This window comes from Streptomyces sp. NPDC033229, from assembly GCF_055576875.1.
Genome location: NZ_JBVIQR010000003.1, coordinates 230,687 through 346,029, shown reverse-complemented (window position 1 = coordinate 346,029; position 115,343 = coordinate 230,687). Strand labels below are relative to the sequence as shown.

54 protein-coding genes and 1 pseudogene (2 of these 55 running past the window's edge) are annotated in these 115,343 nt (G+C 73.4%); 42 read left to right on the top strand and 13 right to left on the bottom strand.

Annotation, left to right across the window (positions count from 1 at the left end):
• From ACZ53N_RS04790 to ACZ53N_RS04760, 7 genes are all read left to right on the top strand, one after another.
• On the top strand, positions 1-307 hold the end of the coding sequence (locus ACZ53N_RS04790; RefSeq protein WP_469139535.1) for a non-ribosomal peptide synthetase. Its footprint begins 2,780 nt before the window's first position; only the last 307 of its 3,087 coding nucleotides appear in the window; its start codon lies off the left edge, out of view; its stop codon occupies positions 305-307.
• Positions 308-334: 27 nt separating this feature from the next.
• Positions 335-1,336, top strand: coding sequence for a methyltransferase (locus tag ACZ53N_RS04785; protein WP_469139534.1), 1,002 nt, complete (start codon positions 335-337; stop codon positions 1,334-1,336).
• Complete coding sequence (gene fabD, locus ACZ53N_RS04780; RefSeq protein WP_469139533.1) at positions 1,333-4,608, top strand: ACP S-malonyltransferase; 3,276 nt, start codon at positions 1,333-1,335, stop codon at positions 4,606-4,608. Before ACZ53N_RS04785 ends, fabD begins: the two co-directional genes overlap by 4 nt.
• An 89-nt stretch (positions 4,609-4,697) precedes the next feature.
• Positions 4,698-5,960 carry a cytochrome P450 family protein gene (locus tag ACZ53N_RS04775; protein WP_469139532.1) on the top strand — a complete coding sequence of 421 codons (1,263 nt, stop codon included), beginning with the start codon at positions 4,698-4,700 and terminating at the stop codon, positions 5,958-5,960.
• Positions 5,961-6,003: 43 nt separating this feature from the next.
• Entirely contained in the window at positions 6,004-6,420 is a 417-nt protein-coding gene (gene panD, locus ACZ53N_RS04770) for an aspartate 1-decarboxylase (RefSeq protein ID WP_469139531.1), read from the top strand.
• A gap of 30 nt (positions 6,421-6,450) precedes the next feature.
• The gene (locus ACZ53N_RS04765; protein WP_362208581.1) at positions 6,451-7,410 is read left to right on the top strand and encodes a class I SAM-dependent methyltransferase; all 960 of its coding nucleotides are present in this window, start codon (positions 6,451-6,453) and stop codon (positions 7,408-7,410) included.
• A gap of 64 nt (positions 7,411-7,474) precedes the next feature.
• Positions 7,475-8,806 carry an acyltransferase domain-containing protein gene (locus tag ACZ53N_RS04760; RefSeq protein ID WP_469139530.1) on the top strand — a complete coding sequence of 444 codons (1,332 nt, stop codon included), beginning with the start codon at positions 7,475-7,477 and terminating at the stop codon, positions 8,804-8,806.
• 70 nt (positions 8,807-8,876) lie between these two features.
• Here the strand turns inward: ACZ53N_RS04760 and ACZ53N_RS04755 are convergent, their stop codons facing one another.
• The 5 genes from ACZ53N_RS04755 to ACZ53N_RS04735 form a co-directional block, all read right to left on the bottom strand.
• A complete protein-coding gene (locus tag ACZ53N_RS04755; protein WP_469139529.1) occupies positions 8,877-9,209 on the bottom strand; it encodes a DUF6204 family protein in 333 nt (110 codons plus the stop codon).
• Between the two features lie 84 nt (positions 9,210-9,293).
• Positions 9,294-10,970: an MFS transporter gene (locus tag ACZ53N_RS04750; RefSeq protein WP_469139528.1), complete on the bottom strand. Its 1,677-nt coding sequence runs from the start codon at positions 10,968-10,970 to the stop codon at positions 9,294-9,296.
• A complete protein-coding gene (locus ACZ53N_RS04745; RefSeq protein ID WP_469139527.1) occupies positions 10,967-11,755 on the bottom strand; it encodes a TetR/AcrR family transcriptional regulator in 789 nt (262 codons plus the stop codon). The genes ACZ53N_RS04750 and ACZ53N_RS04745 overlap by 4 nt, the downstream gene beginning before the upstream one ends.
• A 162-nt stretch (positions 11,756-11,917) precedes the next feature.
• Entirely contained in the window at positions 11,918-13,270 is a 1,353-nt protein-coding gene (ccrA, locus tag ACZ53N_RS04740; RefSeq protein ID WP_469139526.1) for a crotonyl-CoA carboxylase/reductase, read from the bottom strand.
• 474 nt (positions 13,271-13,744) lie between these two features.
• The gene (locus ACZ53N_RS04735) at positions 13,745-14,440 is read right to left on the bottom strand and encodes a 4'-phosphopantetheinyl transferase family protein (RefSeq protein ID WP_469139525.1); all 696 of its coding nucleotides are present in this window, start codon (positions 14,438-14,440) and stop codon (positions 13,745-13,747) included.
• 427 nt (positions 14,441-14,867) lie between these two features.
• Between ACZ53N_RS04735 and ACZ53N_RS04730 the strand changes: the two genes are divergently transcribed.
• The 6 genes from ACZ53N_RS04730 (at position 14,868) to ACZ53N_RS04705 (ending at position 74,390) form a co-directional block, all read left to right on the top strand.
• The gene (locus tag ACZ53N_RS04730) at positions 14,868-20,861 is read left to right on the top strand and encodes a beta-ketoacyl synthase N-terminal-like domain-containing protein (RefSeq protein WP_469139524.1); all 5,994 of its coding nucleotides are present in this window, start codon (positions 14,868-14,870) and stop codon (positions 20,859-20,861) included.
• An 82-nt stretch (positions 20,862-20,943) separates the two neighbouring features.
• On the top strand, positions 20,944-34,143 hold the full coding sequence (locus tag ACZ53N_RS04725; protein WP_469139523.1) for an SDR family NAD(P)-dependent oxidoreductase: 13,200 nt from the start codon (positions 20,944-20,946) through the stop codon (positions 34,141-34,143).
• Complete coding sequence (locus ACZ53N_RS04720; protein WP_469139522.1) at positions 34,140-38,816, top strand: amino acid adenylation domain-containing protein; 4,677 nt, start codon at positions 34,140-34,142, stop codon at positions 38,814-38,816. Before ACZ53N_RS04725 ends, ACZ53N_RS04720 begins: the two co-directional genes overlap by 4 nt.
• Complete coding sequence (locus ACZ53N_RS04715) at positions 38,816-58,159, top strand: L-histidine N(alpha)-methyltransferase (RefSeq protein WP_469139521.1); 19,344 nt, start codon at positions 38,816-38,818, stop codon at positions 58,157-58,159. The genes ACZ53N_RS04720 and ACZ53N_RS04715 overlap by 1 nt, the downstream gene beginning before the upstream one ends.
• Positions 58,156-65,121 (top strand): SDR family NAD(P)-dependent oxidoreductase, encoded by a 6,966-nt coding sequence (locus tag ACZ53N_RS04710; protein WP_469139520.1) that lies wholly within the window; start codon positions 58,156-58,158, stop codon positions 65,119-65,121. Before ACZ53N_RS04715 ends, ACZ53N_RS04710 begins: the two co-directional genes overlap by 4 nt.
• On the top strand, positions 65,118-74,390 hold the full coding sequence (locus ACZ53N_RS04705; RefSeq protein ID WP_469139519.1) for an SDR family NAD(P)-dependent oxidoreductase: 9,273 nt from the start codon (positions 65,118-65,120) through the stop codon (positions 74,388-74,390). Before ACZ53N_RS04710 ends, ACZ53N_RS04705 begins: the two co-directional genes overlap by 4 nt.
• 121 nt (positions 74,391-74,511) lie before the next feature.
• On the opposite strand, the gene ACZ53N_RS04700 is transcribed toward ACZ53N_RS04705, so the two are convergent.
• Both ACZ53N_RS04700 and ACZ53N_RS04695 read right to left on the bottom strand, forming a co-directional pair.
• Positions 74,512-74,703, bottom strand: coding sequence for a hypothetical protein (locus tag ACZ53N_RS04700; protein WP_469139518.1), 192 nt, complete (start codon positions 74,701-74,703; stop codon positions 74,512-74,514).
• Positions 74,704-74,706: 3 nt separating this feature from the next.
• Positions 74,707-75,102, bottom strand: coding sequence for a carboxymuconolactone decarboxylase family protein (locus tag ACZ53N_RS04695; protein WP_469139517.1), 396 nt, complete (start codon positions 75,100-75,102; stop codon positions 74,707-74,709).
• 365 nt (positions 75,103-75,467) lie between these two features.
• On the opposite strand from ACZ53N_RS04695, the gene ACZ53N_RS04690 reads away from it, so the two are divergent.
• Complete coding sequence (locus ACZ53N_RS04690; RefSeq protein WP_469139516.1) at positions 75,468-76,256, top strand: eCIS core domain-containing protein; 789 nt, start codon at positions 75,468-75,470, stop codon at positions 76,254-76,256.
• A 36-nt stretch (positions 76,257-76,292) separates the two neighbouring features.
• Here ACZ53N_RS04690 and ACZ53N_RS04685 read toward each other — a convergent pair whose 3' ends face one another.
• Complete coding sequence (locus tag ACZ53N_RS04685) at positions 76,293-77,657, bottom strand: COG1470 family protein (protein ID WP_469139515.1); 1,365 nt, start codon at positions 77,655-77,657, stop codon at positions 76,293-76,295.
• A gap of 268 nt (positions 77,658-77,925) precedes the next feature.
• Between ACZ53N_RS04685 and ACZ53N_RS04680 the strand changes: the two genes are divergently transcribed.
• The 4 genes from ACZ53N_RS04680 to ACZ53N_RS04665 all read left to right on the top strand — a co-directional run bounded on the left by ACZ53N_RS04680 (position 77,926) and on the right by ACZ53N_RS04665 (position 83,739).
• Positions 77,926-78,537 (top strand): helix-turn-helix transcriptional regulator, encoded by a 612-nt coding sequence (locus ACZ53N_RS04680; RefSeq protein ID WP_370424044.1) that lies wholly within the window; start codon positions 77,926-77,928, stop codon positions 78,535-78,537.
• A 191-nt stretch (positions 78,538-78,728) separates the two neighbouring features.
• The gene (locus ACZ53N_RS04675) at positions 78,729-80,972 is read left to right on the top strand and encodes an HYR domain-containing protein (protein WP_469139514.1); all 2,244 of its coding nucleotides are present in this window, start codon (positions 78,729-78,731) and stop codon (positions 80,970-80,972) included.
• A gap of 17 nt (positions 80,973-80,989) precedes the next feature.
• On the top strand, positions 80,990-81,715 hold the full coding sequence (locus ACZ53N_RS04670; protein ID WP_469139513.1) for a Pvc16 family protein: 726 nt from the start codon (positions 80,990-80,992) through the stop codon (positions 81,713-81,715).
• A complete protein-coding gene (locus ACZ53N_RS04665) occupies positions 81,712-83,739 on the top strand; it encodes an ATP-binding protein (RefSeq protein ID WP_469139512.1) in 2,028 nt (675 codons plus the stop codon). The genes ACZ53N_RS04670 and ACZ53N_RS04665 overlap by 4 nt, the downstream gene beginning before the upstream one ends.
• Positions 83,740-83,811: 72 nt before the next feature.
• Here the strand turns inward: ACZ53N_RS04665 and ACZ53N_RS04660 are convergent, their stop codons facing one another.
• Both ACZ53N_RS04660 and ACZ53N_RS04655 read right to left on the bottom strand, forming a co-directional pair.
• Entirely contained in the window at positions 83,812-84,516 is a 705-nt protein-coding gene (locus tag ACZ53N_RS04660) for an SMI1/KNR4 family protein (protein WP_469139511.1), read from the bottom strand.
• Positions 84,517-84,525: 9 nt separating this feature from the next.
• A complete protein-coding gene (locus ACZ53N_RS04655) occupies positions 84,526-87,855 on the bottom strand; it encodes a phage tail protein (RefSeq protein WP_469139510.1) in 3,330 nt (1,109 codons plus the stop codon).
• A 401-nt stretch (positions 87,856-88,256) separates the two neighbouring features.
• On the opposite strand from ACZ53N_RS04655, the gene ACZ53N_RS04650 reads away from it, so the two are divergent.
• From ACZ53N_RS04650 to ACZ53N_RS04590, 13 genes are all read left to right on the top strand, one after another.
• Positions 88,257-89,810: a phage tail sheath family protein gene (locus tag ACZ53N_RS04650; protein ID WP_469139509.1), complete on the top strand. Its 1,554-nt coding sequence runs from the start codon at positions 88,257-88,259 to the stop codon at positions 89,808-89,810.
• A gap of 44 nt (positions 89,811-89,854) precedes the next feature.
• The gene (locus ACZ53N_RS04645) at positions 89,855-90,298 is read left to right on the top strand and encodes a phage tail protein (protein ID WP_390144526.1); all 444 of its coding nucleotides are present in this window, start codon (positions 89,855-89,857) and stop codon (positions 90,296-90,298) included.
• Positions 90,298-90,735, top strand: a complete 438-nt coding sequence (locus tag ACZ53N_RS04640; RefSeq protein ID WP_469139508.1) for a hypothetical protein — start codon at positions 90,298-90,300, stop codon at positions 90,733-90,735. The genes ACZ53N_RS04645 and ACZ53N_RS04640 overlap by 1 nt, the downstream gene beginning before the upstream one ends.
• Positions 90,732-90,881 carry a DUF6760 family protein gene (locus ACZ53N_RS04635; protein ID WP_469139507.1) on the top strand — a complete coding sequence of 50 codons (150 nt, stop codon included), beginning with the start codon at positions 90,732-90,734 and terminating at the stop codon, positions 90,879-90,881. The genes ACZ53N_RS04640 and ACZ53N_RS04635 overlap by 4 nt, the downstream gene beginning before the upstream one ends.
• Positions 90,882-90,982: 101 nt before the next feature.
• Positions 90,983-92,515, top strand: a complete 1,533-nt coding sequence (locus ACZ53N_RS04630) for a hypothetical protein (protein WP_469139506.1) — start codon at positions 90,983-90,985, stop codon at positions 92,513-92,515.
• A gap of 30 nt (positions 92,516-92,545) precedes the next feature.
• Positions 92,546-92,977, top strand: coding sequence for a phage tail protein (locus ACZ53N_RS04625; RefSeq protein ID WP_469139505.1), 432 nt, complete (start codon positions 92,546-92,548; stop codon positions 92,975-92,977).
• 5 nt (positions 92,978-92,982) lie between these two features.
• Positions 92,983-93,783, top strand: coding sequence for a CIS tube protein (locus tag ACZ53N_RS04620; RefSeq protein ID WP_469139504.1), 801 nt, complete (start codon positions 92,983-92,985; stop codon positions 93,781-93,783).
• A gap of 4 nt (positions 93,784-93,787) precedes the next feature.
• A complete protein-coding gene (locus tag ACZ53N_RS04615; protein WP_469139503.1) occupies positions 93,788-95,650 on the top strand; it encodes a VgrG-related protein in 1,863 nt (620 codons plus the stop codon).
• 76 nt (positions 95,651-95,726) lie between these two features.
• Positions 95,727-95,999, top strand: coding sequence for a PAAR domain-containing protein (locus ACZ53N_RS04610; RefSeq protein WP_469139502.1), 273 nt, complete (start codon positions 95,727-95,729; stop codon positions 95,997-95,999).
• 5 nt (positions 96,000-96,004) lie between these two features.
• Entirely contained in the window at positions 96,005-96,448 is a 444-nt protein-coding gene (locus tag ACZ53N_RS04605) for a GPW/gp25 family protein (RefSeq protein WP_469139556.1), read from the top strand.
• The gene (locus tag ACZ53N_RS04600) at positions 96,445-98,412 is read left to right on the top strand and encodes a putative baseplate assembly protein (protein WP_469139501.1); all 1,968 of its coding nucleotides are present in this window, start codon (positions 96,445-96,447) and stop codon (positions 98,410-98,412) included. Before ACZ53N_RS04605 ends, ACZ53N_RS04600 begins: the two co-directional genes overlap by 4 nt.
• 5 nt (positions 98,413-98,417) lie before the next feature.
• Positions 98,418-98,981 (top strand): phage tail protein, encoded by a 564-nt coding sequence (locus ACZ53N_RS04595; RefSeq protein WP_469139500.1) that lies wholly within the window; start codon positions 98,418-98,420, stop codon positions 98,979-98,981.
• Positions 98,978-100,072: a discoidin domain-containing protein gene (locus tag ACZ53N_RS04590; RefSeq protein WP_469139499.1), complete on the top strand. Its 1,095-nt coding sequence runs from the start codon at positions 98,978-98,980 to the stop codon at positions 100,070-100,072. Before ACZ53N_RS04595 ends, ACZ53N_RS04590 begins: the two co-directional genes overlap by 4 nt.
• 121 nt (positions 100,073-100,193) lie before the next feature.
• Here the strand turns inward: ACZ53N_RS04590 and ACZ53N_RS04585 are convergent, their stop codons facing one another.
• Positions 100,194-100,985, bottom strand: a complete 792-nt coding sequence (locus ACZ53N_RS04585; RefSeq protein ID WP_469139498.1) for an alpha/beta fold hydrolase — start codon at positions 100,983-100,985, stop codon at positions 100,194-100,196.
• Positions 100,986-101,150: 165 nt separating this feature from the next.
• Here ACZ53N_RS04585 and ACZ53N_RS04580 point away from each other — a divergent pair, with 165 nt between their 5' ends.
• The 3 genes from ACZ53N_RS04580 to ACZ53N_RS04570 all read left to right on the top strand — a co-directional run bounded on the left by ACZ53N_RS04580 (position 101,151) and on the right by ACZ53N_RS04570 (position 104,499).
• Entirely contained in the window at positions 101,151-102,029 is an 879-nt protein-coding gene (locus tag ACZ53N_RS04580; protein WP_469139497.1) for a LysR family transcriptional regulator, read from the top strand.
• Positions 102,030-102,311: 282 nt separating this feature from the next.
• Positions 102,312-103,106, top strand: a complete 795-nt coding sequence (locus tag ACZ53N_RS04575; RefSeq protein WP_469139496.1) for a phosphatase PAP2 family protein — start codon at positions 102,312-102,314, stop codon at positions 103,104-103,106.
• A 193-nt stretch (positions 103,107-103,299) separates the two neighbouring features.
• A complete protein-coding gene (locus ACZ53N_RS04570) occupies positions 103,300-104,499 on the top strand; it encodes an acyl-CoA dehydrogenase family protein (RefSeq protein ID WP_469139495.1) in 1,200 nt (399 codons plus the stop codon).
• Positions 104,500-104,514: 15 nt separating this feature from the next.
• Here the strand turns inward: ACZ53N_RS04570 and ACZ53N_RS04565 are convergent, their stop codons facing one another.
• Entirely contained in the window at positions 104,515-104,823 is a 309-nt protein-coding gene (locus ACZ53N_RS04565) for a putative quinol monooxygenase (protein ID WP_469139494.1), read from the bottom strand.
• A 99-nt stretch (positions 104,824-104,922) separates the two neighbouring features.
• Here ACZ53N_RS04565 and ACZ53N_RS04560 point away from each other — a divergent pair, with 99 nt between their 5' ends.
• From ACZ53N_RS04560 to ACZ53N_RS04525, 8 genes and pseudogenes are all read left to right on the top strand, one after another.
• On the top strand, positions 104,923-105,240 hold the full coding sequence (locus ACZ53N_RS04560) for an ArsR/SmtB family transcription factor (protein ID WP_130880981.1): 318 nt from the start codon (positions 104,923-104,925) through the stop codon (positions 105,238-105,240).
• 114 nt (positions 105,241-105,354) lie between these two features.
• Complete coding sequence (locus ACZ53N_RS04555) at positions 105,355-105,750, top strand: peptidase inhibitor family I36 protein (RefSeq protein ID WP_469139493.1); 396 nt, start codon at positions 105,355-105,357, stop codon at positions 105,748-105,750.
• 335 nt (positions 105,751-106,085) lie between these two features.
• The gene (locus tag ACZ53N_RS04550) at positions 106,086-107,162 is read left to right on the top strand and encodes an SDR family NAD(P)-dependent oxidoreductase (RefSeq protein WP_469139492.1); all 1,077 of its coding nucleotides are present in this window, start codon (positions 106,086-106,088) and stop codon (positions 107,160-107,162) included.
• 211 nt (positions 107,163-107,373) lie between these two features.
• A pseudogene (locus ACZ53N_RS04545) lies at positions 107,374-107,505 on the top strand (response regulator transcription factor); the annotation flags it as partial.
• Between the two features lie 218 nt (positions 107,506-107,723).
• Positions 107,724-110,021: a serine/threonine-protein kinase gene (locus tag ACZ53N_RS04540; protein WP_469139491.1), complete on the top strand. Its 2,298-nt coding sequence runs from the start codon at positions 107,724-107,726 to the stop codon at positions 110,019-110,021.
• 97 nt (positions 110,022-110,118) lie between these two features.
• Positions 110,119-111,267: an NAD(P)H-dependent flavin oxidoreductase gene (locus tag ACZ53N_RS04535; protein ID WP_469139490.1), complete on the top strand. Its 1,149-nt coding sequence runs from the start codon at positions 110,119-110,121 to the stop codon at positions 111,265-111,267.
• Positions 111,268-111,281: 14 nt separating this feature from the next.
• Positions 111,282-112,841 carry an acyl-CoA synthetase gene (locus ACZ53N_RS04530; RefSeq protein ID WP_469139489.1) on the top strand — a complete coding sequence of 520 codons (1,560 nt, stop codon included), beginning with the start codon at positions 111,282-111,284 and terminating at the stop codon, positions 112,839-112,841.
• 137 nt (positions 112,842-112,978) lie between these two features.
• A complete protein-coding gene (locus ACZ53N_RS04525; RefSeq protein ID WP_469139488.1) occupies positions 112,979-113,578 on the top strand; it encodes a hypothetical protein in 600 nt (199 codons plus the stop codon).
• Positions 113,579-113,650: 72 nt separating this feature from the next.
• Here ACZ53N_RS04525 and ACZ53N_RS04520 read toward each other — a convergent pair whose 3' ends face one another.
• On the bottom strand, positions 113,651-115,343 hold the 3' portion of the coding sequence (locus ACZ53N_RS04520; RefSeq protein WP_469139555.1) for a penicillin acylase family protein. It continues 719 nt past the right edge of the window; the window shows 1,693 of its 2,412 coding nt (coding positions 720-2,412); the start codon falls outside the window, past its right edge — the gene reads right to left on this strand; it ends in the stop codon at positions 113,651-113,653.

Here is a 115,343-nt window from a genome sequence, read left to right as displayed (position 1 = left end):
CAAGGTCGACTACCTGGCCCTCGCCGAACAAGCGGCGCTCCACCGGGGCCCGGCCGTCGGCGGCGGCGCGGCCGGTGCGGGCGACGACGACCTCACCACGACCATCGTCGGCCTCTTCGCCGAACTGCTCGACCGCCAGGACCTGGACGCCGGTACCCACTTCTTCGCCAACGGCGGCCACTCGCTGCTGGCCGTCACGCTCGCCCAGCGGATCAAGGACATCACCGGCGTCCGGCTCGCCCTGACCGACGTGTTCGAGACCCCGACCCCTGCCGCGCTGGTCGACCGGCTGCGCCGGCTCGCCTGACGGGACCTTGTGAAAGAGAGACATCCCATGGAAATCCTCAAGCTCGCCGTCAGCGGTTGGTTCGCCCGGGCCCTGGCGGTCGCCGCCCGGCTGGAGATAGCGGACATCCTCGACGGGGGTTCGATGTCGTCCGCGGAGCTCGCCAAGCGCACCGAGACCGACCCGGACGTGCTCCACCGCCTGCTGCAGATGCTCACCGTGCCCGGTGTGCTGGAGCGGGACGGGGAGAAGTTCCGGCTGTCCGAGGCCTACGCCCCGCTGCGCGCCGACCACCCCATGACCCAGCGCCACTTCGCCATCCTCGCCGCCGAACTCTACGACGACGCCTTCGGTGGCCTGATGCACACCGTCAAGACGGGCCGGTCGGGCTTCGAGGAGGTCTTCGGGCAGTCGCTCTACGCCTACCTGGAGAACCACCCCGAGACGGCGGAGCTGTTCGACCAGGGAATGATCGACCTGGCCATGCCGGTCGCCCAGTGCCTGATCGGCGCGCACGACTTCAGCGGCGCCACGACCGTCGTCGACGTCGGCGGCGGCAGCGGTGGCCTGCTGCCCGGCATCCTGGCCGCCCACCCGGACCTGCGGGGCACCGTGGCCGACCGGGCCAGCGTCTGTGCCCGGGGCCACGAAGCGCTGGACCGGGTCACCGACGAGAGCGTCCTCGCCCGCATCAGCTTCGCGCCGAGCGACTTCTTCGCCGAGGTTCCCGCGGGCGCCGACCGTTACCTGCTGAAGAACGTGCTGCACGACTGGACGTACGACAACTGCGTCCGCATCCTGCGCACCGTCGCCACCGCGATGGCCGACAGCGCCGACGGCGCCCGGCTGCTGGTGGTGGAGCCGCTGGTGGAGAACGACATCGACGGCTGGCGGGCGATGTTCCAGGCGGTGGCCTGCGACGAGGGCACCATCGGCCTGGACGAGGCGGGCATGCGCCGCGCCCTGGAGGAGGCCGGCTTCACGGTCGAGTCCGTGACGCAGCTGCCGACGGGGCACAAGGTCCTCGAGTCCTCCCTGCGTGCCGGATGATGCTCACGCCCGTCTTCCTGTTCGCGGGGCAGGGCTCGCAGTACCACGGCATGGGCAAGTGGCTGTACGGAGCCGACCCCGTGTTCCGCGCCGCCCTCGACTCCCTCGACGCGGTCGTCCGTGACGTCCGCGGCGACTCGGTGATCGAGGCCATCCACGGTGGCGGCCACGGCCCCGAGCGCCCGATGACGAGCTTCGCGCTCACCCAGCCGGCGATCTTCATGGTCGAGTACGCCCTGGCACAGATGCTGAGGTCGCACGGGTTCGAACCCGGTGCGGTGCTCGGTGCCAGCCTGGGCGAGGTCGCGGCCGCGGCCGTGGCGGGTGTGGTCGACCCCCGGGAGTGCCTGCGCTCCCTGCTGCGCCAGGTCGAGCTGTTCGAGGCCGAGTGCCCCCGCGGGGGCATGCTCGCGGTCCTGTCCGACGTCGGTCTCGCCCGGCGCGATCCCGTCCTGGCGACGGCGCACGTGGCCGCGGTCAACTCGCCGGACAACTTCGTCCTGGCGGGAACGGCCGACGACCTGGACCGCATCGAGCGGCACCTCACCGCCACCGGCACGCTCTGCCAGCGGCTGCCCGTGCTGTTCCCCTTCCACTCGCCCCTGATCGACCCGGTGGAGGGCCCGTTCAAGGACCTCATCGGCCAACTCGCCATGAAGCCCGCCACCCTTCCGCTGATCTCCGGCACCACCGGCGGGGCCGTGCACCTGCCCGACCCGGCCCACCTGTGGCAGGTACTGCGGGAGCCGTTCGACCTGACCCGGGCCCTCGGCCCGCTGCTCGCACAGGACGACCTGCTCTTCCTCGACCTGGGGCCGTCCGGGTCCATGGCCAACCTGGTGCGCGCGGCCCTGCCGGACGGCAGCCGGTCCAAGGTCCTGCCGCTGCTGTCCCCGTACGCCCGTGACGAGGTGCTCTACCGGGCCGTCCTCGACACCCGGCCCCTCCTCGCGGCCCCCGGGGCCCGTACCGCCTCCGCACCACGAACCGAGGTGAAACCCGTGAGCGCACCCGCGGTGACGCCCGACCGGCCCGCCCCCGGCGGGCGGACACTCGACGTCTATGTCTTCCCCGGGCAGGGCGCACAGGCCAAGGGCATGGGCCGGGAGGTGTTCGACCGCTTCCCCGACCTCGTCGCCCGCGCCGACGCCGTGCTCGGCTACTCCATCCGGGAGCTCTGTCTGGAGGACCCGGGCCGCAACCTCCGCGACACGCGGTACACCCAGCCCGCGCTGTACGTCGTCAACTCCCTCACCTGGCTCGCGGCCGTCGGCGAGGGAGGGCGGCTGCCGGACTACGTCCTCGGACACAGCCTCGGCGAGTTCGCCGCCCTGTTCGCCGCCGGCGTCTTCGACTTCGAGACCGGACTGCGTCTGGTCGCCGAGCGCGGCCGGCTCATGGGACAGGTCACGGGCGGCACGATGGCCGCCGTATCGGCGGTCGACGCCGCGCTCGTCGAGCGGGTCCTGCGGGACAACGGCCTCGCCGAGCTCGACATCGCCAACTACAACGCGCCGACCCAGACGGTGATCGCGGGCCCCGCGGAGGCGGTCAACCGGGCACTGCCCCTGCTGAAGGAGGCCGGAGCCCGCTGCGCGCCGCTCAACGTCAGCGCGCCGTTCCACAGCCGGTACATGGCGGCGGCCGCCGAGGAGTTCGGGCGGCTGCTCGACGCCACCGAGTTCGCGGCCCCGAAGATCCCGGTGATCAGCAACGTCGACGCCAAGCCCTACGAGGCGGGCGAGGTGGCCGCCACCCTGCGCCGCCAGATCGCCTCACCGGTGCGCTGGACGGACAGCGTCCGGCTCCTGATGGGACAGGGCGACTTCCGGGTCCGGGAGCTCGGCCCCGGGCAGGTGCTGACCAAGCTCGTCGCCCGGGTCCGCACCGAGGCGACCGCGCTCCCGGCCGCGGACGTGTCCACGCCCGCCGCACCGCGGCAGCCGGCGCCGGTCCGCACCGAACCCACGCGCCCGCACCCCGAATCGCTGGGGTCGGACGCCTTCCGGCGCGACTACGGCGTCCGCCTCGCCTATGCCGCGGGAGGTATGCGCCGCGGCATCAGCTCGGTCGACCTGGTCGCCCGGATGGCGGGGGCCGGTCTGCTCTCCTACTTCGGTGCCTCGGGTCTCGCCGCCACGGACGTGGCCACGGCGGTGGCCCGGATCCGCGAGCGCGTGCCGGCCGGCGCGCCGTTCGGGGTCAACGTCACGCACGACCCCTTCGACCCGCGCGCCGAGGCCGACCTGGTGGACGTGCTGATCCGCCACGACGTCCGGTTCGTGGAGGCCGCCACCCACGTCGAGGTGACACCCGCGCTCGTCCGGCACCGCCTGACCGGCGCCCGGCTCCGTCCCGACGGCACGGTGCACGTGCCCCGCAAGCTCCTGGCGAAGGTGACCCGCCCGGACGCCGCCCGCCTGTTCCTGTCCCCGCCGCCCGCCGCGCTGGCGCGGCAACTGGTGGCCGAGGGGCTGCTCACCGCCGAGGAGGCGGCGGCCGGGGAGCGCGTCGCGCTGGCCGACGACGTCTGCGCGGTGGGCGACGCGGGCGACCACTCCGACCTCGCGACCCTGTGGGCTCTGCTGCCCGCGCTGCGCCGGCTGCGCACGGAGCTCGGGGGCGTCGCCGAGGGGGTGCGCATCGGGGCCGGCGGCGGCATCGGTGCACCCGAGTCGGCCGCGGCCTCGTTCGTGCTGGGCGCCGACTTCGTCCTCACCGGCTCCGTCAACCTGTGCACCGCCGAGAGCGGGATGAGCGCCGCCGCCAAGGACCTGCTCCAGGACGCCGACGTACACGACACCGCGTTCGCGCCCTACGGCGACCTGTTCGAACTGGGCGGCCGCGCACGCGTGCTGCGCAAGGGCGTGCTCTTCCACGCCCGCGCGGGCAAGCTGTACGACCTGTGGCGCAACTACGACTCCTGGGACGCGGTACCCGCGGCGGTGCGGTCCAAGGTCGAGCGCGACTACCTGGGCGCCTCCTTCGAGGACGTCTACGCCCGCCTCGGCCGCTCCGCCGAGCCGGCGCTCGACCCCAAGCGGCGCATGGCGCTGGTCTTCCGCTGGTACTGCGGGCAGGCGAGCACCTGGGCCATCGACGGGGCGCAGGGCCGCGCCGCCGACTACCAGATCCCCTGCGGGCCGGCGCTGGGCGCGTGCAACCGATGGCTGGCGCACACGCCGCTGCACGCCTGGCGGGACCGGCACGCCGACGAGCTGGCCGACCGTCTGATGACCGAGGCCGCCGCGGTCGCCCGCCCGGCACTCTGACCCGTGGCCGGCGCCGGGCGAGGCCCGGCGCCGGCCACCGAGCGACACCGAACAAGACACCACACTGAGCAAGAAGCGAGGCCGACCCCATGACCGAAACCTCCGCTCCGGAGCACACCACCGATCCGGACGAACTGGCCAGCGAGTTCGACCTGTCCGACCCGGCGTTCATCACCAACCCCGAGGCGGGCGAGCGGTGGCTGGGCGGCCCCCGCCCGGTCTGCAAGGGGAAGTTCGCCGACGGCAGCGACGTCTGGGTGGCCACGGGGTACCAGGACGTCAGGGCGGTACTGAGCGAGCCGACGTTCCGCAGCCGCCCGCCGGGCGACTCCCACCGCGCGTCCATGCTCAGCAGGGGCATCCCCGAGGACATCGTCGACATGTTCGACTCGACCCTGCTGACCATGGACGGCGACGACCACATGCGCGTGCGGCGGCTCGTCACCCGCGCCCTGTCCGCCCGGCGGATGCTGACGCTGACGCCGGCGGTCACCGCCATGGCGCACCGGCTGCTGGACGACCTCGCCGACAAGCCCGAGCCCGACCTGATCGCGGACTACGCGCACCCGCTGGCCATCAACGTCATCTGCGAAATGCTCGGCGTCGACGAGCACTACCGCGAGCAGTGGCGCGAGTGGAGCGAGACGCTCGCCCAGGCCCTGCGCCCCAACCCCGAGCAGTTCGCCCCCGCGGTGCGCGGCATGGCGCGCGTGACCAAGGAGCTGGTCGAGGCCCGCAAGGCCGAGCCCAGGGACGACCTCATATCCGAGCTCGTGCAGGTCCACGAGGAGGACAGCGACCGGCTGACCGACGACGAACTGGTGGCCCTGGCCATGGTGCTCGTCCAGGCCGGCCACGAAACCGTCCGCAACCTCATCGCGCTCGGCGTCTACACCCTGCTCCAGCACCCCGACCAGCTGAAGCTGCTGAAGGACGACCCGTCCATCGCCTCCCGGGCGGTCGCCGAACTGGTGCGCCACACCGCACCCGTGAAGCACACCTTCCGGCGCTTCGCCACCGAGCCCGTCGAGATCGGCGGGGTGACGGTGCAGCCCGGCGAGGCCGTCCAGGTCGTGCTGGCCGCCGCCAACCGGGACCCGGCCGAGTTCGGCTGCCCGGCGGACCTGGACCTCACGCGCGAGCACAACCCGCACCTGGGCTTCGGCCGCGGCGCCCACTACTGCCTGGGCGCCAGCCTCGCCCTCATCGAGGGCGAGGTCGCGCTGACCGCCCTGTTCGAGCGGTTCCCCGACGTGCGGCTGGCCGTCGACCCGGCGGAGATCGCCCCGCGCTACCTGCTCGCGATGCAGCGGCTCCCCGTGCACCTCGCGCCGGAGACGGACGAGCGATGACCGACGCCCCCGAACTGCCGGTGACCCGCTGAACGGAGAGACCATGTACCGAGAGATGTTCAAGTCCAAGATCCACCGCGCCACGGTGACGCAGGCGGACCTGCACTACGTCGGCTCCGTCACCATCGACGCCACCCTGATGGCCGCCGCCGACCTGTTGCCCGGGGAGAAGGTCGACATCGTCGACATCGACAACGGCAACCGGCTCAGCACCTACGTCATCGAGGGGGAGGCCGACAGCGGGATCATCGGCATCAACGGCGCCGCCGCCCGCCTCATCAGCCCCGGCGACCTCGTCATCATCATCTCCTACGCCTCCATGAGCGAGGAGAACGCCCGCTCGTACAAGCCCAGCGTGGTGTTCGTCGACGCGGACAACCGGCCCGTCACGACGGGCTCGGACCCCGCCGAGGTGCCCGACGGCTTCGGCCTGGTGCGCGGCGACACCATCAGCGCCTGACCGACCCCGCCTCGCCCATCGGAGACGCCCATGAGTGCCACCCCTGACGTCATGACCGCCTTCACCAGCGGTCTCGCGGACATCAACCTCGCCGAGTCCAGCGCCCCGCGGAGCGGCGCGAAGGCCGCCGGCATGAAGTCCGCCAGCGCCACCATCTACGACATGGCCGCCACGCTGTCCGGCAAGGGCGACCTGTGGAACTGGGGCATGTACGACGCCGACCTCGTCGAGGAGATCCGGGCCCGGGTGCCCGGATTCGGCGAGCCCTGGACCGACGGCTTCAGCGAGCAGCTCTACTTCCTCGCCCTGCGGGACCTCCCGATCGACCTGGACGACTACGCCGGCCGGGAGGTCCTGGAGGTCGGCTGCGGCATGGGGGAGGGCCTGAACTTCCTGTCGAGGGTCGCCCCCGGCGCGCGGATGACCGGCCTCGACCTGTCACCGAAGGCCATCGCACGCGGCACGGCCACGCTGTCCCGGGGCGACGCGCTGCGCTTCGTCCACGGCGACGCGGAGGACCTGCCGTTCGAGGACGGCTCCGTGGACGTGCTCGTCAACATCGAGAGCTCGCACACCTACCCCGACCTCGGCAAGTTCCTCAGCGAGGCCGCGCGCGTGCTGCGCCCCGGCGGCTACCTGAGCCACATCGACGTCTACACCCGGCAGCGCACCGCGACCATGAAGCAGGCGGCGGCGGAGACCGAGGGCCTGGAGTGGACCGCCGACCACGACATATCCGACCGGGTCCGCGCCGCGGTACGCCGCCGGATGGCGCCCGGCAGCCACTTCCGCACCATGCTCGGGAAGCAGCGGATGAACCCGCTGATGCGGCAGGTCGTCGCGCACAGCCAGATCCTCATGTTCGGCGGCATGTTCGCGGGCTACCAGCCGCCTTCCACGATCAAGGCGCTCAGCAAGCTGGGCATCGTGCCGTGGATGAGCGGACTGCCGATGGAGAGCTACCGCCACCAGATCGCCGTCCGCCGATGACCCGCCCTCCGGCATCGTGCCGTTCGCACGGAACGTCGTGCCGTCCGCACGGAAAGGAGGAGACGTGAGCGCACGGCTGTTCGCCGTCGCCGCCGGCACCGAGGACCTCCTGCGGGCGCTCCTGGTCGCGCACCTGGACCGGATCCGTACCCGGGGAGACCTTCCGCCGCTGGCCCGGTACTGCCACGACGCCGCCACGGGCACGGCCGGCCCGTACCGCGTCGCGTTCGCCGTCGAGTCGTACACCGAGCTGGAGAAGCAGCTCCAAGAAGTGTGCGCGGGCGAGGTGGAGCGCCTTCCGGCGGAGCTCGCCACCCGGCGTCCCCCGCTGGTGTTCGTCTTCGCCGGACAGGGCGCCCAGTGGGACGGAATGGGCCGCGAACTGCTCGCCACCGAGCCCGTGTTCCGGGACACGATGCACCGCTGCGACCGGCTCGTACGCGAGTTCGCGGGCTTCTCCGTCGTCGAACAGCTGGGACTGCCCCCCGAGTCGGCCCGGCTGGACGAACTGGACGTCCTGCAGCCGACGATGGTGTCCCTGCAGATCGCCCTGACGGCGCTGTGGCGCAGCTGGGGCGTGACCCCGGATGCCGTCGTCGGGCACAGCATGGGGGAGATCGCCGCCGCGCACACCGCCGGCGCGCTGACCCTGCGGGACGCCGTGATGATCGCCTGTCGGCGCAGCGCGCTGCTGCGCCGGATCGCCGGCAAGGGGGCACTGGCCACGACGGAACTCTCGCCCGCCGAGGCCCACGCGGTGGCCGAGGCCAGCGGCGGCAAGATCACTGTCGCCGGGGAGAACAGCCCCCGGTCGACCGTGCTGGCCGGTGACGCCCGGTCGCTCGCCGAGCTCGTCGACGAGCTGGGCCGACGGGACGTCTACTGCCGGGTGATCAAGGCAACGGTCGCCTCGCACAGCCCTTACGTCGAGGAGCTGCGCGAGGACCTCCACACCGCCCTGCGCACGCTGGAACCGACGGCCACCCGGGTGCCGATGTACTCGACCGTGACGTCCGAGCCGGTGCCCGGCACCGACCTCGGTGCCGCGTACTGGATGCGCAACCTCCGTGAACCCGTACGCCTCGCCGCCGCGGTGGAGAACCTGTTCGCCGCCGGGCACGAGGTGTTCGTGGAGGTCAGCGCCCACCCCGTGCTGCTCAGCCCCGTCCGGCAGACGCTGGAGAGCGGCGAACGGCAGGGCTGGCTGCTGCCGTCGGGCAGACGGCGGGAGGAGCGCCGGTCGGTGCTCTCCTCGCTCGGCACGCTGTACGCCTGCGGACGCGAGCCGAACTGGGCGGCGCTGTCGCCGGGCGGGCCCGCGACGGCCCTGACCCCTTACCAGGCCGCCGTGCTGGACGCCGTGCGGCTGCCCAGGCCGGTGCCGGTGGGGCAGTAGCGGGAAGAGCTGTGGGCCCCACGTCCGTACGGACGTGGGGCCCACAGGTTTCTCCAGGGTTCCCGGCGGGTCAGCGGCCCTTCCGCCGGACCTTGATGCTGGCCAGGTCGGTCGCCACCGAACGGAGGTCACCGCATTCGGCCCCGAGCTTGCGGACGGCGACGGCGGCCAGCTCCTCGGCCTTCGACAGCACGAGGGCCTCGCTGTCCTCCTCGTCGGCAGGGATCAGGACACGGAAGGCGAACCCGTGCAGGGTCCGCTGGTAGGTGACGGTGCCCTCCTCGGTGAACCGGGCGCTGAACACGTCGTGTTCGTCGGCCTGCGCCCGCAGCGACGCGCGCTGCTCGTCGTCGAGGGGGGCGAACTTGCCCTGGACGATGACCTGGTAGGTCGTGTGACTCATGACTGCGGTTCTCCTGATGTCTTTCTCGAGGTCGGTGTCGGTGTCGGCTGTCGTCCCGGCGGACGCCGGCGGGGCATGCGCGGCTTACGCCATCTCCTCCCGCCGGACGCGGTGGTGCGGCAGGAGGAACAGCAGACCGGTGACCGGCACGAGGCCGCCGGCCGCCCAGTACAGCGTCTCGCTGTAGGTGGACACGAACGTCCTGGCGCGGATCTCGCCGAGCGCGCCGCTGATCACGCCCTGGTTGCCCCGGTCGCCGTCCTCGGCGAGCTCGGCGCAGCTGCGCGGCACCTTCGACAGATCGTCCTGGCCGAGCGAGTCGGTCGCGCAGTTCTTGACCGCCGCGGCCTGCTGGGGCGCCACCGCCCGGACGGCCGGGACGACGCGGTCGGCCTCGGGCCCGGCGTTGCTCGCCAGGGCGGAGAAGAAGACACCGCTGATGACGGCCACCCCGAGGGCGGCGCCGAGCTGACCGGTCGCGTTGATGATGCCGGACGCGGCACCCGCCTCCTGCGGGGTGACCTCCCTGAGGACCAGCGCGGTCAGCGGGGGCATCAGCAGACCCATGCCGGAGCCGAGCAGCAGCATGGACGGGATGGCGTGCCAGGAGGTGATGTCCGCGCCCTCGTGACGGGCCATCCACGCGTAGGAGGCGATGCCCGCCAGCATGCTCAGCGCGCCCGCCATCAGGCAGTACCGGCCGTAGAGCGGGAAGAGTTTGCGCACGGCGAGGCCGCCGACGAGCGGGACGCACACGGAGAACGGGATCGCGGTCAGACCGGTGTGCAGCGCGGACCAGCCGAGGCCGCCCTGCAGATAGAGCGTCCAGCTGAGGAAGAAGCCCGCGGGAATGGCGCTGAAGAGCAACTGCACGCCGATGCCGGCACCGAAGGCACGGACCTTGAACAGGGACAGCGTCACCAGGGGCGAACCGTCCTTGCGGGTCTTGTGGCGTTCGTACACCACGAACAGCGCGATGACGGGTGCCGCCGCGACGAGCGCGACGATGCTCCAGAGCGGCCAGTCGAGCTCGCGCCCGAGGGTCAGGGGCAGCATCAGCAGCAGCAGTCCGACGATCGCCAGCAGCATGCCGATGATGTCCAGCCGCTTGGCGTGCGGGGAATTGGACTCCCGCATCCACTTCCACGCACCGATCAGGGCCGCCACGCCGATCGGGAGGTTGACCACGAAGATGCTCCGCCAGCCGAGGTCCAGCGGGCTCCAGTCGACCAGCGCGCCGCCGACGACGGGGCCGGAGACGATGGCCAGACCGATCATGCTCGCGTAGAGGCTGACGACGCGCCCGACCTCCTGGGGAGCGAAGGTGACGTGGATCAGCGCGAGGACCTGGGGCACCATGATCGCGGCGGCGAGCCCCTGGAGCGCCCGGGAGGCGACCAGCATCTCGGTGTTCTGCGCGGCGGCGCACAGGGCCGACGCGATGACGAACCCGGCGACGCCGGTGAGGAACATCCGCTTGCGGCCGAAGATGTCACCGAGCCGGCCGCCGGTGATCAGGAGGACCGCGAAGCTCAGCGTGTAACCGGCCGTCATCGCCTGGACGGCGACGGCCGAGGCGCCCAGGTCGCGCTGGATGCTGGGGATCGCCACGGTGATGATGTTGGCGTCGAGCAGGTCCATGAAGGTGGCGACCAGCAGGACGGTCAGCGCGAGCCATCGCTTCGGGTCGGGCTCGGGCGCGTCGGCGGTGACAGGCGGTAATGCGGCAGCCGACCGCTCTGTTTGCCCTGCCTTGCTCATGCGTTCTTCTCCAGGTTCTCGATTGATCGCGTCCGGCCGGGGGAGGCCGGGCGCGCGGTGCTGGGGCTGGTCGTCCCGTCGGCGGGGGTGGCGACGGGCGGTTCGGCCGCGGCCGCGGTGCTGTGGGCGAGGGCGGTCCAGGCCGTCATCAACAGCTCCACCACGTCCACGACCGTGTCCGTGCTGCTGTCGGCGGGCGAGAGCACGCGCTGGATCGACAGACCGTCGTCCAGGGCGTGCACGATGAGCGCCAGCAGTTCCACGGGGGCCGGCGTGGTCACACCGCGATCGGCGAAGCCCTGCTCCAGCCCCTGGGCCATCGCGGCCCGGGTGCGGCGTTCGCGGTCCGCCAGCACCGGCAGCAGCTCCGGGCGGTCGCGCAGGCCGTAGAGCCAGAGTTCGGTGCGCAGGGCGAGCCAGCCGGCGAGGTTGCGGTCACGCTCGCCGTGCCAGGAGCGCAGGTGCTCGATCATCTCGTCGAAGGAGCCCGACTGGCGGCTCATCGCCCGGACTTCCTCCAACTCGCGTTGGGTCCGCTGCTCGAGCAGGGCCAGGACGAGTTCGTGCTTGCCCTTGAAGTTGCCGTAGAACGCGCCGCGGGTGTAGCCGGCGCGCTCGACGATCTGCTCCACCGACGTCCCGTTCACCCCTTGTTCGGCGAAGAGTTCGGCCGCCGACCGCAGGAGTTGTTCGCGGGTGAGTTCCCGGCTCTGCTGCCGGGTGAGCCGCTGGGTGATGGTGATCGCCTCCCTGACGAGCCACTGAGATGCGAGACTGTATCCCAATACGGCTCTGTATCTGAAACAGGATCACGAGAGCGCACCGATGGGCCCGCGCACGGCGAAGGCCCGCGCACGACGAAAGGCTGCCACCGTCGCCCGAGGGGAGGTGGCAGCCCGTGGCCGAGCCGGGGAGGCCGGGGACTCCGGGAAGACCGGAAGGAGGGGTCAGTCGGCTGTCCGCTCCGGGGTCCGGAACCGGTTGATGGCCGGCAGATGCTTCTCGCGCAACTCGTGGTCGCGCACGCCGAGGCCCTCCCCGGGGGCCAGGGCGAGGACTCCGACCTTGCCCAGGTGCAGGTTGCGATGGACGTCGTACAGGGCCTGGCCGGTCTCCTCCAGGGCGTAGGTCCGCGACAGGGTGGGGTGGATCCTGCCCTTGGCGATCAGGCGGTTGGCCTCCCACGCCTCGCGGTAGTTGGCGAAGTGCGAGCCCACGATCTTCTTCAGCGACATCCACAGATAGCGGTTGTCGTATTCGTGGTTGTAGCCCGAGGTCGAGGCACAGGTGACGATGGTGCCGCCCTTGCGCGCGACGAAGACGGAGGCGCCGAAGGTCTCCCGGCCGGGGTGCTCGAAGACGATGTCCACGTCCTCGCCGCCGGTCAGTTCGCGGATGCGCTTGCCGAGACGCTTCCACTCCTTGGGGTCCTGGGTACGCTCGTCCTTCCAGAACCGATAGCCCTCGGCGCCGCGGTCGATGACCGCCTCGGCGCCCATGGCGCGGCAGATCTCCGCCTTCCGCTCGCTGGAGACCACGCAGACGGGGGTGGCGCCGCCGGCCAGCGCGAACTGGGTCGCGAACGCGCCCACGCCGCCGGAGGCGCCCCAGATCAGGACGTTGTCGCCCTGTTTCATCCCGGCACCGTTGCGGGACACCAACTGGCGGTACGCCGTGGCGGCGACCAGGCCGGGGGTGCCGGCCTCCTCCCAGGTGAGGTGGGCGGGCTTGGGCATCAGCTGGTTCGCCCGGACCAGGGCCAGTTCGGCGAGTCCGCCGAAGTTGGTCTCGTAGCCCCAGATGCGCTGCTGCGGGTCGAGCATCGTGTCGTTGTGCCCGTCCGGTGCCTCCAGGTCCACCGACAGGCAGTGCGCCACGACCTCGTCACCGGGCTTCCAGGCGTTGACGCCCGGCCCGGTGCGCAGCACCACGCCCGCCAGGTCGGAGCCTATGACGTGGTACGGCAGGTCGTGCCGCGCGGCCAGCGGCGACTGGGCTCCGTACCGGGAGAGGAAACCGAAGGTCGACAACGGTTCGAAGATCGACGACCAGACGGTGTTGTAGTTCACGGAGCTGGCCATCACGGCGATCAGGGCTTCGCCCGGCCCGAGTTCGGGCACCGGGACCTCGTCGAGGTGCACGGACTTGCGCGGGTCCTTGTCCTGGGTGGCGAGCCCGGCGAACAGCTCGGTCTCGCTCCTGTGCAGGGTGACGGCCCGGTAGGACTCGGGGAGGGGGAGCGCGGCGAAGTCCTCCGGTGCCGCGTCCCCGCTCACGATGGCGCTGACGATGTCCTGCATGCGACGTCCTCGGAAGTGGAATGTACGGGTGGCGCGGTCGGTGCGCGGTCGGCGCACCTCGCGGTGGGTCGGCCGGTCGGGCCCGGCCGCAGGGGCGGTGGTGAGGCCGCGGCGCAGCGGGCCGGAGCCGGGGCGCCGGCGCCGCGTGGCGCGGTGGGCCGGCCACGGCGCGGGCTCGGGATGCCGGCGACGGTGTGTCCGGCGGCCGGGGCGCCCGCACGAGTCGCACGGGGTCGCACGGCAAGACGGTCCGCACGGAAGACGCTGCGCATCCGTGAGGCCGGTGCCCCTGGTGACGTGCGGGTCACCCTACTGGGGCCGGATGGGTGTTCCAAGGGGGTGATCGGATTCCTGCTGTCCGCAGCCCTGGGCCCGCACAGGCTGTACTGACTGATTTCCTACGGGGTTTCCTCGGCGGAACGCTGTATTCCAGGATAATTTCCGGCCATTTTCCGGGGAACGGTCGGGTGTTGATCAGTTGCCGTCGGTCGGGCGGTACGGGGTGGTGGGGGCCGGCACCACGATCGCGGTGGCCACATACGCGGCGCCGTCGCGGACGAGGGTCCGCCAGTGTCCGGTGAACCGGTCGATCCGGCGCCCGCCGACCACCGGTCCGGGCACGTTCAGCGAGCAGTTGAACGTCCCGTCCTCCGGGCCGGGGGTGATGACGCAGTCGCTGAAGTCCAACCACTGTCCGGTCAGCGGGAACCACGTCTTGTACGTGCTCTCCTTGGCGCTGAACAGCAGCCGGTCCCAGGCCACGGCCGGGTGCGAGGCGCTGAGCCGGTCCAGCGCACGCCGCTCCTCGGGCAGTGCCACCAGCTTCTCGACCCCTGCCGGCAGCGGGGCGTGGGGTTCGGCGTCGATCCCGACCGAGGCGACCGCCGTGTTCCGCGCGACCGCCGCCGCGCGGTAGCCGTCGCAGTGGGTCATGCTGCCCACGATCCCCTCGGGCCATATCGGGGCCCCACGGGTGCCGCGCAGGATCGGCCCGGGCGCGATGCCCAGCCCGGCCAACGCCGTCCGCGCGCACAGGCGGACGGTGGCGAACTCCCGTCGGCGCTTGTCAACCGCGCGCGTCACGATGTCGGCCTCCTGCGGGTACAGGTGCACATCCGGGGGGTCCGCGAACAGTTCCACGACGTTGACGTCCGGGAACAGCCCCGTCAACAGGCCGTTTCCGGTCCCGGGAACCGCCGGGCCCGGCCGGTGCGCGGCCTCGGTGTCAGGAGCGGGGCTCGCGGGCGTCAGCCCTGGTGAACGGGGTGTCCGTATCGGGCCGTTTGGACAGAAACCCGGTTCCTGAATGTCTGTCATGAACGAAGGTTACCCTTGCAGAAGTGGTCATGATCGACCAAGATGTGTTCCGTCGAAGCGCGATTTCCGGCCTCATCAACGAAGGTTGGATCTTCCGCGCACGATGGTTCTTCCGAGGGCCCGCTAGCGTCGGCGCATCGCCGCGACGTCGGGGGGACTTCATGGCAATACATCGCAGGGTGGGGGATGTGATGATTCAGCGCTGCCGTTTTTCATGGCCGCGTTCTGGCCGTGGTGTGTGTGTTTCCACGCCATGTGTCCGGTTCATGTGCGTGGTCGCATGCTGACCCGGCCGGTTGTTCTGGGGCTTCCCGCACTCTCGGTCAGCGGCCTGTCCGAGAACTGGCTGTTACGTGAAGCCGGTGACCTCCACTGGTCCCTCATCGGGGAGCACTTCGGTCTTCCCGTCGCCGAACTCGCCGATACCGACGGTAATCGGCTGCTGCCCGCCTTCACTCGCGCCAGGCTCATCGCGGCCGAGTCGCTGCGGTCCTTCACCGAGCACGACGAGGGAGAGCTGAGCGGCGCGCTGACCAAGCTCGACGAGCAGACCTTCGTCAGCGACATCCGTTTCGCCACGGCCACGGCCCACGTCGACGTCAGGCTGCTCACGGCCTTCGTCCACCGCGGCGCCGGCAACTGGCTCGTCCCCGGCATACCGCAGCCGCGAGGCGGCGCCCCGGTGGCGCGCCCGGCGGCGGAACATCTGGACTTCCACCGTGAGTTCCGCGCGCGGACCGCCCCGGCCCCCGACGCCGTCGGCCTGTTCAGCGACACCTACGAACTCAACCCGTTCGCGGACATGAACGCCGCCGGCCTGCTGTACTTCGCCTCGTACCCGCACATCAACGACCGCGGCGAGCGCAATTACGTCCAGTCGCTCGTGCCGGGCGGCGAGTGGGCCGTCGAGGCCGTCACCCTCAGCCGGGACATCGTCTATCTCGGCAACTGCGGCATCGACGACGCGGTGCGCTACCGCCTGGACGACTGCCGACTGGAAGCGGACCACCGTGTGGTCCTGACGTCGTCCCTGCTGCGGGAGCGCGACGGAAGGCCGCTCGCCCGCATGGAGAGCGTCAAGCGGCTCCTCCGGCCCGACGCCTACGCGGCCCTGTGGGACGCCGCCGGAGCCCCTGTCGCGGCCTCCTCGGCGCCGCGGGCGGCCCAGGCCCCCGCCGCCGTCGAGGGCAGCGCGCCCGCGCCCGACGACCTCGAACCCCGGCTCCTGGCGCTGATGGAGAGCGTGCTCGACGAGCCCGCCGGTTCGCTGACCGCGGACGACGATCTGCGGGGACGCGGGCTGGACAGCCTGGCGCTGTCGGAAGCCGCAGCCCGGGCCCAGGACGAGAGCGGGCTGGAGATCGACCCCAGCACCATGTTCCAGGCGTTCACCGTCGCCGCCATGGCGCGCGTGCTGCGTGGTGAGCGCCCCGCCCCGGCCCCGGTCACGGCCGTGCCGCAGGCCGCGCCCCGCTCCGGCGCGGGGGCGCCGATCGCCGTGATCGGCATGGCCGGCCGGTTCCCCGGCGCGCGGAGCGTGCCCGAGCTGTGGGACCTGCTGGGCCGGGACGAGGACGCCGTCCGTATCGTCCCGACCGACCGCTGGGACACGGCCGCCCACCCCGGGCTGGTCGACAAGGCGGCCCTGCTCGACGACATCCGCCGCTTCGACCACGAGTTCTTCTCCATCAGCCCCCGCGAGGCCGCGCTGATGGACCCCCAGCAGCGGCTGCTGCTGGAGGTGGCGTGGGCGACGGCCGAGGACGCCGGGTGCGACCCGACCTCGCTGGCCGGCAGCCGCACGGGCGTCTACGCGGGCGTCTGCCACTCCGACTACGCCGCCGTGCTCGCCGAGCACGCCGGACGCGACGAGCCGCACCTGAGCGTCGCGGTCTCTCCCTCCCTGGTGGCCAACCGGGTGTCCTACGCCCTCGGGCTGCGCGGCCCGAGCGTCGCCGTCGACACCCTCTGCTCCTCGTCCCTGGTGGCCGTCGCGCAGGCCGTCGCGGCCCTGCGCGCCGGTGAGTGCGACCAGGCGTTCGCCGGCGGGGTGAACGTACTGTGCGATCCCGCCCGGCAGCACGCCTACCAGCGCACCGGTGTGCTGAGCCCGCGCGGCCGCTGCCACACCTTCGACGACGACGCCGACGGATACGTCCGGGGCGAGGGCGTCGGCGCCCTGCTGCTCAAGCCGCTGGACCGGGCCCTGGCCGACGGCGACCGCGTGCACGCGGTGATCCGCGGCGTGGCCGTCAACCACGGCGGGCAGGCGCAGTCCTTCACCGCGCCCAACCCGGACGCCCAGGCGGACCTGTTGGTGACCGCGTACAACGAGGCGGGAGTCGACCCGGCGACCGTCGGCTACATCGAGGCGCACGGCACCGGCACGCGCCTGGGCGACCCCATCGAGATCTCCGGCATGGTCGCGGCGTTCGAGCGGCTCTACGACCAGTGGGGTCATCCGCGACCGGAGCAGCCGCACTGCGGCGTCGGCTCCGTCAAGACCAGCATCGGCCACCTGGAGGCGGCCGCCGGGATCGCCGGAATGATCAAGGTGATCCTGGCCATGCGCCACCGGACGCTGCCGGCCAGCCGCAACGTGCGCCGGCCGAACCGGATGATCAAGGTCGACGGCACGCCGCTGCGGCTCCAACTCCAGCGGGCCGCCTGGGAAGCGCCCGCCGGCGGCGGTCCGCGCCGGGCCGGTGTCAGCTCCTTCGGCATGGGAGGCACCAACGCGCACGTCGTGCTGGAGGACGCGCCCGAAACGGCCGCCCCGGCCACGACCGGCCCGCTCCCGGTGCTCGTCCCCGTCTCGGCCCGTACGCCGCAGGCCCTGCGCGAGGCCGTGGCCGCGCTCCTCGACGTCGTCCGCTCCCCGGACGCCCCGCCGCTGGCATCGATCGCGCGGACCCTGCAGACCGGTCGCGCGGCCCTGCCGTGCCGCGTCGCCGTCGAGGCGGCGGACCTCGGCGAACTGGCCGAGAAGCTCGCCGCGGTGCTCGCGAACGAGCCGGCCGACGGCGTGGCCCCGGCCAAGGACCGGCAAGCGGCGGAGCCGCGGTTCACCACCCCGGACGCCCCGCCGGTGTCGCTGCCGACCTACCCCTTCAGCCGCGACCAGCACTGGGCGGCGCCCGTCGCGGGCGCCGAGTTCCTCACCACCACCTGGGAGGACGCGCCCGCACCGGACGCCGTCCCGGGCGGCCGGCTCCTGGTGGTCACCACCGACCCGGAGCTCGCCCGCACGGTGCTCGGTGACCGCGGCGTCGTGCACGTCCCGGGCGACCCGCTGCCCGAGGCGAGCGGCCTGACCGGTGTCGTCGACCTGGTCGACTGGTCCGCGCCCGGCACGCGCGTCACCGAGCGGATCGCCCTGCTGCAGCGCGTGCTCACCGCGAACCCCCGCATCGGGCTGCGCTGCGTGCACGTCAGCGGCGCCGAACGCTCCGCGCTCGCCGGCTTCTACCGTTCGCTGTCCGGCGAGTTCCCCGGTGTCCACGGGCGGACCGTCCGCGTGGACGGCGGCCCCGCCGAACTCGTGGCCGCCGTCAGGGCCGAGACGTCGGCGGCCGACCGGGAGACGGAGATCCGCTACGCGGGGGCCCGGCGCCGCCGTCCGGTGGCCGCCTTCGCCCCGGCCTCGGCCGGTGACGACCCGCTCGCCGACCTCGGTCGCGGCGCGGTGCTCATCACGGGCGGCCTGGGCGGCATCGGGCTGCGCCTCGCGGCCCATCTCGCCGACCGCGGCGCCCGGCACATCGTGCTGGTCGGCCGCTCCCGGATGCCGGTCCGCAACCAGTGGGCCGCACTCGCGGCCGAGCCGTCCACGGACCCGGTCCTGCGGGCCCGGCTCACGGCGCTGCTCGCCCTGGTCGAGCGCGGTGTGACGCTGACCGTGCGGACCGACGCGCTGGACGACGTCACCTCGCTCCGTCGGCTGATCGGCCGGGTCAGGAAGCAGGCCGGCGGGATCGAGGCGGTCTTCCACTGCGCGGGCGTCATGGACCCGCCCGCGTCCTTCCTCTCCCGGACCGCCGAGGAGATCTCCCGGGTGCTGCGGCCGAAGGCCGACGGCCTGCGGGTGCTGTGGTCGGCCTTCGGGCCGACACCACCGCGGCTCATGGTGTTGTTCTCCTCGGTGGCCGGAGCGGTGCCCCGGCTGGCCGCGGGCCACCTGGACTACGCGGCGGCCAACACCGTGCTCGACGACTTCGCCGCCGCCCACGACGGCGAGTCGGGCTGCGCGGTGCGCGCCCTGCGCTGGCCGCTGTGGCGCGGCGTCGGGATGGGCCTCGAGCGGACGAGCGCCGGCGGGGCGCTCGGCATCCCCGACCTGGACGGGAGCGAGGCCCTGGAACTGCTGGACCTCGCCCTGCGGGTACCCGGTGAACCGGTGCTCCTGCCCTGCCGGGTGGAGCGCACGTCGCTGGCCGAGGACGAGCTGTTCCTGGCGCCGTCGCGCACCGTTCCGGCGGAGCGGGCGCCCTCGCGTCCCGTACCGGCCGCACCGTCCTCGGACGGTGCCGGCACCCTGCCGGACGCGGCCGGGGAAGCCACCGCGGACAGCGCGCCGGACACGGCGGCCGACCTCGGTTGGCTGACCGCCCTGGTGGCCCGGACGACCAAGGTCGACGCGGCTCTGCTGGGACCCGACACCGCGCTCGGTGACGTCGGCGTGGACTCGCTGCTGATGGCCGAACTGGTGCGGGACCTCGAAGCGGAGCTCGGCCACGCCGTCGACCCGAGCCTGCTCCAGGAACACCCGACGCTCGCCGGGCTCGCCGGCGCGCTCGGCGCACCCACCACCGCCCGCGCCCCCGAGCCGGCCGGCCTGCCCGCACGGGCCGTTGTCACGGAACCGGCCCCCGCCCCCGGCGGACGGCCGACCCCGATCGCCGTGATCGGCATGGGCTGCCGACTGCCGGGCGCCGCCGACCCCGCGCAGCTCTGGGACGTGCTGCTCGCGGGCCGCGACCTCGTCACCGAGGTGCCGGCCGACCGCTGGGACATCGGCTCGCTCTACAGCCCGGACGGCGGACCGGGGCGCAGCCAGAGCAAGTGGGGCGGATTCCTCGACGACGCCGCCCTGTTCGACCCGGAGTTCTTCGGCTTCGACGACGAGTCGGCCCGGCAACTGGACCCGCTGGCGCGCAAGGCGCTGGAGGTGTCCGTGGAGTGCCTGCGGGACGCCGGCTACCGCGAGGACGAGGTGCGGGGCCAGTCGCTGGGGGTCTTCGTCGGCACGCGGACGGGCAACCACCGCGCGCATCTGCAGCCCCCGACGCGGCAGTACACGGCCGGGGTCAACCAGAACTTCGTGGCCGCGCACATCTCGCACTTCCTCGACCTCAGCGGGCCGAACCTGGTGGTCGACAGCGCCTGTTCGTCGTCCCTGGTGACCATTCACCTGGCCGCGCAGAGCCTGGCGTCGGGCGAGTCGTCCATGGCCCTGGCCGGGGGCGTGGACCTGCTGTTCGACGAGGAGCCCTACCTCATGCTGAGCGCCGGCAAGGCGCTGTCGCCCAGCGGCCGTTGCCGCACCTTCGACGAGTCCGCCGACGGCCTCGTCCCCGGTGAGGGCGCCGGAATGGTGCTGCTCAAGCGGCTCGCCGACGCCCAGCGCGACGGGGACCGGGTGCTCGCCGTGATCGAGTCGTCGGGCGTCAACAACGACGGCCGGACCATGGGGCACACCACCCCGAACGGACGCGCCCAGCGCGCCCTGGTCTCCGACGTGCTCGCCCGCGGCGGGATCGACGCCCGCACCATCGGGTACGTCGAGGCCCACGGCACCGGCACGATGATCGGCGACCCGATCGAGCTCCAGGCGCTGACGACCGTCCACCGGACCCACACGGACGACCGCGGCTACTGCGGCATCGGCAGCATCAAGAGCGCGATGGGCCACCTGCTCAGCGCGGCGGGCGTCGCCGGCTTCATCAAGGCCGTACAGATCCTGCGGCACGGCCGGCTCGTGCCGACCCTGCACTGTCACCGGCCGAACCCGCGCTTCGCGTTCGCCGAGTCGCCGTTCTTCCCGGTGACGCGGGCCATGGAACTGCCGCCCGGCAGCCGGGTCGGTGTCAGCGCTTTCGGCTTCGGCGGCACCAACGCCCATGTCGTCCTGGGGCCGGGCACACCCGGCGAACCGGGCAGGCCCCCGCTGCCGCTGCCCGTCTACCGGCGCCGCCGCTTCTGGCGCCTCCCCGCCGCGCCCGGGCCGGCCACGGCGCCGGTCCGCTCGGCCCGGCTCGACCTGACCCTCACCTAGCCCGGCCTGACCCTCACGCAACCCGGCGCGCCCGGGCCGTAGATCACGCTCCGCCGCATCGCCGATCACCAGGAGAGAACACGTGGACCGACGGTCCGTTCGCTGCGTCTTGCACCTGAACCGGGACAACCCGATCGTCGACGACCATCGGGTGCACGGGGTGCGCACCCTGCCGGGTGTCACCTTCCTCGACATCGTCTGCAGACTGCTCGCCGCGCGCGACATCCCGCTGGACGAAACCGAGCTGAGCGATGTCCTGTTCGTCGAGCCGGTGGTGACCACCGAGTCCTTCGACCGTGAACTCGTCATCGCACTCGAACCCGACGGCGACCCCGACAGCGACGTCTTCCATGTGACGGCCACCAGCCGCCGCACCCAGGACGGCACGCCCGTCGACGACGCCGTGACCACCCACCTGCGCGCGACCCTGCGCACCGGTCTGCCCCCGCTCACCGGCGCCCTCGAACCGGCGGCCCCCGGCACCCCGCGCGACGTGGACGAGGTGTACGCGACCGGGCGGTCGGCCGGCATCGAGCACCGGGCGTTCATGCGGTGCGCGGGCACCCTGCGGGCGACGGCGGACCGCGTGCGGTCCGAGCTCACGCTCGGCGCCGAGGCCCGCGCCACGGTCGAGGACTTCCTGCTCCACCCCGCCCTGCTCGACGGTTCGACCATGCAGTCGTACGCGCTCGTCTTCGACGGCGCGGACGCGGACGGACGCCCGCTCATCCCCCTGCACATCGCCGCCTTCCGCGCGGCCCGCACCCTCGGCGACGCCTGCACGGTCGACCTGCGCCTCCGCCCGGCCGGCGTCGGTGACGACGTGGTGAAGGCCGACATCGACCTGTACGACCGCTCGGGCGCGCTCGCCGCCCGGTTCACGGGCCTGACCTTCAAGCGGATCCGCTCCACGGCGGCAATCACCCGGCTCACCACCGACACCTCGACCGCCGCGCCGGCCCTCGCCGTCAGCCCCGCCGCTCCCGCCGCCTCTCCGGCCCCTTCGACTCCTTCGGCCTCTTCGACGCCCGCGAGCACGGACAGCGAACCCGCCGACATCCAAGCGGAGATCATCGAACTCGTCCGCCGTGCCGTCGGTGACCCCGCTCTGGTGGTGGACGGCGATCGTGGCTTCTACGACCTCGGGCTCGAGTCGACGCACCTGCTCACGCTGGTCCGTGCCCTCGAGGAACGCTGGGACATCGCGCTCTACCCGACCCTGCTGTTCGAGTACCCGACGGTCGACGCCGTCGCGGACCACCTCGCGGGGCTGCTGCCCGACGACTGGCGCACCCGCACGGCCGCCGCCGCCCCGGCGGAGGACGCGCAGGACACGGAGGACACCTCCGCACGGACCGGCTGCCTGACCGGCCTGTGGCAGACGGCCCCCCGGCCTTCCGCGCCCGCCACCGGATCGCTGCTGGTCATCGGTGATCTGCGGGTGCGGCCCGGGCAGATCACCGCGCGCCGCGGCCCGGCCTTCCGCCGCGTCGCGCACCACGACTACGAGATCCGCCCCGGCGAGGCAGCGGACCTGCGGCTGCTCGTCGCCGACCTCGGTGCCCCGCCCGAGGCGGTCCTGCACGTGGCGGAGCCCGCCGCCGACCTCCCCGAGGCCGTGAGCGCCGCCTGCCGCGAGGTGCTCGCGCTGGCCCAGGCTTTCGCCGACGGCCCGGTGCCGATCGTGCACGTCGGACCGGCGCCGGTCGCCGCCGCCGTGGCCGGACTGGCCCGCACCGTACGCCTGGAGCAGCCGCGCCTCGCGATCACCGCCGTCGAGTGCGACGGCCCCGCCGATCCCACGGCGCTGCTCGCGGAGTTCGCCGACCCGGACGAGACCTGGGTGCGGCACACCCCGGGGCGCCGTCACGTCCGCCGTTACCGCGAGGCGGACCTCGGCGGCGCGACCCCCGTCCGCCCCGGCGGCGTCTACCTGATCACCGGCGGAGCGGGCGGCATAGGCAGGGAACTCGCCGCCCGGCTGACCGAGCGCGGGGCCACGGCCGTCCTGACCGGGCGCACGCCGCAGCCGCAGCCGGCCGCCGGCCGTTACCTCCGCGCCGACGTGACGGTGCCCTCCGAGGTGACCGCCCTCGTCACGGACGTCCTCGACCGGTACGGCCGACTGGACGGCGTCGTCCACGCGGCCGGTGTGCTGCGGGACGGCCTCTTCACCGCCAAGTCCGCCGCCGACGTCGAGGCGGTCCTCGCCCCCAAGGTGCGCGGCACGGTGCTGCTCCACGAGGCGACCCGCCACCTGGACCTCGACTTCTTCGCCGTGTTCTCGTCGATCACCGGCGTCGCGGGCAACGTGGGTCAGAGCGACTACGCCGCCGCGAACGCCTTCATGGACGCCTACGCCCGCGAGCACGGGCTGACCTCCTTCGCGTGGCCCCTGTGGGCCGAGGGCGGCATGCGCACCGACCCGGCGGCCGAGGCCCTCTTCCGCCGTCAGGGACAGGTCCCGCTGCCGACGACGGACGGCCTGGACGTGTTCGAGCAGGCGCTCACGCTCGCCGGCACCGAGGTCGTCGTGCTCCATGGAGACCCGCAGCGAGCCGCCCAGTCGCTGGGCCTGCCCCCTGCCGAGGCCACCGAGACCCCCACGGCACACCACGGCACGCCGAACGCCGAACGCCGCGCCCTGCCCCGGGAGACGCACCGGGCGCCGGAAGCCGACGGGGACATCGCCGTGATCGGCGTTGCCGGCCGGTACCCCATGGCCGAGGACCTCGACCAGTTCTGGGCCAACCTGCTGGCGGGCCGCGACTGCGTCACCGAGATCCCGGCGGAGCGCTGGGCGTCGGCCGGCTTCTACGAGCCGAAGCGTGCCCCCGGGCGTTCGTACAGCAAGTGGGGCGGGTTCCTCGACGGCATCGACGAGTTCGACCCGGCCTTCTTCCGGATCACACCGCGCGAGGCCGAGGGGATGGACCCGCAGGAGCGGCTGTTCCTGCAGACCTCCTGGCACGCCCTGGAGGACGCCGGTCTGACCCGCGCCGACGTGGCCGGGCGCCCCGTGGGCGTCTTCGCGGGCGTGATGTTCACCCAGTACCAGATGCTGGGCCTGGGCGCCGAGGACCGGCTGCCGGTGCTGCCGACGTCCTTCTCCTCGGCGGTCGCCAACCGCCTCTCCTACTTCCTCGACCTGCGCGGCCCCAGCCTGGCGCTGGACACGATGTGCTCGTCGTCCCTCACCGCACTGCACCTGGCCTGCGAGAGCCTCAGGTCCGGCGACAGTGAACTCGCGCTCGCCGGCGGCGTGAACCTCATCGTCCACCCGTACAAGTACCTGCACCTGAGCCAGGTCGGCTTCGTCTCCACGGACGGCCGCTGCCGCGCCTTCGGCGACGGCGGCGACGGCTACGTGCCCGGCGAGGGCGTCGGCGTCGTGGTGCTCAAGCCACTGGCCCGCGCGCTGGAGGACGGCGACCGCGTCCTCGGTGTCATCAAGGGCAGCGCCGTCAACCACGGCGGACGCGCCGGGGGCTTCTTCGTACCGAACCCCACCGCACAGGCCGATGTGGTGCGGCGGGCGCTGCACAAGGCGGACGTCGACCCCGCGTCGATCGGCTACATCGAAACGCACGGCACGGGCACGGCGCTCGGTGACCCCATCGAGATCGCGGCCCTGGCCCAGGTCTACGGCGACACCCCGTGCCGGCTGGGATCGGTGAAGTCCGGCGTCGGCCACCTCGAACCCGCCGCGGGCATCGCCTCCCTGACCAAGGTCCTGCTCCAACTGCGCCACCGCACCCTGGTGCCGTCCCTGCACGCCGACCCGGCCAACACGGTCATCGACTGGGACGCCGTGGGCCTGAGCGTGCAGCGCGAGGCCGCGCTGTGGCCCGCCGGGCCCGGCACCCCGCGCCGCGCCGGCATCAGCGCGTTCGGCGCGGGCGGGGCCAACGCCCACGTCGTCGTCGAGGAGTTCCCGCAGTCGTGGGCCTCGGACGCCGACGCCGCGGTCGGACCACAGGTCGTGCTGCTCTCCGCCCGCACCCCGCAGGCCCTGCGCGAGCTGGCGGAGCGGTACCTGCGGCTGCCGGCCGCCGACCGGCTCGCGGACGTGGCCGAGCTGGCCGGCCTGACCGGCGCCGACCCGGAGGCCGAGCTCGACGAGCTCGGCCTGGACGCCGATGACCTGCGCAGGCTGGCCCGGGCGCTCGCGGACGGCTTCCCCGGCCCGGCCCCGCACGTCGACGCCCGCTCGACGCTGGCCGGCCTCGCCGCGGCCGTGCAGGACGCCACCGGATCGGACGCCCCGCTCGCCGACATCGCCTACACCACGCAGATCGGCCGGGAAGCCATGGAGGAGCGGCTCGCCGTGGTCGCCTCCGACACGGCCGAACTGCGCGCCACGCTCCGTGCCTTCCTCGACGGCTCGGAAACGGCCGGCTACCGGGGCACGGTCACCGGCCGGGGAGCAGCCGCCGCCCCGGACTCCACCGACCCGCACGTGCTGGCACGCGGCTGGGCGGCGGGCGCCGCCCCCGACTGGCGCGCGCTGCACCGCGACCGGAAGGCGCGCAAGGTGGCGCTGCCGCACTACCCGTTCGCACGGGTACGGTGCTGGGTCGACGTCGCGCCCCCCGCGCAGGCTCCCCGGCCCGTGGACGCGCCGGCCGTCGAGCGGCCCCGCGCCGCCACCGCGTTCGAGGCCATCCCGCTGGACGTCCCCGTGTGGGAGGCGTGCCCGGCACCCGCCCCGCTGCGGACGCCGAGCGGTCCGGTCGTGGTGCTGCACGCTCCCGACCGCGTCGGCCTCGCCCGTGAACTGGCCACCCGTCACGAGGGATCGGTCCTCGTCGAGCTGGGGGCTCCGGTCCCTGTGACGCCGCGCCTGGTCTACGTCCTGGCCGGTGCCACGGACGCCGCCGGGCAGGAGACGGACCGCGTCGCGCGCGCCGAGGCCGCCGGCGTCAAGGCGCTGGCCCGCTACGCACGCGAGTGGTCCCGGCTGACCGCACTCGACTGGGTCGTCGTCACCACCGGTGCCGCCGCCGCACCCGGCCGCGACGTGAGCGACCCCTACGCCGCCGGCATCGTCGGCTTCGCCCGGGTCCTGGAGAACGAGCACCCCGCCTGGTCGGTCGCCACCGTCGACCTCGACCCCGCACACGAGTCCGCCGACCTCGTGACGGCGGCGCCCCGGGGCACCCGGCTCGCCTGCACCGGAGCCGTCCGCCACACCCAGGTGCTGCGTCCCGCCCCGGCCACCGACGGACCCGTCCCGCTCCGCCGGGGCGGCACCTACGTGATCATCGGGGGTGCCCGCGGCATCGGCCTGGCGATCGCCCGCCGGCTCGTCGAGGAATGGGACGCGCGAGTCGTCCTCGTCGGCCGCCGGGAGCTGTCCGGCACCGACCTCGGGGACCGGATCCGCTACGTACGCGCCGACGCGACCGACGCCGGGCGGCTGGCCGCCGTCCTCGACGAGGCAGGCCCGGTGCACGGCGTCGTGCACGCGGCGCTGGTCCAGCGGGACCGGCTGGTGCGCAACCTCTCGGACGAGGACCTCGCCGAGAGCCTGGCGGCCAAGTCCGGCGTCGCGGCGGCCCTGGTGGACGCCCTGCGCAGACACAGCCCGGACTTCCTGGTGTTCTTCTCCTCCGCGCAGTCCTTCACGGGCGACCCCGGCCTCGCCAACTACGCGGCCGGCTCCACCTTCCTGGACGCCTACGCCCATGCCCTCGACGCCCGCCTGCCCTACCCGGTGCGCGCGGTCAACTGGGGCTTCTGGGGCACGGTCGGCGCGGTGGCCGACGACACCTACCGCGACCGCCTGGCCGCGGCCGGCTTCGAGTCCATCACGCCCGAGGCGGGATTCGCCGCGCTCGTGGAGGCACTCCGGCAGCCGGCGCCCCAGGCCGTCGTGGTGCCCGGCACCGAGGAGTTGCGTGCACGGATGGGAGCGACAAGAACGGAGACCACGGACGTGACGCCGACCGGCGGGCAGCTGAGCACCACGGACCTGCGCGTGGTGGAGGACTTCCACGCGCTCGACCGGAAGATGACGACGATCGCGAGCGGGGCCCTGCTGGCCCTGCTCGACGACCTGGGCGCCTGGCGGGGCCCGGCCCCGGACGCCGACGAGGTCGCCCGCCGGATCGGGGTCACCCCTAGGTACGCACGCCTGCTGCACACCGTGCTGGACATGCTCGCCGACGCGGGCCTGACCGAGGCCGGCGACGGACGCCACCGCCCGGTCCCGGGCGCCCTCGCCGAGGCCCGCGCCGGCGGCCACCTGCGGCAGCTGGACGAGCTGGCCGACGCACACCCCGAATCCGCGGTCTTCGTACGGCTGCTGGCCCTGTGCCTGGAGCACTACCCGCAGCTGTTGCGGGGCGAGCTCCTCGCCACCGAGCTCCTCTTCCCCGCGTCGGGCACCTCGCTCATGGAGCGCGTCTACCGGGGCAACCCCATCAGCGACCTCTACAACGGCCTGCTCACGAGGCACCTCGTCGCGCACGTCGAGCGCCGTCTGGCGGAGCTGCCCGCCGACGCGAAGGTCCGCATCCTGGAGGTCGGCTCGGGCACCGGCGGCACGTCCGCGGGGCTGCTGCGCGCCCTAGCCCCGTACGGCGAGCGGATCGAGTACTGGTACACCGACCTGTCGGTCACCTTCCTCGCCCACGGCCGCCGGGAGTTCGGCGAGCAGTACCCCTTCCTGCGGTTCAAGCGCCTGAACCTGGACACCGACCTGGTCACCCAGGGCTTCCCGGCCGACGGCTTCGACCTCGCGGTCGGCGCGAACGTCCTGCACGCCACGTCGGACGTGGGCCGGGCCGTGCGCCACCTGCGCGGAGTGCTGCGCGCCGGCGGTGAACTGCTGCTCAACGAACTGACCTCGGTGACCCTGGCCGCCACGCTCACCTACGGGCTGTTCGACGGCTGGTGGGCCCACACCGACACCGCCCTGCGCCTGCCCGGCTCGCCGCTGCTGGACGTGCCCGGCTGGACCGGGCTGCTCACCGGCGTCGGGTACGACGCGGTGTCCGCGATGCCGGGCTCCGCCGAGACCACCCGCAACTTCCAGCACATCCTCGTGGCCAGGGCGGACGACCCGGCCACGCCCGACGCCGCCCCCGGGACCACCCTCACCGGCTTCACCGACGCACTGCTGGCCCTGACGTCGGAGGCCTCGGGCATTCCCCTCGAGGACCTCGACCTCGACCGGGCGATCGGGGACTACGGCTTCGACTCGGTCAGCTACAGCCTCCTCGCGAGCCGCCTGAACGACGAGTTCAGCCTGGAGGTGACGCCCGCGCTGTTCTACGAGACGCCCACCCTGCGCGCCCTGGCCGACCGCCTCGTGCGCGACTACCCCGAACTCCAGCACCGGCACACCGCCGCCCCGGCGCCTGCCGAGCCCGCTGCCGCCGTGGCCGCACACCGGCCGGAGCAGGCCGCCGCGCCCGCACCCGCACCGGCTCCCGCCCCGACGGCCCCCGTCGCGGCCCCCGCCGAGCCGGAGGCCATCGCCCTCATCGGCATGAGCGCCCGGATGCCCGCGAGCCGCGACCTGGACGCGTTCTGGCAGCACCTGGTGGCGGGCGACGACCTGATCACCGATGTGCCCGCCGACCGGTGGGACCGGGGCTCGCTGCCGGACGGCGTGCACGCCCACCGCGGCGGCTTCGTCCACGACGTCGACATGTTCGACCCCCTGTTCTTCGGCATCTCGCCGCACGAGGCCGCGGGCATGGACCCGCAGCAGCGGCTCGTGCTGGAGGGCGTGTGGTCCGCGCTGGAGGACGCCGGGCTGGCACCGGGCTCGCTCGCGGGCTCCGACGTCGGCCTGTTCATCGGGGCCGGGTCGAGCGACTACGAGGAGGTCCGCAAGGCCGCGGACGTGCCGGTCGACGCCCACGCGGCCACCGCCACCACACACTCCATCCTCGTCAACCGGGTCTCCTACCTGCTCGACCTGCACGGGCCGAGCGAACCGGTCAACACGGGCTGCTCCAGCTCCCTGGTCGCGATCCACCGGGCCGCCGAGGCGATCCGCTCGGGGGAGTGCGACATCGCGGTGGCCGGCGGCATCAACCTCATCCTGTCGCCGCACAACCACGTCCTGCTCAGCAACACCGGAATGCTCAGCCCGACCGGGCGGTGCCAGACCTTCGACGCCCGGGCGGACGGCTTCGTCCGCAGCGAGGGCTTCGGCCTCGTGGTGCTCACCAGCGCGAGCCGGGCCCGCCGGCACCGCGTCCGGGCCTGGCTGCGCGGCACCGCCGTCAACCACGGCGGCCGGGCCCGGTCCCTGACCGCGCCCAACCCCGCCGCGCAGGCGGCGATGATCGTACGGGCCCACGAGCGCGCCGGAGGGGACCCCACCACGGTGGGCTACCTGGAGACGCACGGCACCGGCACGGAGCTCGGTGACCCGGTCGAGATCAACGGTCTGCGGCTGGCCTTCGACGAACTGCTCAGCCGACGGGGCCTCCCGACGCCCGCCGAGCCCTTCTGCGGTGTCGGAGCGGTCAAGGCCAACATCGGCCACCTGGAATCCGCCGCGGGCGCCGCCGGAGTGATCAAGGTGCTCCTCGCGATGGAGCACGGCGTCCTGCCGCCCGTCGCCGGCCTCGGCGAGCAGAACCCGCATCTGCGGCTCGACGGCAGCCCGTTCCACCTGATCCGCTCGGCGCAGGCGTGGCCGCGCCCGGCCGACGGCCGGCCGCGGCGCGCGGGGGTCAGCTCCTTCGGCTACGGAGGCGTCAACGCCCACGTCGTCCTGGAGGAGGCCGAGCCCGCGCGGGCGCCGCGACGCCCGCACGGCCCCTGGGTGTTCCCCCTGTCGGCCCGTACGCCCGAAGCCCTGCGCCGGTACGCGGCCGCGCTGCTCACCGCCCTGGACCGGACACCGGACCTGGCCGACATGGCGCACACGCTCCAGCACGGCCGGGACGCCATGGCCGAACGGCTCGCGGTCACCGCCGCCGACCGGCACACGCTCGCCGCCGCGCTGTCCGCCGCCGCCGAGGGCGCCGACCACCCCGCACTGGCCCGGCCCGACGGCACGACGCCCGCCGACCGCTGGGTCGCGGGGAAGCCGGTCGACTGGCCGGAGGGCGGCGTACTGATTCCGCTGCCCACCTACCCGTTCGAACGCCGCCGGTGCTGGGTCGGCTCCCAGGAGCCGGAGCCCCTCGGGGACGCCGCCGCCCCCGCCGCCGTGGCGGGGAGGTACGCGCCGCGCCGGCGGCCCGTCGCCGAGCCGGCCGCCCGCGGCCCGGTCACCGGACCCGTCTGGGTGCTCGGCTGCGACGACTTCCCGGCCGCCGACGTCCACCGGGTCGAGGGCGCGCCGCTCACGTCGCTGCCGACGCCCGCCGCGGTCCACGCCGTGGTCCGCGGCGAGGCCGGGGTTCTCGATCTGTTCCGGATCGTCAAGCACCTGCAGTCGCGTCCCGGCGCGGCCGGCGAGCTGTCGCTGACGGTCGTGACGCGCGACGCCGCCGGATGGCTCTCCACGCCCACCGACCCGATGGCGGCGGCCGCCCTGGGCCTGGCCAGGTCGGTGCGGCACGAGTGCGAGCGCTGGCGGGTCAGCACCGTCGACATCGGCGCGGACGACCCCGCCACGGTCACGGTCGCCGTCCCCGGTGACTACGCGCTGCGCGCCGGACAGTGGTACGAGGAGGTGCTCCAGCCCCTCGACACCACGGCGCCCGCCGCGCCCGTCTTCCGCGACGGTGGCACGTACGTGATCATCGGCGGCACCGGTGACGTGGGGCTCGACGTCGCGGAGCGGCTCGTACGGCTCCACCGGGCCAAGGTCGTCCTCGTCGGGCGCTCCGCGCCGGACGCGGCCAAGGCCGCCCGGATCCGGGCCATCGACCCGACGGGCACCTCGGTGGAGGTCCACCGGGCGGACGCCGCCCGACCGGCCGAGCTGCGGGCCGTGTTCGACCGCGTCGGCGTCGTGCACGGGGTCCTGCACTCGGTGACCGTGCCGAGCGACCGTTCGCTGGCGGCCATGGACGAGGCCTGGTTCACCACGGGCCTGGCCGCGAAGACCCGGACCCTCGCGGCGCTCGTCGAGGCGCTGGACGGCCGACGCCTCGACTTCCTCGCGGTGTTCTCGTCGGTCCAGTCCTTCCTCGGCAACCCCGGGCAGGCCGCCTACGCGGCGGGATGCACCGCTCAGGACGCCGTCGGGCGTGCGCTCGCCGGGCACCTGCCCTACCCCGTCCGCGTCGTGAACTGGGGCGCCTGGACCGGTTCCGCGCTCACCGAGCGCCACCGCGACCGGCTGACCGCCGCAGGGGTCCACCCGCTCTCCCCGCAGACGGGATTCGAAGCGCTGAGCCAGGTGCTCGGCCGACAGGAGGTTCAGGTGGCAGTGGTCTCGGGCACGGACGACTTCCTCGCCCGCATCGGCGTGACGACGGCCGGCACGGACGAGCGGCCCGTAGGCGCGGTCGTGCCCGCGGTCGTGACCGCAGCCGTCCCCTCGGTGGTACCCGAGGCCACGGCCCCCGCCGGGGAGGCGTGGCGCGCGGCGGCGGCCGACGAACTGCTGGCCCTCCTGCGCGAGGTGGCCGGGATCCGGCCGGGCGAGCTCGCGCCGGACGATCTGCTCAGCCGCTTCGGCTTCGACTCGATCATGTACACGAGGCTGAGCCACCAGGTGAACGCACGCTGGGACCTCGACGTGACGCCGGCCGCGTTCTTCGGCGTGGCCACCGCGAACGACCTCATCGACAAGATCCTCCACACTCACGGCCCGGCCCTCGCGGCGCACCTGACCCCGGCCGTGCCAGAGACGGCGCCCACCCCCGAGCCCACCCTCCCGGCACCGACCGCCGCCCCCGAGCCGGCCGCCGCCACGGCGGTTGCGGCCCCCGCGCCGGTGCCCGCCCCGGCGGCCCCCGCTCCCTTTGCCGGTGATCCCGCCGCCGTCGCCGTCGTCGGCATGGCCGGCCTGTTCCCGGACTCCGACGGCCTGGACGAGTTCTGGGAGCACCTCGTCGCCGGTGACGACCTGGTCGGCGAGATCCCGGCGGACCGCTGGGACTGGCGGCGGCTGCACGGGGAGCCCGAGCCCGGGCAGTTCCGCACCACGGCGAAGTGGGGCGGGTTCATGCGCCGGGTCGACCTGTTCGACCCGCAGTTCTTCGGTATCTCGCCCCACGAGGCCGTGGCGATGGACCCGCAGCACCGCCTCGTGCTGGAGGCCGCCTGGACCGCGATCGAGGACGCCGGCATCCGGCCGTCCGCGCTCGCCGGCACGGACACCGGTGTCTTCATCGGCAGCAGCACCTACGACTACTTCGAACTGCAGCATGCCCTCGGTGTCCCGCTCGACGGGTACAGCACGGTGGGCAGGGCGCACGCGATCATGTCCAACCGGGTGTCCTACCTGCTGAACCTGCACGGCCCCAGCGAGACCCTCGACACCGCCTGCTCGTCCTCGCTCGTCGCCGTCCACCGGGCGGCCGAGGCCATCCGGCACGGCGACTGCGACGTGGCACTGGCGGGCGGCGTGAACGTCATGGCCTCGCCCACGCTGTTCGTGGACATGAGCCAGGCCGACATGCTGAGCCCCGACGGCCGCTGCCGCACCTTCGACGCGGCCGCCAACGGCATCGCCCGCGCCGAGGGCGTCGGCGTGGTCGTGCTCAAGCGCCTCGACGCGGCGATCGCCGACGGCGACGTCATCCACGCCGTCCTGCGGGGCAGCGCCGTGAACCACGGCGGCCGCACCAACTCGCTGACCGCGCCCAACCCGGACGCGCAGGCCGCCTGCGTGGTCAAGGCGCACCGCCGCGCCGGGGTGGACCCGCGGACCGTCACCTACGTCGAGACGCACGGCACCGGCACCGAACTCGGCGACCCGGTCGAGGTCGAGGGCTTGAAGACGGCGTTCGCCGAGCTGTACGCCGACCACGGCGCCGCCTGCACGGAAGCGCACGTGGCGCTGGGCGCGGTGAAGACCAACACTGGCCACCTGGAGGCGGCCGCGGGCGTCACCGGCCTGATCAAGGCACTGCTCGCGATGCGGCACCGGGAGATCCCCGGAAACATCCACCAGGACACGCTCAACCCCCACCTGCGCCTCGACGGCAGCCCGCTGCGGGTGCTGGGCGGGCGCGAGCCGTGGCGGCGCGTACGTACGCCCGACGGGGCCGAGGCGCCGCTGCGCGCCGGGGTGAGCTCCTTCGGTCTCGGCGGGGTCAACGCGCACGTGGTGGTGGAGGAGTACCGGGAGGAGCCGGTCAACGGACCGGCCGGTGCCCAGCTGTTCGTGCTGTCCGCGAAGGACCAGGAGCGGCTGCGGAGCTACGCGCGACGCCTCGCCGACTGGGCCGGGAACAACGAGGGGGTCGACCCGGCCGCCCTCGCCCACACGCTGCAGACCGGCCGTGAGGCGTTCGCCGAGCGCCTCGCCGTCGTCGCCGACTCGCCGCGCGCACTGGTGGCGGCCCTGGAGTCCTGGCTGGCCGACTCCGCCGCGCCCGGTGTGTTCGCCGGGGACGGCCAGGACGCCACCACGGCCCTGCTGTTGGACGGGTCCGAGGGGAACCGGTACCTGCGGGCCGTGGTGGACGCCGGCCGACTGGACAAGGTCGCCCGGCTGTGGGTCGGCGGCGCCCTGATCGACTGGACGGAACTGTGGCCGGGCACGGCACCCCGACGGGTGCCCGCACCGACCTACCCCTTCGCCCGGGAGAGCTACTGGCTCACCCCCGGAGCGAGGTTCGACACCGTCCAGGCCGCCGAGGCGGGCCTGATCGCCGACGCCGACACGGAGACCGATACCGGGGACGTGGCGCCCGCCGCGCCGGTGCCCGCGGCTTCTGTGCCCGCTGCTGTTCCTGCCGAGCCGGTGCCCGCCGCCCGGCCCGTCGTGGCCGCGGCGCCCGTCGACGACGACCCGGAGAGCGCCGTCCGTGAGCACGTACGCGGACTGCTGGCCGCGCACTTGGGGATGCGGCCCGACCGCCTGCCCGTCGACCGGGTGCTGTCCGACGCGGGGGTCGACTCGCTCGGCCTGCGCCGCTTGAGCCGACGCCTCGGCGCCGACTACGGCGTGGACATTCCGGCCCGGATGTTCGGCGTGGCACAGACGGTGCGGGCGGTGGCCCGTGCCGTGTTCGAGGCGTACGGACCGCTGCCGAGGCACGAGGAGGACGGGCCGGATCCGGCACCGGCCGCCGCACGGCCCGGTGAGCCGGCCAAGGACGGGGTCGCGGCTCTGCTGGCGGGCTTGCGCAACGGCACCGTCGGCGTGGACGACGCGCTGGCCGCACTGAAGGGGGGAACGGGACGATGAGCACCGAACTGCGCGAACTGCTGGCGGCGATCGCCACCGGCGAGGTGTCCGACGACGTGGCGGAACTCCTGCTGCGGGGCCTGATGCAGCCGACGTCGGAGCCGGCGGCAGAGCCGGCACCGGAGCCGGCATCGGCACCGGCGGTCGAGCCCGCGCCCGAGCCCGGGCCGTACCCGCTCAGCCGGGGACAGGCCGCCCTGTGGGCGATCCACGCGACCGACCCGCAGGCCGTGTCGTACAACCTCCCGCTCGGCCTGTGGCTCGGCGACGACGTCGACCCGGACCGGCTCGCCGAGGCTCTGGCCGCCGTGGTGCGACGCCACCCCGAGCTGCGCATCGCCGTCCGGCTGGACGCCACCGGGCCGGTGCAGGAAGTCACCGACCGCCCCGCGGAGGTGACCCGGCTGGACCTCGCCCACGTGACCGACGGCGAATTCGCCGCCCGTGTCCGGAACCTGGTGCGCCGCCCGTTCGACCTCGAGGACGACCCGCTGCACCGGATGTGGATCGTCGCGGCGCCCGGCGGTGCCACGCTGCTGTTGCTGGTGTTCCACCACCTGATCACCGACGGCGTCTCCAGCCACCTCCTGCTGCGCGACATCGTCGCCTGCCACGACGCGCTCGCCGAGGGGCGGGAGCTGCCGCCCGTCGAACCCGCGGCCCCCTACGCCGAGTTCGTGCGGTGGCAGCGGGCGATGCTCGACGGTCCCGAGGCCGAGAAGCACCGGCGCTGGTGGCAGGGCCGCCTGGCCGGTGCCTCGACCGCACCGGTGCTCGGCGCGCTCGCCGACCACCGCCGCGTCGGCCCGGCCTCGCACGCCGAGGGCGCGATGGTGCAGCTGCGGCTGCCGGAGGCCACCTGGACCGCCGTACGGGACACCGCCCGCGCCGCCCGGCTGACCCCGTTCAGCGTCGTTCTCGGCGCCTTCACCGCGCTGCTGCACCGCCACTCCGGGCACCGCGACATCAGCGTGATGGTGCCGACCGACGGCCGCCCCTCGCAGCGCTTCGACCGCACCGTGGGCTACCTGATCAACCCGGTGGTCCTGCGCGTGGACTGCGACCCCGACCGGAGCTTCACCGAGCTCATGGACGCCGTGCAGACGCGGATGGCCGAGGCCGAGGACCACAGCGCGTACCCGTTCGCGTCCGTCGTCGACGACCTCCGCCGGACCTCGGACGGCGAGGCGGGCTTCGACATCGGCTTCTACATGCAGCAGGGCGTCGGCGGGGACCAGGACATGGCGGCCGGGCAGACCGTCTTCCGGGACGCGCTCGACCTGACCCAGGAGGGCGAGAGCGACCTCGTCGTCGAGGTGGTCGTGCGCGGCACCGGTGCGCACGTCTACTTCAAGTACGACCCGGAGCTGTTCGACCGCGCCACCGTCGAGCGGCTGGCCGAGCACTACCGGCTGCTGCTGGAGGCGGTCACGGCCGACCCGGCCCGCCGCGTCGGCGACTTCGCGCTCGCCTCCGCGGCCGAACGACAGGTGGTCGAACGGACCAACGCCACCCGGGCCGAGCGGCCGCGCGACGTCACCGCCGCCGACCTGGTGCTCGCCCGCGCGCGGAGCGGCCCGGAGCGCACCGCCGTCATCGACGCCACGGGGTCGCTGACCTACGCGGAGCTCGCCGGGCAGGTGCACGCCCTCACCGGCGTCCTCGTCGCCCGGGGCGTGCGCCCCGGCGATCTGGTCGGCGTCCTCGTGGGCCGCCGGGCCGCGCTGATCGTGGCCCTGCTCGCGGTCCAGGCCGCGGGGGCCGCGTATGTCCCCCTCGACCCCGACTTCCCGGCCGCGAGGCTCGCCCACATCGCCACCGACGCCGGCCTGGCGGCCGTCGTCCTCGATGCGGACCTGGCCGGGCGGCTGCCCGACGGCACGCCGGGTGTGCGCATCCCCCTGACCGACCCGGCGCCGACGGAGCCGACGCCTCCGGCCGGCTCGGTCGCCTGCCGCGACACCGACCTCGCATACGTCCTCTACACCTCCGGGTCGACCGGAGAGCCCAAGGGCGTCGAGGTCAGCCACGGCAACCTGGTCAACCTGCTCACCGCGATGGCCGATCGTCCCGGCTGCGCCGAGGACGACACGCTGCTGGCCGTGACCACCGCCGGGTTCGACATCTCCGGTCTGGAACTGCTGCTCCCGCTGATCCGCGGCGCCGCCGTCCACATCGCGCCCGCGGACGTGGTGCGGGACGGGTTCGCACTGGCCGATCTGCTCGGCGACTCGGGCGCGACGATCGTCCAGGCCACGCCCGCCACCTGGGAGATGCTGCTGCACGCCGGGTGGACGGGACGGGTGCGCAGGCTGCTGTGCGGCGGGGAGGCGATGACCGCCGAGCTCGCCGATCGGCTGCTGGACCGGTGCGACGAGCTGTGGAACATGTACGGGCCGACCGAGACGACGATCTGGTCCTCCACGCAGCGCGTACGCCGCAACCGGCCCGTCAGTGTGGGCACCCCGATCGCCAACACCACGTTCCGGACCGCCGGCCCCGACGGCGCTCCCGTGCCGTTCGGCGCGGTGGGCGAACTGCTGATCGGCGGCGACGGCGTCGCCCGGGGCTACCGCGGCAGGCCGGAGCTGACCGCCGAGCGCTTCGTCACCGACCCGTCGACCGGAGAACGGCTCTACCGCACGGGCGATCTGGCCCGCTGGTCGGCCACCGGCGACATGGTGCTGCTCGGCCGGGCCGACCGGCAGGTCAAGCTGCGCGGGCACCGCATCGAGCTCGGGGAGATCGAGGCCGCCGTCCGCCGCACCGGCGAGATCGGCGACGTCCGCGTGGTCGTGCGCGAGGACCTTCCGGGGCATCCGCAGCTGGTCGCGTTCGTGACGGCCACCGCGGCCGCCGCGGAGGACGCCGTCCGGCAGGCGACCGCCTGGCTGCCCGACTACATGGTCCCCTCCCGCACCGTGGCCCTGGCACGGTTCCCCCTGACCCCCAACGCCAAGGTCGACGCCGGTCCCCTGACGGCGCTTCCCGTCGAGGAGCTGCTGCGCCGGTTCGGTCACGACGACCGGCCCGTCGCACCCGTGCCGGCGCGGCCGGCGGTGGCGCCGCCGCCCCCGGCGGGCGACGGCGATCTCCTGGCGCGGCTGCGGGAGGCCACGGCCGGCGTCGCCGGACTGACGGCGGAGCAGGTACCCGTCGACCGGCCGCTGGGCGAGTCGGGCTTCGACTCGATCGGCTTCACCCGGCTGGCGGTGGCGCTGCGGGAGCGGTTCGGCATCACGGTGCGGCCGACGGTCTTCTACGCCCACCCCGACCTCACCTCCCTCGCCGCCTTCCTGACGAAGGCACACCCCGAGGCGTTCGCCACCCCCACCGCGCGGGTGCCCGCCGCCCCCGCCGCACCGGCCCCGGCCGCCGCGGTGGACGGCTACCCGCCGGTCGCGGTCATCGGGGTCGGCGGACGGCTGCCCTCCTCCGGCAACCTGGAGGAGTTCTGGGGCCACCTGGCCGCCGGACGCGACCTGACCCGCCCCTACCCGATGGAGCGCGGCTTCTCCGCCCGGGTGTTCCCCGAGAGCTTCCGGGGCTCCTTCGTCGACGACGTGGACGCCTTCGACGCGCCGCTGTTCCGCATCTCGCCCCGCGAGGCGGCGCAGATGGACCCGCAGCAGCGGCTGCTGCTGCACGCCGCGCACGAGGCCGTGCTGGACTCCGGCCAGGCCCCGGCGGCACTCGCCGGCAGCCGCACCGGGGTCTTCGTCGGCCTCAGCGGCGCGGACTACCTGAGCCTGCTCGGCCCCGGCTCCCCGGAGATGGGCGACCACTTCCTGATCGGCAACGTCGCCTCCATCGCGGCCAACCGCATCTCCTACGTGTTCGACCTGCACGGCCCCAGCGCCGTGTTCGACACGGCCTGCTCCAGCTCGCTCGTCGCCGTCCACCGCGCGGCGCGAGCCCTGCAGCTCGGCGACTGCGAACTGGCCCTGGCCGGCGGGGCGAACCTGCTGCTGTCGCCGCACGGCTTCACCGGGCTGCGCCGCGCCGGGATGCTCAGCCCGGACGGCCGCTGCAAGACGTTCGACGAGCGTGCCGACGGCTACGGCAGGGGCGAGGGCGTGGTGCTCCTGGCGCTCAAGCTGCTGGACCGCGCGCTGGCCGACGGCGACCCGGTGCACGGCGTGCTGATCGGTTCGGCCGAGAACCACGGCGGGCACACCCATTCGCTCACGGTGCCCAACCCGCAGGCACAGCGCGATGTCGTGCTCGCCGCGCACCGGGCCGCCGCGGTGGCACCCGACACCATCGGCTACATCGAGGCGCACGGCACCGGCACCTCGCTCGGCGACCCGATCGAGATCGACGCGCTCAAGGAGGCGTTCGGCCAGTTGCACGACGACTGGGGGAGCCCGGTCGTTCCGGGCCGGACCGGCGTCGGGTCGGTCAAGACGAACATCGGCCATCTGGAGGCCGCCGCCGGCGTGGCCGGCATCGTGAAGGTCCTGCTGGCGATGCGTCACCGCACGCTGCCGGGCCTGGTGGACCTCCGGGTGCCGAACCCGATGATCGACCTCGCCGGCAGTCCGTTCCGGCTCCAGTCCGGAACACAGGCATGGGAAACACCCGACGGCGCGCCGGCCCGAGCCGGCGTCAGCTCGTTCGGTATGGGAGGCAGCAACGTGCACGTGGTAGTGGAAGAGGCGGGGAAGCGTTGATGAGCGGTAACACCGAGCACATGACCGCTCGACTGATCGTGCTGTCGGCCGACGGCGCCGAACAGCTCGACCGGTACCGGGCCGAGCTGTCGGCCTGGCTGGACGCCCACCCCACGGCTTCCCTCGACGGCATCGCGCACACGCTGCAGGCCGGCCGGGAACAGCTGCGGGAGCGGCTCGCCGTCGTCGTGACGAGCACCCGGGAGCTGGCGGCGCGACTGCGCGACGGCGAGGGCGTCATGACCGGCACCGCGCAGGCGGACGCCGCCGTGGAGCCCCTCGCCACGGACGACGTGGCCGAGGCCGCCCGGATCTGGGTCACGGGCCGTCCCGTCGTCTGGCCGGAGCTGCCCGGTGGCCGCCCGGCCCGGCTCTCCCTGCCCCACCCGCCCCGGCCGACCCGGCGCTACTGGATCAGCCCGCCCGCCGGCCTGGCGGACGGCCCGGCCGAACGGCTCCTGACCGGCGACGAGTTCTACCTGCGCGACCACGCCCTCGGCACGATCAAGATTCTGCCCGCGGTGGCGGCGCTGGAGTTCGCCGTGGCCGCCGCCGCGAAGCTGGGACACGGCACCCCGACCGGCATCGTGAACGTCCTGTGGGCCCGCCCGGTGCTCGTCGAGGACGAGGCCGTGCGGGTGCGCCTGCACCTCGAAAAGGCCGCCGACGGCGTGTCCTACGAGGTGCGACGGGTCGACGGCACGGCCGACGGCGCGCTGTGCTCCACCGGCACGCTCCGCTTCGACGCCCGCTCCGAAGCGCCGCTCCTCGACCTGGACGCCGTCCGGTCCCGGCTGCCCCGCACGGCGACGGCCGACGAGTGCTACGCGGTCTTCACCGCCCTCGGCGGCGGCTACGGACCGAGCCTGCAGGGCCTGCGATCGGTGCGGTCCGCCCCGGGCGAGGCCCTCGCGCACGTCGCGGTCCCGGCGGCCGCCGACGTCCCCTTCGACGACTTCACCCTGCATCCGTCCCTGCTCGACGCGATGCTCCAGGCCTGCCTGTGGACCGACGAGGACCCGTCGGCACCCCGCGCGCGGCAGTTGCCGTTCTCCGTGGACGCGGTCGACATCTTCGGCCCGCTGCCCGAGCAGGGCCATGTGCACGCCGTCGCCACCCCGGCGGGCCACGACGTGACCCTCGCGGACGACGAGGGCCGGGTGTGCGTGCGGCTGCGTGCCGTCGTCACCCGGGCCGTCGACGGTGCCGCCCGGCTGGACAACGCCGTCGCCACGAACCTGCTCGCCCAGCGCTGGCGCCCCGCCCCGGCCGCGGCCGACGGCCGGCCCGCACCCGTGGTGCTGCTCGGCGCGGGAACGCTCCCCGGCGCCGAGCGCGCCGGCGAGGACACCGTCTTCCCCCGCGCCGAGGAACTCCTCGTCGTCCGCACCGTGGACGGCGACCCGCTGCCCGGGCTGCTGCGGCTCTTCCGCGCCTGGTCGGCGCAGCCGGCCCGGCAGCCGGTGCGGGTGCTGCACGTCTTCCGCCCGACGGGCGGGGCCGAGGACGCGCGGGTGTACGCCCTCGACGGGTTCGCGCGCTCCCTCGCCCACGAGCACCCCGAGTTCCGCGTCGCCGTGATCGAGCCGGGCACGGCGTCCCTCGCCGACGTCGTCGGCAGCGAAGCACGCGGCCCGCACGAATTCCGGGTCCGCTACACGGCCGAGGGCCGCCAGGCCCTCCGGTGGGAGAGCGTCGAGCCCACCGCCGCCCCGCTCACGCCGCGCGGCACCGTGCTGGTCACCGGCGGCGCCGGTGCCATCGGCCGCCACCTTGTCGCCCATCTGGGGGGCACTGCCCGCTACGTCCTGACGGGGCGTTCGGCGACGGCCGACCTCGCGGACCTGCGCGCCGCCGGCCTTGACGTGCACTACCTTCAGGCGGACCTCGGCGCCCCCGGCGCCGCGGCGGACCTCGTCGAGCGGGTCCACGCCTCCTTCGGACCGATCCACGGCGTGCTGCACCTCGCCGGGACCACCCGCGACGCGCTGCTGATCCGCAAGGCCGACGAGGACAGCGCGGCCGTGCTGGCGCCCAAGGTGCGCGGCACCCTCGACCTCGACCGGGCCACCGCGGACGATCCGCTCGACTTCTTCGTCGCCTTCTCCTCCATGTCCGGCGCCGCCGGCAGCCCCGGACAGACCGACTACGCCTACGCCAACCGCTTCCTCGACGCGTTCAGCGCGTGGCGGCGCGGCAGCGACCGGCCCGGCCGCAGCCTCTCCGTGCTCTGGTCGCTGTGGGCCGACGGCGGGATACGCGTCGACGCCGACGACGCCACCGCCGCCCGGATGGCCCGTCAGGTCGGGCTGGTGGCGATGCCGACCGGCGCGGCGCTGGCCGCCTTCGACCGGTCGCTGGGCCACGACGGCGACCACGTCCTGGTCGCGCACGGCAACCTCGCGCGCCTGCGGGAGGTGCTCGACGCGCCGGCGCCGGAGCCGACCGTGCCGTCAGCCTCGTCGGGGCTGTCCGGGACGGCGAGCACGGAACCGACGGCCGCGGCCGAGGACTTCCTGCGCGAGGTGCTCGCCGAGGTGTTCGAGTTCCCGCCGGAGGAGATCGAGGCCGACACGGCCTTCGAGCAGTACGGCATCGACTCGCTGCTGATCATGGACCTGACCCGTCGGCTGGAGGAGCACTTCGGGTCGCTGCCGAAGACGCTGTTCTTCGAGTACCAGAACCTGCGCGCGCTCGCGGACTGGTTCACCGAGCACCACGGCGCCCGGATCCTGGAACTGGCGCCCGCCCCCGCCGTCGAGGCTCCCGCCCCCGCGCCCGCCGCTTCGGCCCCCGCGCCGGTGACGCCGACCGCCGCCACCCCCGCACTCCACCAGGGCGGTGCGGCAGCCTCTGCCCAGGGGCCCGTGCCCATCGCCATCGTGGGCGTCGCCGCGCGATTCGCCGAATCGGACACGCTGGAGGCCTTCTGGGCCAACCTGAAGGCGGGCCGGGACCTCGTCACCGAGATTCCGGCGGACCGCTGGGACTGGCGCGACTACGACCAGGCCACCCCCGCCGACCGGGCCGCCCGGTACAGCCGGTGGGGAAGCTTCCTGCGCGGCATCGACAAGTTCGACCCGCTCTTCTTCGGCGTGTCGCCCCGCGAGGCGGAGATCATCGATCCGCAGGAGCGGCTGTTCCTGCAGACGGCCTGGCACGCCATGGAGAACGCCGGGCGTACCCGCGCCGACCTGCGCTCCCACCGCGTCGGCGTGTACGTCGGCGCCATGTACGGGCTGTACCAGCTGCACGAGGCCGAGGACGGCCGGATCGGCGCCTCGTCGCACGCCTCGATCGCCAACCGCGTCTCGTACACCCTCGGCCTCACCGGCCCCAGCCTGGGCGTGGACACGATGTGTTCGTCCTCGCTGACCGCGATCCACCTGGCCGTGCGCGACCTGTGGGCCGGTGACACCGACATGGCCGTCGCCGGCGGCGTCAACCTGCACGCCCACCCGTACAAGTACCGCTTCCTGGGCCAGGGCCAGTTCACCTCCAGTGACGGCCGGTGCCGCAGCTTCGGCGCGGACGGCGACGGCTACGTCCCCGGCGAGGGCGTCGGCGCGGTGCTGCTGCGCCCGCTGGCGGACGCCGTCCGCGACGGTGACCACATCCACGGCGTCATCCTCGGGTCCAGCGTCAACCACGGCGGCCGGACCAACGGCTTCACCGTGCCCAACCCCGTCGCCCAGGGCGACCTCGTCGCGCAGGCGTTGGCGCAGGCCGGCGTCGACCCGGCGTCGCTCGGTTACCTGGAGGCGCACGGCACCGGCACCGCCCTCGGCGACCCGGTGGAGATCCGAGGCCTCGCCCGGGCGCTGGGCACGGCCGTCCCGTCGTCGCGCACCCTGCCGATCGGCTCGGTCAAGTCCAACGTCGGTCACCTGGAGTCCGCCTCCGGCATGGCCGGGCTGTGCAAGGTGCTGCTGCAGATGCAGCACGGCGAGCTCGTGCCGTCGCTGCACGCGGACCCGCTGAACCCGAACATCGACTTCGACTCCACCCCGTTGCGCGTGCAGCGCGACCTGGCCCCGTGGCCCCGCATCGCGGGCACCCCCCGCCGGGCGGGCATCAGCTCCTTCGGCGCCGGCGGCGCCAACGCCCACCTCGTCGTGGAGGAATACCAGGAGAACGCGGGAGTGGGGCCGACGGACGGCGACGAGCGCGGCCCGTGGCTGTTCCCCCTCTCCGCCAAGGCCCCCGAGCGCCTGCCGGTGCTCGCCGCCGAGCTGGCGGACGCCCTGGAGACGGGCCCGCACCACCGCCTCGCGGATGTGGCGTTCACGCTCCAGCGGGGGCGTGAGGAGTGGGCGGACCGGATGGTCGTCTCGGCCTCCACCGTCACCGAGCTGGTGGCCAGGCTGCGGGGGAGCGACCCGCAGGGCGTCTGGACCGGCAGCGCGCGCGGCCGCAAGGCGTCCCGGGCCGCCGCACCCGTGAGCTCCGCCCCGGCGGACATCGCCGCCGCCTGGGCCGCCGGTGCGACGGTCGACTGGCCCGAGACGCGCGGACGGCGAGTGCCGCTGCCGGGCTACCCCTTCGAGGAGCTGCGCTGCTGGCTCACCGACACCATCTGGTCGCCGCCCGCGCAGCCCGCTCCGGGCCCGGTCCAGGTCGCGCCGCGTCCCGTGCACCCGCTGCTGGACGAGGTCGACCCGGTCGACAGCCTCGACGGCCTGACCTACCGGACGGCCTTCGGCCCCGAGCACCCCTACATCGACGGACACCGGGTCGGCGACATGCGTCTGCTGCCCGCCGCGGCCGTCCTGGAGATGGCCCGCGCAGCGGCCGAGGCGGCCGGGGCGGGGCAGCAGCTCAAGCTCGCGGGCGTCCGGTGGCTGCGGCCCTTCGTCGTGGCCGGCACCGAGCGTTCGGCCAGGACGCGGCTGCGCCGCGGTGACAGCGGCCTGGTGTTCGACCTGCGGGACGGCGACGGCGAGTTGCTCGCCGAGGGCCGGATCGACGCCCTGCCCGCGCCGGCCCCGGAAACCGTCGCGATCGACGCCGTCCGGGCCCGCCTGAACCGACGTCACGAGGGCACCGACATCTACGCGGACCTCGCGGCGGCGGGCCTGGTCTACGGCCCGGCCCTGCGGGCCGTCGAGTGGGTCGCCGTGGGTGACGGGGAAGCACTGGTGCGGCTGCGGGTCCCCGCCGAGGCCGCCCGCTTCGCCGGCTGTGCCCTCCACCCCTCGGTGGTCGACGGCGCGCTGCACGCCTTCGCGGTGCTGCGCGACCGGAGTGCCGGCCCCGCCATGGTGCCCTTCGCCCTCACCGCCGCCGAGGTCCTCGCCCCGGTGACGGACCTCGGATACGCGCACGTGCGGACCGTCGGCACCGACCGCTACGAACTGACCCTGACCGACGACGCCGGACGCGTCTGCGCGCGGCTGCGCGACCTGTCGCTGCGCCCCGCCCCGGGCGCGGCGGCCCCCGGGGCGGTATCGGCGGAGCCGGTGGTGGCGGACGACCTGATGTACGTTCCGCGCTGGTCCGCGCTGCCCGCGCGGGACGCGGCGCCGACGGGCGGGACCACCTGGCTTGTCCGCGGCCCGGAGTCCGCTGAGCTCGCGGCCGCCCTGACGGCCCGCCTGGGCGGCACCGTCGTCGAGCTGGACCCCGACCGCCTCGCCACCGCGACCGGCCGGCCCGACCACGTCGTCCTGCTCGGCCCCGGTGCTGGAGCGCGGACCGGCGACATCGCCGCACTCGAAGCCACCCAGGAGCGGGGCGTCCTCGCCCTGTTCCGGCTCGCCAAGGTCCTGCAGCGGCTCGGCTCCTCGGTCCGGCTCACCGTCGTCACCGAGGACGCGCTCGGCACGGCCGGCGAACCGGTCGGCAACCCCTACGCGGCGAGCCTGCACGGCCTCGCCCTGTCGCTGGCCCAGGAACACCCGCGCTGGCGGGTGGCCGTCGTCGACCGCTCGTCCGCCGACCGGCCCTCCGCGGACGTGCTCGACGTCCCCGCCGGCGGCCCGTACGCACTGCGCGGCGGCGTGCTCCACCACCGCCGCCTGGTCCCCGTCACGGCCACGCCCCCGCAGGAGCGGATCCGCCGCGGCGGCACCTACCTGATCCTCGGCGGTGCCGGCGGCATCGGCCTCGAACTGACCGAGTGGCTCGTGCGCACGTACGGGGCGAAGGTCGTGCTGCTGGGTCGCAGCGAACTGGACACCGTCCGCCGCGGCCGGCTGCGCGCCATCGACCCGGGCGGCACCCTGGTCTCCTACCGCCGGGCCGACGCGACGGACCCCGCGGCGCTGCGCGACGCGGTCGCGTGGACGCGTGCCACCCACGGCGCGCTGCACGGTGTCTTCCACGCCACGATCGTCCTGCGGGACCAGACCGTCGCCACGATGACCGAGGAGACCTTCCGCTCGGTCCTGGAGGCCAAGACCCGCACCTCGGTCGCCCTGCACGCCGCGCTCGGCGGCTCGGACGACGTGGACTTCGTGCTGTTCTTCTCCTCGGCGGTGGCCCTCTCCGGCAGCGCCGGACAGGGCAACTACGCGGCCGGGTCGACCTTCGAGGACGCCTTCGCCCACCACCTCGACGGGGTACTGGACGCCAAGGTCGCCGTGATCAACTGGGGCTACTGGGGGACCGTCGGCATCGTCGCCGACGAGCGCCACCGCAGCCGCCTCGCGGCCACCGGGATCTACTCGATCACCCCCGAGGAGGGGATGGCCGCCGTGCACTCCGTGCTGGGCCGCCCGGACCGCCAGGTCATCGTGGTCAAGGCCGACGCCACCGCCCTCGCCGCCGTCGGCGTGGAACCCGCCCCGGCGGACCTCGCGCACACAGAAACGAACACCATGACGAACACCGAGGCGCCGGCGGACGACCCGTCACTGGTGCCGTCCCTGACGGCACTTCCCCCCGTCGCCCGGCTGCTCACCGAGGCCGACGACGCCCGCCTGACCGAGGTCATGTGCGGCTGGCTGTGGACGCTCTTCCGCCAGGAGGGCGTGTTCCTCGGCCAGGGCGAGCGGTGGACCTCCGCCACCCTCGCGGAGCGACTGCGCGTCCTCCCCGCGCAGGGCAGGCTCTTCACCGAGCTCCTGCGGCAGCTGACCGAGTCGGGTTACCTGAGGGACGACGGCGGGCACCTCACCCCCGCCGGCCGCCCGGCCCCCGCGGACCCGGAGGGCGAGCTGGTCGCCCTCTGCGAGCAGAAGCCGGCGCTCAACCGCTTCGACCGGCTGCTGCTCCCGTGCATGCGGAACCTGTTCGCGGTGATGCGCGGCAGCGTCCGCGCCACCGACGTGATGTTCCCCGGCGGCTCGACCGCGCTCGTGGAGGGCGCCTACCGGGGCAGCCCGGTCGTCGACCGCGCCAACGAACTCGTGGTCGGCGCCGTCACGGACGGCCTGTCCCGCCACAACGGCCCCGTCACCATCGTCGAGATCGGGGCGGGCACCGGCGGCACCACCGCGAGCGTGCTTCCGGCACTGACCGCCTCGGGCGCCGACGTGACCTACGTCTACACCGACATCTCCCGCGCCTTCCTGCAGCACGGCAAGCAGCGGTTCGCCGAGACGTACCCCTACGTCCGGTTCCAGCAGCTCGACATCTCGGGCGACCCGGTGGCCCAGGGCTTCGAGCCCGGCAGCGCCGACCTGGTCGTGGCGGCCAACGTCCTGCACGCCACCTCCGACCTGCTCGGCACCCTGCGCGCGGTGGCCTGGCTGCTCAAGCCCGGCGGACGGCTGGTGCTCAACGAGGCCAGCAGCAACGTCCTCACCGCCACGCTCACCTTCGGTCTGCTCGACGGCTGGTGGCTGCACGAGGACGCCGAACTGCGCCTGCCCGGCTCCCCGCTGCTCTCCGCGCCCGGCTGGCGCAAGGCCCTCGCGCTCGCCGGCTTCGCCCGCAGCCGTGCCCTCCCGGCCGACGAGGGGCTGAGCCAGCACGTGGTGGTCGCGGAGACGGCGATCGGCGCCGCACCGGCGGCCCTCCCCACGGCGGCCGTGGCGTCCCCGCGGACCGTCGGATCGGCTGTGCCGTCCGGGCCGCCCGTGCGGCCGTCCGTGCCGTCCGGCGGGGACGCCGACGCGCTGGTCGAGGCCGCCCGGGAGTACGTGAAGGACGCCTTCGTGGAGATCCTCCAGGTCCCCCGCGACCGGCTCTGGCTGGACGAGACGTACGAGAACTTCGGCGTCGACTCGCTGACCGTGGCCCGCATCGTGGACCTGCTGTCCGAGCGCATGGGCGAGCTGCCCGCGACCCTGCTGTTCGAGTACCCGACGGTCCGTGAGGTCGCCGACTACCTGGTCGAGCGGCACGCCGACAAGGTGCGCGCCCTGCTTCCCGAGGCGCCCGCCGCGGCGGAGCCCGCCGTACGGGAGCCCGCCGTGGCCGCGCACCCGGCCGTGCGCGCGTCCGACCGCCCGTCGGAGCCCGCCGCGGAGGCGGACCGGCGCATCGCGGTCATCGGCGTCGCCGGCCGCTACCCCCTGGCCGACGACCCCGACGCGTTCTGGGCGAACCTGCGCGCCGGCCGTGACTGCGTGCGTGAGGTGCCGGCCGACCGGTGGGACCACACCGCGCTGACCGAGGCGGACGGGCAGAAGATCAGCCGCTGGGGCGGCTTCCTCGACGGCATCGACGAGTTCGACCCCCGCTTCTTCCAGATGTCGCTGCGCGAGGCCGAGCTGACCGACCCGCAGGAGCGGCTGTTCCTGCAGACCTCCTGGCACGCGCTGGAGGACGCCGGCTACACCCGGGCGCGCCTGCGCGGCAGCCGCGTCGGCGTGTACACGGGCGTCATGTACGGGCACTACCAGCTGTTCGAGGACGAGCGGGGCCTCGCGGGAGGCATGGGGTACGCCTCCATCGCCAACCGGGTCTCGTACTTCTTCGACTTCCACGGGCCGAGCCTCGCGATCGACACCATGTGCTCGTCGTCGCTCACGGCCATCCACCTCGCCTGTGAGGCCCTCGCGGCCGGACAGGCGGACTACGCGCTCGCGGGCGGTGTCAACCTCGCCCCGCACCCGCGCAAGTACCGCCAGCTCGCGGCCGGCGGCTTCACCGGCGAGAGCGGGCGGTGCCGCAGCTTCGCGGCCGACGGCGACGGGATGGTGCCCGGCGAAGGCGTCGGCGCCGTCCTGCTCAAGCCGCTGGCGGCGGCGGAGCGCGACGGCGACCGGATCCTCGGCGTGATCCTCGCCGGCGCCGTCAACCACGGCGGCAAGACCGGCGGCTTCGCCGTCCCGAGCCCGGCCGCCCAGGGCGAGGTCATCGCTTCGGCACTGCACGGAGCAGGCGTCGACCCGGCGAGCGTCTCGTACGTCGAGGCGCACGGCACCGGTACCGCGCTGGGCGACCCGGCCGAGGTGGCCGGGCTGGTCCGGGCCTTCGGCGACCTGCCGGCCGGATCCATCGCCCTCGGCTCGGTGAAGTCCTCCGTCGGCCACCTGGAGTCGGCCGCGGGCGTCGCCGCCCTCACCAAGGTCCTGCTGCAGATGAAGGCCCGTGAACTGGCGCCGTCGCTGCACGCGGAGAGCCTCAACCCGGCCGTCGACTGGAACTCCGTGCCGTTCCGCGTGCAGCGTGAGCTCACGCCGTGGACGGGTGCCGAGCCGCTGCGCGCGGGCATCAGCGCCTTCGGCGCCGGCGGCTCCAACGCCCACCTCGTGGTCGAGGAGTACCGGGACGACACCCCGGCGGGCGGTACGGCGGGACCGGCCGTCTTCCCGTTCTCCGCACGGGACGCGGAGGCACTGCGCCGCGTCGTCGAAGGGATGCTGGGCTGGCTGCGGACCGCCGGTCCCGGCGCCGACCCCCAGGACCTCAAGAACATCGCCACCGCGGTCGGCGTGCCCGTCACGGCCGTCGACGAACCGCTCGACGAGCTGGGGCTGGACCCGGCCACCATGGTCCGGCTGATCGGCCTCGGCGACTTCGTCCGGCCGGGCACCGTGCACGGCGGGACGACCCTGCGCGAGCTGGCCGGACGCGCCGGCGGCGGCGCCGGCGTCGACCTCGGCCGGCTGGCGTACACGCTGCAGACCGGGCGGGAGCCCATGGCCCACCGGTTCGCCGTCGTGGCGCGATCGGCGGGGGAACTCACCGAAGCGCTCGAAGCCTTCCTCGCCGGTCGGCCCTGCGGCCACACCGCCGTGGTGACCGCGGAACCCGGGACGGCCACCGTGCCCTCCCCGGCCGACCCGGACGGCGTGGCGCGTCGCTGGGCCGCGGGTGAGGTCTTCGACTGGGCGGCCGCCCACCAGGGCCCGGTGCGCCCGCTGTCGCTGCCCGGGTACCCGTTCGCACGGACCCGCTGCTGGATCGACGCAGTCGCCCCGGCCGCCCCGGCCCTTTCCGCCGGAGCGGTCACCACGGCCGCCCGCCCGGCCCGCCGGGCCGGTTCGCTGGACACCCTGCTGCGCCTGCTGGGTGCGGTCAGCGGCTACCCGGTGGCCGACCTCGACCCCGCCGGCTCCTTCCACGAGCACGGCCTGGACTCGCTCAGCCTCATCCGGTACGCCGACGACGTCGCGAACGCCTTCGGCGTGCCCGTCGGGCCCGACCAGCTCCTCGCCACCCCCACCCCGAAGACGCTCGCCGAGTGGCTGGACCGTGAACACCCGGACGCCGTGGCCGGCACGGCACCGGCCGAGCCCGAGCCCGCCCCGGTTCACCCCGCGGCGGCCGACCGGGCCGCCGACGACCCGGTCGTCATCGTCGGCATGGCGGGCACCCTGCCCGGTGCGCGGGACCTGGACGAGTTCTGGGCCGGCCTGCAGCGGGGCGGCGACCTGTTCACCGAGGTCCCCGCGGACCGCTGGGACAGCCGCGCGCACTACGGGGACCCGGCGCGGCACCCCGACCGGACCCGGATCACCCGGGGCGGCTTCATGCCGGACATCGACCGTTTCGACCCGCTGTTCTTCGGCATCTCGCCCCGCGAGGCCCGGTGGATGGACCCCCGCCAGCGGCTGCTGCTGCGCACCGTCTGGACGGCGCTGGAGGACGCGGGCATCGACCCGAACAAGCTCGCCGGCACCGACACCGGACTGTTCGTCGGCGTCGGCGCGTCGGAATACGCCGAGCTGGTGCAGCGCTCCGGCACGGCCACCGACGCGTACTCCTCGACCGGTCTCACCCCGTCCATGCTGGCCAACCGCGTCTCCTACCACCTCGACCTGCGCGGCCCCAGCGAACCCGTGGACACGGCCTGCTCCAGCTCGCTCGTGGCCCTGCACCGCGCGGCGGAGGCCCTGCGGCTCGGACACTGCGACACGGTCATCGCGGGCGGCGTCAGCCTCATGCTGTCGCCCGTGACCTTCGCCTCCCTCGAACGGGCGGGCATGCTCAGCCCCGACGGCGTGGGCCGGGCCTTCGACAAGGACGCCGCGGGCTACGTGCGCGGCGAGGGCGTCGGCGCCGTCGTGCTCAAGCGGCTCAGCCGCGCCCGCGCCGACGGCAACCCGATCCTCGCCGTCCTGCGCGGCACCGCCGTCAACCACGGCGGCCGGTCCAACTCGCTGACGGCCCCCAACCCGCGCGCCCAGGCCGAGGTCATCGTGCGGGCCCACCGCGAGGCGGGCACCGACCCGGCGACCATCGGGTACATCGAGACGCACGGCACCGGGACGGTCATCGGCGACCCCGCCGAGACCAACGGCCTGCGCCAGGCGTTCGCCGAGCTCTACCGCGAGTGGGGCCACCCGGCGCCGGCCGCGCCGCACTGCGCCCTCGGCGCGCTGAAGAACACCATCGGCCACCTCGAGCCGGCGGCGGGCATCGCCGCGGTGCTGCGCGTGCTGCTCTCGATGCGGCACGGGCGGATCACCGGCGACCCGCACGGCCCGGAGCTGAACCCCCATCTGGCACTGGAGGGCACGGCGTTCGAGGTCGCGGCGGCCGGCCGCGACTGGGCGCCCGTGGCGCCCGGCGTGCCGCGCCGCGCCGGGGTCAGCTCGTTCGGTTACGGCGGGGTCAACGCCCACGTCGTGCTGGAGGAGTACCCGGCCGACGAGCCCGTGCCGGCCGACGGCCCGGCCGTGTTCGCGCTCTCCGCCCGCGATCCCGAGCGGCTGCGCGCCTCCGCGCAGTCGTTCGTCGACGCCCGCGACACCTGGGCGCACGACCTCGCGGGCACCGCCCACACGCTCCAGGCCGGCCGCGCCGAGCACGCCGAACGCCTGGCGTTCGTCGCGGAGTCCGGTGACCACGCGGTGGCCACCCTCCGGCGCTTCCTCGCCGGGGACGTGGCCGGAATCCACCTCGGGCACGTCGACCGGCACGCCGACAGGTCGCCCTTCGACGGCCGCGGCGACGACGAGACGGCCGCCGCCTGGGTCAAGGGCAGGACGATCGACTGGTCCGCCCGGTGGACACCGGCGCCGCGGCGGCGCTCGCTGCCGGCGTACCCCTTCGCCGCCGAGCGGCACTGGTTCACCGACGGCGCCCCTGTGCCCGCCTCCGGTGACACGGCCGACACGGCGCCCGTCTCCGATGACACCGCGCCCGTCAGCCTCTTCACGGCCGCGTGGACGGCCGAACCCGTGCCGCCCGCCGCGCCGTTCACGGGCCGGGTGCTGGTCTTCGGCGACCTGCCGGTGCCCGGCGCCGTCCACGTGCGGGCCGGCTCGGCGTACGCGGACGACGGCTCCACCGTCACGATCCGCCCCGGCGAGGCAGAGGACTACGCCCGGCTGCTCGCCACCCCGGCGGACCGGATCGTGCACCAGTGGCCGCTGCTCGAACCGGACCGCGAGGACCTCGGCATCGAGTCGGTCTACCTGCTCGTCCAGGCCATGACGGCCATGACGGGCTCCCGCGCCGCGGCCCGGATCCAGGTCCTCGTGCCCGACGGCGCCATGGCCGAGGCCTGGGGCGGGTTCGACACCTCGCTGCGCGCCGCCCTGCCCGGCACGGCCTTCGGCGTCGTGCGCGTCACGGGCCGGGTCGAGCAGGCCGTCCTGCTCGCCGAGGTCGCGGCCCAACGGCTCTCCGCGGCCGCGGTCCGTCTCTCGCCCACCGGCCGCACCGTGCGTGCCCTCTCGGAGGTCGCCGCGCTGCCCGCCGTCCCATCGCCGCTGCGCACCGGCGGCGTGCACCTGGTGACCGGCGGCGCCGGCGGGCTCGGACTGCTGCTCGCCCGTACGCTGCTGGCGCGCGGTGCCCGAGTGGCCCTCACCGGCCGGTCGCCCGCCGCGGACCGCGCCCGGGAGATCACCGAGCTGCGCGCGCTCGGTGACGTCGAGTACTTCCAGGCATCGGTGACCGACCCCGCCGCCATGGCCCGCGTCGTGACGGCCGTCAAGGACAGGTGGGGCGCGCTGCACGGCGTCTTCCACCTCGCCGCGACCGCCTCGCGCACACCGCTGCCCGGCAAGGACGTCACGGAGTTCCGCGGCCACCTGCGGGCGCGCTTCGAGGGCACCCGCGTGCTCGACGAGGTGACCCGCGACGAACCGCTGGACGTGTTCGTCCTGTACTCGTCCCTGGCCGGCCAGCTCGGCGACTACGGACTCGTCGACTACTCCGTCGGCGCCCGCTTCCTCGACGGGTTCGCCGAGGAGCGCGAGACGCTGCGCTCGGCGGGCCGCCGCAGCGGCCGCACGGTCTCGATCGACTGGCCCATGTGGCGCGCCGGGGGCATGCACGTGGACCCCGAGGACGAACGCGGCTACCTCGCCGCCACCGGCTTCCGCTACCTGGAGGCCGCCGAGGGCGAGCGCATGCTCGACCTCGTGCTGCGGCTGGGACACCCCCAGGTCGCCGTACTCCCGGGAGAGCCGGAGCGGATGCGCGAGCAGATCGACGCGATGCGGATCCGGCAGAACGCACCCCAGGACCGTCCGGCCGCCCCGTCGGCCGCAGAGCCTGCTGCCCCGTCGGCCGTACAGTCCGCCGGTGAACTGGCCGGCCGACTGCGGACGATGGTCGCCGAGCTCCTCGGCCTGGCGCCGTCGGCGCTCGACCCGGAGGCCGGCTTCGGCGAGTACGGCCTGGACTCCTTCGGACTCCAGTCCCTCTCCGTGGCCCTGGACGAGACCTACGGCGTGACGGTGCCGACGACGACGCTCTTCGGCGCCAACACGATCGACAAGCTCGCCCGTCACCTCCTGGCCGAGCACCCCGCCCTGCTGGAGCGGGACCCGGCACCGGCCGCCGCGACGGCCACCGGGAGCGAGGCGCCGACCGTCGCCGCGCTGCCCCCGGTCACCCGAACGGAAGCCACGATCGCCCCGGCCGCCACCCCGACTCCCGCGACCTCCCCGGTCACGGACGACGCCATCGCCATCATCGGCATGGCCGGGCGGTTCCCGGACTCGCCGGACGTGGAGGCCTTCTGGCGGAACCTCGCCGACGGACGGGATCTGATCACCGAGACCCCCGCCGACCGATGGGACTGGCAGGAGGTGTCCCGGCGCTTCGGCGGCACCGCCCGCTGGGGCGGCTTCCTGACCGACGTCGACCGCTTCGACGCGCGGTTCTTCAAGATCTCGCCCGCCGAGGCCGAGGTCATGGACCCGCAGCACCGGCTGTTCCTCGAGCAGACGTGGGCGGCGCTGGAGGACGCCGGCTGCCGGCCGGACCGGCTCGCCGGCCGACGGGTCTGCGTGTTCGCGGGCGTGCAGTTCAACGACTACGAGTCGATGGTCCTGCGCGGCGAACAGGTCAACCCGCACGCCGGCACCGGGCTGGCGCGGACCATCCTGGCCAACCGCATCTCCTACCTGCTGGACCTCAGGGGCCCGAGCGAGAGCATCGACACCGCCTGCTCCAGCTCCCTGGTGGCGCTGCACCGCGCCGTCCGCGCCCTGCGCAGCGGCGAGAGCGAGCTGGCCATCGCCGGCGGCGTGAGCCTGGTGCTGTCGCCGCAGACCGTCGTCGCCGGCAACCAGCTCGGCGTGCTCTCCCCGGACGGCCGCTGCAAGGCGCTCGACGCCCGGGCCGACGGGTACGTCAAGGGCGAGGGCGTGGGCGTGCTCGTGCTCAAGCCGCTGTCCCGCGCCCTCGCCGACGGCGACCGGGTGCACGCCGTGATCCGCGGCAGCGCCGTCAACCACGGCGGACACGCGTCCTCGCTGACCGCGCCGAACCCGCTCGCGCAGGCCGACCTGCTGGTCGACGCCTACCGGGACGCGGGCGTGCCGGTGGAGACGGTCTCCTACACCGAACTGCACGGCACCGGCACCGCGCTGGGCGACCCCGTGGAGATCGACGGCCTGGTCCGGGCCCACCGGACCCTGGCCGAGGGGCCCGCGACCGGCTGCGGCATCGGAACCGTCAAGAGCAACATCGGTCACCTGGAGCCCGCCGCGGGCGTCGCGGGCGTGATCAAGGTGGTGCAGGCCATGCGCCACCGGACACTGCCGCCGACGCTGCACCTGCAGACGCTCAACCCGCTGATCGACCTCACCGGCACTCCCTTCCAGCCGGTCCGCGAGACGACCTCGTGGGCGCCCACGGACGACAGCGGCGCGCCGCTGCCGCTGCGCGCCGGTGTCAGCTCCTTCGGCTTCGGCGGCGTCAACGCGCACGTCGTCCTGGAGGAGGCACCCGCCACGACGCCGCAGGCCCCACCGGAGGGCGAGGCACGTGAGGTGTTCGTGCTCTCGGCCCGCGACGAGGACGCGCTGCGCCGCTACGCCGCGGCGACGGTGGACTTCCTCGACGGGGAAACGCCGTCGCTGTCCTCGCTCGCGTACACCTCGCAGGTCGGACGGACCCCCATGGCCGCGCGGCTCGCGGTGGTCGCCGGCTCGACCGGTGAACTGCGCGCGCGGCTGGCCGCCTTCCTCGACGGCGACCGTGTCGGCAGCGGTGCGGACGGCGACCACGCGTGGCTGTCCGAGCCGGAGGGCGCGAGCTATCTGGCGCGCCTGGTCCGTGAGGGAAACCTCGACCGGCTCGCGGAGCTCTGGCAGGGCGGGGCCGACTTCGACTGGAACGCCCTGCGTTCCGACCGGCCCCCGCTGACATCCATGCCCACCTACCCCTTCGCACGCGAACGGCACTGGCTCACCGCCGGCCCCGACGCGGGCGCACAGCAGGACCCGCGGGACTCGGCGGCCTCCCTGCTGCTGGTGAAGGACTGGGAAGCCGCGCCGCTGCCCCAGGGCGAGCTGCCGGGCCGCATCATGGTGCTCGTCAGTGCCGAGACCGAGCCCGTCGCCACGGCGGCGTTCGGCCCCGGTGCCACCGTGGTCCGGTGGGACCACGACAGCGACGACGCCGCCGTCGCGCGGATCGCGGAGTCGGCACGTGACATGGCCGCCGTCGTCGACATGGTGGACGTGTCGGCCACGCCGGTCGCGACGCCGGAGGCCGACTGGCCCCGGATCGCGCTGCTGCGCGAGCTGGTCACCGCGAACCGGACCCGCGGCTTCGCCTACCTGCACCTGACCCGCGGCCTCACGACGTTCCGGGCCGAGCAGCCGACGCTGCGCGGCGCGGCCTTCGCCGGCCTCGTCAGGATGCTCACGGCGGAGTACCGCGGCGTGTTCGCCCGCACCCTCGACCTCGACACCCTGGAGCCGGCCGCGGTGCGGGCGGCGGTCGCCGTCGAACTCGCCGCGACCGACCCGGTCACCGAGGTCTGCGTGCGGGCGGGGGAGCGGCACCGGCCGGTGCTGCGCCCGGCCGACCCGGTCACGCCGTCCGCCGACTGGTCGGCGGACCTGGCCGGCCGTACGGTGCTCATCACCGGCGGCACGGGCGCGCTGGGCCGGCTGGTCGCGGCCCGGCTCATCGAGCGGGGAGCCGACCGGCTCGTCCTGCTCGGCCGCTCGCCGCTGCCCGCCCGGGACGAGTGGCCCGCGCTCCTCGCGGACCCCGCCACCGACCCGGCCCTCGCGGCGCGGCTGCGCGACCTCGCGGCGCTGAGCCGCCCGGGCGTGCGGGTGGTCGTCGAGACCGCCCCGCTGGATCAGATCTCCGAGGTCCTGGACCGCGCACGGCGTGAGCTGGGCCCGATCGCCGGGATCGTGCACTGCGCCGGGCTCGGCGTGATGCGCGACCCGGCCTTCATCGGCAAGCGGATCGAGGACATCCAGCGGGTGCTCGAACCGAAGACGGCAGGCCTCCAGGCCGTCCTGGACGGGTGCGCCGACGACCCCCTGCGGTTCGTCGCCCTCTACTCGTCCGTTGCCGGCCAGGTGCCCGCACTGGCGGTGGGCATGAGCGACTACGCGCTGGCCAACTCCGTGCTGGACCGGGTCGCCGAGTACCGGGCCGCCACCGGCGGACCCGTCGTCAGGTCGCTGCAGTGGCCGAGCTGGCGATCGGCCGGCATGCCCGAGGTCGACACCCCGGCCTACCGGGACCTCGGCCTGCGGACCCTGGACCCGGAGACGGGCCTGGACCTGCTGGACCAGGCGATGACCGGGAGCCACCCAGTGGTCCTGCCGTGCGTCGTGGACGCCGGGCGCTTCGACGCCGCCGCCCTGCTCGCGGTCCCCGCGCCCGGCCGTCCGGCCGACGCGCCGGCCGCCTCCGCCCCCGCGGCGGCCCCCGGCGCCGTCCCGGCCGGGAACGGCCTCGTCCGACGGGTGACCGAGGTGATCGCCTCGACGCTGCGGCTGGACCCCGCGCAGGTCGGACCGGACGAGGACTTCGCCGACCTGGGCGTGGACTCGATCATGGTCGCCCAGATCCTCGCCGCGCTGGAGCGAGAGCTCGGCGTCGTCGCCGAGCCGTCGGCCGTCCTCGAGAACCCGACCGTGACGCTCCTCGCGAAGGCGCTGCGGGACCAGGTGCCGGAAGCCGCGCTGCCGGCAGCCGTCCCGGCCCCGGTTTCCGTGCCGACGGAGACCGGGCGGACCGTCCAGGCCGTGACGGTCGCGGAAGCCACCGGACGGGCCGATGCCGACACCACGTCAAAGGCGACAGTGTCCGGGGCGGCGGCCGGGCCGAAGGACGGCATCGCCGTCATCGGCATGGCCGCGCACTTCCCCGGCGCGCCCGACCACCGGGCGTTCTGGCGGAACCTGGTGTCCGGGACGGACTCGGTGACCGAGGTGCCGCCGTCCCGCTGGGACCCGGACCGCTTCTGGCGGCCCGACCCGCAGCCCGGCACCACCGTCAGCAAGTGGGGCGGCTTCCTCGACGGCATCGAGGACTTCGACCCGGACCACTTCCGGCTCGACCCCGCCGGGGCCCCGTTCGTCGACCCCCTGGTGCGACAGGTCCTCGAAACCGGCGCGGAGTGCCTGGCCGACGCCGGGCTCACCCCCGAGGAGGTCGCGGGCCGGCGCGTGGGCGTCTTCGCGGGCGCCCGGGCGGCGAACTTCGGTGCGCACCACGGCACCGCGGGCCCGCACTCGATCAGCGGGATGGCGCAGAACTTCATCGCCGCGCAGCTGTCCCACTACCTCGACCTGCGCGGACCGGCCGTCGTCGTCGACACGGCCTGCTCCAGTGCGCTCGTCGCGGTGCACCTGGCCACGCACAGCCTGCGGACCGGAGAGTCGGACCTGGCGTTCGCCGCCGGAGTCGACATCCTCCTCGACGAGGTGCCGTTCGTCGGGATGAGCGGGGCGGGCGCGCTGTCGCCGACCGGCCGCTGCCACACCTTCGACGAGCGGGCCGACGGCATCGTCCTCGGCGAGGGTGCCGGCATGCTGATGCTCAAGCGCCTGTCCGACGCGGTGCGCGACGGCGATCGGGTCTACGCGGTCATCGAGGGCAGCGCCGTCAACAACGACGGCCGCACCATGGGCATCACGACGCCGAAGCCGAGCGCGCAGCGGCAGGTGATCGAGGCCGCCTGGGCGGACGCCGGAATCACCCCGGCACAGATCGGCTACGTGGAAGCACACGGCACCGGCACCATGATCGGTGACCCGATGGAGCTGAAGGCCCTCACGGAGGCGTTCCGCGGCTCCACCGACGAGATCGGCTTCTGCGGCGTCGGCAGCGTGAAGACCAACATCGGGCACACCCTCAGCGCGGCCGGCATGGCCGGGCTGATCAAGGTCGTGCTGTCGGTCCACCACGCGCAGCTGCCGCCGACCCTGCACTGCACGACCCTCAACCGGCGCTTCCGGTTCGAGGAGTCGCCGCTGTTCCCCGTGCGCGAGCCGCAGCCGTTCACCGGCCGCGACGGAACGCGCCGGGGCGCCGTCAGCTCCTTCGGGTTCGGCGGCACCAACGCGCACATGGTGGTCCGCCAGGCACCCGACGACCACGTGCCGTCCCGCGTCGCGCTGGAGGCGCCCCGCTACCGGCGGCGGCGGTTCTGGTTCGACACACCGGCGCCCGCGCCGACGTCCGCACCCGCACCGACGTCCCCCGAAGCCGGACGTCCCGTGGTGACGGACCCGCCCGAGCCGTTCTTCGAGCTCGAGTTCTCGACTGTGCCGGAAGGAAAGAAATGAAAGCGTTGGACGGCCTGAACTGCACCGTGGTGGTGCGCGGGACCGACCCGGTGCTGCGCGACCACAGGGTGCACGGCACGCGCATCCTGCCCGGCGTGTCGTTCCTCGACATGATCTACCGGATCCTGCGCGCACAAGGTGTCGACACCGCCCGGGCGGAGTTGCGCCGCGTGCTGTTCCGCAACCCGGTGGCCGCCGGAGAGGAGTTCGACACCGAGCTGCGGGTGAATTTCACCGCGGACGGCGACGGCTACCGGGTGTCCGTCACGGGCACCCGCCGCCCGTCGGGTGAGACCGAGCCGGTGCTGGACTGCCGGCTGCTGCTGGACGTGCCCTTCCCCGCGGAGTCCGTCGACCTGGCCGCCCTGCGCGGTCGGACGCCGCACACCGCGGACATGGCGGACCTGTACGCGCTCGTGCGGCGGACCGGCATCGAGCACGGGGACTTCATGCGGGCCCGCGGCACCCTGCACGTCGGGGACGGGGAACTGCTGGCGGACCTGACGCTCGGCCCGCAGGCCGCGGCGTACGCCGACTACTTCCACCTGCACCCCGCCGCGCTGGACTCCTCGACCCTGCTGCCGACGCAGTTCGCCCCGTCCGGGGTCGGCGCGGCCGCGCGACCGTACATCCCGATGCTCATCGAGTCCTTCCGGGCCCGGCAGCCGATCGGGGCACGCACCCTGGTGCACGCCACCCCGCCCCGGCCGACCGGCCCGGACGGCGACCTGACCACGTGCGACTTCCGGTTCCTCGACACGGACGGCGGCGTCCTGCTGTGGTTCCGGGGGCTCACCTCGAAGCGGGTACGGGACGAGGACGCGATCACCCGGCTGGAGGTGGCGCCGCGCCCGAGGCGGTCGGCCGAGACCGTGGTGCGCGCGCTGCTCACCGAGCGCCTCGAGACGGCGGAGTTCGACGAGGAGGCCGGGTTCTACGAGCTGGGCCTGGACTCCACGGGGCTGCTCGGCATCGCGGCCGACCTGGAGCGGGCGTACGGCACCGACTTCTCGCCCACGCTGCTGTTCGAGCACAACACCTTCGCGTCCCTGGTCGAGCACCTCCAGGAATACCGGCTGCCCGACGACGGGCAGGCCGTGACCCCGGCCCCGCCCGCCGCTTCCCCGGCCCCGGCCGGGAGCGCGGCGCGGGAGGAACTGCCCACCGAGGTCGTCTGGTTCGAGCCCCACTGGCGGGCCGCGCCGCTGCCGCCGGCACCGGCGCCGGCCTCCGTGCTGACCGTCGACGCGTCGACCCCGCGCGACTGGTCGGCCCTGCTCGCGGCGACGGACGCCTCCGATGTCCTCTGGACCCCGGCCGACCCGCAGGACGTCGAGAGGGAGGCGGTCGACCTGACCGCCTTCGCGGCGGCCCTGCTGCGCGCCCGCAGGAGCCCGGCCCGGATCGTCTGCCACCTTCCGGCCGACGCGCCGGCCGCGGCGGTCGCGGGCCTGTTCCGCACCCTCCGCATGGAACAGCCGGGCGTCAGCGCCACCGTGGTGCGCTCGCCGCACGCCGCCGACGCCCTGGCGGAGCTCGCGGCGGGCGCACCCGACGCGGACGTCCGGTACGAGGCGGGGGAGCGCCGGGTGCGCGACATCCGGCCGACGCCCGCCCCGGACACGCCGACGCGCCTGCGCGAGCGGGGCGTCTACCTGATCACGGGCGGACTCGGCGGGGTGGGCCTCGCCCTGGCCCGGCACCTGGCGCGGACCGTACGGGCCCGGCTGGTGCTCTGCGGGCGCACGGCCGCCCCGTCGTCGGTGACCGCCGAACTGACCGCCCTCGGGGCCGAGGTCGCCGTCGTCGCGACGGACGTCACCCGTGCCGAGGACGTGCGCCGCGCGGTCGACCACGCCCTGTCCACGTACGGCGCGCTGCACGGAGTGGTGCACGCCGCCGGTGTGCTGCGCGACGGGCTGATCGCGGGCAAGAGCGCCGAGGACGTACGCGCCGTACTGGCGCCCAAGGTCGCCGGGGCCCGCCACCTGTACGAGGCCACCCGGCATCTCGGGATGGACTTCCTCGTGCTCTGCTCGTCCACGGCCGCCGCCTGGGGCAACCGGGGCCAGGCCGACTACGCCTGTGCCAACGCCTTCCTCGACGGTTTCGCGGAGGGCAAGCCGGGGGTCGTGTCGGTCGGGTGGCCCGGGTGGGCGGACGGCGGCATGCCGCTCGACGACGCCGCCCTGCGCACGATGGGCCTGAAGGCCATGGACACCCCGACGGCGATGGACATCCTGCTGCGGGCCGCGGGCAGCGGCCGGCCGCACCTGGTCGCCCTCGTGGGCTCGGCGGACACGATCACGGGCCGGTTCGCCCCGACGGCCGCCGAACCCGCCGCGCCCGCCGAACCTGTCACGGCCATCGAACCCGTCGCGCCCGCCGCACCCGTCACCGCCCCGGTGGCCGCGGTCGCGGTGACCGACGCCGCCGACGACGACGCGATCGCCATCGTGGGGATCAGCGGCCGCTACCCCATGGCCCGCAGCGTCGACGAGTTCTGGACGAACCTCCGTGACGGCCGCGACTGCATCACCGAGGTGCCCGCCGACCGCTGGGACCACGACGCGATCCACACCGACGCCAAGGGCGTCCCCGGCCGTTCCTACGGCCGGTGGGGCGGATTCGTCGACGGCATCGACGAGTTCGACGCCGCGTTCTTCCACATCTCACCCAACGAAGCATCGGTGCTGGACCCCCAGGAGCGGCTGTTCCTCCAGGAGGCGTGGCACGCGTTCGAGGAGGCGGGGCACGCGCCCTCGGCCTGGCGCGGGCGCGCCGTCGGGGTGTTCGCGGGCGTGATGTACAACCAGTACCAGCTGCACGGCGTCCGCGAGGAACCCGGCTTCGTCCCCTCGTCGTTCAGCGCCTCCATAGCCAACCGTGTCTCCTTCTTCCTCGACCTGAAGGGGCCGAGCATCGCGCTCGACACCATGTGCTCGTCGTCGCTGACGGCGCTGCATCTCGCCGTCGAGGCGATCCGGCGCGGGGAGTGCGAGGCGGCGCTGGCGGGAGGCGTCAACCTGCACGTCCACCCCAACAAATACCTGCTGCTCAGCCAGTCGTCCTTCCTCTCCACCGACGGCCGCTGCCGGGCCTTCGGCGAGGGCGGGGACGGCTACGTGCCCGGGGAGGGCGTCGGCGTGGTGCTGCTGCGGCCACTGCGCGACGCGCTGCGCGACGGCGACCACGTACACGCCGTCATCCGCGGCACGGTGCTCAACCACGGCGGCCACACCGGTGGCTTCTCCGTGCCCAACCCGGCCTCGCAGGCCGCGCTCGTCGAGAACTCGCTGGCGGGGGCGGGCGTCGACCCGGCCGACCTCGGCTACCTCGAGGCGCACGGCACCGGCACCAGCCTGGGCGACCCGATCGAGATCGCGGCACTGGAGCGGGCCTTCGACGGCGCCGGGGCCGGCCGCGGCCCGTGGCCCATCGGCTCCGTCAAGTCGAACATCGGCCACCTGGAGTCGGCGGCGGGCATCGCCGCCCTCACCAAGGTCGTGCTGCAGATGCGCCACCGGGAACTGGTGCCGTCCCTGCACGCCGAGACGCTCAACCCCGGTGTCGACTGGGCCGCCTCGCGGTTCCGCGTGCAGCGCGCCACCGAACCCTGGACAGCGCGAGACGGCGTGCCGCGGACTGCGGCGATCAGCTCCTTCGGTGCCGGTGGCGCCAACGCGCACGTGGTACTGACCGAGCACCCCAGCTCTGAGGCCACCCCGGACGCGGCCCCGGAGGCGGCGCGACCCCGGCTGTTCGTGCTCTCCGCCAAGGACGCCACCCGGCTGGACGAGACGGTCGCGGCCCTGCTCGCCCACCTGGAGCGGGCCGCCGCCGCCCCCGCCGGCGTTCCCGCCGCCCTGGAGGAGATCCTAACCGAGGTCGTGGGCTTCCCGGCCGACCCCCGCGAACCGCTGGCCGAACTCGGCCTGGACTACCCGCGGCTGGCCGAGCTCGCCCATCGCGTCGAGGAGGCCTTCGGCGTCCGGCTGCCCGTCGACGGGGGCACCACCCCGGCCGGTCTGGCGGCCGGGCTCGCCGCGGCGGCCCCGCCCATGGACCCGGCCGCCCTCGCCTTCACGCTCTGGGCCGGACGCGACCACCTCGACGAGCGGCTCGCCGTCGTCGCCACCACCACCGCCGAGTTCGCCGAGGCCCTGCGCACCGGGACGGGCTGCCACCGCGGCCGGCGGCGGCGCAACGCCGCCCCGGTCTCCGGGGACGACCTGCAGACCCTGGCACGGGCCTGGGTCGAGGGAGCGGACATCACCGTCCCGTCACCCGACCGCCCGCGCCGGCTCTCGCTGCCCGGCTACCCCTTCGCCCGTGAACGGCACTGGATCGAGACGGCCCCGGCCCCGCGGGCGAGCCTGCCCGCGCCGACCGAGCCCACGGAACCGGTCGGTTCCGTCGCGCCCGCCGCACTGGCCGAACTGGTCGAGCTGCCCGACCGGCACGTGTTCAGCACCCGGATCTCCACGGCCGACCGGCCCTGGCTGGCCGACCACACCGTGGACAACACCGTGCTCGTCCCCGGGACGTACTTCGTCGACCTGGCCCTGCACGCCGGAGCACGACTCGGCTGCCCCCGGGTCGCCGAGCTCGTGACCCACACCCCGCTGCCGTCGGGCGACGCGGACGTCGCTCTCGTCGTCGGCCCGCCCTCGGCGGACGGGCGGCGGGACTTCGAACTGCACGCCCGCCCCGCGGGTGCCTCCTGGGCCGCCCATGTGACGGGCGCCCTCGCCCCCGACCCCGACGACGCCCCCAGCACGCCGCCCCTCCCGGAGGACGCCGAGGAGGTGGACGTCACCCGGCTCTACGAGACCCTGACCGGATACGGACCCGCCTTCCAGGGCCTGCGCCGCGCCTGGCGCACCGCCGACGCGGTCTACGCCGACGTGGTCGTACCCGACGGGGACGCCGGGCCGCACGGTCTGCACCCGGTGCTGCTCGACGCCGCCCTGCACACGGTGGCACTCGCCTCGAAACTCGACGGCGAACGCCCCTACCTGCCCTTCGCCTGGTCCGGAGTGCGTGTCCACGCCGTCGGCGCGACCGCCGCCCGGGTACGGGTCGTCCACCTCCGGGACGACGCCGTCGAGGTCCGGCTCACGGACCGCGCCGGCGCTCCCGTGGCGTCCGTCGACTCGGTCGTCCTGCGCCGGGCCGGCACCCCCGCCGACCCGCTCCACCACATCGAGTGGGTGCCCGTCGACACCCCGGAGGCGGACCCGCACGCCCGCTACGCGGTGCTCGGCCCGGACCCGGACGGGATCGCCGCCGCCCTGGGCGCGTCCGGGGCGGAGGTGCTCCGGGCGCCGGAGCCGTCCGCGCTGTCGGACGTGCCGCCGGTCGTCGTCCTGCCCGTCGCCTCCGACGGACCGACGGCCGCCGCCGCCCGCGCGCTCACCGGCCGGGTCCTCGGCCTGCTCCAGGAGTGGCTGGCCGACGAGCGGTACGCCGCCTCCCGGCTGGTCCTCGTCACCACCGCCCCCGACCCGGCCACCGCCGCGGCGTGGGGCCTGGTGCGCTCCGCCCAGTCCGAACACCCCGGGCGGTTCACGCTCATCGAGGCGGACGGCCCGCTCGCGCTGCCCCGCGCGCTGGGCTCCGACGAACCGTCGCTGGCGCTGCGCGACGGGCGGGTGCTGGGCGCCCGCCTGGTCCGCACACCGGCCGCCGCGTCCCCGGGCGAGCCGCGCCGGCCCGGCACGGTCCTGGTCACCGGCGCGAGCGGTGCCCTCGCCGGGCCCGTGGTGCGCCACCTCGTGGAGCGGCACGGCGTGCGCGACGTGCTGCTGGTCAGCCGCAGCGGCCGGCGCCCGGCGGACCTGGCCGGGCTGGACGCCCGTATCGAGACCGCCGCCTGCGACGTGGCCGATCGCGCGGCCCTCGCCGCTCTGCTGGCCGACCGGCCGGTGACGATGGCGGTCCATGCCGCGGGCGTCCTCGACGACGGGGTCGTCACCGCCCTCGACACCGAGCGCCTCGAGCGCGTGCTGCGGCCCAAGATCGACGGCGCGACGAACCTCCACGAACTGCTGCCGGACGCCGAACTGGTGCTGTTCTCCTCGGTGGCGGGCGTGCTGGGCGGCCCCGGCCAGGGCAACTACGCCGCGGCCAACGCCTTCCTCGACGCCCTGGCCCGGCACCGCGCCGAGTCCGGCCGGCGGGCCGTCTCGGTGGCCTGGGGACCGTGGGCGACCGAGGACGGCATGGTCGCCGACCGCGACCGGCTCGCCCGCGGTGGCGTCGAGCCGCTGCCGACCGACGCCGCCCTGCGGCTGCTGGACGCCGCCCTCGCCGGACGACACCCGGAGGTCACCGCCGTGCGACTAGGCGCCGGCCGGGCCACCGTCGTGCCGCACCTGCTGCGCGGTCTCGTCGCACCGGAGCCGGCCGCGGCCCCCGCCGCCGACCCCGGCCTCGCGGGCCTTCGCCCCGACGAGCGGCGGGCCAGGCTGTCCGCGCTGGTCCGGGGTCAGGCCGCGGCCGTGCTCGGCTACTCGGGCGCCGCCGCGATCGAATCCGACCGGTCGTTCCAGGAGCTGGGCTTCGACTCACTGAGCTCCATCGAGTTCCGCAACCGGCTCGGCGCGGCCCTGGGGCTGTCCCTGGAGGCCACGCTCGTGTTCGACCACCCCACCCCGGCCGACCTGGTCGACCACCTCGACGAGCGGTTCGCCGGCGAGTCGGACGCGGACGACCTGCCGACCCTGTTCGAGGCCTTCGACCGTCTCGCCACCGCGCTCACCGCGGCGGAGGAGGACATGGACGACACGGCCCGCGACCGCGCCGTGGAACGGGTCCGCAGCCTGCTCGAACGCCTGGCACCCCGCACCGCGCCGGGTTCCCTCACCACCTACGAGACCGCGACCGACGACGAGGTCTTCGCTTTGATCGACGCTGAGCTCGGCACCCCGCTGCCGGGACTGGAGGACCGCAACCGATGACCAACGAGGACAAGCTCCGCGACTACCTGCGGCGGGTCACCGCGGAACTCCAGACGACACGGCAGAGGCTGCGCGACGTCGAGGACCGCTCCGCCGAGCCCATCGCGATCGTCGGCATGGCCTGCCACTACCCCGGCGGCGTCGAATCGCCCGAGGACCTCTGGTCCCTGGTCGCCGAGGGCCGCGACGGGATCACACCGTCCCCGGCCGACCGCGGCTGGGACCTGGACGCGCTCTACCACCCCGACCCCGACCACCCGGGCACGACCACCGTCCGCGAGGGCGGCTTCCTGCACGGCGCGGCCTCCTTCGACGCGGGATTCTTCGGCATCTCACCGAAGGAAGCCCTCCACACCGACCCCCAGCAGCGGCTGATCCTGCAGACCTCCTGGGAAGCCGTCGAGCGGGCGGGCCTGGACCCGACCGTTCTGCGCGAGAGCCGCACCGGTGTGTTCACCGGCGTGATGCACCACGACTACCCCGGCGCCCAGGGGGCCGGCAGCGTCGTCTCCGGGCGGGTGGCCTACCAGCTCGGCCTGCGCGGCCCCGCCATCACGGTGGACACCGCCTGTTCGTCGTCGCTCGTCGCCCTGCACCTGGCCGTGCGGTCACTGCGCCGCGGCGAGTGCGACATGGCCCTCGTCGGCGGTGCGACGGTGATGGCCACCCCCACCGGCTTCATCGAGTTCAGCCGCCAGCGCGGCCTGGCCCCCGACGGCCGGTGCAAGCCGTTCGCCGCCGCCGCCGACGGCACCGCCTGGTCCGAGGGCGTGGGCGTGCTCGTCGTCGAGCGCCTCTCGGCGGCGGTGGCCGCCGGCCACCGGGTGCTGGCCGTCGTCCGCGGCACCGCCGTCAACTCCGACGGCGCCAGCAACGGCCTCACCGCGCCCAACGGCCCCGCCCAACAGCGCGTCATCCGCGAGGCCCTGGCCGACGCCGGCCTCACCCCCGAGCAGGTCGACGCGGTGGAGGCGCACGGCACCGGCACCCCGCTCGGCGACCCGGTCGAGGCACAGGCCGTGCTCGCCGTGTACGGCAAGCAGCGGAAGAAGCCGCTGCGCCTGGGGTCGGTCAAGGCCAACCTCGGGCACACCCAGGCCGCCGCGGGCGTCGCCGGGATCATCAAGACGGTCATGGCCATGCGGCACGGCGTGCTGCCCCGCACGCCGCACCTCGACGCCCCGACGCCGTACGTGGACTGGTCGGCGGGCGCCGTGGAGCTCCTCGCCGACGACGTGCCGTGGCCCGCCGGCGACGACCTCCGGCGCGCGGCCGTGTCCTCGTTCGGAGTCAGCGGCACCAACGCCCACGTGGTCCTGGAAGAGCCGCCCGTATCCGAGGACAACGAGCACCCCGCGACGGAGGAGGCCGCACCCGACGCGTCGGGACCGTGGGCCTGGCCCCTGTCCGGCCGTTCGGCCGACGGGCTGCACGCCCAGGCCGCCGCCCTCGCCGGCTTCCTGGCCGACCGCCCTGAACTCCACCCCCGCGACGTGGCCTTCTCGCTGGCCACCACCCGCGCCGCGCACGAACACCGCGCGGTCGTCCTCGGCACCGACCGGTCCGAGCTCCTCGCCGCTCTGACCGAGCTCGCCGCGGGCCGGCCGTCGCCCGCCGTGGTGGAGGGCACCACCGGCCCCTCGGGCCCGGTGGCCTTCCTCTTCCCCGGCCAGGGCTCGCAGTGGCGGGACATGGCCGTGCGCCTGCTCGACACCAACGAGGTGTTCCGCGCGCGGATAGCCGAGTGCGAGGCCGCCCTCGCCCCGCACGTCGACTTCGAGCTGACGGCCGTCCTGCGCGGCGAGGGCGACCTCGACCGCGTCGACGTCGTCCAGCCCGCCCTGTTCGCGGTCATGGTCGCCCTCGCGGAGGTGTGGCGCTCGCTCGGCGTCCGGCCCGCCGCCGTCGTCGGCCACAGCCAGGGCGAGATAGCCGCCGCCTGCGTGGCCGGCGCCCTGACCGTCGAGGACGCCGCCCGCGTCGTCGCCCTGCGCAGCCGGGCCCTGACGGCGATCTCCGGCCGCGGCGGCATGATGTCCGTCGCCCTGCCCGCCGACGACGCCCGCGGCCGGCTGCGCCGCTGGGACGGCCGACTGTCGCTGGCCGCCGTCAACGGGGCGGCCTCGGTGGTCGTCTCGGGCGACACCGACGCGCTCGACGAACTCCTCGCCGCCTGCGAGGCGGACGGCGTGCGGGCCCGGCGCGTCGACGTCGACTACGCGTCGCACAGCGCGCACGTCGAAGCCGTCCGCGAGCAGGTGCTGGAAGCCCTCGCCCCGGTGCGCCCGCGCGCCCCCGAGGTCCCCTTCTTCTCCTCCGTGGAAGGCCGCTGGATCGACGGCTCCGACGGGGACACGGCCTTCGACGCCGACTACTGGTACCGCAACCTGCGCGAGACGGTGCGCTTCGACGAAGCCGTCACCGCCCTCGTCGAGCGTGACTGCGCCACCCTGCTCGAAGTCAGCCCGCACCCCGTCGTCACCAACGGCGCCCAGGAGACCGTCGACGCCCTCGGCACCGCCACCGCCGTCGCCCACACGCTGCGCCGGGACGAGGGCGGACCGGAACAACTGCTCCTCGCCCTCGCCCAGCTGCACGTCAAGGGCGTGCGGCCCGACTGGTCCGCCGTCTGGCCCGGCGCCCGCCGCGTCGAGCTGCCCACCACCGCGTTCGTCACCGAGCCGTACTGGCTGCGCACCGCCGCCGGCACCGGCGACGCGACCGCGCTGGGCCTCGACAACGTCGAGCACCCCGTCCTGCGGGCCGCCCTGACCGGGGCCGAGGGAGTGGTGCTGACCGGCCAACTGACCCTCGCCGCCCAGCCCTGGCTCGCCGACCACACGGTGGAAGGACACGTCGTCCTGCCCGGCGCGGCGCTGGCGGAGCTGGTGTCCAGGGCGGGCGACGAGGTCGGCTGCGCCGCCGTCGACCAGCTCACCCTGCTCACCCCCGTCGTCCTGCCCGACGACGCCGACGTCCGGCTGCGCATCGACATCACCGGCCAGGACCGAGACGGCTCCCGCGGACTGACCCTGCACGCCCGGACCGGGTCCGGCCACTGGACCACGCACGCCACCGCCGTCCTGCTGCCCGCAGGCGACGAACCGCCGGCGGCGCCCGCCGTATGGCCGCCGTCCGACGCGGAACCGCTCGACGTCGAGGCGCTGTACGCCCGGCTGGACGGGGCGGGCCTGGCGTACGGCCCGGCCTTCCGCGGTGTACGGGCGCTGTGGCGGGGCCAGGGCGGCGACCTGTTCGCCGAGGTCGCCCTGCCCGGCGCCGACGGGGCCGACGGCTTCACCCTCCACCCGGCCCTGCTCGACGCGTGCCTGCACCCGGTGGCACTCGGCGGCTTCCTCACGCAGGAACACGGCCGCCCCTCGCTGCCCTTCGAGTGGCAGGGCCTGCGCGTGCACGCCGTCGGCGCGGACACCGTCCGCGTCACGCTCTCCGCCGCCGGACCCGACGCCGTCCGCCTCGCCCTCACCGACCCCTCCGGGGCACCGGTCGCGTCGGTGGACACGCTGGTGCTCCGCGAGCTCCCGGCGGGCGCCCTCACCCGGCCCGACCGCGGCGACCTCCTGCGCCCCGAGCAGGTGGCCCGCCCCCTGCCCGACGGCGGGGCGGACGGTCACGAGGACTACGCCGTTCGCGACGCGGACCTCGCCCGGCTGCTGAAGAGGCAGCCCACCGAGGACGTCGCCCGCTTCGTGCTGGTCCCGGCTCCCACCGGCGACCCCGCCGACGCCGTGCGCGACGCACTCGGCCTCGTCCACGACTGGGTGGCCGACGACCAGGAGGCCCGGGACGGCGAGAACACGCGGCACCCGGCCCCGACGCTCGTCGTGGTCACCCGCCACATCCACGACGACGTGGCGGAAGCCGCCGTCGCGGGCCTCGTACGGTCCGCCCAGCTCGAACACCCCGACCGTTTCCTGCTGCTCGACCTGGCCGACGACGAGGACGCCACCCTCGCCGCGATCCCCGCCGCACTGGCCGCGGGCGAACCCCAGATCACCCTGGCCTCGGGCGCCGCGAGCGTGCCGCGACTGGTCCGCGCCGCCCCGCCCACGGGTGAGGCGGCGGACCTCGGCCCGACCCTCGTGACCGGGTCGTCCGGGACGCTGGGCCAACTCGTCGCCCTGCACCTCGTGCACACGCGCGGCGTACGGGAACTGGTCCTGGCCAGCCGGCGCGGGCCCGAGGCACCCGGCATGGCCGAACTTGCCGAGGAACTGACCGACGCCGGTGCGACCGTACGGGTCGTCGCGTGCGACGTCGCCGACCGCGCCGCGCTGGCGGAGCTGGTCGAGGGAGCGGGCTTCACCACGGTCGTGCACGCCGCCGGCGCCCTAGACGACGGCCTGGTGACCGACCTGACACCGCAGCGCCTCCCGCGCGTGCTGGAGCCCAAGCTCGACGCCGCACGCCACCTGCACGAACTGCTGCCCGAGGCACGGCTGGTGCTGTTCTCCTCCGCCGTGGGCGTCCTCGGCGGTCTCGGACAGGCCAACTACGCCGCGGCCAACGCCGGGCTCGACGCCCTGGCCCGGCTGCGCCACAGCCGGGGGCTGCCCGGCGTGTCACTGGCCTGGGGCCTGTGGGACGCCACCAGCGAGATGACGGAGGGCGTCGACCGCGCCCGCTTCGGCCGCTCCGGCTTCCTGCCGCTGCCGACCGCCGACGCGCTGGCCGCGCTGGACGCCGCCCTCGCCTCCGACGAGCCGGTGCTCGCCCCCATCCGGCTCGACGTGGCCGCCCTGCGGGCCCAGGGCGACGCCGTGCCCGTCCCGCTCCGCGACCTGCTCGGCGCGCCGGCGCGCCGCACCGCCACCCCCGGGGGGCCGGTCGCCGACTCCGAACTGGCCGGCCGCCTCGCCGGGAAGAGCGGAGGCGACCGGCGGCGCATCCTGCTCGACCTGGTGGTCGGCCACACCGCCGCCGTGCTCGGCCACACCTCGCCCGACCTGGTCGACCCCGACCGGGCGTTCAAGGACGCGGGGTTCGGCTCGCTCAGCGCCGTCGAACTGCGCAACCGCCTCGCCGGCGCCACCGGCCTGCGGCTGCCGGCCACCTTGGTGTTCAGCCACCCCAACCCGGCCGCGCTGGCACGCCACCTGGACGAGCTGCTCGCGGGAGCCGCCCCGGCGACGGCGACGGCGGCGGTGGCGGCCCCCGGCACCACGGCCGCCGCGGACGATCCCATCGTCCTCGTCGGCATCGGATGCAGGATCCCCGGCGGTGTCCGCAGCCCGGAGGACCTCTGGGACATGCTGGTCGCCGAACGCGACGGCATCTCCCCGTTCCCCGACGACCGCGGCTGGCCGCTGGAGCGGCTCTACGACGCGGACCCCGCGGCCGCGGGCAGCTCCTACGTCCGGCACGGCGGCTTCATGACCGACGCCACCGCCTTCGACGCGGCCTTCTTCGGGGTGTCACCGCGCGAGGCCCTCGCGATGGACCCGCAGCAGCGACTCCTGCTGGAGACGGTCTGGGAGGCGTGCGAGGACGCGGGCATCGACCCCGCCACCCTGCGGGGCACCCGGACCGGTGTGTTCGTGGGCGCGATGTACCAGGACTACGGCCGCCTCCTGGAGAACGCCGCCGCCGAGGGCTTCCTCGCCCCCGGTGTCGGCGGCGGCGTGCTGTCCGGCCGGGTGGCGTACACCTACGGACTGGAGGGTCCGACGGTCACCGTCGACACCGCCTGCTCGTCGTCGCTGACCGCGCTGCACCTCGCCGCCCAGGCCGTACGGGCGGGGGAGTGCGACCTCGCGCTCGCCGGCGGTGTGACGGTGCTCTCCACACCGGTGCCGTTCGTGGAGTTCAGCCGCCAGCGCGGACTGGCCGTCGACGGCCGGTGCAAGCCCTTCGCGGCCGCCGCCGACGGCACCGCGCTGGGCGAGGGCGTCGGCGTGGTGCTCGTCGAACGCCTGTCACGGGCCCGCGCCCTGGGGCACGAGGTGCTGGCCGTGCTGCGCGCCAGCGCGCTGAACTCCGACGGGGCGAGCAACGGCCTCACGGCCCCCAACGGCCGGGCCCAGGAGCAGGTGATGCGCGCGGCCCTCGCCGCGGGCGGCCTGCGCCCCACCGACGTGGCCGCCGTCGAGGCCCACGGCACGGGCACGGAGCTCGGCGACCCGATCGAGGCACAGGCCGTCCTCGCGGTCTACGGCCAGGACCGTCCGGCGCCGCTCCGGCTCGGCTCGCTCAAGTCCAACATCGGCCACATCCAGGCCGCGGCCGGCATCGCGGGAGTCATCAAGGCCGTCCTGGCCATCCGGCACGGACTGCTGCCGCGCAGCCTGCACATCGACGAGCCCTCCCCGCACGTCGACTGGAGCACCGGCGACGTCGCCCTGCTGACCTCGGCAGAGCCGTGGCCCGAGCAGCCCGGACCGCGGCGCATGGGCGTGTCCTCGTTCGGCATCAGCGGCACCAACGTGCACGTGGTGATCGAGCAGGCGCCGCCGGTGGACGCCCCGGAGACACTGCCCGCCCTGGAGGGCGTGCCGTGGCTGCTGTCGGCACGCTCCGAGGACGCGCTGCGCGCACAGGCGCAGCGACTGCTGGAGGCGGACACATCCGACCCCGCCGCGGTGGCGCGTGCCCTGTCCACCACCCGATCCGCCCACCGCCACCGGGCCTTCGTGACCGGTGCCGACGAGACGGCCACGCGTGCGGCCCTGACGGCCCTGGCGGCGAACCGCGCGGCCGACGGTCTGCGGCGGGCGACCGCGAGCAGGCAGCGGCTGACACTGCTGTTCACCGGTCAGGGCAGCCAACTGCCGGGCATGGGACGGGGCCTGTACGAGACGTTCCCCGTGTACGCGGAAGCCTTCGACGAGGTGGCCGCGCACTTCGACCTGGAAACAGGGCTGCGGGAGGTGGTCTTCGAGCGGGAGGACCTGCTGGACCGCACCGAGTACACCCAGCCGGCGCTGTTCGCCCTCCAGGTCGCCCAGTTCAGGCTGCTGTCGTCCTGGGGCGTCGTGCCCGAGGCCCTCGTCGGCCACTCCATCGGTGAGCTGTCGGCGGCCTGCGTATCCGGCCTGCTGCCCCTCGCCGACGCCGCCGCCCTGGTGGCCGCGCGAGGCCGCGCCCTGGGCGCGCTGCCCGCCGGGGGAGCGATGGTGTCGGTACGGGCTACGGAGAAGGACGTGCTCGCCGTGCTGGACGGCCGCGCCGGCCAGGTGGAGATCGCGGCCGTCAACGGCCCCCGCGCGGTCGTCCTGTCCGGGGACGAGGAGGCCGTGCTGGCCGCGGCCCAGGAGCTGGCGGACCGCGGCCACCGCACCCGCCGCCTGCGCGTGGACGTCGCGTTCCACTCGCCCCACGTCGAGCCGGCGCTCGCCGACTTCCGGGCGGTCGCCGAGACCATGCGGTTCGGGCAGGCCCACATCCCCGTCGTCTCCACCGTCCGGACCGACCGGGCCATGGACACCGCCGAGTACTGGGTGGACCAACTGCGCGGCTCGGTCCGGTTCGCCGACGCCGTCGAGCAGGCGCACGAGAGTGGCGCCACGGCCTTCCTGGAGGTGGGGCCCGACGCCGTGCTCGCCCAGGCCGCGGAGGCCTGCCTGCCCGACACCACGGTCCGCCCCGTCGCCCTGCTGCGGCGCGGCCGCGACGACGTCCGCGCCGCCACCGAAGCCCTGGGGCTCCTGCACACCCACGGCGTGGACGTCGACTGGACGGCCGTCCACGCGGGCAGGCCGACGGGCCGGGCAACGCTGCCGACGTACGCCTTCACCGGCCGTCGCTACTGGCCCGAACCGGCCGTCCCGCAGCAGCTCGAGGCCGCGGCGCCCGCACCCGTGACGGATGCCAGTCTCGATCCGTTCTGGTCGGCCGTCGACGGCGCCGATGTCACCACCGCCCTCGGCCTGCTGGACCTGCGGGGCGACGAGACACCGGCCCAGGTGCTCGCGGCCCTCGGCCGTCTGCGGTTCGGCGCGAGTGCCCCGGTCATGGAGAGGGCACGGTGGACGCCGGTGCCGGACGCCTCCGCGCCGGTCCTCGCGCACGACGTGCTGCTCCTCGCCCCCGACGGGGGCGACGACGACCTGGCCGACGCGATCGCCGGTGTCCTGGTCCGGCACGGCGCCCGCGTCCGGTCGGGCGGCGGCGAGCGGCCCGACCTCGTGGTCGCGCTGCCCGGCGCCGAACCGGTCGCCGAGCCCGGTGTGCCCCGGTGGGTGCTCACCGACGGCGGCACGGTGCCCACGTGCGACCACGTCGTGACCCTGCCGCAGGACATCGACGCCCGCGTCAGGGCCCGGCTCTGCGCGGCCATCGCCGACGGGCACCGGGAGACGCTGATCCGGGCGGACGGCAGGTTCGTGCGCGAGTACGAGACGGTCGCTCCGGCCGGTCGGTGGCGACCCCAGGGCGACGTCCTGGTGGCCGGTCCTTCGGACGCGCTGACCGAGGCGACGGTCGACGCCGTACTGAGGTCCGGCGCCCGCTGCCTGGTGGCCGGCGGAGCGACCTGCCCGCCCGGCGCCGTCAAGTTCGAGGACGCCGAGGGCCCGGCGCGGCTCACGGCGGCGATCGTCCGGGCCGGATGCGGATTCGACGACGTGGCAGCGCCCCTGGTGACCCTCGTGTCCGTGGGCGACCGCGTGGACGCGACAGCGCGGGAAGCGGACGGGGACGGGCGTGCCGTGCACCTCGTGGCGGTCGACCCCGGCCTCGATCCCCGTGCCGCCGTGCTCGGACTGTGCCAGGCCATGGCCATCGACGAGCCGGCCGTGCGACTCCTCGCCCCGGCCTCCGGGACCGACACCCCGGTGTCGTCGGAAGCCGAGGTCCCCGCCGCGGCCGTGCCGCCCGTCGCGGCACCCGACACCGCACAGCCGGCCCCCGTGGCCGAGCCGTCGGTCGAGGCGTCGGTCGAGGTGGCGGCCGAGGGAGCGCCGACGGACGACCGTCCGGACGCCGGGCCCGAGGGGAAGGATTCGAGCAGCCAGGACTCCGAACTGAGGGCGACGCTGGCGGAGCTGCCGCCGGAGCGCTGGGCGGAGGCCGTGCTGGGCGGCGTGCAAACGCTCGCCGCAGCCGTGCTCGGCTACGAGTCGGCGACCGAGATCGGCGCCGAGGACGAGTTCTTCGACCTCGGCCTGACCTCGGTCACCGCGCTCGAACTGCGGGACCACCTCGCCACGTTGACCGGCCTGGACTGGGCTGCCGACGTGCTCTACGAGTGCCCGACGCCGCGGGTGCTGACGGACCTCGTCGTCGAGCGGATGACCGAGGAAACGGGGTGAGCCGCACGGGGCCCCGGCCCCGATGACACTCCCGGCCGCTTGTTGCTCCAGGTCGCCCTGGAGCAACAAGCGGCCGAGTCGGCGGACGGAACACTGACGCCGCCCTCGGACGTCGTGGGCGTCACGGGGCCGACAGGTCGCGGACCTGCCGGTCGTATTCCTCCAGCACCTGACGCAGTTGGGCGAGGGCTTCGGCGGGCAGCTCCGGGGGTGCGGACTCCGTGACGTAACGGGCGGCCGCGGCCAGGGCCGCCAGTTCGTACGCGTGGAACGTGCCCCGGAGCACCGTCGGGCGGACTCTCTCCAGTTCCATCGGTCAGCCCTGGGACCGCACGTAGTCGACGACCTGCGCCAGCTCGGCGGCGAAGGTGTCGTAGTCCTCCTGCATGCCGTTGATGTACGCGCTCCAGCCCAGGCTCGCCTTCGCGTAGTGCACGGCTTCCTGGATCTCCTCATCCGTGGCGCCGAAGAGCTTCGCGGCCTCGGTGTGGAACAGGCTGCAGTAGCGGCACTTGGTTTCGGAGTGCAGACCGACGCCGATCAGTTCCTTGTACTTGTTGGGTATGAGCGTCTCGCCGAGCTCGATCGTCTTGAAGATCTCCCACTCGGGTGCGAGCAGCTCGGTCGGGATGGTCGAGAAGAAGTGCGGGACGAGGCCCAGGGTCTGCTTGATGTCGGCTTCGATCTCGCCGCGGTTGATAGTGGCAGCCATGACGGCTCCCTCCTGGTGGAGGCGCCGCCGTGCCCGCCCGGGGCCCGTTCGTGCTGGTCACGAGCTGAAGAGGCACCCGGACCTGTCAGGGTGCGACACATGGCGAACTCTGCGACACTCGCGGCCCTCACCTTCAACTCAAGCACGGCGGAGCCACGCTGTCACGGGGGCGGCCCACGCGGCTGCGGACGCGAACGGTAGGTGATCGATTCCGTTGGGTGACCAGGGCGGGCGGGGCCGGCGGTCGCGACAAGGGGTGCGGGCCTTCCCTTTGGGGCAGACGGCGCTGCCCTTTCCCGGCGGGAGCCGGGCCTGGACGCCCGTCGCGTCCCCGACGAGGCTGGAGACTCCGAGGGGAGCCATGCATGCACGCACACGAACACGGCAGCGAGCACGAACACGACGAGACGGCGAAGCCCGGGAAGGCAGCGGACGCGCAGGCCCCCGCCGGGCTTTCCCGGCTGTACGAGGCGGCTGCCTCGGGGCGTACGGACGTGGTCGGCCGCTCCGGGATGGGCACCCTGCAACGCGCCGTGGGCAACGGCGCCGTACGGTCGATGCTCCAACGGGAGGCGTCGGAGGACGCCCCGCAGCGCTCCTCGGTCCACGACGTGATCACCTCGGGCGGCGGACGGTCCCTGGACCCGGAGACCCGCTCCGACATGGAGGCCAGGCTCGGCGCCGACTTCTCCGACGTACGGGTGCACACGGGCTCCGCCGCGCACGAGTCGGCGCGGGACGTCGGCGCCCGCGCGTACACGGTGGGCAACGACGTGGTGTTCCAGCGCGATGCCTACGACCCGTCCTCGCACGCGGGCCGGACCACGCTCGCCCATGAACTCACCCACGTCATCCAGCAGCGCAGCGGCCCGGTCGAGGGTACCGAGGCGCCGGGCGGGATCCGGGTGAGCGACCCCGGGGACCGCTTCGAGCAGGAGGCCGCCGCCAACGCCGAGCGGGTCATGTCGCAGCCCGCCCCGGCCGCGGCGCCACCGGCCGTACCGGCTCCCGCGCCCGCCCCCACGGCCGCCGCGCCGCCGGTGCAACGGCAGACCGAGGACGAGGACGAGGAGCCTGCCGACGTCCAGGGCTCCTTCGTGCAGCGGGCCGCGGAGGGCGGCGCCGAGGAGGAAGAGGAGACACCGCCGGAGTAGCGAGGCCGGGCGCCCGCATCCTCGGGGCCCGTGGGCTCAGCCGTTGCCTGCCTTCTCCGCACGCAGGGAACCGCCGAGGAACATCGACTCGGAACACTGCGACGGAGTCGGCGCCTTGACGGGCCGACCCACCTCGCGGCAGCTGACCGACAGGGTGACCCGGCCGCCGGCCGGGACCTCGATCGGCGTCACGAAGTGGTAGTCGGAGTCACGGAAGTTCTCCAGCGCCAGATTGAAGTGCTGCTCGTCCTGGATCGACACGACCAGCGTGCCCGCGTCCCCCTGCGGGTTCTGCAGCACGATGTCCGTCAGCTCGAACGTCTTCCCCTCGGGGACCGTGATCGCGGATGCGCTCTGAGCCCCGCCGCCGACCGAGTCCCGTACCTCCACCCGGGCGCTCTTGGGGGCCGCGGGCCCGCCCGGCTCGCCGGGCTTCGGTGTCGAACCGGCCGCCGCACCGGGCGTGGCCTGGACGCCGGACGATCCGGAGCTTCCCGTCGTCGTACCGCCGTTGGCACCGCCCCGCGCGTTCGGGCCGCCCGACGGCTGCCCTTGCGAGCCCTCGCTCCCTGCTGCCTTCGGTCTGTTGTTCACGGCTCTCTCGACGGCGTCCGGCGTGATCGCCTCCCGGGCGGCCGAGCGCACGGTGGGGCGGAGCACCGCGAACCACAGCCCCACCAGCACACCCACCAGCAGGGCCGCCACGATCAACGCGCGGGGCAGCCAGCTCGGCAGGATGGCCTGCTGCTCGTACGAGCCGTCCAGCACCTCCGGCTCGTACGGCCCCTGCCCCGCTACCGGCTTCGGCGCCACCACCGCCTGGAACGGATGGGTGACCGGTGCCCCGCGCCACAGCCGCCCCGCCGGACGGACCTTCAGGTTCGCGAACTTGGCCTGACCGGGCGGGATGGTGAGCTCGGCGGGCTCGAAGGCCAACCGGGCCCTTTCGGTGCCTCCTTGGGAGGTGAGCAGCACCGTCACGGGCGTGTTCCCCCGGCTGTCCACCGCGACCTTGTGCCGTCCGCGCCAGGCGCTGTGCGAGGTACGCGGTACCAGCTCGGAGGCGATGTCGGTGAACGGCAGCACCGTCACGACGCTCTCGGGCACCACGGTGTCGCCCGTGTCGCCGGTGGGCACGACGCGCAGGCCGAGCGGGGTCTCACCCGGGACGACGCCGGGGTCGCGCGGTGGCCGGAGCCTCAGGGTCGCGGAGCCGGACGCGCCCGGGTAGAGGGACAGGCTCGCCGGCTCGACGGTGGTCCAGCCGGCACACGGCCCGGCCACCTCGAACCGGAACTCCTCAACGGTGGTGCCCGAATTGAGCACCCGCACGGAAAGTTCGGCCTCGCCACCGGGCTCCACGGTGACCGAAGACTCGTCCAGGCTCGCCGAAACACTCATGGCGCGCACGCTACGGGCCGCTACCACAGCGAGGCAGCGGCCGCACAGGAACACTTTCGGGCACATCGGGGTTCGCCCTGAGACATCGTCAGTTTCCCGGGTGAATACTGAGCTTGCCGGGAAATGAGGGGGTGAGGAGAGCTGCGGGTGCCCGTACGTGACAGGCGCACGACAGATGCATTCGACAGGCATCACATCGGTGGCTCGACAAGGACCGGTGGCTCGGCAAGGGAGGAACGATGTGAACCAGACAACCGCGGACCGCATCATGGTCGACCTGAGAGCACAGGACCCCATCTCGCAGGCCGGAGTGGCGAGCCAGCTGCGCACCCGCCCCGAAGTACGGCTCGTCGACCGGGGCGGCACCGAGGACGCCCAGGTCGTGGTCATGGTCGTGGACATCGTCGACGAGGTCGCACTGCGCGTGCTGCGCCAGATCCAGCGGACCAGCACCGCGCGGGGGGTGCTGGTCACCACACAGATCGACGAGCAGCAACTGGTGAGCGCGGCGGAGTGCGGCTTCGTCGGAGTCGTCCGGCGCGCAGAAGCCACCCCGGAACGGCTGGTCCAGGTGATAGGGGCCGTGGCGCGGGGCGAGGGGTATGTGCCGGCCGATCTGCTGGGCAGCCTGCTGGAACAGGTCGGCCGTCTGCAGGGCGAGGTGCTCGGGCCGCGCGGCATCAACTTCAACGGTCTGTCCGCCCGCGAGATCGAGGTATTGCGGCTGGTCGCCGAGGGATACGACACCGCCGACATCGCCCTGAAACTCGCCTACTCGGAACGGACCATCAAGAACGTGCTCCACGCGGTGATGACCCGGCTGAACCTGCGCAACCGCTCGCACGCCGTGGCCTACGCGCTCCGCCAAGGACTGATCTGAACGACGCGCGGCGACCGCGTGCCCCTTCGGGCAGCGTTGCGCACCCGAAGGGTTGGCTCGCACTCCGCTGTGGGTGCGGGCACGCGCGCGCGAGGGTGAGGCGGCCGGGGCGCGGAGCCGGGCATCGATCGTGAACGGGGTGGGGTGTGCGAGGGGTTCAGCGATTGCCGGCGCGGTGGACGGCCTCCGGCATGGACTTCGGCAGGCGCTCCTGGGCGCGCTTCAAGGCTTCCCGCATCGGCCCGGTGATGGTGGTGCTGGCCTTGCTGGTCGGCGTCGTACCCGGCGCGGCCGGTGGCCGGGCTTCCCCGAATTGGTGGACGGTCCGGCCCGACACCGTCGCGACGACCCTCGCCCCGGGCACGTCCTTCCAGGTGGACAAGCAGGTGAGAACGCCGGTCGTGCCACCGAGGCCGGACGTGGTGCTGCTGGTGGACGGGACCATCAGCATGGCGGAGACCATCGGGAAGCTGAAGACGGAGCTCAGCACCATCACCAGGACGGTGCGGGACGAACAACCGGACTCGTGGTTCGCCGTGGCCAAGTACGGCGACGTCACCGATGGGGAGAAGGCGTTCAGCGTTCTGCAGGGGCTGACGAGCGACTTGAAGGACGTCCAGGAGAAGGGCGTCGACCAGCTCAAGGCGGACCTCGGCGGCAGCAGTCCGCCCGTCGAGGACTGGATCAACGCGCTGTGGCAGATCGCCCGGGGGGCAGACGGGAAGACGGCGTTCCGGGAGGGCGCGAGCCCGGTCGTCGTCCTGATCGGCGACGCCTCCAGCCATGACCCCAGCCTCGGTCACAGCCTCGACGACGCCATCGGCGCGCTGACGGGCAAGAGGGCGCGTGTCGTCGCCGTCGACATCGATACCCCCGTCGGTGACGGTCTCGACGGCGACGGGAGGCCGAAGGAGCCCCATGAGCCCAACCAGGGCAGCAAGGTGGCGAACGCCACCGGGGGCACGATCCTGAAGGGCGTCGACCCCAAACGGGTGGCCGACAAGATCGTAGAAGGCCTGACCGCCTTGCCCACGACCGTCAGCCATCGGACGACCGGCTGCGACCCGGCCCTCACCGTCACCCTGGAGCCGGCGACGCGCAAGGTGACCAGCGGCGCCACCGTCGCCTTCAAGGAGACCATCACCACGGCGGGCGACGCCCCCCAGGGACAGACCCTGCACTGCACGGTCCAGTTCCTGATGGACGGCAAGGTGCCCGGTGGGGTGACGCGGGTGGGGGAGGAAGCCGTACCCGACCCGGTCCCCGACTACCACGAGCGGATCAGCGTCGGCGTGCGCGACGTCGCGGCCCCGCGGGTCGTGGTGGACGACCACACGGTCGAGGCGACGGGCAAGGACGGCGTGAAGATCGACTATGTCGCGACGGCCAACGACGCGGTGGACGGTGACCTGCCGGTCGCCTGCACTCCCGCGTCGGGCTCGCTCTTCCCGATGGGCACCACCCACGTCACCTGCACGGCCACCGACTCCGCGGGCAACAAGGGCACCGACACGGCCACTTTCATCGTCAATGACGCGTCCGCCCCACAGGTGACGGTGGACGACCGCACGGTCGAGGCGACGAGCGCGGGCGGTGCCAAGGTCGACTACGTCGCGACCGCCAAGGACGCGGTGGACGGCGACCTGCCGGTCACCTGCGTCCCCGCGCCCGGGTCGCTCTTTCCGCTGGGAACCACCGAGGTGAGCTGCACCGCGACGGACTCCGCGGGCAACAGAGGCACCGACACGGCAATCTTCACCGTGCTCCCGGCTCCCATTCCGGTCGAGGCGGACGTCGCGGTGACCGCGAGTGTGACGCCCGTACCCAACTATGCCGGGAGAGCCACTGAGGCGCGCTTCACCCTCACCAACGCCGGGCCGAGGGTGGCGGAAGGCGTCGTCCTCGCGGCGGAGTGGCCGGGTGTGCCCGACGCGAGCAAGCGCGCGGTGGGCCGCCTCTCGGCCTGTGGCCAGGACAACCCGTGCAGCATCCCGGTGGGCGGGCGGCTCACGGTGACGCAATCGGCGGTGTACACGACGCCGGCCGACGGTGAGCTACGAGCCACCGTGCGCGGCGCGCTGCGGGACCCGCGACAAGTCAACAACACCGCCGTCGCCCGGCTCCGCGTCCTGCAGCCGAAGCTCACGATCACCCCGGAGGTCGGGCGGCCCGGCCAGGTGGTGCAGGCACGCGGCACGGACTTCCCACCCGGCCAGGCAGTGCGGCTCACCTGGAAGCCGGGGATCACCGCGGCCCGGTCGGCGGTGCGGGTCGGGCGCGACGGATCGTTCGAGGCCCAGGTGCTGGTGCTGCGCAAGGACCAGCTCGGTCCGCGTGAACTCCGCGCGGAGATAAGGGGGTTGGACCGGCTCCAGCGACCCTTCCTGGTCGTGCAACGCAATCTCGCCCCACCGGGCTTCGCGGGCCGAAGCTGAGACGAGGGAATCCCCCTGTGATCCATGAGGTCGACGAGTCCCTGCGCACCCTGTTCCGGGACGACGCCTTGGAGGGCGCCCAGATCGCGGTGGCCTTCGACGCGCCCACGCGTGACTGGGCGGCCAAGGTCAACGCACCGACCGTCAATCTGTACCTGTACGACATCCGGGAGGACACCCGGCGCCGGGAACGCGGGCTGCACAACGAGTACGACGAGGCCGGTGTCGTCGTGGCCCGCCGTCGGCCGCCGCGCTACTTCAAGCTCTCGTACCTGATCACCGCCTGGACCAAACGCCCGGAGGACGAACACCGGCTGCTGTCCTCACTGCTCGCCTGCCTGCTGCGGTACGAGGCCCTGCCCGCGGAACGTCTCACCGGCTCCCTGGCGGAGATCGGGGTGGCGGTCCCCATGACCATCGCCCTGCCCCCGCCGGAGGACCGGTCGTTCGCGGATGTGTGGAGCGCGCTCGGAGGTGAACTCAAACCGTCGCTCGACCTGGTGGTGAGCGTGCCGGTGACGGCGTCGCCCGTGTACGAGGCGGGCCCGCCGGTCGGCGAGGAGGGCGTGCGGCTCGGCTTCTCCGGCATCCCGCCCGAGCGGCCGTCCGAGGCGGAGGGGGCGTACCGGAAGACGCCGCACGGTCGACGGCTGCCGGTCTACGGGACGCGACCGGGCGCACCGGCGGCGGGGATCGCGTCCCGGGTGGCGGAGGGCCGGGGCACGGAGGAAAGGCCGGCATGACCGAGGACCAGAGCCTGAGCCACCTTCTGAGCCGCGCGCTCATCGTCGAGCAGCGCGTACGACGGGCGGTGGCGGCGAGACAGGAGACGGACCCGGACCCGGACGACGCGTTCCGCGGGCTGTACTTGAGCGACGAGAGAGTGCGGCGGCTGCTGGACGAAGGCAGGCGGATCGTGGTGCCGGAGTTCACGGCGGAGCCCGCCGAGCCGGCTGCTCCGACCCGACTGGGCCTGGTCGTGGGGGAGTTCGACCTGACGGACCTGGACACGGAGATCCTGCTCATCGCCCTGCTACCGGACCTGGACGACCGTTTCGAAGCCTTCTACGGCTACTTGAACGACGACGTGACGCGCCGCCGTCCCTCGGCGGGACTGGCCCTCGGCCTGTGCGGACTGTCCGCTGCCGACGCGGGTGCGCGAGGACGGCTGGACCCGTCGGCGCCGCTGCGCGCGGGAGGGCTGTTACTGGTGGAGGAGGCGGACCGCCCCTTCCTGAGCCGGGAGTTACGTGTCCCGGACCGGGTGACGTCCCACCTGCTCGGCGACGACACCCCGGCTCCGCGGATCGCCGATCTGCTGGCTCCGTGGCACGACGTGTCCGGGGTGGGCGACCCGGGGCCGTTGGCGCGCGGCTTGGCCAGCGGCATCCAGCTCGCCTACCTGCGGGAGGAACAGGGTGGAGCGGGCACGGCCCTGGCGGCGTCCGCGCTGACCCGCTCGGGCCGTGGAACGCTGGGCGTGGGCCTCGAACGCCTGGCCGCGGACCCGAACCCGACGGAAGCGGTACGCGTCCTGGCCCGCGAGGCCCGCCTCACGGGCGCGGGCCTGGTGTGCGGGCCGATCGACGCCCTGGCCCGGGAGAAGCCGGACGTGATCCGCATGGTCGCGGACGCGTCGTTGCCGGTGATCCTGGTGGGGCGGGCCCCGTGGGACGCGACATGGTCGACCCGGCCACCGCTGCTGCTCCACGCCCCGAGGGTGGAACCGCCGGCGAGGGCCGCCCTGTGGACGAAGGCGTACGCCAAGGCCGTCCCGCCGGATCTGGACATCACCGGTGTCCTGTCCCCGTTCCTCCTGTCCCCGGACCAGATCGCCCGGGCCGCCCGGAGCGCGGCGCAGGCATCCGTACTGGACGGGGGACCCCTCGGCCCGGACCACATCCGCGCCGGCGCCCGAGCCCAGAACGCGGCGGGCCTGGACCGCCTGGCCCGCCGCATAGAACCGACGGTCGGCTGGCCGGACCTGGTCCTCCCACGCGACTCCCTGGCCCAGCTACGGGAACTGACGGCCCGGGCCCGCCACCGTGATCTGGTCCTGGGGGAGTGGGGCATGCGCCCCGGGGGCGGACGGGGACGAGGGGTGACGGCGCTGTTCGCGGGCGACTCGGGCACAGGGAAGACGATGTCGGCGGAGGTGATCGCGGCGGACCTGGGTCTGGACCTCTACACGGTGGATCTGTCGACGGTCATCGACAAGTATGTCGGCGAGACGGAGAAGAACCTGGAACGCATCTTCTCGGAAGCGGCGGGAATCAACGGTGTGCTGCTCTTCGACGAGGCCGACGCGATCTTCGGCAAACGCTCGGAGGTGAAGGACGCCCACGACCGCTACGCGAACGTCGAGAGCGCGTACCTGCTGCAACGCATGGAGTCCTTCGACGGCCTGGCCATCCTGGCCACAAACCTCCGGGCCAACCTGGACGACGCCTTCACGCGCCGCTTGGACCTGGTGATCGACTTCCCGGTACCGGACGCGGAACAACGCCTGCTGCTGTGGGAACGCTGCCTGGGCCGGGTGCTGCCGCGCGCGGCGGACCTGGACCTGAAGTTCTGCGCGGAGTCGTTCGAACTGGCGGGCGGCAACATCCGGTCGGTGGCGGTGACGGCGGCGTACCTGTCGGCGGAATCGGGGGAGCCGGTGACGATGTCGGACCTGATCCGGGGGGTGCAGCGGGAGTACCAGAAGCTGGGCCGCTTGACGCTGGCCGCGGAATTCGGGCCGTATGTGAAGCTACTTGCAAGCTGATCGAAAATTCGCGTACCTCAGGCGGCTATGCGAGGACCCGTGCCCTGCTGGATTTGGCTACGGACTCCAGTATTAGGGATTGCTGAGGATGGCGGGGACCTTGGAAAGGGCGAGGTCGTTGTCATAGATGAGCGGCTCGCGGCGGTCCCCGCGATACTCATAGAAGAGTTCCTCCCGTGCGCTGAGCAGACCCCACGTCGTGATGACGAATTCAAAATAGTCATCGAGGTAGGTCGTTCGGGATTGATCAAACTCGAACCAGTTGTGGGTGAGGCGCAGCATCTTCCAGTCTCCGTGACCCCCTAAAATAACGAAGGCCATGGCGGTGAAGTCATTGACTGCGTCGAAAATGTGCAGCATTTTAGTGAAATCATTATTAGTGTAGCTTTCGCCGCAAAAATCGAATCGGCCGCCACTTGGATCGAGTTGCTCGACTTCGTACTCCTCGCCGAAGAGCATCTCATCCAGGGGTAAGAATTGTATTACCCCGGCAGTGTTGTAGATGTCGTACTGGGCAGCCAATGACGCCAGTTCTTCGTCCACTCGGTGTTGCAAAGCCTCGTCGAGGTCGGTCCTGACCCGCCAGCGGAGCGTAGCACCGTTGAATGCATAGTAGAGGCTGCGCAACGAGTGGGGCAGTGTGGTGCCCAGGCGTTGCTCGGCTGCATCGACTGATTCCCGTTCACCTGGCGAACCCAGGTCGAATTCGAGGAGCTCAAGCAGGGGATGCTGCCTGATCCGGTGAGCCAGGCCTTCTATTTCTTCGCGATACTGCATCGTGTACTCCTACTGGTGATACTTGCCTGCTTCTTGGCGTATGGGGTTCGGAGTCTCTCCGCTGTCCGTCTCCCCTGAGTCTATGAACTTGCCGTCCTCGAAAATCACCTTGTACTCCCAGCTGTATGCTGTAGGGACATAATCCTCCGCGTTAAGAATTGCCTTCTTTGTTTCGATTTCCGGAACGTTCCTGCGCTTCCATTCGTCGATTATTGCGCCCTTGTCGACAGAGCGGCCGCTGTAAACGGGTGCGACGGTGTACCTGACCCCTTTTCCGGTATTTCCCAGTACGAGACGTTTCACTTTTTCTTCCGGGGCCCATCGGAATTTTCCGTTTCCGCTCGTAGACTGGGGGGCGAGATTTTCCCAGGTGATTCCAGGCCCGTGAATGTTGTGGTTCAGCAGGTGGCCAAGTACGTAGAACCTTTTTCTGCTCGTCACCTTCTCCTTGCGCTGGCTGAGGTACTTCCACTGCGGCTCTTGAGCTAGTCGACCTTCATTCGGCTCGCTTCCTCCAGGGCCCACCGGCGGCGGTTTCTCTGTGAGGATGTTGATTGTCATTCGTGTGCCGAAACCCCCTGGGGAAAGTTGGCCATAGATCGGCGGAGATGAATCGGGTAGTTCCTGTCTGTTTCCGATGAGGGTGATGGTGAACTGGGCCAGCCGTCTCAGGGACGCCTCGACTTTTTTCTTCTTCTGTGCGGGGGCGAGGGTGGAGATTTGAATATCCTCCAGCTTTCTTGTTTCGCCCTCTGCGGATTCCTTCGCTTGCTTCTTCGTTCTGTCCAGTTCGGAATCTTCGAACTTTTCCAGATACTGTCTGTAGATCTCCTCGTTGCTGTGTATCACCAGGAGGGCGCTGCTGCCAGCGCCACGGAACATGAGTACGTGCGATTCCCCGGACTCTGCTTGTAGTCCTCTCCGGGAGAGCCACCACTGGACATTACTCTTTTTATTGGAGCGGTCATCGTTGACATGTGACCCGTTTTTCCTGTTCCCCTTGTTCCTTTCTCTGATCCTCTCCCAAAGAGCTTTTCCTTTTTTGGCCAGGAAGTCCACGATCTTGTCGATCGCGCGATTCACCGGCCGCGCCACCGCATGGAAGACCTGCTTCACCTTGTTCGCCAGCCCGCCCACCCCCACCAGCGCCGCCAAGAAGCCGATCAGCAGGGGGACGCTCGCCGCCAGCGCCGTCTCGACCATCTTCGGGACGCCCGCCTTGGCGCCGTTCGCGATGGCGACAACCGCGTCCAGTACCGCGTTGACGAAGTCGACGACCTGCGCGCCCTGGTTCACGATGAACGTGACGATGTCGATGATTCCCTTGACCGCCCTGACGAAGGCGGAGGCGGGGTTGAGCAGGGACACGATCCACGTGATGCCCGCGATCAGGACCGTCGGGATCAGATAGCCCTTGAGCTTCTGGAGGATCGAGCCCTTGAGGTCGCCGGCCTGGGCGGAGATTTCCTTCGACGCTCCCGCCGGGCCCTCACGCTGCAACGCCCCCGCCACCGGGACCTGTTGTTCGACCGCGCTCATCGCCTGGTCCGGAACGCCCTTGCGGAGGACTCTCGCGCGGATGTTCTCCCATGTCAGGCCCAGCAGCGAGCCGATGATGCGGATGATGCCCTTGAGGTCGAACTTCGCCGGGAGTTCCAGGCCCGCCTGCACCGCGGTGCCCAGGAGCCAGGAGACCAGGCCCTTTTCCAGGTGGTCGGCGATGTTGGTGATGAAGAGGTTCAGGCCCGCGCCCACCGCCTGGACCAGGTTGCCCAGGAAGCCGATCGGATCCTTGATGATCTTCATGATGGCTCCGGCGGCCTTCGCCAGGATGCCCATCAGGAGATTCTTCAGTTCATTGATCGTCTTGATGACGCCGACAATCGCGTCCTTCGCCTTGTCGATCAGACCCTTGTTGGCCTCCTGGAGTTTCTTGATCTCCTCGTCGATCTTGTTGAGGGCCTGCGTGTACTTGGTGGCCAGCTCCTGCACCAACTGCTGGGACTTCTCATTGACCTCCGACTCGAGGTCGTCGAACTTGCCCGCGAAGTCCGCCGCCGCCTCCTCGCCGAACTGCCGGAGATCCGCGGGGAGTCTGTCCACCTCGGCCTTCAGCTCGGCGCGGCCCTTCGCGATACGGGCCTTCGCCTTGCCCAGCTCCGCGCCGATCGTGTCGGCGATGCCGGAGATGACGCCCTGCATCTGCTGGACGTAGAGCTTGCGGGATTCCTGGTAGAGCTGGTTCGCCGCCTCCGGGAGGCCCTTGAACTTGTCCTTGACCCACTTGAGCTTTCCCGTGAACCCCGAATAGCGCTTCTTCTTGTACGCCTTCATCCGGCGTTCCTGGTCGGCCATGAAGGCATCCCGGGCGGCCTTCTCGCCTCGCGTGAACTGGTCGTCGACCGTCTTGTCCAGGCCCGACAGAGTGCCTTCGACGTCCTTCTTCGTCGCGTCGAAGACCGTCTGGAGCCTGGCCGTGACCTCGGCCCGCTTCCGCTCGTCCTTCGACTTCGTCTCGCCCTTTCCGCCGTCGACCTGTTGGCCTGCCGCGGTGCGGGTGGCGGTGAGGGACGCCATCGCCTGGGTGCCGGCTGCCGCCGCGTTCGCCTTGGCCGTCGTCAGTTGCCGGTTCTCCGCGGCCCTGCCCTGGGCGGGGGCCTGCGCGGAGTGTTCCTCGGCCTTCTTCTTCTCCGACAGGGCCTGGTTGAACTCCGGTTCGTTGCCCTTGGCGAGCTGGTCCTCGGTGATCTCCGCGTCGGCCAGCGCCTTGTCGTTCTCCTTCGGCCCCTCGGAGAAGTCCGTCACCGCGTCCGGCTGCTTCGCCGGTATCGCGGCGTCGGCGCTCGGCGGGCCGGGGTTCCCCGGGGGTTTGTCCGGGGTCATCGGGGTGACCTGTTTCTCCTTGGCCGCCGAGGTGTCCGGGGCCGCCTTGGTCGTGGTCTCGATGTCCTTGGCCGAGGACTCCTTGCCCTCCCCGACCTTCCCGTCGACCTGTTCCTTGACCTTGTCGGCCTTCCCGGATTCCGAGAACTTGTCCGCCTCGTCGAGATTCTTCGGCGCCTGCGCCGCGATCGCGTCGTTGACCGCCTTGATGAACCCCGCCTTGTCGAACTCGCCCGGCTTCGCCGCGTTCATCTTCTCGGCCTGGGCCGCCTTGCCCTGGGCCTGTTTGTCGTCCGGCGGAGCCACCGCCGCGTCCTGCGCGGCCTTCGACTCACCGGCCGCCGGAGGGTGCTGCGCGATCGTCTGCTTCTTCGCCGTCACATCCGCCGTGACCTCACGAAAGCCCGGTGCCTGAGCGGGCGGCGGCTTCACCACCTCCGCATAGCGCTGGGCCACCAAACGGGAGACCGCCGCGTTCCCCGCCGCCCCCTGAAGTCGCTGAATTCCGCGTCGGTCCAGCCCCCGGACCCCGGGCACCGGGGCGGACACGGGCCCCGCGGCACGCGTCGTACGCGCTCCCGCCCCGGAGGGCATGCCGCGTGCCGTCGTAGTGACCTTTTCCGGGGTGGCCTTCACGACGCAACCCGGTCGTCCCGTACGGTTCCGTACGTCCCCGACATGGCGTCGAGCATGCGCGGACCGCGAAGACGAACGGCAAGGCGAGGGGTACGAAACCGGGGTATCGCCCGGTGCCCGTTCGGGCAGGCGTCCGTGCACGTCGGGGCGGCCGAAAGCTCTTTCCGCTGATCCCGGGCGCTGACGAGAATCACCCTCGTTCCCCGGTCAAGGAGAGTGGTATGCCGTCGTACCTGTCCCCGGGCGTCTACGTCGAAGAGGTGGAGTCCGGGTCGCGGCCGATCGAAGGGGTCGGGACCTCGGTCGCCGCCTTCGTCGGATTCGCGCAGAAGGGTCCGTTCAACGAACCGACGCTGATCACGAACTGGACCCAGTTCGTCGGCGTCTTCGGTGACTTCATCGAAGGGACCTACCTCGCCGGCTCCGTGTACGGCTTCTTCGCCAACGGCGGCGGGATCGCTTACGTCGTACGCATCGGCGGGCAGCGAGGAGACGAGGACGACGCGGGCACCGCCCCCGCCATCGCCGCCGGACCACCGACGCCGCTCGGTCCCTACCTCGTACGCGCCCTGCCCGGCGTCACCGGCGAGATCACCGTCGAAGTCGCCGATCCGGAGGGGCCGGAGGGGGGTGACCCGCCCCAGGACGTCTTCACGCTCCTGGTGAAGCGGGACGGCGAGGTCGTCGAGACCTATCCCGCCGTCACCACCAAGCGCAGCAAGGACAACGTGGCCGCGCAGGTCGCCTCCCGCTCCCGCTTCATCGCCCTGGAGGAACCCGGCAAGGGCGCCGCGCCCGCACGGCCGCCCGCGCAGTCGGTCTCCCTCGCCGCACCGCCGCCCGACGGCACCCCGACCCCCGAAGCGCTGTCGGCCGAGTCCTACGTCGGCGACCCCGACCTCCGCACCGGCTTCGGCGGCCTGGAGGCCGTCGAAGAGATCACGATGGTGGCGGCACCGGACCTGATGAGCGCCTACGAGCGCGGCGTGCTCGACCTCGACACGGTCGTCTCCGTCCAGCAGGGCCTCATCACCCACTGCGAGGCGATGGGCGACCGCATCGCCATCCTCGACCCGCCGCCCGGCCTGAGCCCGCAGCAGGTCAAGGCGTGGCGCACCGAACGCACCGGGTTCGACTCGAAGTACGCCACCATGTACTACCCGTGGATCAAGGTCTTCGACCCGGGTGCGGGACGCAACGCCTTCGTGCCGCCCAGCGGGCACATCGCGGGCGTGTGGGCGCGCAACGACGAGTCGCGCGGGGTGCACAAGGCCCCGGCGAACGAGGTCGTGCGGGGAGCCGTCGCCCTCCAGACGCAGATCACCAAAGGCGAGCACGACCTCCTCAACCCGATCGGCCTCAACTGCGTCCGGGCCTTCCCCGGCCGCGGCATCCGGGTCTGGGGCGCCCGTACCCTCGCCGCCGACCCCGCATGGCGCTACCTCAACGTCCGGCGGCTCTTCAATTACCTGGAGGAGTCGATTCTCGCCGGGACGCAGTGGGTGGTCTTCGAGCCGAACGACGACGCCCTGTGGGCCCGGGTCCGGCGCACCGTGTCGGCGTTCCTGGTCAACGAGTGGCGCAAGGGCGCACTGTTCGGCCTCACTCCGGACGAGGCCTTCTACGTGAAATGCGACCGCGAGACCAACCCGCCGGAGAGCATCGACGCGGGGCAGGTCATCTGCGAGGTCGGAGTGGCACCGGTAAAGCCGGCGGAGTTCGTGGTGTTCCGGCTCGCCCAGCTGTCCGGCGGAAGCGGCGCGGTCGACGAATGACCGCGCACGAAACTGAACTCCGGTACCGAACCTAGGAGACTGGTATGCCGCTCCCCGATCTCGACAGTTCCGTAGGGCATTCCTTCGGGCTGGAATTCGACAGCGTCCTCATCCGGCAGATCACCGAGGTCACCGGCTTGAAGATGGAACAGGACGTCATCGAGCTGAAGCAGAACACCGCCGACGGCAAATACGCCATCAAGAAGCTGCCCGGACGTCCCAAGGCCGGAGAAGTCACCGTCGCCCGCGGTCTGACCGAGGACAACAGCTTCGAACGCTGGATCAAGGACTCCCGGTTCGGGAAGATGAACAATGCCCGCCGCAACGGTTCGATCATCGTCTACGACTACGAGGGCATCCCGATCAAGCGGTACAAGCTGATCAACGCCTGGCCCAAGTCGCTGGAGATCAGCGCGCTCAAGGCCGGTGACACCTCCGTCCTCACGGAGAAGCTGGCGATCACGTACGAGAGCCTGGAAGTCGATTGATGCGCCGGACCATCGCGGCGGCGACCGCCCGCCCGGAGGCCGAATCGCCGGCGCAACCGGAGCGGCTGCGCACCGAGTTCGCCTTCGAGCTGCCACGCGGGTACGTGGACGAATCCGGCACCGTCCACCGTTCCGGTGTGATGCGGCTGGCGACCGCCCGGGACGAGCTGATCCCGCTGCGGGACGACCGGGTACGGGAGAACTCCGCCTACCTCTCCGTGGTGCTCATCGCCCGCGTACTCACCCGCCTCGGCACCATCGAGGACGTCCACCCGGGTGTCGTCGAGGACCTCTTCGCCTCCGACCTCGCCTTCCTGCAGGACTTCTACCGCCGTATCAACGCCGAAGGCCACACCCGCGCCGCCGTCACCTGCCCCGCGTGCCGGGAGAACTTCGCGGTGGACCTCGCCGGCGGTGGTCGCCTGGGGGAATCGTGACGTACGCGGCAGACCGGATCCACGAGGAAGTCGCGTACCTCGCCTACCACTTCCACTGGTCGCTCGATCAGATCCTCGACCTGGAACACGCCGATCGGTTGGGATACGTCGAACAGATCGCCCGGCTGAACGGAGCGGGGCACTGATGGGGGTGTTGTCCTGGCTGAGCGGCCGCCGCGACGCCGAAGCGCCCGCCGATGCGCCGGCATCCCCTTCCCCAGCCGGGCCCGCGGACGGTTGGCGGGAGTTGCCACCTCTGCAACGTACCCTCGGTGACGCGGCTCTCGTCACCGACCCGGACGGGTTTCGCGGCTCTCTCAACACCTGGCGGAACGCCTCCTTCACCACTGCTCCGCTCGGCCACGAGGTCAGTCCGGAGGCGCCGGCCGGAGGCGGCCACGGGCTGGCGACGCGTGCCGCGACACCAGTGTCCGGAGCGTCCGAGCCCGCCCCGGCAGTCAGCCGGGCAGCGGTGCCACCGGCGCCACCCGTTCCCCTCCAGCGGGTGGTCAGTGGCGAACCCCTGGTGTCGGCCAGGCCGCTGGAGACGTTCGTCCATCAACTGGAGCCGGTGGCCTCGGCCCCGGGCCCGGCACTCACTCCGGAGCACGAGCCCGCCCCCGGTGCCCCCGCCCCGCCGCCCCCACGGTCCCCTGTGCAACGCTCCGCCACGCCGCACGGCCTCGGGCTGGGCGCGCCCCTCACCGCGCTGCCACCGACGGCACAGCGCACACCCGTCGCGAGCACCGGGGACTCTCCAGCCGCCTTCCCTCCGCTGCCCGCCCCGACCGAACCGGAGGCCGTCAGCCCCGACGTCACCGCAGACATCCCGGCAGTTCCCGTAGCACCTGAACCCGCGGTCCCCGCAGCACCTGCACCCGCAGCCCCCGCACGTCCGCTGCTCGGCGAATCCCCGCTGGGGGCCCCGCCCAACGGACCGGCGCCCCCCGGAGCCCATCCGCCGGTGCCGCTCCAGCGCATCGCCGCCGACGGCCGACCGGACGAGGCAAGCACCGGGGCACACACCGATCCGGGCCCCTCTCCGAGAACGGTGACGCCCACCGTCCCGTTGGTCGCCCAGCGATCCCTGCCCCTCTTCTCCGGCGTCTTTGGACCGCTCCCCACGGGCCCGGCCGGCCCCGCCCCCGTACCACCGGCCCCGGCAGCCGTTCCCGTGCGATGGTCCGGGCCCGCTCCGGCGACGGCACCACCCCCCGTCCAGCGCACCAGCACGGCGCCCACCCCCGTCGTCCCCTGGACGGCGGCCCCCGTACCGTCACCGCCCCTCGTCGGCCTTCCCGCCGCCCCCGTGCAGCGGCTGACGGGCTCCCCGGCCACGTCGCCGTCCCCCGAGCGGGCGGAACAGCCCGCCCGCATGCTCGACGCCGGCGCGGTGGCCGTCGCCGCGGGAGTGGCCCAGCGCATGGCCGACGGCTCGGTCGTCTTCCGGGCGTCACGATCGCTGCCCGCCGTGCAGCGTGAGACCGCCGCTCCCGGTCCCGCACCGACCGAGCCCCCGCCCCCGGGACCGGGCCCCCCGCTCGAACCGCCGCCCCCGGGATCAGGCCCCGAGCCCTCACCCGAGCCCGGCCCCGGCCCCGATCCCACCCCGCCCGGCACCACCGGTCACCCCGAAGCCAAAGGCACCCCCCAAGGCACCGCACCCGCTGTGACCGACGAACTGGTCCGTGCCCTGTTCGCCCCGCTCAGCCGGTTGCTCAAGGCCGAGCTCAGGCTCGAACGCGAGCGGGCCGGCTTCCTCATCGACACCCGGCACTGAGACAACACAGCAGAGCAGAGGGGACAGCGCATGCCCGTAACCGATGACCCGGCGGTCAGTGTCTGCTTCGTCGTCACCGTCGACGGCATCGAACTCGGATCGTTCAACACCTGCGAGGGTCTCGGCTGTGAAGTGGTGCTGGAACAGCGGGAGGAGGGCGGCAACAACGGGTATCTGTGGCAGCTGCCCACCCGCCTCAAGTACCCCAATGTGAAGCTGTCCCGGCCGCTGACCCGCGAGACCGAGAAGGTGGCCAAGTGGTTCGCCGGCATGACCACGGGCTTCAAACGCCGGACGGCGCACATCGAGGCGCGTACCGGGGACGGCCGCAAGGTCGCCCAGTGGGGGCTGCTGGAGGTCGTGCCGGTGCGCTGGACCGGACCGTCCTTCAACCCGGAGTCGCCCAAGGTGGCCACCGAGACCATCGAGATCGCCCACCACGGCTATGTGATGGAGGGCTGAGGCCGATGAGCGCACCCGTGGCGTTCAGCGCCGCCGGTACCGGCGGCCCCGCGGCCCGAGGGGGCGGGGCCAGGCCCAAACTGGAGCACGCCTACCTGGAGTTGCGCACCCCGCCGCCCGGCGGTGGCCTCACCCCGGGCGGCCCCTGCGGGCGGATCGACTTCCAGTTCAACCCCAAGGAGCTGAGCCTGACCAAGGCGGCGGCGTGGAAACGCACCCCCGCCAAGGGGGCGAAGAGCGCCGGTCCACCGGAGTACCAGGGACCGCAGCCCAGCAAGCTCACCGTCGAGATGTTCTTCGACGCGAGCGACACCCACGACACCAGCGTGGTGAAGGCGGTGGAGCGGCTGTTCGCCTGCTGTGTGCCGACCGACGAGACGCGGCAGCAGCAGAGGTCCTCCCCGCCGTGGGTGGTGTTCCACTGGGGCGGACTCACCGGTTTCCCCGGTTACGTCAGCCAAGTGCAGGTGAAGTACACCCTGTTCACCACCTCCGGTGTGCCGGTCCGGGCCGTGTGCCAGGTGACGATGGAGGAGATCAGTGGCGAGACGCCCGGACAGAACCCGACCTCCGGCGCGCTGCACGCCCGGCGGGTGCACCGGGTGCAGACCGGCGACACGCTGGCGCACCTCGCCTGGCGCGAGTACGGCGACCCCACCGCCTGGCGGGTCATCGCCGAGGCCAACGACATCGACGACCCGATGCGGCTGACCAACGGCCGGGAACTGCTGCTCCCCGCCCTCGACGAGCTGGACCGGCTCCGGCACCCGGACGGTCCGTACGACGACGACCCCGTGGGGCGGTGAGCAGATGGCGGAACAGAGCGTCGCCAAGTCCGTGCTCGTGGAGTTCGGCGGCCGCCCGCTGCCGCCGGCACTGGCGAACACCCTCGTCGAAGGCTATGTGGACGACAGCCGCACACTGCCCGATCTGTTCGTGCTGCGCTTCCGCGACCCCGGCCGGGTGCTGCTGGGACAGGCGGGAATCGCCGTCGGGACCAAGGTGCGGCTGCTGGCCCGCGCGGGCGGCGGCGGCCCGGCGCCCCGGCCGCTGCTGACCGGCAGCGTCACCGCGCTGGAGGTGGAGATCGATGACACCGGCACCTTCACGGTCGTACGCGGCCTCGACGAGTCCTACCGGCTCTTCCGCGGCCGCCGGGTGGCCAGCTACCAGAACATGACCCTCGCCGACATCTGTGTCCGCGTCGCCCAGCGGTCCGGACTGCGCCCGGGGAAGGTCGACATCGCGGGCCCGGTGCTGGAGCACGTGGCGCAGCCCAACATCAGCGACTGGGAGTTCCTGCGGGGCCTGGCCGAGGAGGCCGGCGCACAGCTCTACGTGGCCGACGGGCAGGTGCACGTCACCCGGCCGACGGAGGCGGGCGACGCGCCCGATGTCTCGGCCCGGGCCGAGAGGCACCCGCTCGTCCTGGAGATGGGCGTCAATCTGCTGCGCTGCCGTGCCGGGGTGTCGGCGGCCGAGCAGGTCTCGGCGGTCGAGGTGCGCGGCTGGGACGTACGGGCCAAACAGCCGCTGGTCGGCCGCGCGGAGGCGGGGAAGGCCCGGACCCTGGAGCTGGGTGTCACCGCGGCCCAGGTGACCGCGCCGTTCGGGGAAGCGGGTTACGTGGTCACGGACGCCCCGTACGGCACACAGGCGGAGGTGGACCAGGCGGCCGGGGCATTGGCCGAACGCATCGCCGGGTCCTTCGCCGAGCTGGAGGCGGTCATCCGGGGCAACCCAGCGGTCCGGGCGGGCGGCGCGGTCACCTTGACCGGGGTCGGTGCGCCCTTCGAGGGGCGGTACACGGTGACCTCCTCGCGGCACGTGTTCGACTCGCTGCGCGGGTACGAGACGTGGATCTCGGTCTCCGGGCAGCAGGAACGTTCGCTGTTCGGGCTGACCGGCGGCGGCGCCTCCCCCCACCAGGGCGTGTCCGGGCTGGTCAACGCCACGGTCACGGACACCAAGGACCCCGAGGGGCTGGGCAGGGTCAAGGTGGGCTTCCCGTGGCTGTCGGACGCGTACGCGAGCGACTGGGCCCGTACCGCGCAGGCGGGCGGCACCGGTGGCGGCGAGGTGTTCGTCCCCGAGGTCGGCAACGAGGTGCTGGTGGGCTTCGAGCAGGGGCACCTGGACCGCCCGTACGTGCTGGGCGCCCTCTACAACGGGCAGGACAAGCCGTCCCAGGGCGCCGACGGCCAGGACGGCGCGACCATCGACCCCACCAGCGGCGCCGTCACCAAGCGCGCCTTCGGATCCCGCGACGGCAACAAACTCGAACTCCTCGACACGGCGAACGGCCCGCAAGGGGTACGGCTCGTCACCGGCGACGGAAAGCTGAAGATCGACCTCGATCGCAAGGGCACCACCATCGTGCTGCACAGCGACGGCACCGTGGAGATCGACGCCGGGCAACGGGTGTCGATCAAGGCGGGTCACGGGGTGTCCCTGGACGCGGGCGACGGCACGCTGGAACTCGCCGGTGGCTCGGTGAAGGTGACGGCTCGCAGCGGAGTGCGGCTGGACGGCGGAAACGGCCAGGTGACGGTGGCCACCACCGGCGCCGTGGAGGTCCAGGGCAACCAGGTCGCGGTCAACGGCACCACCCGCACCGAGGTCAAGGGCGGCCGGACCGTATCCGTCAACGCGCCCCTGGTGAAGATCAATTGATGTCGTCGAAGAGGTCGGGACCAGCGGTCGAGGTCATGGATCCAGTAGTTGACGTCCACGCAGAGGGGCACCGCACATGCCAGCAGCCGCACGCGTCGGCGATCCCACCGGCCACCCCGGTACCGTCGGTCCGCCGGGGGATCCCACGGTGCTGATCGGCGGCAGTCCCGCGGCCACCGTCGGCACCCCGCACCGCTGCGCCTCGCCCGCCGCACACCCGCCGTCCACGATCGTCTCGGGCAGCGCCGACGTGCTGATCGGCGGCCTCCCGGCCGCGCGCGTCGGCGACCCGACGGGCTGCGGCTCCCCGATCGTCTCCGGCTGCCCGACCGTGCTGATCGGCGGGTGAGCCACGTGCCCCAGCAGTTCATCGGTGCGGGCTGGGCGTTCCCGCCCCGCACGGACGCCACCGGCGGCATCGCCCTCGTCGGCGGGGACCGGGAGATCGAGGAGTCGATCCGACTGATCCTCGGCACCTCGCCCGGTGAACGCCCCATGCGCCCGGAGTTCGGCTGCGCCCTCGGCGAGTACGTCTTCGCGCCCGCCGACGCCGGCACGGCCGGGCAACTCGCCTACGAGGTACGCCTCGCCCTGGAGCGGTGGGAGCCGCGCGTGGAGGTGGCCGACGTCGCCGTCCGCTTCGACGAGGCGGACGACGGGGTGCTCTACATCGACATCAGCTACGCGATCCGCGGCGCCAACGACCCGCGCAACCTCGTCTTCCCCTTCTACGTGATCCCGCAGCACGACGCACACCCCGCCGCGGGGCACGACCTCCGCCCCGAGGAGGGCTCATGACGCTCCCCGGCCCCAACCTGGACGACCGCCGGTTCCAGACGCTGGTCGACGAGGCCAAGCGGCTGGTGCAGCAGCGCTGCCCGGAGTGGACGGACCACAACGTCTCCGACCCGGGCGTCACGCTCATCGAGGCCTTCGCCACCATGGTCGACCAGCTCGTCTACCGCCTCAACCGGGTCCCGGACAAGAACTATCTCGCCTTCCTCGACCTGATCGGGGTGCGGCTCTACCCACCGACGGCGGCCCGCACCGAGGTCACCTTCCGGCTCTCCGCCCCGCAGCCGGAGACGGTGCGGATCAAGGCCGGTACGGAGGTCGCGACCGTACGCACCGAGACCGAGGAGGCCGTGGTCTTCACCACGAGCCGTGATCTGTCGGTGCCGCCGTGCGCCCTCGCCCACCTCGCCACCCGGCCCGAATCCGGGAACGCCACGGACCGTTCGGAGGAACTGGCCCTGGGCCGCGACGTGCCCTGCTTCACCACCCCGCCCGCACCCGGCGACTGCCTCTACATCGGCCTGACCAACCCCGTGCCCGGCTGTGTCCTCGTGCTGCGCCTGGACTGCCGGGTCGACGGCGTGGGCGTCGACCCCCGCCGCCCGCCGCTGGTCTGGGAGGCATGGGACGGCGAGGCCTGGGCGCCCTGCGAGGTGGAGCAGGACGACACCGGTGCGTTCAACAAGGCGGGGGACGTCATCCTGCACATGCCCGCCACCCACAGCGCCTCCGTCGTCGCCCGCCACACGGCCGGCTGGCTGCGCTGCCGACTGCGGGAAGCCGCCCCGGACCAGCCCGCCTACCTCGCGTCGCCGACCGTACGGCAGATCACCGCGTTCACCCTCGGCGGCACCGTGGAGGCCGCCCACGCCGAGACCGTCACCGAGGAACACCTCGGCCCGTCGGAAGGCGTACCGGGCCAGGCCTTCCGCGTCGCCCGGCCACCGGTGGTGCCGGCGGAGGAACCGTTCGTCGTCGAAGTCGCGGAGGGAGACGGCTGGGTCGAGTGGACACGCGTCGACGACTTCGCCCACTCCACCGCCACCGACCGGCACATCACCCTCGACCCCACCTCCGGCCGCGTCGACTTCGGCCCGGCCGTACGGGAACAGGACGGCACCCTGCGGCTGTACGGCGCCGTGCCCCCGAAGGGCAGCCCGGTCCGGGTACGCGCCTACCGCACCGGCGGCGGCCGCCGTGGCAATGTCGCCCGGGGCGCGCTGCGCGTGCTGCGCAGCTCCCTGCCCTACGTGGCCCGGGTGCACAACCGGCGCCCGGCGCTCGGCGGCGTCGACGGCGAGAGCGTGGCCAACGCCCGCGTCCGCGGCCCGATGACCCTGCGCACCCTGCACCGGGCCGTCGTCCCGCACGACTACGAACAGCTCGCCCGTGAGGTCGCGCCGGACGCCGCCCGCGTGAAGTGCGTACCGGCGGGCCGGGCCGACGGGGCCGAGGGGGAGGACCGGACCGGTGGCGTGCGCCTCCTCGTCGTTCCCGCCGGTCGCAGTGACGCGCAGGGCCGGATCGACTTCGACGAGCTGATCCCGCCGCCGGACACCCTCGCCATGGTCGCCGCGTATCTGGACGAGCGCCGCCCGATCGGTACCCGGCTCGTCGTCGAACCCCCCTACTACCAGGGCGTCACCGTCGTCGCCTCGGTCCGGGCGGGCCGGGCCGTCGCGGTCGACCGGCTGCGCGAGACGGCACTGGCCGCCCTCTACGGCTACTTCAACCCGCTCACCGGCGGCCCGGCCGGGCAGGGCTGGCCGTTCGGGCGGCCCATCCACTCCGGCGAGGTGTTCGGCGTGCTCCAACAGGTGCCCGGCGTCGACCTGGTGGAGGACGTACGGCTCTTCCCCGCCGATCCCGTGACCGGACGGAGGGCCGAGGCCACCGCGAAGATCACGCTCGACCGGCACGCGTTGGCGTTCAGCTACGAACACCAGCTCCGGGTGAGGGAGGACTGACCGACGTGCGCGGAACGATCCCCGGCCTGCCGACACCCCACCCCCTCCTGGACCAACTGCCCGCCCTCTACCTCGAACACGACTTCCTCCAGCGTTTCCTGGGCGCCCTGGACGAGGTGCTGGCGCCGCTGCACCTCACACTCGACAACCTGCCCGCGTACCTCCACCCGCGCACCGCGCCCGCGGACTTCCTCGCCTATCTGGCGGGCTGGCTCGCGGTGGAGGCCGACGCCGGGCGGCCGGAGGACCAGCGGCGCGCCGTGGTCACCGAAGCGGTCGCCCGGCACCGGCGGCGCGGCACACGGCGCGGGCTGGCCGCGGCGGTGCGGCTGGAGACGGGCACCGAGCCGGAGATCGACGAGAGCGGGGCCACCACCTGGTCGCCGGTGCCGGGGGCCGCGCTGCCCGGCTCGGCCGGGGCGTCGGTCACGGTCCGGCTGCGGGTGCCCGAACCGGACCGGATCGACCGGGCCCGGCTGGAGCGGCTCGTCGCCGCGGAGATACCCGCGCACCTCGCGTACCGGGTCGAGCTGCTGCCCTCAGCGGCGGAGGGAGCGGACCCGTCATGACCTGCCCCGACTGCGGACACCGCAACGAGACCGCAGACCGGTTCTGCGCCTCCTGCCGAGCCTTCCTGGAGTGGGAGGAGCGAGAGGCCCCCGCGCCCCCGTCACCCGCCACCACCCCGACCCCGCCTGCCCCTGCGTCCGAGCCCGAGCCCTCGCGCGCGTCCCGGTCCGCCACCCCACCGCCGTCCGTGCCCCCCAGGCCCACGGCGGCCCCCCGCACACCACCACCCGCCCCGGCGCAACCCCCGGCCGCCCCCAGACGTCCGGGCGACCGCCCGGAGCCTGGGCCCGACGGCGGGCCGGATGCCGCCCCGGAAGCCGACGCGGCCGACCACCCCGCGCCACCCGGGCGACCGGCGGGCCGGCCCTGCCCGCAGTGCCGGACGGACAATCCGTACGACCGGCAGCTGTGCCGCCGCTGCGGTGCCGTCCTCGACACCGCACCACCGCCCCACCGGGCGCGCACGCCCTGGTGGCGCCGGATCCTCTGGCGCTCCGACCGCGCCCTGGCGGCAGGCAGCAGACCCCGGCACCGGACCTGGCGGCGGCCCCGCCTGGCGCTGCCCCTGACGCTGCTGGTCCTGTTGCTCGCGGTCTGGTTCGGCCGTTCCCACCTCCCCGAGGTCTTCACCTTCACCCAGGACCGGACCACCAAGCCGGAGGCGCTGCGCCCGACGGAGGTCCGTGCCTCCAGCGAGGCGCCCGGCCATCCGGCGAGCGCGGCCTTCGACGGTTTCAACAATCGGTACTGGGCGCCCGTCAACCCCGGCTCGGGCATCGGGCAGTACCTGGAGGCCGACTTCGACAAGCCGGTGCGGCTGCGGGAGCTGCTGATCACCCCGGGCAGCTCGGTCAACCAGGACGAATTCCTCACCGAGGCCCGCCCCGCGAAGATCACCGTGCTGCTCGTCACCGCCGACGGCCAGCACCGTACGAAGACGGTCACCCTCCGGGACCAGCCCGGCCAGCAGACCTTCGCCCTGCGCGGCTCCGACGTCGTACGCATCCGGCTGACGGCGGACGCCGACTTCGGCATCCGCCTCGACCGGCGGCTCGCCGTCGCCGAGGTGGAGTTCTTCGGCCGGCGGTGAGGGGCCCGGACTGTCCGATCCGACTGTCCGATCCGACGAGGAGGGGCACCCGAGCCGCGCGTGGTGGCTCGGCGGACGGCTGTGGTCGGGGTGCGGATCGTCGGGCTGCGTGTGGTGGCCGTCAGACGGCGGCCGGAGCCGACGTCATCAGGGCGAGCGCGGCCCGCAGCGCCGCCGTGAACTCGGCCGGCCGCTCCTGGTGCGGAAGGTGGCCCGACCCGGCGATCACGCTCACCTCGGCGCCGGGCGTGAGCGCGGCGCAGGTCCGCGCCACGTCGAGCGGTATCTGGGTGTCGAGCTCGCCGTGGATGTAGTGGACCGGCACCCGGAGGCCGGGCAGCAACGGCCGGGGGTCGTAGGAGGCGAAGGGCGGGAGCTGGTCGTCGACGTAGACGCCCGAATCGAGGACCTGGCGGACCGTCCAGTCGATCAGTGCCGGGTGGGTGCCCGGCGCGTACCACTCGGGCACCCACCCGGCGACCGTACCGGCCCGGTCACGACGCAGCCCCTCGACCGGCCCGCCGAGCAGACCGGGCATCGTCGAAGGCCAGTAGGCGGGCGCGTCCACCGACACCACACCCGCGATCAGCTCCGGGTGGCGCGCGCCCAGCTCGGTCGCGAAGACGCCGCCGATCGACGAGCCGATGACGACCGGACGGTCCAGGCGCAGCGCGCCGACGAGCGCCACGAGGTCGGTGACCACCCCGTCGATGGTGTTGCCCCCGGCGGGCCGGGCCGACCGGCCGCAGCCGCGCCAGTCGACGGTGACGACCCGGTGGTCCCGGACGAAGTCGGGCAGCTGCGCGCCCCACACCCGGCCGCTGGTCGCCCAGCCGTGCAGGAACAGCAGGGGCCGTCCGGTGCCCTCGTCCTCGTAGTAGAGCGTGGTGCCGTTCACATCCACGTACGTCATGCCGACTCCTTCGATCGCTGGTGTGCCGTGCGCCGGTGTGCCATGCGCCGGTGGGCCCACCTCATCGCGATCAGGACCGGCGACCAAGTGGGGAATCGCGCATACACTCATCACGACAAGTGATCAATCGCGGCGGCTGCGGGCCGGCCGGTCGACGGGGTGGGCATGGAGATCCGGCAGCTGCGGTACTTCCTGACCGTGGCCGAGGAACTGCACTTCGGGCGGGCCGCCGAGCGGCTGCACATCGTGCAGTCGGCGGTCAGCCAGCAGGTGCGCCGCCTGGAGCGGGAACTGGACGTCCCGTTGTTCGACCGCACCACCCGGAGCGTACGGCTGACCGAGGCGGGCCGACGGCTGCTGCCGCACGCCCGCGAGGTGCTGGCCGCGGGGTCGCGGGCCCGGGCGGCGATCGACGAGCTGCGCGCGGAGCGGGCCGGGACGCTGCGGCTCGGCTCGAGCTCCGGGCTGGGCGTGCGGCTGGAGGCCGTCCTCGCCGAGTTCGCCCGGCTCGCCCCCGACGCCCAGCTGGAACTGGTCACCGGCACCACCGACGACCGCCTGAAGCGGGTGCGGTCCGGCGAGCTGGACGCGACGCTGCTGCGCGGCGAGCGGAGCGAGCCGGAGCTGGAGATGCTGCCGCTGTGGCACGACCCGCTCATGGTCGCCCTGCCCGCCCGCCATGACCTCGCTGTGCGCGGCGTGATCGACATGGCCGACCTCGCCGCCCTGCCCCTGCGGCTGTCCTCGCGGTCCCGCAACCCCGCGCTGTACGAACTGGTGACGCGGTCCTGCCGGGCGGCCGGATTCGAGCCGCGGTTCGGCGCGGAGTTCACGACCGACCAGGACACCCTGGCCGGCATCGGCTTCGGCACGCCGTCCTGGACGGTGTTCTACGCGCCGCACGCCGATCAGCTCCCGGTCCCCGGCGTCGTCTTCCGCCCGCTGCGCGACCCCGCCCCGGCCATGCGCACCTACCTCGCCGTGCGGCCCGATCCGCCCCGGGCCGGGCTGCGCGCCCTGATCGAGGCGTGCCACTCCGCGTAACCGGTGGTGACGGGTCCGTCGTTCTGCTGAAATCCCGCACCGCGTAGTGGGGTAAAACGTCACAACCTTGCCACGGCTTCGAGGCGTCGGCCCCAGGGTGTCGGTGCGGGGCCCGTCGTGGGCCGGGCGCGCCGGTGGGGCACGCGGTGATCGCGTGTAGCTTTTGTCATACAGCCGTGCCGATGACATCCGCGCGACGTGTGTTCGTCACCTCCGCGTGCCCTGCCGCTTCGGTACCGCCCCGCCGCACCCACCGACAGAGATCCAAAGGACGCCCCGCCCATGCCCTACGTGCGCCACTGGTTGCGCAACTCCATCCTGCTGTTCGCGACCGCGATCGCGCTGGGCCTTGTCGCCGCGCACACGAAGCTGATCCAGCCGCACGACCTGCAGCTGGACCGCACGATCCAGACCAACACCCGCACGGGCTGGCTGAACCACGTGATGGAGGGCGCCAGCGCCCTCGCCTCGCCGATCGCGGGCCTGTTGATCCTCGCGGTCTGGAGCGGCTGGCTGCTGTTCGTGCGGCGCAAGCCCACGAAGGCGGTCGCCACCTTCCTGGTGGTGGCCATCGGCTGGAACAGCACGCAGATCGCGAAGGCCCTCGTCGCCCGGCCCCGGCCGCCGAGGCAGTTCATGCTGGACCCGGAGATCGGCTCCAACAGCTTCCCCAGCGGCCACACCGCCTTCACGGTCTCGGCCGTGATCGCCGCGTACTTCCTGCTGCGCGAGACCCGGCACCGGAGGACCGTTCTCGTCCTCGGTGTGTTCGCGGTGCTGCTCATCGCCTTCTCCCGGATGTACGTCGGCGCCCACTACCCGACCGACACCTTCGGCTCGGTACTGATCGCCGCTTCCGCGATCACCTTCGTGACGGGCGTGTGGCACACCTGGCTGCTGCCGCAGCTGCACCGCGTGCCGCTGATGGAGCGCTACGGGCTCACCCAGGAGCGGGAAGCCCTCGCACGGGAGGCCGCCATGGCCCAGGGCATCGCGTACGTGCCCGGGCAGACGCGGGCCGGAGCACCCGGCGCACCGGCCGGGGGCGGCCGCCACCGCAAGCACGCGTCGCGCTGAGCCCTCTGTTCCTTATCTGTTTCCTCTGATCGCCCGGGCCGGCCCCGGGGGCCCACCGGCCCCCGGGGCCGTTCGCGTACCGCCACCCCTTCCGTATTTCTGTAACGCGTTCTACTGTGTGCGCCGTCGTCGCGGGGCACCCGCGCCGGTACCAGGGAACAGCCACCGGGACCAGCGGGACCTTGGAGGGGCCGTGGATCTCCAGTACACCCCCGAACAGCGGCGGTTGCGCACGGAACTGCGGGAGTACTTCGCCGCGCTGGTGCCCGACAACGCCTACGCCCGTCACTTCGACCCCGCCGAGCAGAAGCGCTTCTACCGCCGGACGATCCGCCGACTCGGCGCGGACGGCCGCCTCGGGGCCGGCTGGCCGAAGGAGTACGGCGGCAGCGGCATGACGCCGATGGAACAGTTCATCTTCTTCGACGAGGCCGCGCAGGCGGGCGTGCCGCTGCCGCTCATGGCCCTCAACACCGTCGGCCCCACGATCATGCAGTTCGGCACCGACGAACAGAAGGCGTACTTCCTCCCGAAGATCCTCTCCGGTGAGCTGGACTTCGCCATCGGCTACAGCGAGCCCGACGCCGGGACGGACCTCGCCTCCCTCAAGACCCGCGCGGTGCGCGACGGCGACGAGGTCACCGGCCACTACACGGTGAACGGGCAGAAGATCTGGACCACCAACGGCGACACCGCCGACTGGGTCTGGCTGGCCGTGCGCACCCGGTCCGTCGAGGACGGGGTGCCGCCGCACAAGGGCATCACCATCCTCCTCGTGCCGACCACCGACCCCGGCTACTCCTGCACCCTCATCCGCACCCTCGCCTCGCACGACACCACCGCGAGCCACTACGACAACGTCCGGGTCCCCGCCACCCGCCGCGTCGGCGAGGAGAACCAGGGCTGGCGGCTGATCACCACCCAGCTCAACCACGAGCGCGTCACCCTCGCCGCCCACGGCGCCACCGCCATCAGCGCCCTGCGCCAGGTCCAGCGCTGGGCCGCCGACACCAAGCTCGCCGACGGCCGACGCGTCATCGACCTCGGCTGGGTCCGCGGCCGGCTCGCCCGCACGCACCTCAGGCTCGACGCCATGAAGCTGCTCAACTGGCGCATGGTGGACGCCCTGCAGCGCGCCACGCTCACCCCGCAGGACGCCTCGGCCGTCAAGGTGTACGGATCCGAGGCCCGCCGGGACGCCTACGCCTGGCTGATGGAGATCCTCGGCGCGGCCGGCCCCCTGAAGGAGGGCTCCGCGGGCGCCGTCCTCCACGGAGAACTGGAACGCGGCTACCGCAGTGCCGTCATCTTCACGTTCGGCGGCGGCAACAACGAGATCCAGCGGGAGATCATCTCCTGGATCGGGCTGGGCATGCCCAGGGTGCGCCGCTGACCGTCATCGCGCTCGTCATCGCTGGTAGGGGCTGTGCATGGTGAGAAAGCGGATGTCGAGGTCGGTCTCCAGGTAGTCCATGCGCCGCTCCCGGAAGGCGTGCATGTGGGGGAGGGCGAGGTGGGCGTCGAGATCGGCCCGGGAGCGCCAGGCCTCGTAGAAGACGAAGACGCCAGGGTCGTTGCGATCCTCGTGGAAGTGGTATTCCAGGCAGCCGGACTCCTGCCGGGTCGGCTCGACGAACGAGAGCAGAAGCTGCTTCAACTCCTCGGCGCGTTCGGGCTTGGGGCGTGCGGTGCCGACGAGGGCGAAGGGCTGAGTCATGAAGGGTTCCCCCTGATAGGTACAATCAATCTCGTACCTGCCGGACGCTACCGAACTCGTAGGTACGATGCAATCCATACCTCAAGGGGGGTGTCCCGCATGCCCGACGGTGAAGGCCACCCGAGCGTCGAGGAGATCGAGCTCGGCCCGGTACTTTCCGCGCTGGCGGATCCGCTGCGCCGCCGCGTGGTGCGCGAACTGGCGGCCGAACCCGACGGCGCGGCGCGGACGTGCAGCTCCTTCGGGCTGCCGGTCTCCAAGGCGACCGTCACGCACCACTTCCGCGCACTGCGCGAGGCCGGGCTGATCCGGCAGGTCGACCGGGGCAACAGCCGCATGGCCAGCCTGCGCCGGGCCGACATCGAACAGCGATTTCCCGGACTCCTGGGCATCGTGGCAGCCGAGCCGGAGGAGTGAGCCCAGGAGCGGGAGCCGCCCGTTTCCTGTCCTTGGACGCCTCGTTGGGCTGAAGGGTGGCATTTCCTGCCCGCTCGCCACCCTGCTCAGCCGACGAGGAAATGGAGCCTTGCCATGCGTCGTTTTCCTTCGCTCGCCACCGCCGCTGTCGCCCTGGCCGTCGCCGCCCTCGGCGCCGTACCCACCGCGACCGCGTCCTCCACGCTCCCCACGGCCCCCACCCGCCTGGCGGCCTTCAACTGCGATCTCGGACACTTCTGCATCTACAGCGACTGGAACGGCGGGGGATCCCGCTGCCAGTGGTTGAAGTACAGCAAGGCGAACACCGCCGACGACTGTGCCTTCATCCAGCGGGGGCAGAATGTCCGCTCCGTATGGAATCGAGCCGGGCACCGGGTGCAGTACTACACCACGACCAACCACCGCCGTAACCGCGTGGGCTCCACCCCGGCCGGTTCGGGCGGCAATCTGCAGGGCAACTACCAGATCCGTTCCTTCAAGCCCCAGTAGCGACAAGGGACATATACACCTGTGTGCGGGCCCCGGAGGGGAGAACCTCCAGGGTCCGTACCGGCGTTTCTGAACCCGGCGGGCACGGGGCCGGTGGCGCGCCGGACCGTGCCCCGGCTTTCGTGGCCGAAGAGCTTCTTGACGGCGTGGGCGACGTGGGGGCCACGGTCAGCCCTCACGGTCGACTTGAGCAGGGCGACAACATCGGGCGAGTCCCTTTCGGTGGGGAGTTCTGCGGGAGGGGTGCCCCCAGGGGGCGTTGTTCGCCGACGCTGGTCACCCTCCGGACAGCCCAGCAGTGGCTGGAATGCCGGAACCCGAAGAAGGAGACGCGTATGAACGACAGGGTGTGGTTCATCACCGCGAGTACGCACGGCCCGGGGCGGACGATCACCGAAGCGGCTCTGCGCGCCGGCGACCGTGTAGCCGCGACCGCCCACGACGCGCGGCGTCTCGACGGACTCGCACGGTCCTACGGCAAGGGCGTCGTCCTGCCCCTCCCACTCGACGTGACCGACCCGGCCGCGGCACGCGAGGCCGTCGACGCGGCGGTGCGGGCGTTCGGGAGGATCGACATCGTCGTGAACAACGCGGGCCACGCGCACCCGATATCCGTTCCGACGGCCGTCGAGGACACCCATCTCTTGGGGGTCGTCAACGTCACCAAGGCGGCCCTGCCCGTGCTGCGCCGTCAGGGGAAGGGGCACATCCTCAACATATCCGTACCGGGCCTCTCCCCGTGTCACCTGTCCGACTTGGCCGTGAGCGGCTTCAGTGAGGTGCTCGCCCGCGACGTCGCCCCGCTCGGGATCAAGGTCACCGTGATCGAGCCCGGCGGCTCCGACTCCGGCTCCGACTCCGGCTCCGGCTCCGACCTCCGCCGGGGTGGTTTCCGCCGCGCGGCCGACAACCCGGCGAAGGTCGCGGACACCGTCCGCCGCCTCGTGGAGCTGGACGAGCCACCGATACGCGTCCTGCTGGGAGCCGATGCCCCGCCCCGCCCCGTAGCCGTCGTCAGACGACACCTCGACGAAGTGGTCAACGGCGGCGACATCGGGCTCGTCGATGAACTGTGGGCGGAAGACCTCCATTGCCAGGGCGGCAGCCTGGGGGAGTGCCACGGCCTCGACGAGTGGAAGGGGTTCATGAGAGCGAACAGGGGTGCCCTCGCCGACCTGCGCCTGGACGTCAAGGACATCGTCGCGAGCGGCGACAAGGTCGTGGTCCGGTTCGTCGGCAGCGCCACCCACTCCAGAGCGTTCATGGGGGTACCGGCCACCGGCAAGAAGGCCGAATGGCTCGGCATCGGCATCTACACCGTCCGGGACGGCAAGATCACCGACGCGTGGTTCGGCGAGGACTGGCTGGGCATGCTGCTCCAGCTCGGTGCCGTCACCCTGCCCACTGCCTGACGCCCAACCGGCCGACGGCCGACGTCTTGGCCACCCGTCCGGTCCGGACCCCGCGCACGACCGGACCCGCGGTCAGCGGCCCCGGGCGGCCCGAGGCGGCTGCGTGACGAGTTCCGCGTGACGGACCGTGAAGCCGCCCTCGACCACCGGGGCGAAGGGGGCCGGGCCCATGCAGGTGCCCACGCGTGCCCCGACGGGGTTGCTCCTCCCGACCAACGCCGAGATCGGCGCCGAGCTGTTCATCACCCCGGGCACGGTCAAGACCCACATCGCCAACATCCAGGACAGATTGAAGGTCCGCAACCGGGTGGGCATCGCCGCCTGGGCCTGGGAGACGCACCTCGTCGCCACGGGCGTAGGGGGCGGGCCCCTACGTCACAGCAGTACGCGGCGACCCCGGCCGGGCAGGCGCGCGGGAGCCGCGGAGGAAAGGGGCGGTGGCGGCGGGGCGGACCGCGAGCGCCGGGAGCCGCCCTTCCGCCTACAACCCGCGCGGACCGGCCGCCATACTGGAGGGGCCGGGGGCGGCACAGCGAATTCGACGGGGGCGGCGGCACACCGATGGCGGACACCAGGCTGATCCAGGGCCGGTACCAGCTGCTCGACCTGATCGGGCGGGGCGGGATGGGCGAGGTGTGGCGGGCCCGCGACGAGTCGCTGGGTCGTCATGTGGCTGTCAAGTGCCTCAAGCCCATGGGGCCCCACCACGAGCAGTCCTATCTGCGCGTGCTGCGCGAGCGGTTCCGGCGCGAGGCGCGGGTCGCGGCCGCGCTCCAGCACCGCGGCATCACCGTCGTCCACGACTTCGGCGAGTGCGAAGGCGTGCTGTACCTGGTCATGGAGCTGCTCGACGGCCGCAACCTCAGCCAGCTCCTGGAGGACCACCGGCAGCGCCCCCTGCCCGTGCCCGAGGTCGTCGACATCGCCGAGCAGGTCGGCGCCGCCCTCGCCTACACCCACCGGCAGAGCGTCGTGCACCGCGACCTCAAGCCCGCCAACATCATGCGCGTCGCCGACGGCACCGTGAAGATCTGCGACTTCGGCATCGCCCGCCTCGGCCACGACATCGGCTTCACCAGCCGCCTCACCGGCACCGGCATCGCCATGGGCACCCCGCACTACATGTCGCCCGAGCAGATCGGCGGCGGCAACGTCGACCACCGCAGCGACCTGTACTCGCTGGGCTGCGTCCTCTACGAGATCGCCACCGGTGCCCCGCCCTTCGACATGGACGACGCCTGGGCCGTCCTCGTCGGCCACCGCGACACCCAGCCCGAGCCGCCGCGCGAGCGGCGCCCCGAACTGCCCGAGGCCTTCGAGCGGATCGTCCTGGACCTGCTCGCCAAGGAGCCCGGTGACCGGCCGGACGACGCCGGCGAACTCGTCGCCCGGATCGCGCGGCTGCGCGCGGCGGGCCGGCCCGGCGGGGTACGCGGGGACGGTACCGCGCCGCACCGGACGCTGCCCGAGGGCAGGGCCCGGCCGGTCCGGGCCTCCGTCCGGCTGCCCGAGCCGCCCCGGCTGCCCGGCTGGGCCAGGAACATGACCACCGGCTCCAAGGCGGCCGGCACCGGACCGCTCCAGCCCCCGCCGCACCCCGCCGTCGCCCTCACCGGATCCTGGACGGGGGCGTGGAACGGCGTCACCGACCCCCGCCGCCCGACCCCCGCCGCCACCGGGACCGAGCGCCCGCCGCCGCCCCCCGAGGTCCTCGCCGAGCTGGCGAGCCGGCACAGCGCCGGGCTGAGCCTGGCCCGCCTCGGCCGCTGGGACGAGGCCGGCAAGGTGCACCGCGGCGTGGCCGCCGAGCGCGAGCACGTCCTCGGGCCGGACCACCCCGACACCCTCGCCAGCCGGTACGAAGTGGCCTTCACCCTCAGCCGGCTGGGCCGCCCCGCCGACGCGCTGCGTGAATACGCCCAGGCGGCGGACGGCCGGGAGCGGGTGCTCGGCCCCGACCACCCCGACACCCTCGCGGCCCGCCAGGAGACCGCGTACGTACTCGGGCAGCTCGGCCGCCACTTCGAGGCCCATCAGGTCTACGCCGACGTGCTCGCCGCCCGGGAGCGCACCATGGGCGCCGACCACCCGGACACGCTGCGCTGCCGCCACAACCTCGCCTACAACCTCAGCAGACTCGGGCGGCTGGAGGACTCGTACCGCATGGCCCGGGACGTGGCCGTGGCGCGCGCCCGCGTGCTGGGCGCCGACCACCCCGACACGCTCGTGACCCGCTACGAGGTCGGCTACGCCCTCGGCCAGTTGGGCCGCTGGGCCGAGGCCCTGCACACGTACCACGAGGTGGCGGCCGCCCGTGCCCGGGCGCTGGGGGCCGACCACCCCGACACCCTCGCCGCCCGCTACGAGGCCGGTATCTGCCTGGGCCGGCTCGGCCGCAGCGCGGAGGCCCTGGAGCTGTACCGCGACCTCGTGGTGGTCCGCACCCGTGCGCAGGGCCCGGACCACCCCGACACCCTGCGCGCCCGGCACGGCCTCGGCGTCAACCTCGGCCGGCTCGGCCGCTGGGAGGAGGCACTCGCCGAGGCACGCGACGTCTGCGCGATCCGCGCCCGGGTCCTCGGCCCGGACCACCCCGACACCCTCGTCAGCCGCCGCGAGGTCGCGGTCGGGCTCGGCTGGCTCGGCCGCTGGACCGACGCGCTCGCCGTCTACCGCGATGTCGCCCAGGCCCGTCAGCGGGTCCTGGGCGCCGACCACCCCGACGCCCTGGCCAGCCGCAACGACGAGGCCCACTGCCTGGAGCAACTGGGCCGCTCCGCCGAGGCCCACGAGCTGTACCGCCAGGTCGCGGCGCTGCGCCAGACCCGCTTCCCGCACGGGGCCCACCACCCGCGTTGACGCCGGGCGCCGGGCGCGACGCTCCCGGCCCTTTGCACCTGACGCAGCATCAGGAATGCTCTTCCCTCGTCCGGCCTGTTGCGGCATCCTGCCGCCCATGCAGACGGAGTTGAGCCAGCAGTTGGGAATCGAGCACGCCGTCTTCGGCTTCACGCCCTTCCCCGCGGTCGCCGCGGCCATCTCCCGGGCCGGGGGCCTCGGCGTGCTCGGCGCGGTGCGCTACAGCACCCCCGACGACCTCGCCCGGGACCTCGACTGGATGCAGGCGCACACCGACGGCAAACCGTACGGGCTCGACGTCGTCATGCCCGCCAAGAAGGTCGAGGGCGTGACCGAGGCCGACGTCGAGGCGATGATCCCGGCCGGGCACCGCCGGTTCGTCGCGGAGACCCTCGCCCGGTACGGCGTGCCCGAACTCCCCGACGGCGAGGCCTCGGGCTGGCGCATCACCGGATGGATGGAAGAGGTCGCCCGCTCCCAGCTAGACGTCGCCTTCGACTACCCCGTCAAGCTGCTCGCCAGCGCCCTCGGCCCGCCGCCCGCCGACGTCGTCCGGCGCGCCCACGACCACGGCATGCTCGTCGCCGCGCTCGCGGGCAGCGCCCGGCACGCCGCGCACCACGTCGCCGCCGGCATCGACGTCGTCGTCGCCCAGGGCTACGAGGCCGGCGGCCACACCGGCGAGATCGCCACCATGGTGCTGACGCCCGAACTCGTGCGGGCCGTCGCCCCGCTGCCCGTCCTGGCCGCCGGCGGCATCGGCTCCGGTGAGCAGATCGCCGCCGGACTCGCCCTCGGCGCGCAGGGCGTCTGGCTCGGCTCGATCTGGCTCACCACCGAGGAGGCCGAGCTGAACTCCCCGGCCCTGACCGCCAAACTCCTCGCCGCCGGCTCCGGCGACACCGTCCGCTCCCGCGCCCTGACCGGCAAACCCGCCCGGCAACTGCGCACCGCGTGGACCGACGCCTGGGACGACCCGGCGGGCCCCGGCGCGCTCCCCATGCCGCTCCAGGGACTGCTGGTCGCCGAGGCCGTCTCCCGTGTGCAGCGGTACGAGACCGAGCCGCTGCTGGGTACGCCCGTCGGACAGATCGTCGGCCGGATGACCGCTCGGCGCAGCGTCCAAGCCGTCTTCGACGACCTGACGGCGGGCTTCGAGCACGCCCTCGACCGTCTCCAGCGCATCGCCGGACGCGCCGCCACTACGGACACGGGCAGGGGCACGGACACGGGCACGGACACCTGAGGAGGAGCACCGCCATGGCAGACACCCTCCAGCACCCCAACGGCTTCTGGGCACAGGCCGCCGCGGACCCCGGCCGGCGCGTGCTCGTCGCCCCGGACGGCCGGGAGTGGACCGCGGGCGCACTGCACGCCGCCGCCAACCGCCTCGTGCACGGGCTGCGCGCCGCCGGGCTCCGACCGGGCGCCGCCTTCGCCGTCGTCCTGCCCAACGGCGTCGAGCTCCTCACCGCCTACCTCGCCGCCGCCCAGGCCGGGTTCTACCTCGTCCCGGTCAACCACCACCTCGTCGGCCCGGAGATCGCCTGGATCGTCGCCGACTCCGGCGCCGAGGTCCTCATCGCGCACGAACGGTTCGCCGTCACCGCGACGGCCGCGGCCGACGAGGCCGGCACCCCCGCCGACCGCCGCTACGCCGTCGGCGGCATCACCGGCTTCCGCCCGTACACCGACCTCCTCGACGGACAGCCCGCCACCCCGCCCGACGGCCGAACCCTCGGCTGGGTCATGAACTACACCTCCGGCACCACCGGCCGCCCCCGCGGCATCCGCCGCCCGCTGCCCGGCCGGCCGCCCGAGGAGTCCCACCTCGGCGGATTCCTCGGCATCTTCGGCATCAAGCCGTTCGACGGCAACACCCACCTCGTCTGCTCGCCGCTCTACCACACGGCCGTCCTCCAATTCGCCGCCGCCTCCCTGCACATCGGGCACCGGCTGGTGATGATGGACAAGTGGACACCCGAGGAGATGCTGCGTCTCATCGACGGCCACGGGTGCACGCACACCCATATGGTCCCCACCCAGTTCCAGCGGCTGCTGGCCCTGGAGGAGCGGGTCCGGGCCGCCTACGACGTGTCGTCGATGCGGCACGCCGTGCACGGCGCCGCCCCCTGCTCCGACCACGTCAAACGGGCGATGATCGACTGGTGGGGGCCCTGCGTCGAGGAGTACTACGCGGCCAGCGAGGGCGGCGGTGCCTTCGCCACCGCCGAGGACTGGCTGAAGAAGCCCGGCACGGTCGGCAGGGCCTGGCCCATCAGCGAACTCGCCGTCTTCGACGACGACGGCAACCGGCTGCCCGCAGGTGAACTCGGCACCGTCTACATGCGGATGACCACCGGCGGCTTCGCGTACCACAAGGACGAGAGCAAGACGGCCAAGAACCGCATCGGTGACTTCTTCACCGTCGGCGACATCGGCCATCTCGACGCGGACGGATATCTGTTCCTCCGCGACCGCAAGATCGACATGATCATCTCGGGTGGCGTCAACATCTACCCCGCCGAGATCGAATCCGTCCTCCTGGCCCATCCCGCCGTCGCCGACGCCGCCGTCTTCGGCATCCCGCACGAGGAGTGGGGCGAGGAGGTCAAGGCCGTCGTCGAACCCGCCGGGGGCCGGGCGCCGGACGGGGCGCTCGCCGCGGAGATCCTCGCCCACTGCGAGCACCGGCTCGCGGGCTACAAGCGCCCCAGGTCCCTCGACTTCATCGCCACCATGCCCCGCGACCCCAACGGCAAGCTCTACAAGCGGCGGCTTCGCGCCCCCTACTGGGAAGGCCGGGAGCGCTCGGTCTGACCCGCCCGATCCCGCCCGGCACACCCGGACCCGGCCCCTCACGCACCAATCCCGGCCGCCTCGGCCCACGAGCTTCCGCTCTCCTCCCCGGCTCGCTAGACATGTCCGCTGTCAGCCATCAACAGGAGGAAAACACTGTGAACGGCTTCGTCACCAGGAGCGGAAAAGCCCTGCTCGCCCTGTCCGTCACCGCTGTGCTCGGCGCGACGGGCATGAGCACCGCCCACGCGGGCCCGGCCGCCGCGGACAGCGGGCGCGGCCAGTCCACGGCCGGTGCGCCGCGCACGGCCGCCGAAGCGGTGCGGGCCGAACTGGGCAAGCGGGCGACGGCCGGACCGGACGCCCGCATCGTGTGCTACCGCGCCCATGTCGCGGGCATCGGCTGGCAGTCGGCCGTCTGTGACGGCAGCATCGCGGGGACCACGGGCCAGAGCAGAGCCGTCGAGGCCCTGGAGGTCGCCACCGGCAACGTCGGCGGCCTGTGCCTCAACGCCCATCTGCAGGACATCGGCTGGCAGGGCACCCGCTGCGGCGCGGACTACACCAACGTCGTCGTGGGCACCACGGGCCAGTCCCGCCGGATGGAAGCGCTCTCGATCGGCGTCAACTCCGGCTCCGTGGCGGCCCGCGCGCACGTACAGAACCTCGGCTGGCTCGGGTCCGTGCGCGGCAACCCCGTCACCGTGGGCACGACCAGCCGCTCACTGCGGCTGGAAGCGGTCCAGCTCTGGGTCTGACCCGCGCCCGGACCACGACGAAGGGCGCACCGCGCGATGCCGCGCGGTGCGCCCCCGTCGTGTCGGATCGGGTCAGCGCTCGCTCACCCGCACCACCTTGAGCCTCGGCGACGCGAGGATGTCCTTCTCACAGAACCGGCTCGTGACCATACGCCCGGCCGAGAACAGCTCGGTCTGGTCGCTGTAGTGCGGCGAGCGCGGGTTGGAGGACTGCCCGTAGGTCAGCAGCGTACGAGCCACGGGGCAGCCGCTGCCGTCGAAGCCGACGGCCTGGATGTAGCTGGAGCCGTGCACCACCTCGGTGTAGGCGCCGCGCGGCGCGTCCCAGCGGGCCTCGACCATGTTCCAGATGCCCAGCGCGTCGGCACCGCCGGAGATCGGGATGCGCTTACCGTTCCGCACGACGAACTGGTGCTCGCCCAGCGGGGCGTCCAGAGCGACGCCCGCCGCGCGCAGCTCGCCGACCGCGTCGGCCAGCGCCTTGGCGAAGCCCGGGTCCGCGGTGTTGAGGGTGTTCGGCGTGGTGACGGGGGCGGCCGCCGAGAACGGCACCCGCCACAGCCGCTGCTCCGGAACGGAGTCGACCAGAGCGCGCCAGAAGCGGTCGAAGAGCAACGCGCCCCTGCTGCCGGCCCGCACGGTCCGGTCCCAGCCGGCCAGCACGTCGCACGCCGCCGAGACGTCGACGGCCTTGCCGTCACTGCCGGTGGCCTTGCCGCCCGGCAGCGCCGCGCACGCCTTCGCCGCGTCCCTGGCCGCCAGATCACCCGCGGGTGCCCGGTTGGCGAACTCCTGCCGCTGAAGGTCGGCCACCTTCAGCCCGCCGCGCTTCGCCATGGCCGCGACGTCCTCGATGGCACCGCGGGTGCGCAGCGAACGAGTGGTCCCGATGTCCCCGAAGATCCTGGGGTAGCCGGTGAGCGGCCGGTCCGCGTTGGCGAGCCAGGGGCTGTCGTTGGAGTTCTCGGCGTACGGGGCGTCGACCAGCGTCGGCATCGCGGCCGGGCCGAACGTCCCGGGCTGCAGCGCGTCGGGGTCGTTGCCGAGCGCGCAGTCCCGGCGCGAGCCGTCCAGCACCGCGAGGCCCGAGGCCGGGAAGACCTGCCGGCCGAGCGGCGTGGAACACCGCTTCGCCAGCTCGTCGGTGACGCGCGGCAGCACCTGCGACTGGGTGTAGAGGGAGTGGCCCCGGGAGTCGGCGGCGATGGTGTTGACCCACGGCAGACCCTGGGTGCGCCGCAGCGCGTCCTGGACACCGCGCACCCCACGGGCCTTGCCCAGCGCCAGGAAGGTGTCGGTCATCCGCAGATTCTCCGTGCCGGGGTCGACGATGGTGTGCACGGAGCCGGCCGCCCACGGCAGGGGAATGTCTCCCAGTCGGGTCGTGACCGGACCGAAGCGGGTCCACCACTGGGTGCGGGTGACGTCGGTGGTGCGGCCGTCCTTGCCCCGCACCGGCACGGTGACCGCGCGCTTGGTCATGCGCTCGGGTTTGTCGTCGACCAGGTAGGAGTAGGGGTCGCCGGGTACGGTCTTCAGCTCGTACAGACTCATCGCCGTGCCGGTGGCGACCGTGTGGCTCCAGGCCATGTCCGCGTTGTGGCCGATGGTGACGACCGGCATGCCGAGCAGCGAGCCGCCCGCGACGTTCAGCTCGCCGGGGATGGTCAGCTGCGACTGCCAGAACCGCGCGCCACCCTGCCACGGGTAGTGCGGATTGCCGAGCAGCAGACCGCGTCCGTCGGCGGTGGTGGAGCCGGAGAAG

Coding starts and splice junctions, on each gene's coding strand:
- ACZ53N_RS04785 (WP_469139534.1), top strand. CDS start 335: ATGGAAATCCTCAAGCTCGCCGTCAGCGGTTGGTTCGCCCGGGCCCTG.
- fabD (WP_469139533.1), top strand. CDS start 1,333: ATGATGCTCACGCCCGTCTTCCTGTTCGCGGGGCAGGGCTCGCAGTAC.
- ACZ53N_RS04775 (WP_469139532.1), top strand. CDS start 4,698: ATGACCGAAACCTCCGCTCCGGAGCACACCACCGATCCGGACGAACTG.
- panD (WP_469139531.1), top strand. CDS start 6,004: ATGTACCGAGAGATGTTCAAGTCCAAGATCCACCGCGCCACGGTGACG.
- ACZ53N_RS04765 (WP_362208581.1), top strand. CDS start 6,451: ATGAGTGCCACCCCTGACGTCATGACCGCCTTCACCAGCGGTCTCGCG.
- ACZ53N_RS04755 (WP_469139529.1), bottom strand. CDS start 9,209: ATGAGTCACACGACCTACCAGGTCATCGTCCAGGGCAAGTTCGCCCCC.
- ACZ53N_RS04750 (WP_469139528.1), bottom strand. CDS start 10,970: ATGAGCAAGGCAGGGCAAACAGAGCGGTCGGCTGCCGCATTACCGCCT.
- ccrA (WP_469139526.1), bottom strand. CDS start 13,270: ATGCAGGACATCGTCAGCGCCATCGTGAGCGGGGACGCGGCACCGGAG.
- ACZ53N_RS04730 (WP_469139524.1), top strand. CDS start 14,868: ATGCTGACCCGGCCGGTTGTTCTGGGGCTTCCCGCACTCTCGGTCAGC.
- ACZ53N_RS04720 (WP_469139522.1), top strand. CDS start 34,140: ATGAGCACCGAACTGCGCGAACTGCTGGCGGCGATCGCCACCGGCGAG.
- ACZ53N_RS04715 (WP_469139521.1), top strand. CDS start 38,816: ATGAGCGGTAACACCGAGCACATGACCGCTCGACTGATCGTGCTGTCG.
- ACZ53N_RS04710 (WP_469139520.1), top strand. CDS start 58,156: ATGAAAGCGTTGGACGGCCTGAACTGCACCGTGGTGGTGCGCGGGACC.
- ACZ53N_RS04705 (WP_469139519.1), top strand. CDS start 65,118: ATGACCAACGAGGACAAGCTCCGCGACTACCTGCGGCGGGTCACCGCG.
- ACZ53N_RS04700 (WP_469139518.1), bottom strand. CDS start 74,703: ATGGAACTGGAGAGAGTCCGCCCGACGGTGCTCCGGGGCACGTTCCAC.
- ACZ53N_RS04695 (WP_469139517.1), bottom strand. CDS start 75,102: ATGGCTGCCACTATCAACCGCGGCGAGATCGAAGCCGACATCAAGCAG.
- ACZ53N_RS04690 (WP_469139516.1), top strand. CDS start 75,468: ATGCACGCACACGAACACGGCAGCGAGCACGAACACGACGAGACGGCG.
- ACZ53N_RS04685 (WP_469139515.1), bottom strand. CDS start 77,657: ATGAGTGTTTCGGCGAGCCTGGACGAGTCTTCGGTCACCGTGGAGCCC.
- ACZ53N_RS04680 (WP_370424044.1), top strand. CDS start 77,926: ATGGTCGACCTGAGAGCACAGGACCCCATCTCGCAGGCCGGAGTGGCG.
- ACZ53N_RS04675 (WP_469139514.1), top strand. CDS start 78,729: ATGGACTTCGGCAGGCGCTCCTGGGCGCGCTTCAAGGCTTCCCGCATC.
- ACZ53N_RS04665 (WP_469139512.1), top strand. CDS start 81,712: ATGACCGAGGACCAGAGCCTGAGCCACCTTCTGAGCCGCGCGCTCATC.
- ACZ53N_RS04660 (WP_469139511.1), bottom strand. CDS start 84,516: ATGCAGTATCGCGAAGAAATAGAAGGCCTGGCTCACCGGATCAGGCAG.
- ACZ53N_RS04650 (WP_469139509.1), top strand. CDS start 88,257: ATGCCGTCGTACCTGTCCCCGGGCGTCTACGTCGAAGAGGTGGAGTCC.
- ACZ53N_RS04645 (WP_390144526.1), top strand. CDS start 89,855: ATGCCGCTCCCCGATCTCGACAGTTCCGTAGGGCATTCCTTCGGGCTG.
- ACZ53N_RS04640 (WP_469139508.1), top strand. CDS start 90,298: ATGCGCCGGACCATCGCGGCGGCGACCGCCCGCCCGGAGGCCGAATCG.
- ACZ53N_RS04625 (WP_469139505.1), top strand. CDS start 92,546: ATGCCCGTAACCGATGACCCGGCGGTCAGTGTCTGCTTCGTCGTCACC.
- ACZ53N_RS04620 (WP_469139504.1), top strand. CDS start 92,983: ATGAGCGCACCCGTGGCGTTCAGCGCCGCCGGTACCGGCGGCCCCGCG.
- ACZ53N_RS04615 (WP_469139503.1), top strand. CDS start 93,788: ATGGCGGAACAGAGCGTCGCCAAGTCCGTGCTCGTGGAGTTCGGCGGC.
- ACZ53N_RS04610 (WP_469139502.1), top strand. CDS start 95,727: ATGCCAGCAGCCGCACGCGTCGGCGATCCCACCGGCCACCCCGGTACC.
- ACZ53N_RS04600 (WP_469139501.1), top strand. CDS start 96,445: ATGACGCTCCCCGGCCCCAACCTGGACGACCGCCGGTTCCAGACGCTG.
- ACZ53N_RS04590 (WP_469139499.1), top strand. CDS start 98,978: ATGACCTGCCCCGACTGCGGACACCGCAACGAGACCGCAGACCGGTTC.
- ACZ53N_RS04585 (WP_469139498.1), bottom strand. CDS start 100,985: ATGACGTACGTGGATGTGAACGGCACCACGCTCTACTACGAGGACGAG.
- ACZ53N_RS04580 (WP_469139497.1), top strand. CDS start 101,151: ATGGAGATCCGGCAGCTGCGGTACTTCCTGACCGTGGCCGAGGAACTG.
- ACZ53N_RS04575 (WP_469139496.1), top strand. CDS start 102,312: ATGCCCTACGTGCGCCACTGGTTGCGCAACTCCATCCTGCTGTTCGCG.
- ACZ53N_RS04565 (WP_469139494.1), bottom strand. CDS start 104,823: ATGACTCAGCCCTTCGCCCTCGTCGGCACCGCACGCCCCAAGCCCGAA.
- ACZ53N_RS04560 (WP_130880981.1), top strand. CDS start 104,923: ATGCCCGACGGTGAAGGCCACCCGAGCGTCGAGGAGATCGAGCTCGGC.
- ACZ53N_RS04555 (WP_469139493.1), top strand. CDS start 105,355: ATGCGTCGTTTTCCTTCGCTCGCCACCGCCGCTGTCGCCCTGGCCGTC.
- ACZ53N_RS04550 (WP_469139492.1), top strand. CDS start 106,086: ATGAACGACAGGGTGTGGTTCATCACCGCGAGTACGCACGGCCCGGGG.
- ACZ53N_RS04540 (WP_469139491.1), top strand. CDS start 107,724: ATGGCGGACACCAGGCTGATCCAGGGCCGGTACCAGCTGCTCGACCTG.
- ACZ53N_RS04535 (WP_469139490.1), top strand. CDS start 110,119: ATGCAGACGGAGTTGAGCCAGCAGTTGGGAATCGAGCACGCCGTCTTC.
- ACZ53N_RS04530 (WP_469139489.1), top strand. CDS start 111,282: ATGGCAGACACCCTCCAGCACCCCAACGGCTTCTGGGCACAGGCCGCC.